Source organism: Kocuria rhizosphaerae (assembly GCF_044462265.1).
Lineage (GTDB): Bacteria > Actinomycetota > Actinomycetes > Actinomycetales > Micrococcaceae > Kocuria > Kocuria rhizosphaerae.
The window spans coordinates 1-109,228 of sequence record NZ_JBISWL010000083.1 but is presented as its reverse complement, the minus strand read 5'-3'; the positions used below and the strand labels follow the sequence as shown (position 1 = coordinate 109,228).

At 72.9% G+C, this 109,228-nt stretch carries 90 protein-coding genes, 5 tRNA genes, 1 pseudogene and 1 riboswitch; of the genes and pseudogenes, 29 read left to right on the top strand and 67 right to left on the bottom strand.

Annotated features, from left to right (window positions below):
- Positions 1-2: 2 nt before the first annotated feature.
- The 8 genes from tkt (at position 3) to ACH9EU_RS10165 (ending at position 10,601) form a co-directional block, all read left to right on the top strand.
- Positions 3-2,141, top strand: coding sequence for a transketolase (gene tkt, locus ACH9EU_RS10200; protein WP_396412816.1), 2,139 nt, complete (start codon positions 3-5; stop codon positions 2,139-2,141).
- A gap of 109 nt (positions 2,142-2,250) precedes the next feature.
- A complete protein-coding gene (tal, locus tag ACH9EU_RS10195) occupies positions 2,251-3,357 on the top strand; it encodes a transaldolase (RefSeq protein ID WP_396412817.1) in 1,107 nt (368 codons plus the stop codon).
- 47 nt (positions 3,358-3,404) lie between these two features.
- Complete coding sequence (locus ACH9EU_RS10190; RefSeq protein WP_396413816.1) at positions 3,405-5,027, top strand: glucose-6-phosphate isomerase; 1,623 nt, start codon at positions 3,405-3,407, stop codon at positions 5,025-5,027.
- Between the two features lie 170 nt (positions 5,028-5,197).
- Positions 5,198-6,709, top strand: coding sequence for a glucose-6-phosphate dehydrogenase (gene zwf, locus ACH9EU_RS10185; RefSeq protein ID WP_396413821.1), 1,512 nt, complete (start codon positions 5,198-5,200; stop codon positions 6,707-6,709).
- A complete protein-coding gene (locus ACH9EU_RS10180; RefSeq protein WP_396413815.1) occupies positions 6,706-7,878 on the top strand; it encodes a glucose-6-phosphate dehydrogenase assembly protein OpcA in 1,173 nt (390 codons plus the stop codon). The genes zwf and ACH9EU_RS10180 overlap by 4 nt, the downstream gene beginning before the upstream one ends.
- Positions 7,875-8,624 carry a 6-phosphogluconolactonase gene (pgl, locus tag ACH9EU_RS10175; protein WP_396413814.1) on the top strand — a complete coding sequence of 250 codons (750 nt, stop codon included), beginning with the start codon at positions 7,875-7,877 and terminating at the stop codon, positions 8,622-8,624. Before ACH9EU_RS10180 ends, pgl begins: the two co-directional genes overlap by 4 nt.
- 268 nt (positions 8,625-8,892) lie before the next feature.
- Positions 8,893-9,726 (top strand): hypothetical protein, encoded by an 834-nt coding sequence (locus tag ACH9EU_RS10170; RefSeq protein WP_396413813.1) that lies wholly within the window; start codon positions 8,893-8,895, stop codon positions 9,724-9,726.
- Positions 9,723-10,601 carry a hypothetical protein gene (locus ACH9EU_RS10165; RefSeq protein ID WP_396413812.1) on the top strand — a complete coding sequence of 293 codons (879 nt, stop codon included), beginning with the start codon at positions 9,723-9,725 and terminating at the stop codon, positions 10,599-10,601. Before ACH9EU_RS10170 ends, ACH9EU_RS10165 begins: the two co-directional genes overlap by 4 nt.
- A gap of 119 nt (positions 10,602-10,720) precedes the next feature.
- On the opposite strand, the gene secG is transcribed toward ACH9EU_RS10165, so the two are convergent.
- From secG to ACH9EU_RS10105, 12 genes are all read right to left on the bottom strand, one after another.
- Positions 10,721-10,975, bottom strand: coding sequence for a preprotein translocase subunit SecG (gene secG, locus ACH9EU_RS10160; RefSeq protein ID WP_396413811.1), 255 nt, complete (start codon positions 10,973-10,975; stop codon positions 10,721-10,723).
- A 72-nt stretch (positions 10,976-11,047) separates the two neighbouring features.
- Positions 11,048-11,863, bottom strand: a complete 816-nt coding sequence (tpiA, locus tag ACH9EU_RS10155) for a triose-phosphate isomerase (protein ID WP_396413810.1) — start codon at positions 11,861-11,863, stop codon at positions 11,048-11,050.
- Between the two features lie 101 nt (positions 11,864-11,964).
- Complete coding sequence (locus tag ACH9EU_RS10150) at positions 11,965-13,188, bottom strand: phosphoglycerate kinase (RefSeq protein WP_396413809.1); 1,224 nt, start codon at positions 13,186-13,188, stop codon at positions 11,965-11,967.
- Between the two features lie 32 nt (positions 13,189-13,220).
- Positions 13,221-14,225 carry a type I glyceraldehyde-3-phosphate dehydrogenase gene (gap, locus tag ACH9EU_RS10145; RefSeq protein WP_396413808.1) on the bottom strand — a complete coding sequence of 335 codons (1,005 nt, stop codon included), beginning with the start codon at positions 14,223-14,225 and terminating at the stop codon, positions 13,221-13,223.
- A gap of 176 nt (positions 14,226-14,401) precedes the next feature.
- Complete coding sequence (whiA, locus tag ACH9EU_RS10140) at positions 14,402-15,382, bottom strand: DNA-binding protein WhiA (protein ID WP_396413807.1); 981 nt, start codon at positions 15,380-15,382, stop codon at positions 14,402-14,404.
- 49 nt (positions 15,383-15,431) lie between these two features.
- Entirely contained in the window at positions 15,432-16,517 is a 1,086-nt protein-coding gene (locus ACH9EU_RS10135) for a uridine diphosphate-N-acetylglucosamine-binding protein YvcK (RefSeq protein ID WP_396413806.1), read from the bottom strand.
- Between the two features lie 31 nt (positions 16,518-16,548).
- Positions 16,549-17,475 (bottom strand): RNase adapter RapZ, encoded by a 927-nt coding sequence (gene rapZ, locus ACH9EU_RS10130; protein ID WP_396413805.1) that lies wholly within the window; start codon positions 17,473-17,475, stop codon positions 16,549-16,551.
- A 121-nt stretch (positions 17,476-17,596) separates the two neighbouring features.
- Positions 17,597-19,633 carry an excinuclease ABC subunit UvrC gene (gene uvrC / locus ACH9EU_RS10125; RefSeq protein WP_396413804.1) on the bottom strand — a complete coding sequence of 679 codons (2,037 nt, stop codon included), beginning with the start codon at positions 19,631-19,633 and terminating at the stop codon, positions 17,597-17,599.
- Between the two features lie 11 nt (positions 19,634-19,644).
- Positions 19,645-20,355 carry an HAD family hydrolase gene (locus tag ACH9EU_RS10120; RefSeq protein WP_396413803.1) on the bottom strand — a complete coding sequence of 237 codons (711 nt, stop codon included), beginning with the start codon at positions 20,353-20,355 and terminating at the stop codon, positions 19,645-19,647.
- Entirely contained in the window at positions 20,352-23,345 is a 2,994-nt protein-coding gene (gene uvrA, locus ACH9EU_RS10115) for an excinuclease ABC subunit UvrA (RefSeq protein ID WP_396413820.1), read from the bottom strand. Before uvrA ends, ACH9EU_RS10120 begins: the two co-directional genes overlap by 4 nt.
- 44 nt (positions 23,346-23,389) lie before the next feature.
- Positions 23,390-25,096 (bottom strand): MFS transporter, encoded by a 1,707-nt coding sequence (locus tag ACH9EU_RS10110; RefSeq protein ID WP_396413802.1) that lies wholly within the window; start codon positions 25,094-25,096, stop codon positions 23,390-23,392.
- Positions 25,097-25,104: 8 nt separating this feature from the next.
- On the bottom strand, positions 25,105-25,647 hold the full coding sequence (locus ACH9EU_RS10105) for a MarR family transcriptional regulator (RefSeq protein WP_396413801.1): 543 nt from the start codon (positions 25,645-25,647) through the stop codon (positions 25,105-25,107).
- 306 nt (positions 25,648-25,953) lie between these two features.
- Here ACH9EU_RS10105 and ACH9EU_RS10100 point away from each other — a divergent pair, with 306 nt between their 5' ends.
- The 3 genes from ACH9EU_RS10100 (at position 25,954) to ACH9EU_RS10090 (ending at position 32,937) form a co-directional block, all read left to right on the top strand.
- Positions 25,954-26,613: an MBL fold metallo-hydrolase gene (locus ACH9EU_RS10100; protein WP_396413800.1), complete on the top strand. Its 660-nt coding sequence runs from the start codon at positions 25,954-25,956 to the stop codon at positions 26,611-26,613.
- A 114-nt stretch (positions 26,614-26,727) separates the two neighbouring features.
- Positions 26,728-30,273 carry a DUF3376 domain-containing protein gene (locus ACH9EU_RS10095; RefSeq protein ID WP_396413799.1) on the top strand — a complete coding sequence of 1,182 codons (3,546 nt, stop codon included), beginning with the start codon at positions 26,728-26,730 and terminating at the stop codon, positions 30,271-30,273.
- A gap of 51 nt (positions 30,274-30,324) precedes the next feature.
- Positions 30,325-32,937, top strand: coding sequence for a DUF3516 domain-containing protein (locus ACH9EU_RS10090; RefSeq protein ID WP_396413798.1), 2,613 nt, complete (start codon positions 30,325-30,327; stop codon positions 32,935-32,937).
- A 145-nt stretch (positions 32,938-33,082) separates the two neighbouring features.
- Here ACH9EU_RS10090 and ACH9EU_RS10085 read toward each other — a convergent pair whose 3' ends face one another.
- The 3 genes and pseudogenes from ACH9EU_RS10085 to uvrB form a co-directional block, all read right to left on the bottom strand.
- A complete protein-coding gene (locus ACH9EU_RS10085) occupies positions 33,083-34,402 on the bottom strand; it encodes a TerC/Alx family metal homeostasis membrane protein (protein WP_396413797.1) in 1,320 nt (439 codons plus the stop codon).
- A 518-nt stretch (positions 34,403-34,920) separates the two neighbouring features.
- Positions 34,921-35,910: pseudogene (locus tag ACH9EU_RS10080) on the bottom strand (TerC family protein); the annotation flags it as partial.
- Between the two features lie 328 nt (positions 35,911-36,238).
- Complete coding sequence (gene uvrB, locus ACH9EU_RS10075; RefSeq protein ID WP_396413796.1) at positions 36,239-38,356, bottom strand: excinuclease ABC subunit UvrB; 2,118 nt, start codon at positions 38,354-38,356, stop codon at positions 36,239-36,241.
- Between the two features lie 92 nt (positions 38,357-38,448).
- On the opposite strand from uvrB, the gene ACH9EU_RS10070 reads away from it, so the two are divergent.
- Positions 38,449-38,751 (top strand): hypothetical protein, encoded by a 303-nt coding sequence (locus ACH9EU_RS10070; RefSeq protein WP_396413795.1) that lies wholly within the window; start codon positions 38,449-38,451, stop codon positions 38,749-38,751.
- Positions 38,748-39,047 carry a hypothetical protein gene (locus ACH9EU_RS10065; protein WP_396413794.1) on the top strand — a complete coding sequence of 100 codons (300 nt, stop codon included), beginning with the start codon at positions 38,748-38,750 and terminating at the stop codon, positions 39,045-39,047. The genes ACH9EU_RS10070 and ACH9EU_RS10065 overlap by 4 nt, the downstream gene beginning before the upstream one ends.
- Before the next feature lie 14 nt (positions 39,048-39,061).
- On the opposite strand, the gene ACH9EU_RS10060 is transcribed toward ACH9EU_RS10065, so the two are convergent.
- Positions 39,062-39,889, bottom strand: a complete 828-nt coding sequence (locus ACH9EU_RS10060) for a DUF1206 domain-containing protein (RefSeq protein ID WP_396413793.1) — start codon at positions 39,887-39,889, stop codon at positions 39,062-39,064.
- Positions 39,890-40,029: 140 nt separating this feature from the next.
- On the opposite strand from ACH9EU_RS10060, the gene ACH9EU_RS10055 reads away from it, so the two are divergent.
- The gene (locus ACH9EU_RS10055; RefSeq protein ID WP_396413792.1) at positions 40,030-40,302 is read left to right on the top strand and encodes a hypothetical protein; all 273 of its coding nucleotides are present in this window, start codon (positions 40,030-40,032) and stop codon (positions 40,300-40,302) included.
- Between the two features lie 874 nt (positions 40,303-41,176).
- Positions 41,177-42,010 carry an alpha/beta fold hydrolase gene (locus ACH9EU_RS10050; protein WP_396413791.1) on the top strand — a complete coding sequence of 278 codons (834 nt, stop codon included), beginning with the start codon at positions 41,177-41,179 and terminating at the stop codon, positions 42,008-42,010.
- Positions 42,011-42,724: 714 nt separating this feature from the next.
- On the opposite strand, the gene ACH9EU_RS10045 is transcribed toward ACH9EU_RS10050, so the two are convergent.
- From ACH9EU_RS10045 to ACH9EU_RS10030, 4 genes are all read right to left on the bottom strand, one after another.
- Positions 42,725-42,994 (bottom strand): hypothetical protein, encoded by a 270-nt coding sequence (locus ACH9EU_RS10045; RefSeq protein WP_396413790.1) that lies wholly within the window; start codon positions 42,992-42,994, stop codon positions 42,725-42,727.
- Positions 42,995-43,108: 114 nt separating this feature from the next.
- Positions 43,109-44,884 carry a BCCT family transporter gene (locus ACH9EU_RS10040; protein WP_396413789.1) on the bottom strand — a complete coding sequence of 592 codons (1,776 nt, stop codon included), beginning with the start codon at positions 44,882-44,884 and terminating at the stop codon, positions 43,109-43,111.
- Between the two features lie 156 nt (positions 44,885-45,040).
- A complete protein-coding gene (coaE, locus tag ACH9EU_RS10035; protein WP_396413788.1) occupies positions 45,041-45,664 on the bottom strand; it encodes a dephospho-CoA kinase in 624 nt (207 codons plus the stop codon).
- A 122-nt stretch (positions 45,665-45,786) separates the two neighbouring features.
- Positions 45,787-47,511 (bottom strand): alpha-amylase family protein, encoded by a 1,725-nt coding sequence (locus tag ACH9EU_RS10030; protein ID WP_396413787.1) that lies wholly within the window; start codon positions 47,509-47,511, stop codon positions 45,787-45,789.
- A 128-nt stretch (positions 47,512-47,639) separates the two neighbouring features.
- Between ACH9EU_RS10030 and ACH9EU_RS10025 the strand changes: the two genes are divergently transcribed.
- The gene (locus ACH9EU_RS10025) at positions 47,640-48,356 is read left to right on the top strand and encodes a YigZ family protein (RefSeq protein WP_396413786.1); all 717 of its coding nucleotides are present in this window, start codon (positions 47,640-47,642) and stop codon (positions 48,354-48,356) included.
- 162 nt (positions 48,357-48,518) lie between these two features.
- On the opposite strand, the gene rpsA is transcribed toward ACH9EU_RS10025, so the two are convergent.
- The 4 genes from rpsA to ACH9EU_RS10005 form a co-directional block, all read right to left on the bottom strand.
- Positions 48,519-49,997 carry a 30S ribosomal protein S1 gene (rpsA, locus tag ACH9EU_RS10020; protein WP_396413785.1) on the bottom strand — a complete coding sequence of 493 codons (1,479 nt, stop codon included), beginning with the start codon at positions 49,995-49,997 and terminating at the stop codon, positions 48,519-48,521.
- Positions 49,998-50,163: 166 nt separating this feature from the next.
- Entirely contained in the window at positions 50,164-51,567 is a 1,404-nt protein-coding gene (locus ACH9EU_RS10015) for a GNAT family N-acetyltransferase (RefSeq protein WP_396413784.1), read from the bottom strand.
- 83 nt (positions 51,568-51,650) lie between these two features.
- Positions 51,651-54,539, bottom strand: a complete 2,889-nt coding sequence (gene polA / locus ACH9EU_RS10010; RefSeq protein ID WP_396413783.1) for a DNA polymerase I — start codon at positions 54,537-54,539, stop codon at positions 51,651-51,653.
- A gap of 49 nt (positions 54,540-54,588) precedes the next feature.
- On the bottom strand, positions 54,589-55,215 hold the full coding sequence (locus ACH9EU_RS10005; RefSeq protein WP_396413819.1) for a response regulator: 627 nt from the start codon (positions 55,213-55,215) through the stop codon (positions 54,589-54,591).
- A gap of 238 nt (positions 55,216-55,453) precedes the next feature.
- Here ACH9EU_RS10005 and ACH9EU_RS10000 point away from each other — a divergent pair.
- Positions 55,454-55,536: transfer RNA gene (locus tag ACH9EU_RS10000), tRNA-Leu, on the top strand.
- A gap of 36 nt (positions 55,537-55,572) precedes the next feature.
- Here the strand turns inward: ACH9EU_RS10000 and ACH9EU_RS09995 are convergent.
- From ACH9EU_RS09995 to ACH9EU_RS09940, 12 genes are all read right to left on the bottom strand, one after another.
- Positions 55,573-56,019 (bottom strand): hotdog fold thioesterase, encoded by a 447-nt coding sequence (locus tag ACH9EU_RS09995; protein WP_396413782.1) that lies wholly within the window; start codon positions 56,017-56,019, stop codon positions 55,573-55,575.
- 5 nt (positions 56,020-56,024) lie between these two features.
- The gene (gene pyk / locus ACH9EU_RS09990) at positions 56,025-57,503 is read right to left on the bottom strand and encodes a pyruvate kinase (RefSeq protein WP_396413781.1); all 1,479 of its coding nucleotides are present in this window, start codon (positions 57,501-57,503) and stop codon (positions 56,025-56,027) included.
- 169 nt (positions 57,504-57,672) lie between these two features.
- Complete coding sequence (locus ACH9EU_RS09985; protein WP_396413780.1) at positions 57,673-59,136, bottom strand: glutamate synthase subunit beta; 1,464 nt, start codon at positions 59,134-59,136, stop codon at positions 57,673-57,675.
- Positions 59,129-63,799 (bottom strand): glutamate synthase large subunit, encoded by a 4,671-nt coding sequence (gene gltB / locus ACH9EU_RS09980; RefSeq protein WP_396413779.1) that lies wholly within the window; start codon positions 63,797-63,799, stop codon positions 59,129-59,131. The genes ACH9EU_RS09985 and gltB overlap by 8 nt, the downstream gene beginning before the upstream one ends.
- 304 nt (positions 63,800-64,103) lie before the next feature.
- Complete coding sequence (lgt, locus tag ACH9EU_RS09975; RefSeq protein ID WP_396413778.1) at positions 64,104-64,991, bottom strand: prolipoprotein diacylglyceryl transferase; 888 nt, start codon at positions 64,989-64,991, stop codon at positions 64,104-64,106.
- Positions 64,992-65,063: 72 nt separating this feature from the next.
- Entirely contained in the window at positions 65,064-65,918 is an 855-nt protein-coding gene (trpA, locus tag ACH9EU_RS09970) for a tryptophan synthase subunit alpha (protein ID WP_396413777.1), read from the bottom strand.
- Positions 65,915-68,041: a tryptophan synthase subunit beta gene (trpB, locus tag ACH9EU_RS09965; protein WP_396413776.1), complete on the bottom strand. Its 2,127-nt coding sequence runs from the start codon at positions 68,039-68,041 to the stop codon at positions 65,915-65,917. The genes trpA and trpB overlap by 4 nt, the downstream gene beginning before the upstream one ends.
- Positions 68,042-68,186: 145 nt before the next feature.
- Entirely contained in the window at positions 68,187-68,450 is a 264-nt protein-coding gene (locus tag ACH9EU_RS09960; protein ID WP_396413775.1) for an HGxxPAAW family protein, read from the bottom strand.
- Between the two features lie 147 nt (positions 68,451-68,597).
- Complete coding sequence (locus ACH9EU_RS09955; protein ID WP_396413774.1) at positions 68,598-69,197, bottom strand: Trp biosynthesis-associated membrane protein; 600 nt, start codon at positions 69,195-69,197, stop codon at positions 68,598-68,600.
- On the bottom strand, positions 69,187-70,791 hold the full coding sequence (locus ACH9EU_RS09950) for an anthranilate synthase component I (protein ID WP_396413773.1): 1,605 nt from the start codon (positions 70,789-70,791) through the stop codon (positions 69,187-69,189). Before ACH9EU_RS09950 ends, ACH9EU_RS09955 begins: the two co-directional genes overlap by 11 nt.
- A gap of 47 nt (positions 70,792-70,838) precedes the next feature.
- Positions 70,839-71,219, bottom strand: coding sequence for a phosphoribosyl-AMP cyclohydrolase (gene hisI, locus ACH9EU_RS09945; protein WP_396413772.1), 381 nt, complete (start codon positions 71,217-71,219; stop codon positions 70,839-70,841).
- Between the two features lie 10 nt (positions 71,220-71,229).
- On the bottom strand, positions 71,230-71,949 hold the full coding sequence (locus tag ACH9EU_RS09940; RefSeq protein WP_396413771.1) for a Pr6Pr family membrane protein: 720 nt from the start codon (positions 71,947-71,949) through the stop codon (positions 71,230-71,232).
- Between the two features lie 129 nt (positions 71,950-72,078).
- Here ACH9EU_RS09940 and ACH9EU_RS09935 point away from each other — a divergent pair, with 129 nt between their 5' ends.
- A complete protein-coding gene (locus tag ACH9EU_RS09935; RefSeq protein WP_396413770.1) occupies positions 72,079-72,612 on the top strand; it encodes a hypothetical protein in 534 nt (177 codons plus the stop codon).
- Between the two features lie 132 nt (positions 72,613-72,744).
- Here the strand turns inward: ACH9EU_RS09935 and ACH9EU_RS09930 are convergent, their stop codons facing one another.
- The 17 genes from ACH9EU_RS09930 to ACH9EU_RS09850 form a co-directional block, all read right to left on the bottom strand.
- Positions 72,745-72,942 carry a hypothetical protein gene (locus tag ACH9EU_RS09930; RefSeq protein WP_396413769.1) on the bottom strand — a complete coding sequence of 66 codons (198 nt, stop codon included), beginning with the start codon at positions 72,940-72,942 and terminating at the stop codon, positions 72,745-72,747.
- 90 nt (positions 72,943-73,032) lie between these two features.
- On the bottom strand, positions 73,033-73,797 hold the full coding sequence (gene hisF / locus ACH9EU_RS09925) for an imidazole glycerol phosphate synthase subunit HisF (protein ID WP_396413768.1): 765 nt from the start codon (positions 73,795-73,797) through the stop codon (positions 73,033-73,035).
- A gap of 41 nt (positions 73,798-73,838) precedes the next feature.
- Positions 73,839-74,687, bottom strand: coding sequence for an ATP phosphoribosyltransferase (hisG, locus tag ACH9EU_RS09920; RefSeq protein ID WP_396413767.1), 849 nt, complete (start codon positions 74,685-74,687; stop codon positions 73,839-73,841).
- A 58-nt stretch (positions 74,688-74,745) separates the two neighbouring features.
- Positions 74,746-75,009: a phosphoribosyl-ATP diphosphatase gene (locus tag ACH9EU_RS09915; protein WP_396413766.1), complete on the bottom strand. Its 264-nt coding sequence runs from the start codon at positions 75,007-75,009 to the stop codon at positions 74,746-74,748.
- Between the two features lie 82 nt (positions 75,010-75,091).
- Complete coding sequence (gene ribH, locus ACH9EU_RS09910; RefSeq protein ID WP_396413765.1) at positions 75,092-75,571, bottom strand: 6,7-dimethyl-8-ribityllumazine synthase; 480 nt, start codon at positions 75,569-75,571, stop codon at positions 75,092-75,094.
- Positions 75,568-76,269 carry a GTP cyclohydrolase II RibA gene (locus ACH9EU_RS09905; RefSeq protein ID WP_396413764.1) on the bottom strand — a complete coding sequence of 234 codons (702 nt, stop codon included), beginning with the start codon at positions 76,267-76,269 and terminating at the stop codon, positions 75,568-75,570. The genes ribH and ACH9EU_RS09905 overlap by 4 nt, the downstream gene beginning before the upstream one ends.
- A complete protein-coding gene (gene ribB, locus ACH9EU_RS09900; protein WP_396413763.1) occupies positions 76,266-76,931 on the bottom strand; it encodes a 3,4-dihydroxy-2-butanone-4-phosphate synthase in 666 nt (221 codons plus the stop codon). Before ribB ends, ACH9EU_RS09905 begins: the two co-directional genes overlap by 4 nt.
- Positions 76,928-77,599 (bottom strand): riboflavin synthase, encoded by a 672-nt coding sequence (locus ACH9EU_RS09895; protein WP_396413762.1) that lies wholly within the window; start codon positions 77,597-77,599, stop codon positions 76,928-76,930. The genes ribB and ACH9EU_RS09895 overlap by 4 nt, the downstream gene beginning before the upstream one ends.
- 92 nt (positions 77,600-77,691) lie before the next feature.
- Positions 77,692-78,750, bottom strand: a complete 1,059-nt coding sequence (gene ribD / locus ACH9EU_RS09890; protein WP_396413761.1) for a bifunctional diaminohydroxyphosphoribosylaminopyrimidine deaminase/5-amino-6-(5-phosphoribosylamino)uracil reductase RibD — start codon at positions 78,748-78,750, stop codon at positions 77,692-77,694.
- A 104-nt stretch (positions 78,751-78,854) separates the two neighbouring features.
- Positions 78,855-79,011, bottom strand: a riboswitch (FMN riboswitch).
- Between the two features lie 158 nt (positions 79,012-79,169).
- Complete coding sequence (gene rpe / locus ACH9EU_RS09885) at positions 79,170-79,835, bottom strand: ribulose-phosphate 3-epimerase (protein ID WP_396413760.1); 666 nt, start codon at positions 79,833-79,835, stop codon at positions 79,170-79,172.
- A gap of 30 nt (positions 79,836-79,865) precedes the next feature.
- Positions 79,866-81,434: an RsmB/NOP family class I SAM-dependent RNA methyltransferase gene (locus ACH9EU_RS09880; RefSeq protein ID WP_396413759.1), complete on the bottom strand. Its 1,569-nt coding sequence runs from the start codon at positions 81,432-81,434 to the stop codon at positions 79,866-79,868.
- Entirely contained in the window at positions 81,431-82,354 is a 924-nt protein-coding gene (fmt, locus tag ACH9EU_RS09875) for a methionyl-tRNA formyltransferase (RefSeq protein WP_396413758.1), read from the bottom strand. Before fmt ends, ACH9EU_RS09880 begins: the two co-directional genes overlap by 4 nt.
- A 37-nt stretch (positions 82,355-82,391) precedes the next feature.
- Complete coding sequence (gene def / locus ACH9EU_RS09870; RefSeq protein WP_396413757.1) at positions 82,392-82,979, bottom strand: peptide deformylase; 588 nt, start codon at positions 82,977-82,979, stop codon at positions 82,392-82,394.
- 64 nt (positions 82,980-83,043) lie between these two features.
- The gene (locus ACH9EU_RS09865) at positions 83,044-83,898 is read right to left on the bottom strand and encodes a cytochrome (protein ID WP_396413756.1); all 855 of its coding nucleotides are present in this window, start codon (positions 83,896-83,898) and stop codon (positions 83,044-83,046) included.
- A gap of 135 nt (positions 83,899-84,033) precedes the next feature.
- A tRNA-Val gene (locus ACH9EU_RS09860) sits at positions 84,034-84,108 on the bottom strand.
- A 49-nt stretch (positions 84,109-84,157) separates the two neighbouring features.
- A tRNA-Cys gene (locus ACH9EU_RS09855) sits at positions 84,158-84,228 on the bottom strand.
- 60 nt (positions 84,229-84,288) lie between these two features.
- Positions 84,289-84,361 (bottom strand) — tRNA-Gly (locus ACH9EU_RS09850).
- Between the two features lie 315 nt (positions 84,362-84,676).
- Between ACH9EU_RS09850 and ACH9EU_RS09845 the strand changes: the two genes are divergently transcribed.
- Positions 84,677-84,748 (top strand) — tRNA-Val (locus ACH9EU_RS09845).
- Between the two features lie 88 nt (positions 84,749-84,836).
- The gene (locus ACH9EU_RS09840; protein WP_396413755.1) at positions 84,837-85,511 is read left to right on the top strand and encodes an iron dependent repressor, metal binding and dimerization domain protein; all 675 of its coding nucleotides are present in this window, start codon (positions 84,837-84,839) and stop codon (positions 85,509-85,511) included.
- A gap of 12 nt (positions 85,512-85,523) precedes the next feature.
- Here ACH9EU_RS09840 and ACH9EU_RS09835 read toward each other — a convergent pair whose 3' ends face one another.
- The 4 genes from ACH9EU_RS09835 to zapE form a co-directional block, all read right to left on the bottom strand.
- Positions 85,524-86,345: a metal ABC transporter permease gene (locus ACH9EU_RS09835; protein WP_396413818.1), complete on the bottom strand. Its 822-nt coding sequence runs from the start codon at positions 86,343-86,345 to the stop codon at positions 85,524-85,526.
- A gap of 41 nt (positions 86,346-86,386) precedes the next feature.
- Positions 86,387-87,133 carry an ATP-binding cassette domain-containing protein gene (locus ACH9EU_RS09830; protein ID WP_396413754.1) on the bottom strand — a complete coding sequence of 249 codons (747 nt, stop codon included), beginning with the start codon at positions 87,131-87,133 and terminating at the stop codon, positions 86,387-86,389.
- Positions 87,130-88,062 carry a metal ABC transporter solute-binding protein, Zn/Mn family gene (locus ACH9EU_RS09825; RefSeq protein ID WP_396413753.1) on the bottom strand — a complete coding sequence of 311 codons (933 nt, stop codon included), beginning with the start codon at positions 88,060-88,062 and terminating at the stop codon, positions 87,130-87,132. The genes ACH9EU_RS09830 and ACH9EU_RS09825 overlap by 4 nt, the downstream gene beginning before the upstream one ends.
- A gap of 248 nt (positions 88,063-88,310) precedes the next feature.
- A complete protein-coding gene (zapE, locus tag ACH9EU_RS09820) occupies positions 88,311-89,369 on the bottom strand; it encodes a cell division protein ZapE (protein ID WP_396413752.1) in 1,059 nt (352 codons plus the stop codon).
- Between the two features lie 247 nt (positions 89,370-89,616).
- On the opposite strand from zapE, the gene ACH9EU_RS09815 reads away from it, so the two are divergent.
- From ACH9EU_RS09815 to ACH9EU_RS09805, 3 genes are read left to right on the top strand one after another with little or no spacing between them, the layout of a single operon-like run.
- Positions 89,617-90,522 carry a rhodanese-like domain-containing protein gene (locus ACH9EU_RS09815; RefSeq protein WP_396413751.1) on the top strand — a complete coding sequence of 302 codons (906 nt, stop codon included), beginning with the start codon at positions 89,617-89,619 and terminating at the stop codon, positions 90,520-90,522.
- Positions 90,519-90,974, top strand: a complete 456-nt coding sequence (locus ACH9EU_RS09810; RefSeq protein WP_396413750.1) for a SufE family protein — start codon at positions 90,519-90,521, stop codon at positions 90,972-90,974. The genes ACH9EU_RS09815 and ACH9EU_RS09810 overlap by 4 nt, the downstream gene beginning before the upstream one ends.
- Positions 90,975-90,988: 14 nt before the next feature.
- Positions 90,989-91,126, top strand: coding sequence for a hypothetical protein (locus ACH9EU_RS09805; protein ID WP_396413749.1), 138 nt, complete (start codon positions 90,989-90,991; stop codon positions 91,124-91,126).
- Between the two features lie 6 nt (positions 91,127-91,132).
- Here ACH9EU_RS09805 and ACH9EU_RS09800 read toward each other — a convergent pair whose 3' ends face one another.
- Positions 91,133-92,452, bottom strand: coding sequence for a serine aminopeptidase domain-containing protein (locus tag ACH9EU_RS09800; RefSeq protein ID WP_396413748.1), 1,320 nt, complete (start codon positions 92,450-92,452; stop codon positions 91,133-91,135).
- A 128-nt stretch (positions 92,453-92,580) separates the two neighbouring features.
- Here ACH9EU_RS09800 and msrB point away from each other — a divergent pair, with 128 nt between their 5' ends.
- The 3 genes from msrB to ACH9EU_RS09785 all read left to right on the top strand — a co-directional run bounded on the left by msrB (position 92,581) and on the right by ACH9EU_RS09785 (position 95,149).
- Positions 92,581-93,012 carry a peptide-methionine (R)-S-oxide reductase MsrB gene (gene msrB, locus ACH9EU_RS09795; protein ID WP_396413747.1) on the top strand — a complete coding sequence of 144 codons (432 nt, stop codon included), beginning with the start codon at positions 92,581-92,583 and terminating at the stop codon, positions 93,010-93,012.
- A 90-nt stretch (positions 93,013-93,102) separates the two neighbouring features.
- Positions 93,103-93,759 carry a DUF3000 family protein gene (locus tag ACH9EU_RS09790; protein WP_396413746.1) on the top strand — a complete coding sequence of 219 codons (657 nt, stop codon included), beginning with the start codon at positions 93,103-93,105 and terminating at the stop codon, positions 93,757-93,759.
- A gap of 46 nt (positions 93,760-93,805) precedes the next feature.
- Positions 93,806-95,149, top strand: a complete 1,344-nt coding sequence (locus ACH9EU_RS09785) for an HRDC domain-containing protein (RefSeq protein WP_396413745.1) — start codon at positions 93,806-93,808, stop codon at positions 95,147-95,149.
- A 202-nt stretch (positions 95,150-95,351) separates the two neighbouring features.
- On the opposite strand, the gene ACH9EU_RS09780 is transcribed toward ACH9EU_RS09785, so the two are convergent.
- The 5 genes from ACH9EU_RS09780 to ACH9EU_RS09760 all read right to left on the bottom strand — a co-directional run bounded on the left by ACH9EU_RS09780 (position 95,352) and on the right by ACH9EU_RS09760 (position 104,563).
- Complete coding sequence (locus tag ACH9EU_RS09780) at positions 95,352-95,768, bottom strand: hypothetical protein (protein WP_396413744.1); 417 nt, start codon at positions 95,766-95,768, stop codon at positions 95,352-95,354.
- A gap of 236 nt (positions 95,769-96,004) precedes the next feature.
- Positions 96,005-98,053: a 1-deoxy-D-xylulose-5-phosphate synthase gene (gene dxs / locus ACH9EU_RS09775; protein ID WP_396413743.1), complete on the bottom strand. Its 2,049-nt coding sequence runs from the start codon at positions 98,051-98,053 to the stop codon at positions 96,005-96,007.
- 156 nt (positions 98,054-98,209) lie between these two features.
- Positions 98,210-101,035, bottom strand: coding sequence for an aconitate hydratase AcnA (locus ACH9EU_RS09770; protein WP_396413742.1), 2,826 nt, complete (start codon positions 101,033-101,035; stop codon positions 98,210-98,212).
- Positions 101,036-101,186: 151 nt separating this feature from the next.
- Positions 101,187-102,566 carry a TRAM domain-containing protein gene (locus tag ACH9EU_RS09765; RefSeq protein WP_396413741.1) on the bottom strand — a complete coding sequence of 460 codons (1,380 nt, stop codon included), beginning with the start codon at positions 102,564-102,566 and terminating at the stop codon, positions 101,187-101,189.
- On the bottom strand, positions 102,563-104,563 hold the full coding sequence (locus ACH9EU_RS09760; RefSeq protein WP_396413740.1) for an amino acid permease: 2,001 nt from the start codon (positions 104,561-104,563) through the stop codon (positions 102,563-102,565). The genes ACH9EU_RS09765 and ACH9EU_RS09760 overlap by 4 nt, the downstream gene beginning before the upstream one ends.
- A gap of 84 nt (positions 104,564-104,647) precedes the next feature.
- Between ACH9EU_RS09760 and ACH9EU_RS09755 the strand changes: the two genes are divergently transcribed.
- Together ACH9EU_RS09755 and ACH9EU_RS09750 are read left to right on the top strand one after the other, a co-directional pair.
- A complete protein-coding gene (locus ACH9EU_RS09755) occupies positions 104,648-105,394 on the top strand; it encodes an NAD-binding protein (protein WP_396413739.1) in 747 nt (248 codons plus the stop codon).
- Entirely contained in the window at positions 105,394-106,086 is a 693-nt protein-coding gene (locus tag ACH9EU_RS09750; protein WP_396413738.1) for an FAD-dependent oxidoreductase, read from the top strand. Before ACH9EU_RS09755 ends, ACH9EU_RS09750 begins: the two co-directional genes overlap by 1 nt.
- A gap of 13 nt (positions 106,087-106,099) precedes the next feature.
- Here ACH9EU_RS09750 and ACH9EU_RS09745 read toward each other — a convergent pair whose 3' ends face one another.
- The 4 genes from ACH9EU_RS09745 to dut form a co-directional block, all read right to left on the bottom strand.
- A complete protein-coding gene (locus ACH9EU_RS09745; protein WP_396413737.1) occupies positions 106,100-106,867 on the bottom strand; it encodes a DUF3159 domain-containing protein in 768 nt (255 codons plus the stop codon).
- A 13-nt stretch (positions 106,868-106,880) separates the two neighbouring features.
- Positions 106,881-107,285, bottom strand: a complete 405-nt coding sequence (locus ACH9EU_RS09740) for a hypothetical protein (protein WP_396413736.1) — start codon at positions 107,283-107,285, stop codon at positions 106,881-106,883.
- Between the two features lie 3 nt (positions 107,286-107,288).
- Complete coding sequence (locus tag ACH9EU_RS09735; protein ID WP_396413735.1) at positions 107,289-108,032, bottom strand: DUF3710 domain-containing protein; 744 nt, start codon at positions 108,030-108,032, stop codon at positions 107,289-107,291.
- A 93-nt stretch (positions 108,033-108,125) separates the two neighbouring features.
- Positions 108,126-108,560, bottom strand: coding sequence for a dUTP diphosphatase (gene dut / locus ACH9EU_RS09730; protein ID WP_396413817.1), 435 nt, complete (start codon positions 108,558-108,560; stop codon positions 108,126-108,128).
- 105 nt (positions 108,561-108,665) lie between these two features.
- Here dut and ACH9EU_RS09725 point away from each other — a divergent pair, with 105 nt between their 5' ends.
- Positions 108,666-109,187, top strand: coding sequence for a DUF3093 domain-containing protein (locus ACH9EU_RS09725; protein ID WP_396413734.1), 522 nt, complete (start codon positions 108,666-108,668; stop codon positions 109,185-109,187).
- The last annotated feature ends 41 nt before the right edge of the window (positions 109,188-109,228 follow it).

The window sequence follows — 109,228 nt, the reverse complement described above, 5'->3', positions numbered from 1 at the left end:
TCGTGACCGATCTCGATCAGAAGCTGACGTGGACCGAACTCGACCGGCGTGCCGTGGACACTGTCCGGGTGCTGGCGGCGGATGCGGTGGAGAAGGTGGGCAATGGGCATCCGGGGACCGCGATGTCCTTGGCGCCGGCGGCGTATCTGCTGTTCCAGAAGGTGATGGTCCACGACCCGACCGATGACCGGTGGACCGGGCGTGACCGGTTCGTCCTCTCCCCGGGCCACACCTCGCTGACGCTGTACCTGCAGCTGTTCCTGTCCGGGTACGGGATGGAGCTCGAGGACATCGCGTCCCTGCGGACCTGGGGCTCGAAGACCCCGGGACACCCGGAGTACCGGCACACCACCGGGGTGGAGATCACCACCGGCCCGCTGGGCCAGGGCCTGGCCTCGGCGGTCGGGTTCGCCTACGCCCAGCGCTACACGAGGGGCCTGCTCGATCCCGAGGCCGCCGCGGGGAGCTCTCCCTTCGACCACATGGTGTACGTGATCGCCTCCGACGGGGACCTGCAGGAGGGGATCACCTCCGAGGCGTCCTCGCTGGCCGGTGTCCAGGAGCTGGGCAATCTCGTGGTGATCTACGACGACAACCACATCTCCATCGAGGACGACACCGACGTGGCCTTCACCGAGGACGTGTGCGCCCGCTACGCCGCCTACGGCTGGGACGTGGCACGGGTGGACTGGACGAAGTCCGGGGACTACGTCGAGGACGTGGCCGAGCTCTACGCGGCGATCCGCGCCGCGAAGGCGCAGACCGCCAAGCCCTCGCTGATCGCCCTGCGCACGGTCATCGGGTTCCCGGCCCCGGGCAAGCAGAACACCGGGGGCATCCACGGCTCCAAGCTCGGGGCCGAGGAGGTCGCCGCGACCAAGGAGGTCCTCGGCTTCGACCCGGAGAAGTCCTTCGTGGTGGAGGATGAGGTGATCGCCCACACCCGGGGCATCCAGGATCGGATGAAGGAGGTCCGGGCGCGGTGGGAGGAGCAGTTCTCCGCCTGGCGTCAGGCCAACCCCGACCGGGCGAGCCTCTACGACCGGATCCGGGCCGAGGAACTGCCCGAGAACTACGCGGACGCCTTCCCCGTCTTCGAGGCGGGGGCGGACGTGGCGACCCGGGCGGCCTCGGGCAAGGTCATCAACGCGATCGCCGCCACGTTCCCGGAGCTGTGGGGCGGGTCGGCGGACCTGGCCGGGTCCAACAACACGACCATCGAGTCCGCCAAGTCCTTCATCCCGGCGGCCCGTTCCACGGCCAAGTGGTCCGGGGACCCCTACGGGCGGGTGCTGCACTTCGGGATCCGCGAGCACGCCGCGGCGGCGATCGTCAACGGCATCGTGATGTCCTCCCAGACCCGGGCGTTCTGCGGGACGTTCCTGATCTTCTCCGACTACCAGCGCCCGGCCGTGCGCCTGGGCGCGCTGATGAAGGTCCCGGCCATCTACGTGTGGACCCACGACTCGATCGGCCTGGGCGAGGACGGGCCCACCCACCAGCCGGTCGAGCAGCTCTCGGCCCTGCGCGCGATCCCGGGCCTGGACGTGGTCCGCCCGGCCGATGCCAACGAGACCGCCATCGCCTGGCGGACGGTGCTGGAGAACCGTCACGGCCCGGCCGGGATCGCCCTGACCCGCCAGAACGTGCCCACCTTCGCCCGGGAGGACCTCCACCCCGAGGCCGAGGGCGAGAAGTTCGCCTCCGCCGAGGGCACCGCCCGCGGCGGCTACGTCCTGGCCCAGGCCCCCGGAGGCGCAGAACCGGACGTGATCCTGATCGGCACCGGCTCCGAGGTCGCCCTGGCCGTTCAGGCCCGGGCGCAGCTGGCCGCGCAGGGCATCAACGCCCGGGTCGTGTCCATGCCCTGCCGGGAGTGGTTCGACGCCCAGGACCCCGACTACCGCGAGTCCGTGATCCCCTCCCGGATCAAGGCCAGGGTCTCCGTGGAGGCCGGGATAGCCATGTCCTGGCGAGACCTGATCGGCGACGCCGGGCGGGCCGTGTCCCTGGAGCACTTCGGGGAGTCGGCCGACTACCAGAGGCTCTACCGCGAGTTCGGCATCACCGCCGAAGCGGTCACCACCGCCGCCCAGGACTCCCTGGCCGCCGCGGCCCAGACCGCTCCCACCGGAAGCTGAACCGCACCGGTTCCCCCCACCACCCAGCCCGCGGGGCGGGCACGGCATCACCGGTGCCCGCCCCCGCCCGACCAGCACTGCAGCCCGGCTGCAGAGAACCGAGGACCGCATGACCACTCCCACCCGCAAGCTCTCCGAGGCCGGAGTCTCGATCTGGCTCGACGACCTCTCCCGTGAGCGCCTGACCTCCGGGGGACTGGGCCGGCTGATCGAGGAGAAGGACGTCGTGGGCGTGACCACGAACCCCACGATCTTCGCCGCCGCCCTGGCCGCCCACGACGCCTACGAGGACCAGGTGCGCGAGCTCGCCGCGACCGGCACCGACGTCGACGAGGCCGTGCTGGCCATCACCACCGACGACGTCCGCGAGGCCTGCGACCTGTTCGCCCCCACCTACGAGGCCACCCAGGGCGTGGACGGACGGGTGTCCATCGAGGTCGACCCCCGCCTGGCCCAGGACGCCGAGGCGACCGCGGCCATGGCCCAGCGCCTGTCCCAGACCATCGACCGCCCCAACGCGCTGATCAAGATCCCCGCCACCGAGGCCGGGCTGCCCGCGATCACCGCCACGATCGCCGAGGGCATCTCGGTCAACGTGACCCTGATCTTCTCCCTGGACCGGTACCGGGCGGTCATCAACGCCTACCTGCTGGGCCTGGAGCAGGCCCTGGAGGCCGGCAAGGACCTCACCACCATCCACTCCGTGGCCTCCTTCTTCGTCTCCCGGGTGGACACCGAGATCGACGCCCGCCTCGAGCGGGTCGGCACCAAGGACGCCCAGGAGCTCAAGGGCAAGGCCGGGCTGGCCAACGCCCGCCTCGCCTACCAGATCTTCCAGGACTCCGTGGACACCGAACGCTGGGCCCGCCTGACCGGGGCCGGGGCGAACCCACAGCGGCCGCTGTGGGCCTCCACCGGGGTGAAGGACCCCTCCCTGCCCGACACCCTCTACGTGACCGGGCTCGTGGCCCCGCACACGGTCAACACCATGCCCGAGAAGACCCTCGAGGCCACCTACGACCACGCCGAGATCACCGGGGACACCATCAGCGGCACCTACGAGGCCTCCAACGCGGTCCTCGACGCCCTCGCGCACGCCGGGGTCTCCTACGACGAGGTCGTCACCAAGCTCGAGACCGAGGGCCTGACCAAGTTCGAGGACTCCTGGGACGAGCTGCTGGCCACCGTCCGCAACGCTCTCGACAACGCCCGCTGACCCTCGCCGGCACCGACTCCCGCCCTGCCCCATCCGAAGGAGAACCCATGAGCTCCCTGTCCGTCCAGACCTCCGGCGCGGCCCGCGACGCCGTCGACCGGCACGTGCCCGCGCTGGTGGGCGACAGGTTCGCCTCCCAGCTCTTCGCCCAGGACCCCACCCTGTGGGGGCCCGCGGCGGAGGACGAGTCCTCGAAGCGCCTCGGCTGGGTCGAGGCCGCCCAGGTCTCCCGTCCGCTGCTCGGCGAGATCACGGCGCTGCGCGAGGAGTTCGCGGCCGAGGGGGTGGACCGGTTCGTGCTCGCGGGCATGGGCGGGTCCTCCCTGGCCCCCGAGGTGATCACCCGCACCGCGGGCGTGGACCTGTTCGTGCTCGACTCTACCGACCCCGAGATGGTCGGGGCCGCGCTGGCCGACCGGCTCGAGCGGACGGCGATCGTCGTGTCCTCGAAGTCCGGTTCCACGGTCGAGACCGACTCGGCGCGGCGGGTCTTCGCCCGGGCCTTCGAAGACGCGGGGATCGACGCCGCCTCGCGCATCGTCGTGGTGACGGACCCCGGCTCGCCGATGGAGGCCTCGGCGCGCGAGGCGGGCTACCGCCGGGTCTTCACCGCGGACCCGGCCGTGGGCGGGCGCTTCTCCGCCCTGACGGCGTTCGGTCTGGTCCCCTCCGGCCTGGCCGGTGTGGACGTCGAGGCGCTGCTCGACGAGGCGGACGAGGCGGCGGAGGTGCTGCGCGAGGACGCCGAGGACAACCCCGGTCTGCACCTGGGCGCCGCGCTGGGCGGGACCGATCCCCTGCGCAACAAGCTGGTCTTCCGGGACCTCGGCTCCGGGATCGCGGGGTTCGCCGACTGGGCGGAGCAGCTGATCGCGGAGTCCACGGGCAAGGAGGGGAAGGGCCTCCTGCCCGTCGTCGCCGGCAACGGCCCGGACGACGCCCCGGAGACGTCCGCGGGCGCCGCGGACGTCCTCGTGGTCGAGCTCGTGGCCGAGGACGTCGAGGAGGCCCCGGAGGGCGACGCCGTACGGGTGTCCGGGTCCCTGGGCTCGCAGCTCATGCTGTGGGAGGTCGCCACGGCGGTCGCCGGGCGGCTGCTCGGCATCAACCCGTACGACCAGCCGGACGTGGAGTCGGCGAAGAACGCGACGCGCGCCCTGCTCGAGGACAAGCCGCAGCCCTCCCCCGCCGACGTGGTCGACGGTCCCGTGGAGATCCGCGGGTCGAAGGAGCTCCTCGACGGGACGCGCACGGTCGAGGACGCCCTGGGCAAGCTGCTGGGGCAGCTTCCGGAGACCGGCTACCTCTCCGTCCAGGCCTACTTCGACCGGCTCACGTGGGCCGAGCTGGAGAGCATCCGGCCCGTCCTGGCGCGGGCCACGGGCCGTCCCGTGACCTTCGGCTGGGGCCCGCGGTTCCTGCACTCCACCGGCCAGTACCACAAGGGCGGCCCTGCCGAGGGCGTGTACCTCCAGGTCACGGCCGCCTCGGAGACGGACCTGGACATCCCCGACAGCCCCTTCAGCTTCGGGGAGCTGATCGCAGCCCAGGCCGACGGCGACGCCCAGGTCCTCGAGGACCACGGCCGGCCCGTGCTGCGGCTGCGCCTGACCGACCGGAGCCAGGGCGTGGCCCGGCTCCGGGAGGCGGTCGCGGCCCTGGGCCGCTGACCGGGCCGGAGGGACCGGACCACTGTCCTAGTATGGGAGAACGCCACGGTCGGCGCGGGACGTCCCGCGCCGACCGTTGCGCGTGAAGGGGCCGGTGAGCGCGCTGCGCCCGCCCGGCACCGCAGAGACGTGAAGGAGATCCGTTGCCAGAGAAGAATGCCCGCAATCCCTTGCGGGACCCGAGGGACAGGCGGCTCGTGCGGGTCGCCGCCCCGTCGGCGCTCGTGCTGTTCGGCGTGACGGGGGACCTCGCCAAGAAGAAGCTCCTGCCGGCGATGTACGACCTCGCCAACCGGGGGCTGCTGCCTCCGTCGTTCGCGCTCGTCGGCTTCGGTCGCCGCGACTGGTCGCACGAGGAGTTCCGGGAGGTGGTGCGCGAGTCCGTGGAGTCCTACGCCCGCACCCCGTTCCAGGAGGACGTGTGGCGGCAGTTCGCCTCGGGCGTCCGGTTCGTGCGCGGCGAATTCGACGAGGACAAGGCCTACGAGGCGCTGAAGTCCACCCTGAAGGACCTCGACGTCAACGCCGGTACGCGCGGCAACCACGCGTTCTACCTCTCGATCCCGCCCAAGGCGTTCGAGACCGTGTGCCAGCGCCTGGCCGACCACGGGCTCGCCCAGCACGAGAACGCCTCAGGATGGCGGCGGGTGGTCATCGAGAAGCCGTTCGGCCACGACCTCGAGTCCGCGGCGGAGCTCAACGCCATCGTGGAGCGGGTCTTCCCGCAGGACTCCGTCTTCCGCATCGACCACTACCTCGGCAAGGAGACGGTGCAGAACATCCTGGCGCTGCGCTTCGCGAACCAGATGTTCGAGCCGCTGTGGAACGCGCAGTTCGTGGACCACGTGCAGATCACCATGGCCGAGGACATCGGCATCGGCTCCCGCGCCGGCTACTACGACGGCGTGGGCGCGGCCCGCGACGTCATCCAGAACCACCTGCTGCAGCTGCTGGCCCTCACCGCCATGGAGGAGCCGCTGTCCTTCGAGGCGCACCACATGCGCGCGGAGAAGGCCAAGGTGCTCGCCTCCGTGGTGCTGCCCGACGACCTGGCCTCGCACTCGGCGCTCGGTCAGTACCGCTCCGGGCTGCAGGGCGGGGAGCGCGTCAAGGCCTTCCACGAGGAGCAGGACATCCCGGCGGACTCCCGCACGGAGACCTTCGCGGCCCTGCGCGTGGACATCAACAACCGCCGCTGGGCCGACGTGCCGTTCTACCTCCGGGCCGGCAAGCGCCTGGGCCGGCGCGTGACCGAGATCGCCGTGCAGTTCAAGAAGTCCCCGAACCTGCTGTTCGGGGACAACGGCCACGAGGACCTCGGGCAGAACGTCATCGTGATCCGGATCCAGCCCGACGAGGGCGTGACCATCCGCCTCGGCTCCAAGGTGCCCGGAACCCAGTCGGAGATCCGCGACGTCACCATGGACTTCGGCTACGGGCACTCGTTCACCGAGTCCAGCCCTGAGGCCTACGAGCGGCTCATCCTCGACGTCCTGCTCGGCGAGCCACCGCTGTTCCCGGACCACGAGGAGGTCGAGCTGTCCTGGCGGATCCTCGACCCCTTCGAGGAGTGCTGGGAGCAGCAGCAGATCATGCCGGAGCCGTACGCACCGGGGTCCTGGGGACCCGCCGGCGCGCACGAGCTGCTGGCCCGCGACGGACGCGTCTGGAGGCGACCGTGATCGTTTCGATGGAGAACACCACCACCTCGGCCATCGACAAGAAGCTCAACCAGCTGCGGGACCAGCACGGCGTCGTCACGCTGGGCCGTGTGCTCACCCTCGTCATCCTGGCGCAGGCCGGGCACTCGGAGGCCGCGCTCGAGGCTGCGAACTTCGCGAGCCACGAACACCCGTGCCGGATCCTGGTGCACGTGGCGCACTCGTCCGCCGAGAGCACCCGGCTCGACGCGCAGCTGCGCATGGGCGGCGACGCCGGAGCCTCCGAGGTCATCGTGCTGCACGGCTACGGGGAGCTCGCCGAGCCCACGGAGACCCTCTTCTCCGCTCTGCTGCTGCCGGACGCCCCGATCGTCGCCTGGTGGCCGCACACGGTGCCGGCCCCCACCCCGCACACGTCCTCGATCGCACGGATCGCCCACCGCCGGATCATGGACTCCGCGCGCAGCGAGGACACGTTCGAGACGCTGCTCGACCTCAGCCGGCGGTACGTGCCCGGCGACACCGACCTGGCCTGGACCCGGGCGACGAACTGGCGCATCCAGCTCGCGGCGGTCCTGGACCAGGCCGAGCCGGCCCCCGTGCGCGAGGTCGTCGTCGAGGGCTGTGGGCACTCCCCCAGCGTCGTGCTGGTCGGCGCATGGCTGGGCACCCGGCTCGACGCCGAGGTCACCTTCGTCAACAATCCCGGCCCCCGGCGGCTCGACCGGGTCACCCTCGTCCGCGACGACGGGGAGATCGTGCTCGAGCGGCCCGGCCGGACCGTGGCGGTGCTCCGCCAGCCGGGCCAGCCCGACCAGCAGATCGCCATGCCCGTGCGGGACCTCAAGGCCTGCATCGCCGAGGAGCTCCGGCGCCTGGACCCGGACGAGGTCTACGGCGAGGTGCTCACGACCGGGCTGCACGACGTGCGCGTGGCCGACATCGTGGACGCGGCCGGGGAGCTGACCCCCGGCGCGAGCCGCTTCCTGGCGGAGCACGGCGGCGGGCGTCCCGCGGAGACGCCGGCGGGCGGATCTGCCCGCCCGCGCACGGACGGTGCCGCTGAGCAGGCCGGCACCGCGTCCGCCACGGCGCCGGCCCCTCGACCGGCCACGGCCCCCGGCACGGAACCGGGCGATGCCACGCGCAGCGAGCGGGTCGTCACCGCTCCCGGAGAGGAGCAGGCATGAGCACCCGACCCGTGACGATCGCCCATCCGGACAAGCGGGCCCTGGCCGCCGAGACCGCCGAGCGGGCCCTCGTGGTCCTGGCCGAGGCCCAGGAGGAGCGCGGCGAGGCGACCGTGGTGCTGACCGGCGGGAGCATGGGCGCCGCGGTGCTCGCCGCACTGGCCGCCTCCCCGCGGCGGGACCGGGTGGACTGGTCCCGGGTGAACGTGTGGTGGTCGGACGAGCGCTTCGTGGCCGAGGACAGCCCGGAACGCAACTACCGCCAGGCGGTCGACGCCGTGGGCGGGGCCCTGGCCCTGAACGCGGACCGCGTCCACCCCGTCGGCAGTTCGTCCGACTTCGCCTCCGCCGACGACGCGGCCCTCGACTACCGGGAGGAGCTGGCGGCCGCCGGGGCGGCCGAGCACTCCGCCGAGGGCCTGCCGCGCTTCGACCTCTCCCTGCTGGGTCTGGGTCCGGACGGCCACGTGGCGTCCCTGTTCCCGGGCCTGCCCCACGTGCACGAGCAGGAGGCCACGGTCCTCGGCGTGGAGGGGTCGCCCAAGCCTCCCCCCGTGCGGGTCACCATGACCCTGCCGCTGGTCAATGCCGCGCGGCGCGTGTGGTTCCTCGTGGCGGGCCCGGACAAGGCGGAGGCCGTCGCGGCCGTGCGCTCCGGCGCCCCGCTCGACCGGACGCCCGGGGCCGGGGTGCACGGGACCGAGGAGACCCTGCTGCTCGTCACCGAGGACGCCCTGGGCGGCTGAACCCCGGAACGGCCGTCGCCGGACGGGCCCGTGCCGCGGAGGCCCCCGGCGTCGTCCGCCGTGAGCCGGGCTCCAGCCCCCGGTGTCCGGCACCGCCCGTCACGGCGGCGTCGCCGCCGGTCCGTCCAGGGCCACGGGACGGGGCGTGGCCGCCGGGACGGAGGAAACGTTGCCCGCGGTCCTGGACCCCGCCGCCGTCCCGGGACATACACTGAGCCGCAGGGCAACAGGTCAGCAACCCATCGGCGGGTCCTTGGGGGTGATCCTCGTGAACCTTCGCAGACTTCCCGCGCCGGCCGCCCAGGCGGCGGCCGGCGTGCTGCTCGTGACGGCCTGCGGAACGGGAGCCGGACCACCGGACGGCGATCCGCAGGACGGGGCGACCGCCGGCCCGGTCGCTCCGAGCGCCGTGGCCGACCCCGAGCTGGTGCTGCCCTGGATCCCGATCGGCCCGACGGGGCCGGGAGAGCCCCTGTGGTACGACCCGATCCGCACCCTGGACTGCTCCGACGACGATCTCGTCGCCTCGCGGTCGGAACCGGTCCCTCTGGCGGGCTACCTGCTCTGCCACGCGCTCGAGCGGGACGACCCGCAGCTGTGGTCCCGAGGGGTCGAGGCCCTGGAGTCGGGGGGCGAGCCCCAGAACTGCTGGGAGCGGGCGGCGGACGCGGGGCTGCGGCGCCTCGTGGAGTTCCACCGTGCGCATCCCGGTGCCGATCCCGTGCTGGAGCCGCCGGAGGGGACCGCCTGTCCCCTGGTGCTGGAAGCGCTCGAGACCCCGGTGTCCGCCGACGACCCCGGGGCGCCGGTGTCCGTTCCCTCGTGCGGTGGTGCGCCCGTATTCCTGGACGGGAACATCGTGCGGCTCCCCGAGGGCACCGTCCGCTCGGTCTCCGTCGGGGCCGTCGACGTACCGGTGCACTCCGGCAACGGCGGGCTGTTCTTCCGCGCCCCGGCCAGCGCTGAAGCTGGTCCTGTGTCCGTCACCGTGGCCGAGTCGGACCATCCGGTGGAAGGGAAGCTGGAACTGCTCTACACCCGGCCTCCGGGCGGGTGCCCGGCACCGCCACCGACCGTGCCGGACCCGGGCCGCGCGTCGTGAGCGAACGCCGTGCGAATGCCTCGGCCCTCGGCCAGGTGGTGCAGGTCGCCGCGTTCCTGGGGCTGCCGGCCACCGTCCTGACGGGACTGCTGGTGTTCTTCGGCTGGGCGAGGGCCGAGGCCCAGGCGCGCCACATGGGGCTGCACGTCGACCTCTTCGGCTACTCGACCCGCGACTACGTGCTGACGAGCATCAGCGCCCTGTACCTGCCCCTGCTCGGCCTCGTCACCGGGGCCATGGTCTGGTTCTGGACCGACCGGCGCCTGCACGAGAGCCTGTCCCGGACGCAGCACCCCGCCCGCGCGATCCGCCTCTGCGGTGTCGTGGTGGCCGGCGCGGTGGCCGCCTGCCTCGCCCTGCTCGTCGTCGCCATGACCGAACCACCCGGTGCCGACCTGTACGTCCCCGGCCTCATGGCCCTGGCCGTGCTCGCCGCCGCGTGGGCGGTCCGCATCCGTCGGTCCCTCGGGCCGGGGCCTGAGCACGGATCGCGGGCCCGCCCGCGTTCACCGGCAGAGTCCCTCCTCGTCCTCGCCCTCGTCTCCCTGCTGCTGTTCTGGGGTACGAGCGGCTTCGCCGGGGCCATGGGGCGCCAGCAGGCCGTGCAGCTCGAGCTCCAGGTGCAGCAGATGCCCCGCGCCCGGGTGCACAGCACCCGTCCGCTCGGTCTGACGGTCCCGTCGGTCACCGAGGAGGTCGTGGCGCCGCCCGGTGGCGGCGCTCAGGGTCGTCCGCTGTACCGGTACGAGGGCCTCCGTCTGCTGAGCGTGGACGGCGGCCGGTACTTCTTCCTCCACGACGGCTGGACCGTCCGGGAGGGCACCGTCGTGGTGCTGCCGGACGACTCGTCGCTGTGGGTGGAGTACCGGCGGTGAGCGCCGGAACCCCCGCCCCGGGCGCCCCTGCTCGACGCAGGACGCGTCCGCCCCGGGTGCGGACCGGCGTCCGCCGCGCCGGGGCCCGACGGACGACGGCGACCGGGGCGCGGACGGGTTCAGACGGCCGTGCCGGTGAACCGCATGGTCAAGGCGTACGCGGCGATCGCCAGCGCCCAGACCACGGCCGTGGTGGTCGTGAGCCGCACGAGGTTCTTCTGGGCCACGCCGGAGGTGTTGAGGGACTGGGTCATGCCGCCGCCGAACATGTCGGACAGGCCGCCTCCCTTGCCCTTGTTCAGGAGCACGAGCAGGACGGCCAGCAGGCTCGTGACCACGATGACGACCAGGAGCACGTTCTGCAGAATTTCCACTGGGGCCTTCCCTCGGGGTTGCGGTCGAGCAGCCCGCGCCCCGGACGGGCGCGGGCCAACGCGGGATCGTGATCAGTCGGTCACGAGGTGCTGCTCGAACCTGGCAATGTTAGCAAACTCCTCCGCGTCGAGGCTCGCCCCGCCGACCAGGACGCCGTCCACGTCCTTGCCCCGCAGGATCGCCCCGGCGTTGGCGGCCTTCGCCGAACCGCCGTAGAGGATGCGGGTCCTGGCGGCGGTCGCCTCGTCGTGCAGCTCGGCGATCTCGGCGCGGATCGCGGCGGCCATCTCCTGGGCGTCCTCGGGCCCGGCGACCTCACCGGTGCCGATCGCCCAGACCGGCTCGTAGGCCACCACGAGCTCGGCGACCCGCTCGGCCTCGAGACCGGCGACGGACCCGCGCAGCTGCTCGAGCGTGAACGCCACGTGCTCGCCCGCCTGCCGGACCTGGAGGCCCTCCCCCACGCACAGCACGGGGACCAGCCCGTGGCGGTGGGCGGCCTGGATCTTCGCGTTGCACTGCTCGTCGGACTCGCCGTGGACGGTCCGTCGCTCGGAGTGGCCCACGAGCACGTAGGTGCAGCCGAGCTTGGCGAGGAACTGGCCGGAGATGTCCCCGGTGTAGGCGCCGGAGTCCTTGTCCGAGAGGTCCTGGGCCCCGTGGACGACGCGGATGCCCTCGCCCTCCACGAGGCTCTGGACGGAGCGCAGGTCGGTGAACGGCGGGAAGACCGCGACCTCGACCCTGGAGTAGTCGTGCTTGGCGTCGTCCAGCGTCCACGCGAGCTTCTGCAGCAGCGCGATGGCCTGGACGTGGTCCATGTTCATCTTCCAGTTGCCGGCGATGAGCGGCGTTCGGTCGAACTGTCCGTTGGTCTGCGACGTCATGGGGAGCTCCTGTCCGCGGCGGGTGGGCCGCTGGTCGTGGGGTCGTACGGGAAGGGCACCCCGGCCGCGGAGGGCCGGGGTGCCACGTCGAGGGGCCGCGCTCAGGCGCCCAGGGCGACGACGCCGGGCAGCTCCTTGCCCTCGATGAACTCGAGGGAGGCGCCGCCGCCGGTGGAGATGTGCCCGAACTGGTCGTCGGAGAATCCGAGATTGCGCACCGCCGAGGCGGAGTCGCCGCCGCCGATGACGCTCATGGCGTCGGAGGCGACGACGGCCTCGGCCACCGCCCGGGTGCCTCCGGCGAAGGCCTCCATCTCGAACACGCCCGCGGGACCGTTCCAGAACACCGTCCTCGCACCGCGGATCCGTTCCGCGAACAGCTTCGCGGACTCGGGGCCGATGTCGAGGCCGAGGCCGGAGCCGCCGATCTCGCCGTCCTCGATGGCGTCCACCGGACGCACCTCGTGCTTCGCGTCGGCCGCGAACTTCTCCGCGTACACGATGTCCACCGGCAGGACGATCTCGGTGCCGGCCGCGGCGGCCTTGCCGAGGTAGTCCTTGACGGTGTCGATCTGGTCGCGTTCGAGCAGGGACCCGCCCACGGCGTGGCCCTGTGCGGCGAGGAAGGTGAAGACCATGCCGCCGCCGATCAGCAGCGAGTCCGCCTTGCCGATGAGGTTCTCGATCACCGCGAGCTTGTCGGAGACCTTGGACCCGCCCATGACGACCACGAACGGGCGCTCGGGGTCGGAGACGACCTTGGTGAGGACCTCGAGCTCCCGCTTCACGAGGTCGCCCAGGTAGGCCGGGAGGCGCTGGGCGATGTCGAACACGGAGGCGTGCTTGCGGTGCACCGCGCCGAAGGCGTCGTCCACGTACGCCCCGCCCTCGCCCGTCAGGGCGGCGAGCTCGTCCGCGAAGGCGCCGCGCTCGGCGTCGTCCTTCGAGGTCTCCCGCGGGTCGAAGCGCACGTTCTCGATCACGAGGATCCCGCCGTCGCGGAGCGCCTCGGCCTTCGCCCTCGCGTCCTCCCCCACCACGTCGGTCGCGACGGTGACGGGGACGCCGGCCAGCTCGGCCAGCCTGCGCGCGGCGGGCGCGATCGAGTACTTCGGGTCGGGCTGTCCCTTGGGGCGGCCGAGGTGCGCCATCACGATGACGCGGGCTCCGGCCGCGGTCAGCTTCGTCAGCACCGGCAGGGACGCGCGGACGCGTCCGTCGTCGGTCACGGTCGAGCCGTCCAGGGGGACGTTGAGGTCCGAGCGGACCAGGACCCGGCGTCCGGCGACGCCGTCGGCGATCAGTTCGTCAAGTGCATGAGCCATGCCACTCACCCTACCCGGAGCGCCGGGGCCGCTCAGAGCTGCGCGGCGACGTGCGAGACGACGGTGACCAGGCGGGAGGTGTAGCCCCACTCGTTGTCGTACCACGCGATGACCTTGACCTGGTTGTCGATGACCTTGGTCAGCGGCGCGTCGAAGACGGTGGAGACGCTCTCGCCCTGGACGTCCGAGGAGACGATCGGGTCCTCGGTGTACTTGATGATGCCCTTCATGGAGCCCTCGGCGGCCTCCTTCATGGCGGCGTTGACCGACTCGACGGTGACGTCCTCGCGGGCGTCGAAGGTCAGGTCCACGAGGGAGCCGGTCGGGGTGGGCACCCGCACGGCGAAGCCGTCCAGCTTGCCCTTGAGCTCCGGGAGGACGAGGCCCACGGCGGCCGCGGCACCGGTCGTGGTCGGCACCATGTTCAGGGCGGCGGCACGGGCGCGGCGCAGATCGCTGTGCGGGCCGTCCTGCAGGTTCTGGTCCGCGGTGTAGGCGTGGATGGTGGTCATCAGGCCGCGCTCGACGCCGAAGGCGTCGTCGAGGACCTTGGCCATCGGCGCGAGGCAGTTGGTGGTGCAGGACGCCGCGGAGACGATGTCCATCGACGCGGAGTCGTAGGTGTCGAGGTTCACGCCGGGCACGAAGGTGCCGTCGATCTCCTTGCCGGGCGCCGAGAGGACGACCTTGCGGGCACCGCCGTCGAGGTGGGCCCGGGCCTTCGGGCCGTTGGTGAAACGACCGGTGGACTCGACGACGATGTCCACGCCGAGCTCACCCCAGGGCAGCTTGGCGGGGTCGGGCTCCGCGAGGAACTTGACCTCGTGGCCGTCGACGGTCATCCCGCCGTCGCTGAGGGCCACCTCGCCCGGGAACCGGCCGAGGATGGTGTCGTACTTGAACAGGTGGACCAGGGTCTCGGGGCTGGTGAGGTCGTTCACGGCCACGACCTCGATGTTGCTGCCCTGCTCGCGCGAAGCGCGGAGGAAGTTGCGTCCGATGCGTCCGAAGCCGTTGATGCCAACTCGAATGGTCACTGCGTTCTCCTGTGTGGGTTTCGTGGTGCTGGTCGACGAATCACCTCAAGTCTACGTGGTTATTGCTGGGTTGTCTTGGGGTCATGAAAGGTTTTATCGAAAAAACGGGACAAACCCACACAAACCCACATTGCGGAGAAAGTTGTTCCCTCCCCCGCGGACCGCCCGCCGGGCGCTCAGGACTGCAGGAGGTCCGCGGAGACGCCGGCGTCGGTCCCCGGGATGCCCAGCTCCTCGGCACGGCGGTCTGCCATCGCGAGCAGGCGGCGGATCCTGCCGGCCACGGCGTCCTTGGTGAGCGGGGGCTCCGCCAGGCGGCCCAGCTCGTCGAGACTCGCCTGCTTGTTGGAGAGCCGCAGCTCCCCCGCCTGCCGCAGGTGCTCGGGCACGTCGTCGCCGAGGATCTCGAGCGCCCGCTCCACCCGCGCACCGGCGGCCACCGCGGCCTGGGCCGAGCGGCGCAGGTTGGCGTCGTCGAAGTTCGCGAGCCTGTTGGCGGTGGCGCGCACCTCCTTGCGCATCCGCCGGTCCTCCCACTGCAGGAGGGTCTGGTGGGCGCCCATCCGCGTGAGCAGGGCGGCGATGGCGTCCCCGTCCCGCACGACCACGCGGTCCACGCCCCGGACCTCGCGGGCCTTCGCGAGCACGCCCAGACGGCGGGCGGCCCCCACGAGTGCGAGCGCGGCCTCGGGTCCCGGACACGTGAACTCCATCGCGGCGGAGCGGCCGGGTTCGGTGAGCGAGCCGTGGGCGAGGAAGGCGCCGCGCATCACCGCCTCGGCGTCGGCCACGGCGCCGTTGACCACGGCCGGCGGCAGACCGCGCACCGGCCGGCCGCGCGAGTCCAGCAGGCCCGTCCGGCGAGCGAGGGCCTCACCGTCCTCGACCACGCGCACCACGTACGAGCTCCCGCGCCGCAGCCCGCCGCCGGAGACGACGACGACCTCGCTCTCGTGGCCGAAGACCTCCGCGACGGCACGCCGCACGCGGCGCGCCGTGGCGCCGAGGTCCACCTCCGCCTCCACGACGATCCGGCCCGAGACGATGTGCAGACCGCCGGCGAAGCGCAGCAGGGCCGAGAGCTCGGCCCGCCGCTCCGACGACTTCTTGACCTCGAGGCGGGAGAGTTCTTCCTTGACCGATGACGTCAGGGCCACGCGGTTCCTTTCCTGGTGACTTTCGGGGGTGGGCAGTACGGGGCGCCTCTCAGCGGTGGCGCTCGAAGATCTCCTGGTAGGCCGCGGCGAGCCGCAGCGTGTTGTGCACGGCGGTGCCCGGGTGGGCCCGGACGTCCGCGGAGAAGACCTCGGCGCCCAGCGAGGCGGCGACCTCCTCGAGATCGGCGCCGTCCTCGGTGGCCGAGGGGTCGGCCAGGACGACGTCGAGGGTGAGCTCGGGACAGTAGGAGTGCAGCACCCGCAGGTGGTCGGCGGCGGTCTTCCCGCGGGTCTCCGTGTCCGGGGACAGGTTCAGGGTCACGCACCGCCGGGCCGGGGACTCGCAGATCGCCCGGCGCAGACCCGGCAGCAGGAGGTGCGGCAGCACGGAGGTGTGCCACGACCCGGGCCCCATGACCACCCAGTCCGCGACGCCGACCGCCTCGACGGCCTGCGGGCACGACGGGGCGTCCGGTGGGACGAGGCGCACGTTGGACACGTCGGCCTGCTTGGCCAGCTGGGCCTGGCCCGTGATCGTGCGCAGCCGCGCCTGCCGGTCGCGGCCCTCCGGAGCGCCGGGGTCGGCGCCGGTCGGCAGGTCCGGGACGTCGCCCTCGATCACCAACGGCTGCGTGGACATCGGCAGCACCCTTCCACGGGCCCCCAGCAGGGCACCGGCCCACTCCAGACCGGCCACCGGATCCCCCAGCAGCTCCCACAGCGTGACGATGAGCAGATTGCCCAGGGCGTGGTTGTCGAGCGACGTCGCCCGCTCCGCCGTGGAGCTGAAGCGGTGCTGCATGACATCGCGCCAGGTCCGGCCCCACTCGGAGTCGTCGCACAGCGCGGCCAGGGCCATCCGGAGGTCCCCCGGGGGGAGGACGCCCAGCTCGTCGCGCAGCCGCCCGGAGGACCCGCCGTCGTCGGCCACTGTGACGACGGCCGTGATCACGGGGGTGATCCGGCGCAGGGCAGAGAGATTGGCGGAGAGCCCGTGCCCGCCGCCGAGCGCCACCACGGACGGCGGCTCCCCGCCCGGACGGCGCGCGGCGGGGTCCGAGGAGTCGTGGGGGCCGGCGTCGGCGCGGCCGGCGAGCGGCAGCCGGGGGAGAGCGCCGGTGGGGGGATGGGTCATCGAGGGTCCAATGCGGGTCAGGGCGAGCCGGTCACTCCCGGCCCATGTCCCGGTGCTGGATGTTGACGGTCACGAGCGGCAGCTTGGCGAGCCTGCGGGCCACCTCCTCGCTCACGGCCACGGAGCGGTGCTTCCCGCCCGTGCAGCCGATCGCGATGGTGGCGTAGTGCTTGTTCTCCGTACGGTACCCCTCGAACACCGGCTCGAGCATCGAGACGAAGCGGTCCACGAACCGGCGCGGTCCCTCGTCCTGGAAGACGTAGTCCCGGACCTCGTCGTCCCGTCCGGTGTACGGGCGCAGGGCGGGGACCCAGTGCGGATTGGGGATGAAGCGGACGTCGGCCACGTAGTTGGCGTCCGCGGGGACCCCGTACTTGAAGCCGAAGCTCAGCACCGTGAGCCGCAGCACCACGGGCCCGTTGCCCGAGAAGAGGTCGGCCACGGCCTTGGCGAGCGCGTGGACGTTGAAGCCGGAGGTGTCCAGGACGACGTCGGCCGACTCCCGCAGGTCCTGCAGCAGCGCCCGCTCGGCCCGGATCCCGTCAAGGATCCGCCCGCCGGCCTGCAACGGGTGCGGACGGCGCTGGTGCTCGTAGCGGGAGACCAGGACCTCGTCGGCCGCGTCGAGGAACAGCACCGAGAAGTCCACGTCGGAGGCCTCGAGGGCGGCCAGGGTCTCCTTCATGTCGTTGAACAGGGCCTTGCCGCGGACGTCGATGACCACGGCGAGGCGGGGCAGGGCCTGGGGCGTCCGGGACACGAGGTCCGCCAGGGTGTGCAGCATCTGCGGCGGGAGGTTGTCCACCACGTACCAGCCCAGGTCCTCCAGGGCGTTCGCCGCGGTGCTGCGCCCCGCCCCGGACATTCCCGTGACCACGAGCAGCTCCGACGTGGTCGGCTTCCCGTGGTCCGCTCCGTCCGGCGTCCGGACGTCAGCCCCGGCGGTGTGATCGCTCATGTCCGCTCCGTATCCCGTCGTCGTGCCCTGCGCCGGCCCGGCCCGGCCACTGCGGGCGGGCCCGGCGGTCCGACCCCCAGCCTAACGAAGTCCGCCGCACCGTCCCGACCGGCCCCCACGGTCAGGGCAGCACCTCACCGGTGGCCGTGTTGACCACCGGCCCGGCGGAGTCGTCCGCGGCCTGCAGCGCCGCCGCGACCTTCTCCGCCAGGGTGCGGCCGAAGCCCGGGACCTCCTCGATCTCCTCGACCCGGGCGCCCTTGAGCTTCTTGACGGACCCGAAGTGCTTGAGCAGGGCCTTCTGCTTGGCCGGCCCCACGCCGGGCAGCCCGTCCAGGACGGAGACGGTCATCGCGGAGGAGCGCTTCTGGCGGTGGAACGTGATGGCGAACCGGTGCGCCTCGTCACGGATCCGCTGGAGCAGGTAGAGACCCTGGCTCGCGCGCGGCAGGATCACCGGGAACTCGTCGCCGGGCACCCAGACCTCCTCGAGCCGCTTCGCCAGACCGATGACGTGGACGTCGTCGATCCCGAGGTCCGCCAGGGCGCGGGCGGCCGCGGCGACCTGCGGCGGCCCGCCGTCGACGACCACGAGGCTCGGCGGGTACGCGAACCGGGCCCGCTCCTTCGGGTCGGCCCCCACTTCGCCGGTGCGGGGCCCCGCGGCCTCCCGCGCGGCCCGCTCCTCGAGGTGGCGGCGGAAGCGACGGGAGATGACGTCGTACATCGAGGCGGTGTCGTCCCGGGCGGCCTGCCCCGTGACCGAGAACTTCCGGTACTCGGCCTTGCGGGGCAGCCCGTCCTCGAAGACGACCATGGAGGCCACGACGTTCGTGCCCTGCACGTGCGAGATGTCGTAGCACTCGATGCGCATCAGCGGCACCGGGAGGTCCAGGGCCTCCTGCAGCTCCTGCAGGGACGCGGAGCGGGTGGTGAGGTCACCGGCCCGCCGGGACTTGTGCAGCTTCAGGGCCTGCCGGGCGTTCTCGCGCACGGTCTCCATGAGGTGCGCCTTTTCCCCTCGCTGGGGCACGGCGATGCTCACGCGGGAGCCGCGCAGCCCGGACAGCCACTCCTCGAGCCGGTCGGCGTTGTCGGCGGGCTCGGAGAGCAGGACCGACCGGGGGATGGCGTCCTCGCGGTAGGCCAGCTCCGCGGAGGAGCGGTGCTTGGAGCCGGCGGGATCCGCCGCGGCCTCCGCGCTCTCGGAGGCCTCGGTGGCCGTACCGCCGTAGACCTGCTCCAGCAGCTGCTCGAGCAGTCGGCCGCCGTCGGCCTCCTCGACCTTCTCGGTGACCCAACCGCGCTGGCCCCGGATACGGCCCCCGCGCACGTGGAAGACCTGCACGGCCGCCTCGAGCTCGTCCTCGGCGAGGGCGAAGAAGTCGGCGTCCGTGCTGTCCGAGAGGACCACGGCGTTGCGCTCGAAGGCCTTCTCGAGCGCGGCGATGTCGTCCCGGCGGGCCGCGGCGGTCTCGAAGTCCATGGCCTCCGCGGCCTCCTGCATCTGCCGCTGCAGCTCCTTGATGAAGGGCGTCGCCTGGCCCGCCATGAACCGGCACAGGTCCTCGGCGAGCGCGTAGTGGTCCTCCGCCGAGATGCGGCCCACGCAGGGCGCGGAGCACTTGTCGATGTAGCCGAGCAGGCACGGGCGCCCGGACTGCTCGGCGCGGCGGTAGACGCCCTTCGAGCATGTGCGCACAGGGAAGACCCGCAGCAGGGCGTCGAGGGTCTCCCGGATGGCCCACGCCTGGGAGTAGGGGCCGAAGTAGCGGTTGCCCTTCTTCTTCTCGCCCCGCACGACCTGCGCGCGCGGGACCGTCTCGGACATCGTCACGGCCAGGTAGGGGTAGGACTTGTCGTCCCGGTAGGCGATGTTGAACCGGGGCGCGAACTCCTTGATCCAGGTGTACTCGAGCTGCAGGGACTCCAGCTCGCTGCCCACCACGGTCCACTCCACCCCTGCGGCGGTCGTGACCATGGCCCGGGTCTTAGGGCTGAGCGCCGAGGGCGGCGCGAAGTAGGAGCTCAGGCGGTTGCGCAGGTTCTTGGCCTTGCCCACGTAGATCACGCGGCCGTGCTCGTCGCGGAACCGGTAGACGCCGGGATCGGCGGGGATGTCCTGGCGGGCGGGGCGGTAGGTCCGGGGATCGGCCACGGCCGGGCTCCTCAGCGGCCCATCGGGGCCGGGGCCGTGTACCGGGCCAGCAGCTCGCCGAGCTCGGCGGCGTCGCGGGCCACGGCCGTGAAACCGCGGTCGAGCTCGCCCTCCTCGGCGAAGCCCCACGCCACGCCGAGGCAGTCGATGCCGTGCGCGGCGGCGCCCTCCGCGTCGTAGACACGGTCCCCCACCATCACCGTGCGCGCGGGGTCCGGGGCGTCCACCCCGAGCCGGCGCAGCGCCTCGCCGATGATCGCCGGCTTGTCGTGGGCGAGCCCCCCGCCCGGGACGGGCGCGGGCACGGGCACGGCCAGGTCGTCCGCCGCGCCGGAGACGGTCTCGAACCACCGGGTCAGCCCGAAGAGCTCCACGGCGTGCTCGGCCGTCGCCTCGGGCTTCTGGGTGGCCACCGCCATCCGCACCCCGGCGCGGTGCAGGCGCGCCAACAGGTCCTCGACCCCGGGGTAGACCCGTGTCTGCGCGAGCCCCTCCGTGCGGTAGCGGGCCCGGTAGGTGGCGACCACGGCCGGGATCTGCTCCTCCGGCACGTCCGTGAAGGCCCGCAGCGAGAAACCCACCGGCGGACCCACGAACCGCCGCAGGTCCTGGGGCACCTCGTACCCGTGCTCGGCCAGGGCACGGGCGATGCCGCCCGTGATCGCCCCCGCGGGGTCGAGGAGCGTGCCGTCCAGGTCCCAGAGGACCACGGGGGCGCTCATCGGCCCGCCCCGGCGAGGCGGGGCCGCTCGCCCAGGACCTCGGCGAGGAACCGTCCCGTGTGGCTCTCGGGGTTGCCGGCGACCTGCTCCGGGGTGCCCTCGGCGACAACCCGGCCGCCACCGGAGCCACCGTCCGGTCCGAGGTCCACGATCCAGTCGGCGGACTTGATGACGTCCAGGTTGTGCTCGATGGTCATCACCGTGTTGCCCTTGTCCACGAGTCCCTGCAGCACGAGCAGCAGCTTCCGGATGTCCTCGAAGTGCAGCCCGGTGGTCGGCTCGTCGAGCACGTAGATGGACCGCCCGTTGGAGCGCTTCTGCAGCTCGGCCGCCAGCTTCACGCGCTGGGCCTCGCCGCCGGAGAGGGTCGTGGCGGGCTGGCCCAGGCGCACGTAGCCCAGGCCCACGTCCACGAGGGTGTTCAGGTGCCGGGCGATCGGTCCGAAGGCCTTGAAGAACTCGGCGGCCTCCTCGATGGGCATGTTCAGCACCTCGGCGATGGTGCGGCCCTTGTAGTGCACCTCGAGGGTCTCCCGGTTGTACCGGTCCCCCTTGCACACCTCGCACGGGACGTAGACGTCCGGCAGGAAGTTCATCTCGATCTTGATCGTGCCGTCCCCGGAGCACGCCTCGCAGCGCCCGCCCTTGACGTTGAAGGAGAACCGGCCGGGCTGGTAGCCGCGCACCTTCGCCTCGGGGGTCTCGGCGAAGAGCTTGCGGACGTGGTCGAACACGCCCGTGTAGGTGGCCGGGTTGGATCGGGGGGTCCGCCCGATGGGGCTCTGGTCGACGTGCACGACCTTGTCCAGCTGCTCCACGCCGTCGATCCGCTTGTGCCGGCCCGGGACCTGCTTGGCCCTGTTGAGCTTGTTGGCCAGGGACGTGTAGAGGATGTCGTTGACCAGGGTGGACTTCCCGGACCCGGAGACCCCGGTCACGGCGGTGAGCACGCCCAGCGGGAAGGCGACGTCGATGCCGCGCAGGTTGTTCTCCCGCGCGCCCACGACCTTGAGCATCCGCTGCGGGTCGACCGGCCGCCGCTGCTGCGGCACGCGGATGGCCTTCCGGCCGGAGAGGTAGTCGGCCGTGATGGACCGCTCGTTGGCCAGCAGCTCGTCATAGGTCCCGGAGTGCACGATCCGCCCGCCGTGCTCACCGGCCCCGGGGCCGACGTCCACGATCCAGTCGGCCTCGCGGATCGTGTCCTCGTCGTGCTCGACGACGATCAGGGTGTTGCCCATGTCCCGGAGCTTGGTGAGGGTCTCGATGAGCCGGCGGTTGTCCCGCTGGTGCAGGCCGATGGAGGGTTCGTCCAGGACGTAGAGCACGCCCACGAGGCCCGCGCCGATCTGCGTGGCCAGGCGGATGCGCTGGGCCTCGCCGCCGGACAGCGTCGCGGCGGCACGCTCCAGGTTCAGGTAGTCCAGGCCGACGTCCAGCAGGAAGGTCAGGCGGGACTGGATCTCCCGCAGGACCTGGTCGCCGATCGTGGCCTCGCGGGGGCTCAGCGCGAGGTCGCGGAAGAACTCGTGGGCCTCGCGCATGGGCATCCGGGTGGTCTCGGCGATGTTCCTCCCGCCCACGGTCACCGCGAGCATGGTGGGGTTGAGCCGGGCGCCGTCGCACGCGGGGCACGGCACCTGCCGCATGTACTGCTCGTAGCGGTCCTTGGCGTGGTCGGACTCGGTCTCGGCGTGCTTGCGCTTGATGTAGCCGATGACGCCCTCGAAGCCCTGGGTGTAGCGCCGCTCCCGGCCGAACCGGTTCCGGTAGGCGACGGTGACCTGGTAGTCCTTGCCCTCGAGCACCGCCTTGCGCGCCTTGGCGGGCAGCTTGTGCCAGGGGGTCACGAGGTCGAAGCCGAGCTCCTGGCCCAGGCCCGCGAGCAGCCGGTTCCAGTACTCGCTGGTGGCCTTCCCGAGGGACCACGGGGCGATCGCGCCCTCCACGAGGGACAGGTCGGGGTCGGGGACCACGAGCTGCTCGTCGACCTCGAGCCGGGAGCCGATGCCGTCGCACTCCGGGCACGCGCCGAACGGGGCGTTGAAGGAGAAGGAGCGGGGCTCGATCTCGTCGGCCTGGAGGGGGTGCTCGTTGGGGCAGGCGAGGTTCTCGGAGAACGGGCGGCGCAGCTCCAGCGGATGGGCGATCTCCTCGTCCGTGCGGGGCACGAGCTCGACGACGACGCGGCCCTCGGCGAGGCCCAGCGCGGTCTCCACGGAGTCGGTCAGGCGCTGGCGGATGCCCTCCTTGACCACGAGTCGGTCCACGACCACCTCGATGGTGTGCTTGAACTGCTTCTTGAGCTTGGGCGGGTCCGAGAGCTGGACGGTCTCGCCGTCCACCGTGGCGCGCGAGAACCCCTTCGCGGAGAGCTCCTGGAACAGGTCCGCGAACTCCCCCTTGCGCTCGCGCACCACCGGCGCGAGAACCTGGAACCGGGTCTTCTCCGGCATCTCGAGCAGCTGGTCGACGATCTGCTGCGGGGTCTGCTTCTCGATCGCCTCTCCGCACTCGGGGCAGTGCGGGTGTCCGATGCGGGCCCACAGCAGACGCATGTAGTCGTAGATCTCGGTGATCGTCCCGACCGTGGAGCGGGGGTTGCGCGAGGTGGACTTCTGGTCGATGGACACCGCCGGGGAGAGCCCCTCGATGAAGTCGACGTCCGGCTTGTCCACCCGCCCCAGGAACATTCGGGCGTAGGAGGACAGGGACTCGACGTAGCGGCGCTGGCCCTCGGCGAAGATCGTGTCGAAGGCGAGCGAGGACTTCCCGGAGCCGGAGAGCCCGGTGAACACGATCATCGCGTCCCGCGGCACGGTGAGGGAGACGTCGGCGAGATTGTGCTCGCGCGCACCCTGCACCACGATCTCGGTGAGGTCGGACGGGTGGGAGGCCCGGGCCGCGGCGGTGCGCACGGGTGCGGGCCGCTCGGCGGACGGGTTCAGGACAAGGGCGGACGTGGGATTGGGCTCGGACACGCGCTCCACTCTAGTACCGGGCCCAGACATCCCGGTGGGGTCCGTGGGCGGGTTCACAGCCGGTCCACCGGGCCCGTGGTGGTGTCCTCGGGTTCCCGAGGCGCCGCCGCCCCGGGCGGTCGGTCTCCCTCGCGTCGGCTCCCCTCGCGCGGTCGCCGCGGCTCGCGGCCGTCGAGCGCACGGGTCACGACCCGGAGCTCGCCCGTCGCCGGGTCCGTCTCCACGATGTCCACGGTGCGGCGCAGCGGGATCTCCCTGATGAGCAGCACGGCCAGCAGCGCCGCGAGCGAGCCGGCGGCCGCGACGAGGAAGACCAGCCCGGTGCCCGTGCCGTAGGCCTCCCGCGCCGCGCCCTCGAGCGCGGCGGGCAGGGACTCCAGGTCCATCGTGGTGGCGTCCACCGCGGCCGGGTCCCCGCCCGTGGACCGCACGGACGCGGCCATGCGGTCCGCCAGGTGGGCACTCATGAGTGCGCCGAACACGGCCACGGCGACGGCGCCGCCCATGGTGCGGAAGAACGCCACCGAGGAGGACGCCGCCCCCATGTCCTTGAGCCCCACGGTGTTCTGCACGGCCAGGACCAGGTTCTGGTTGAGCCCGCCGATGCCGAGGCCGATCAGGGCGATGAAGACGCTCACCGCCCAGAGCGGGGTGTCGTGGGTGAGCGTGGCCCCGAGGAGGAGCCCGGCGGACATGAGCGCGGCGGCGACCACCAGGACGATCTTCCACCTCCCGTACCGGGTGATCAGGTGTCCCGCGACCGTGGCGCCGACCAGGGACCCGAGCACCTGCGGGAGCATCAGCACGCCCGCCATCGTGGGGCTGAAGCCCTGGCCGAGCTGGAAGTACTGGCCCAGGTACGTGGTCGAGGCGAACAGGGCCGCACCCGTGGCGATGGCCGCGACGATCGCGAGCGCAGTGGTCCGCTCCGTGACCACCCGCAAGGGCACCACGGGCTCGGCGGCGCGCCGCTCGACCAGCACCAGCAGCACCGTGCCCACGAGGGCCGTGCCGAGCAGCGCCGCGGAGGTCGGCGAGAGCCACGCGAACGTGCCGGGACGGCCGCCCAGGGAGACCCACAGCAGCAGGGCGGAGGAGGAGACGACCAGCAGGGCGATGCCGGGCCAGTCGATGCTCACCCTCCGGGGCTGCTGCGGGGGGAGGTGCAGGGTGCGGTGGACGAGCACGGCGGCGAGCACGGCCAGCGGCGCGGGGATCAGGAACACCCAGCGCCAGCCGAAGCCGTCCACGATCAGCCCGCCCAGCAGCGGCCCCGCCGACGTGGCGACCGCCATGACGGCCCCCATGTAGCCGGCGTACCGGCCGCGTTCCCGCGGCGGGATGATCGTGCCCATGATGGTCATGGCGAGAGCCATGACCCCGCCCATCGCGACACCTTGCACCACCCGGGCCAGCACGAGGAGCTCGATGGTCGGGGACAGCCCCGCCATGGCCGAGCCCAGCACGAAGATCACGATGGACAGCTGCAGCAGCTTCTTCTTGTCGAAGAGGTCCGCCAGCTTGCCCCAGACCGGCGTGGTCGCCGCATTGGCCAGGAGCGTCCCCGTGACCGTCCAGGACAGCGCGGTCTGGTCGCCCCCGAGGTCCGCCATGATCACGGGCAGCGCCGTGCCGATGATGGTCAGGGTGACCATCGCCATGAAGAACACGGACAGGATCGCCGTGAGCGCGCGCATCACGTCGCGGGGGGCGGCCCCGGTCCCGCCGCCCGGGGCGGCGGCCGGCTGCTGTGGCGTCATGCCGCGGTTCACGCCTCGTGCTCGTCGTCGCCGGTCCGGCCGTTCCGGTCGTCCGCGTGCCGGGAGTGCACGCGGTCGTGGTCGCGGGGGCACGACGTCGTGCGCCCGGCGCCCAGCGAGTCCAGGAACACCGTGGTGATCTCGTTGATGGCGCTGCGGCTGGCCCGCGCCCGCTCCTCGTCCCAGTCCTCGAGTCGGGAGGCGAGGCTGTGGGCGTCCTCCTCCAGAACCGCCCGGACCTGCTCCCGTCCCCGGTCCGTGATCGACACCAGCGCGGCACGCCCGTCCTCCGGGTCGGGGGTGCGCTCGACGAGGCCGGAGTCGTCCAGACCGGCCAGCTGCCGGCTGAGCCCCGACGGACCGAGGCCCGTCTCGGCGGCCATCACCGTGGCGCGGCTCGGGCCCGAGCCGATCAGGTAGTAGAGCAGGGCGATGGACGTGGGGCTGAGCGCACGGCGGCCCGGCTCGGACTTGGTCAGGCGCTTCATGACGCGCTGCAGCTCGAGCAGGTCGCGCACGAGCTCGACCGCGGTCTCGTGGGAGACGGGCATCGGCAGCTCCTCGGGGATCGGGACACGGACGGGGACGACGAGCGGGCACTCGATCAACCCCGCCCCGATCGCCGACGGATCCCGCGTCGCCGGCGACGCGGACGCGGTGTCGTCCGATGTCCGGACGTTTTGTTGCCGCACGCAACTGTACGCGCGGGGTACTCGTCCCGCAACGAACGGACTCCGGCAACGGCGAGGGCTCGAGCGCCCGATCTGACCGGGTGAGCCACCCGTCCACGGCCCTCGCGACCCGGCGATCCCCGGCGCGGTTGGCGAGGCCAAAAGCATGGGAGTACCTTCGTCCCCATGATCGCAACCAAGACGGAGGTCACCGACCTCCCGGAGCTCACGATCCGCCGGATCTCGGTGAGCGAGATGGACAACAACGTCTACCTGCTCACCTCGAAGCAGGAGGGGACCCAGGTCCTGATCGACGCGGCCGACGACGCCCGGGCCATCGCCGGTCTCGTGGGTGCCGGCAACGGCGACTGCTCCCAGGCCTACGGCAACCTCCAGCTCATCATCACGACCCACTCGCACTGGGACCACGTACGCGCCCTCGAGGAGGTCCGCTCCCGCTCCGAGGCCATGACCGCGTGCGGAGCCGACGACGAGGCGGACATCGCCGTCCCCATGGACATGACGTTCGAGGACGGGGACACCGCGGAGTTCGACGGCTTCGACCTCGAAGTCGTCGGCCTGCGCGGGCACACCCCCGGCTCCATCGCGCTGGTCTACCGCGACCCGCACGGCCCGGCGCACGTCTTCTCCGGGGACTCCCTGTTCCCGGGCGGAGTGGGCAAGACGAACAGCCCCGAGGACTTCCAGCAGCTGGTCACGGACGTGACCGAGCGGATCTTCGACCGGTTCGACGACGACACCGTGGTCCACCCCGGCCACGGGAAGCCGACGACGCTGGGGGCCGAGCGCCCGCACCTGGACGAGTGGCGGGCCCGCGGGTGGTGAGCACGGCACGCGCGGCGCCTACAGCGCCGTCCGCGTGTTCCCGGTCCTCGTCCTGCCGGGCCACCCCGTGGACGCCGTGACCGGCCGACCGGTCCCCGTGCGCCGAAGGCGGGGGTGACCTCGCCCCCGCCCGGCAGTCCACCGGGCAGCGGCGGGCTGCGGCTCTCGGTGCTCGGGCCGGCGCAGCGGCTCGCGGACGCGGCGGCCGGGAGGCCTCCCGCGTTCGGGCGCACGTTGCGGTTCGCCCTGGCCATGCGCGGCGGGGTCAGCCTGGCCGTGTGGATCGGCGGAGCGGTGGCCGAGCTCGACGTGCTCCGCCGGATCCGGATCCACCGGGACGGGGACGGGTCGCTGCACGCGTTCCTGCTGCACCCCTCGGGGGCCCCCGACACGCGCCTGGCCGAGCGCGCCGCGGTGTACGCCGGGCTGCTCGCGGACGCCGGCTACGACCGGGTCGAGTTCGACATCCTGGCCGGAGCGAGCGCCGGCGGGCTCAACAGCGTGGTGCACGCCGTGGCCCAGCGCGCCGGTGCCGACCTGTCGGCCCTGAACCGGCTGTGGGCCGAGCACGGCGCCCTCTCACGGCTGCTGCAGCCGCTGGGCCCGCGCCCCGTCGACTCGCTGCTGCGCGGTGACGAGTACCTGTGGCCGAAGCTGCTCGCGGTCCTCAGGGACCTGCACACCACCACGGAGCACCATCCGGATCTCGTGGCCGACCACGTCACGGTGGAGCTGTCCGCCACCATCCTGGACAGCGACGCCTCGGCCGACACCGCGGTCGCCGAGGGGCGCGGGGAGTTCCACTTCTCGTCCCCCGAACCCGGCTCGCCCACCCCTCCCCCGGACAACGGGATCCCGCGGCGGGGCGCCGACCCGGGCCGTGCCGCGGACGCCCTCAACCGTCTGGCCTACGCCGCTCGGACCACCGCGTCCCTGCCGGGCGCCTTCGAGCCGGCCGCTGTCTGGTCCGCCCCCACGCCCGGGGCCCGGCAGGCCCCCGGCCCCTCCGCAGGGCGGCCGGACCTCGGTCACGCCTTCGGCTCGCACCGGGACCCCGCTGCCCTGCCCTACCGGGTCGTCGACGGCGGTGTGTTCGACAACGTCCCCATCGACCGGGCCATGGCGGCCGCCGTCACCCGCAGCTCCGCGCGCTACGCCGACCGCTGCCTGCTCTACCTCGACCCGGACCCGCCCGCGCCCCGCGAGGGCCCCCTCCCGGACCGCGGGCTCCCTCGCCTGGTGCCCACGCTCGTGGCCACGGCCTCCCGGATTCCCCGGCGGGAGTACGACGACGACGAGGTGCTGGCCCTGTCCGAGACCCTGAGCGCGCGGCTCGTGGCGGACGGCCGCCGGCAGACCCTGACGGCCGTCGCAGGCCCGTGGACGCCGGACGCCCTCGCCGAGCGCCGCCGCGCCTACATCCGCTACCGCGGCCGGGCCGACGGCGATCTGCTGGGCGGACTCCTCACCCGGCCGTCGGTGTGGCAGCTCACCTCCACGCTCGCGCGGCGTGACGCCCTGCGGGCCCGGCCGCCGGCCGAGCTCGGGGCGCTCCGTGACGAGCTGCTCCGGCGCTGTGACGCCCTGTCCGGGGCACCCCTGGACCACCGCGAGGCCGACGGCCTGCTGCACGGCCCGCAGGCCCTGTTCGACGCCGCGTCCTGCGTGCTGTCCTGGGTGCGGTCCCTCGAGGAGCTCGCCCTCGGCGGCGTGCGGACGCCTCCGGCGGGGCCCGGCACGGCGCAGGCGCGGGTGCGCGCGTACCGCGTCCTCGCCGTGGCTCGCCACGAGCGAGACCGCCAGTTCCACGCCGTGCTCGCCGCCACCGCGGACCCGGACACGCCGCTGACCTCCGCCGTCGACGCCTGGCTCGCACGGGGCGGGGACGCCGCGTCCGGGCCCGTCCTCGCACGGGCCTGGGGCGAGCTCGACGCCGTGGTGGGCGAGCTGCTCGCCCGGCACCCGGCGGTGTCCACCGCTCCGGCAGGTGGAGCGGAGGCCGGCCGAGGAGCGGCGACCTGGTCCGCGTCCCCGTGGTCGAGGGTCCCGGCGAGCTCCGGGGACCTGCGGGCGGCGGACCTGCCGCCCTTCCTGTCGGCAGCGGGGATCCCCGCATCGGTCTCCCGGGTCGGGTACGGCGAGATCCGCGGCGACCGTCCGCCGGCCCGTCCGGAGGAGTTCCCCGTTCTCCAGGACGCCCTGGCCCGGGACCGCCTGCAGAGCGCACTGGAGGCCGAGGGCGGCACGGCACGGGAGCTGGCACGCCTGCTCGGCCCCGGCGACGGCAGGATGCCCGCCCGGGCCAAGCTCGCGAGCGCGGGGCTGCTGAACTTCCGCGGCTTCCTGAGCACCGAGTGGCGGCAGAACGACTGGTGGTGGGGCCGCATGGACGCCGCGGCGGGCGCGGTCGAGGTCCTGCGCGAACTCCCCGGCCGGGTGGAACGCCCGGCCGCGGAGCCGCACGGCGGGTTCGGCGCAGGGCCGCCGGGCCCGGGCCGGGCCGAGGGCCCGGCCGGGGACGTGGTGGCCGCGGTGCAGGAGACCCTGCTGCGCGAGCGGGGCCACGGGTCGGCCGAGCGCGGCCGCGCCGGGCTGGTGGCCGGCGCGGACGGCCTGGGGCGCCTCCACCCGTCCTACCGGCTGTCGCTCGCGTCCCGGGGGCTGCGCGTGCTGGGCCGGGCGCTGGCCGCCACCCCGGGACTGCCCCGTGCCGTCCGGGAGGCGGCGCTGCTGCTGCTCCAGCCGCTGCTGGTGCTCGTCCCGGTCGCCGTCGCCCCGGTGCGCGCGGCCGTCGTGGCCGTGGCCGTCACCGCCGGACTGTGGGCGGCCGCGGGGCCCTCCCGTGCGCTGCCGCCCGGGGAGCAGTGGACCCCGCTCTCCGGGACTCTGGTCCTGCTCTCCGCCACGGTCGTGGTCCTCGTGCTGGCCGGCACCGGGATGAGGGCCGTGCGTCGCTGGGGGGCCGTGCTCGCGGCCGCACCCCGCGCCCCGGACCCCGGACGGCCGCCCGTGTCCCCCGCGCCCGCGCCCGCGCCCGAGGCCACGATCTCGGCCGAGGAGATCGCGGCGGCCCGCCACCGTGCCCTCGGGCGCGCCGCCGTCCTGGCCGCCGCCGCGGCCGCCCTGTTCCTGCCCTTCACGGCCTCCGTGGCGCACCGGCACGGCGCGGCCGCCGTGGCCCTGTTCGTCGGCGTCCTGCTCCTGGGCCGGCTGGCCGCGGCCGCGGCCGTCACGGTGCCCGGCAGCACCCTCCCGGAGACGGTCCGTGCCGCCGTGGTCCTGCTCGGCGCCGTTGCCGTCTGGTGCGCCGCGGTGGCCGGTGCGGCGTGGACCGAGGGCGCCGGCATCCTCGGCGCACCGGCGAGCGCGCACGGACGAGCGGCGGCGCTGGGGGCGGCGCTGCTCGTGGCCGGGACCGTGCTCCTGAGCGGATGGGTCCGGACCGGCTGGGCGCTCGCCCTGTCCCTGGCCGCCGCCGGGCTCGGCGCCGCGGCGGCGTGGTCCGTGTGGCTCTGGGCCGGCGGACCGGGTCAGGGGTGGTCGGACGTCGTCGCCGTGGCGGCCGCGGCACCGGTCTGGGCCTGGGCGCTGTGGTGGGGACCGGTCGAGCGGATGCTGCGCGTCTTCGACCCGGACGCGGAACTGACGTCCCGGAGGTGAGCCGCACCGGGGCGGGCCGCGCCCGGACGGGCTGCGGATAGGCTGGGAGCGATGAAACTCCTCGAAGCCCTCTCCCCCGAGCTCGGCGCCCCGGGCCGTCCGTACTACCGCGGCGACTTCGCCACCAACCCCCTGAGCGGCGACGAGGTGTACGAGGGGTTCCTCGGCTGGATCGCCTCCCGGGACATGGAGCTCTACCCGGCCCAGGACGAGGCCGTCCTCGAGTTCGCGAGCGGGTCCAACGTCGTTCTGGCCACCCCCACCGGCTCGGGGAAGTCCACCGTCGCGGTCGCCGCGCACCTCGCCGGCCTCGCCGCCGGACAGCGCTCGTACTACACCGCACCCATCAAGGCCCTCGTCTCGGAGAAGTTCTTCTCGCTCGTGGAGATCTTCGGGGCGGAGAACGTCGGCATGGTCACCGGCGACTCCGCCGTGAACGCCGGCGCGCCCATCATCTGCTGCACCGCGGAGATCCTCGCCAACGTCGCCCTGCGCGAGGGGAGCGACGCCGACGTCGGACCGGTGGTCATGGACGAGTTCCACTTCTACTCGGACCCCCAGCGCGGCTGGGCGTGGCAGGTGCCGCTGCTGGAGCTGCCGCAGGCGCAGTTCCTGCTGATGAGCGCGACCCTGGGCGACGTCAGCCGGTTCGAGGAGGGCATCACCGAGCTCACCGGCCGCCCGACGACGACGGTCTCCTCCGCGGAGCGGCCCATCCCGCTGCACCACTACTGGTCCGAGGACCCCATCCACGAGGCCCTCGAGGAGCTACTGAGCACGAACCAGGCCCCTGTCTACGTGGTGCACTTCTCGCAGCTGCAGGCGATGGACCAGGCCCAGAACCTGATGTCCGTCAACGTGCTCACCAAGGAGGAGAAGGAACGGATCGGCGAGCTGATCGCCGGCTTCCGCTTCTCCGCCGGATTCGGCAAGACGCTCAACCGCCTGGTCCGGCACGGCATCGGGGTGCACCACGCGGGGATGCTGCCCAAGTACCGGCGGCTGGTGGAGCAGCTGGCGCAGACGGGTCTGCTCAAGGTCATCTGCGGCACCGACACCCTGGGCGTGGGCATCAACGTGCCCATCCGCACCGTGGTGATCACCGCCCTGTCCAAGTTCGACGGCGAGCGCACCCGCCGGCTCAACGCCCGCGAGTTCCACCAGATCGCCGGGCGGGCCGGCCGGGCCGGCTACGACACCGCCGGGACGGTGGTGGTCCAGGCGCCCGAGCACGTCATCGAGAACAACAAGGCCATGAAGAAGGCCCACGCGAAGTTCGGCGACGACCAGAAGAAGCTGCGCCAGGTCGTGCGGAAGAAGCCGCCGCAGGGATTCGTCTCCTGGGGGAAGCCGACGTTCGAGACCCTCGTGGCCTCCGAGCCCGAGCCGCTGACCTCGTCCTTCACGGTCACCCACTCGATGCTGCTCAACCTCCTGCAGCGCCCCGGTGACCCCGTCATGGCGGCGTGGCACCTGCTCACCCACAACCACGAACCGCGCCAGCGCCAGCGGGCCCTCCTCAAGCAGGCCATCGGGATCCTCAAGGAGCTGCGCGCGGCAGGCGTCGTCGAGAAGCTCGACGACCCCGACGAGGAGGGGCGGACCTGGCGGCTGACCGTGGAGCTCCAGGAGAACTTCGCGCTCAACCAGCCGCTGTCCCCCTTCGCCCTCGCGGCCCTGACCCTGCTGGACCGGGAGGACCCCGGCTACGCGCTCGACGTCGTCTCCGTGATCGAGGCGACGCTCGAGAAGCCCCGGCAGGTGCTCAACATGCAGGAGAAGAAGGCCCGGGGCGAGGCCGTGGCCGCCATGAAGGCCGAGGGCCTCGACTACGAGGAGCGGATGAAGGAGCTCGAGGAGGTCAGCTACGCCAAGCCCCTGGAGGAGCTGCTCCTCCAGGCGTTCGAGACCTACCGGAGCGGCGCCCCGTGGGTCGCCCAGTTCGAGCTCACGCCCAAGTCCGTGGTGCGGGACATGTACGAGCGCGCCATGACCTTCGGGGACTACGTCCAGTTCTACGGCCTCGCACGATCCGAGGGCATCCTGCTGCGCTACCTCTCCGACGCCTACAAGGCCCTGCGCCAGACCGTTCCGCTGGACATGCTCCGGGAGGACCTCGAGGACATGGTCGAGTGGCTGGGCGAGCTCATCCGCCAGACCGACAACTCCCTGCTCGACGAGTGGGAGAAGCTCGCCCACGGGGAGGAGTCCCCCATGGGCACCTCCGCGGACTCCCTCGAGGAGCTCATCGACGAGCAGCCTCCGGTGATCACCTCCAACCCGCGGGCGTTCCGGGTCATGGTGCGCAACGCCATGTTCCAGCGCGTGGAGCTGTTCGCCGACGAGAAGGACAAGGTGCTCGGCGCCCTGGACGGCGAGCACGGCTGGGACCGGGACCGGTGGGCGGAGGCCATGGACGCGTACTTCGGCGAGCACGAGGACATCTTCACCGACCCCCAGTCACGGGGGCCCGGGCTGATCCGCATCGACGAGCGGCCCGAGGGCCTGGAGGGCTACTGGACGGTCGTGCAGGTCTTCGACGACCCCGACGGCCACCACGACTGGGGCATCAACGCGCGGATCGACCTGCGCGCCTCGGACGAGGACGGCTTCCCGGCCGTGATCGTGGACAACGTGGGACCGATCACCGAGACCGGCCGCTGAGGCCCTGCCGGCCGGTGCCGCCGTCGGCGTTCCGCCGGGTCGGCGACGGCGGACGGTGCGCCCACCGGGACGCCCCGGCCCCCTGCCCGAGGGACAGGGGGCCGGGGCGCGGGTCAGGTGGAGCGGCCGCCGCGCGGGGCGCGGATCAGCTGGAGCCGCCGCGCCCGGGGTCCGGGGTCGTGGTGCCCGCCGCCTCCTGCGTCTCGGCCCGGGCCCCGTGGACGGCCTCGGCCTCCTCGGCGGGCACCTGCTCCGGCTCGGGGCCGATGCCGGTGCGCTCGAACTCCCGGTGCTTCCCGCGCGCCCGGTCCAGCAGGTCGTGGAAGTGCTTCTCGGACTCCAGGAGCTCCTCGCGGTGCTTGTCGGAGATCTTCGGCATCTGCCGCTGGAACTCTGCGGCCTTGTCGGCGAGCCGGCGCCGCTCCTCAGCCGGGGCGTCCTGGGGCAGGGTCACGTACTTCTCGGCCACGGTCTGCAGACCGCTGAGCACCCGCAGGGCACGGCCCTTGGGGCTGAACAGGGAGGCCAGGACCGTGATCACCAGCACGCCCAGGATGACGGTCAGGGACATGCCGATCGACACCTCGACGACCTCCACGTGCTCGCCGTTGTTGATGAACGGCAGGCTGTTCTCGTGCAGGGCGTGGAGCACGAGCTTGATCCCGATGAAGCCGAGGATGATCGCCAGGCCCCAGGACAGGTAGATGAGCCGGTCGAGCAGACCGTCGATGAGGAAGTAGAGCTGGCGCAGGCCCATCAGGGAGAAGGCGACGGCGGTGAAGACCAGGTACGGCTCCTGCGTCAGGCCGAAGATCGCGGGGATCGAGTCCAGGGCGAAGAGCACGTCCGTGCCGCCGATGGCCACCATCACGAGCAGCATGGGGGTCATGGCCCGCTTGCCGTTGTGGACCGTGAAGAGCTTGTCGCCGTCGTAGTGGTCCGTGGTGTGGATGAAGCGCTTGGCGAGCCGGACCACGAAGTTGTCGCCCTCGTCGTGCTTGGTCCCGGAGACCTCCCCCTTGATGAGGGAGCCCGCGGTCAGCAGGAGGATCAGGCCGAAGAGGTAGAACACCCACGCCCACGTGTTGATCGCGGCCGCGCCCACGAAGATGAGGGCCGTGCGGGCGATCAGGGCGAAGGTGATGCCGAACAGCAGCACCTTCTGCTGGTCCGCGCGGGGCACCTTGAAGGAGGCCATGATGATCAGGAAGACGAAGAGGTTGTCGACCGACAGCGCCTTCTCGGTGATGTACCCGGCGTAGTACTCGCCGGCGTATCCCCCGCCCCACTCGACGAGGACGAAGAGGCCGAAGAGGAGGGCGATGCCGACGTAGACGCCGGACCAGATCGCCGCTTCCTTCAGCTGGGGCTCGTGCGCCTTGCGCACGTGGAAGACGTAGTCGAACAGGAGCAGACCGACGATGGCCGCGAGGGTGACGGTCCAGACGGTGGTGGAAACTTCCATGGTTCTGCTTTCGGGGTCGCGTACGGGACAGCCGTAAGTCTCTCCACCGGGCGTCCGGGACCGTAACGGTCCTGGGCGCTGGGCACGGTCACTGCGTCCGGTCGGACTCTCGGGTCCGACGTGCTGACGTCCGCAGCGCTGAGGGATACTCCCCTAGGCTGATGACAGTGTATACGGGCCGCGCCCCGGTCCCGCCGCAAGGGCCCGCCGCGTGGCGGGGCGGGCCCTGATCCGTCCGGCCGGAACGCCCGCGGCGCTCAGCCCCGGGGCCGCCCCGGTCCGGCCGCGCCGTTCCCGGCGGCCGGCTGCTCCGGAGCGGTGCCCTCGTGGCCGCTCTCGGCGTGGTGCTCGTCGACCGTCTTGCCCGTGTGCTCGTGGAGGTCGGGCAGGTCCACCGGGTGTCGCTCCACGGCGGTCCGGGCCGCGTGGTGCTTGCGCACGAGCTCGGCCTGGACGGTGCGGATCTCGGTGGTCGGCGTCCCCTCCGGGATGTCCCGGTACACCTCGATGGCGCGGTGCAGCTCCGCCACGGCGTGCGCGGTGCGCCCCTTCGGGCTGAGCACGGAGGCCACGGTCGCGACGGCGATGATGGCGAGGATGATGCCCAGGGAGACGAACGTGGGGATGTCGGGCGCCCACTCGATGTGCTCGCCGCCGTTGACGAACGGCAGCTCGTTCTCGTGCATGGCGTGCAGGATGAGCTTCACGCCGATGAACGCCAGGATCAGGGACAGGCCGTGCTTGAGGTAGATGAGCCGCTCCATGAGACCGCCGAGCAGGAAGTAGAGCTGGCGCAGGCCCATGAGCGCGAAGATGTTCGCGGTGAAGACGATGAACGGGTCCTGGGTGAGACCGAAGATCGCCGGGATGGAGTCGAACGCGAACATCAGGTCGGTGATGCCGATGGTGATGAAGACGACCACCATGGGCGTGAACAGCTTCTTGCCGTCGACCGTCACCCGCAGCTTGTTGCCGTTGTACTGCTCGGTCATGGGCACGACGGTCCGCAGCTTGCGGACGATGGCGTTCTCCCCCGCCTCGTCCTCGCCGTCGTCCTTGGCCTGGTGGTAGGCGGTCCAGAGCAGGAAGGCGCCGAAGACGTAGAAGACCCACGAGAAGTTGGCGATGATCGTGGCGCCCAGCAGGATGAAGACCCCCCGCAGGACGAGCGCGATGATGATGCCCACCATCAGCACCTCCTGCTGGTACTTCCGGGGCACCGCGAAGCGGGTCATGATCACGATGAACACGAACAGGTTGTCGATGCTCAGGCTGTACTCCGTGACCCAGCCCGCGATGAACTGCGTGCCCGGCTCCACGCCGGCGAAGGTGAACATGAGCCCGCCGAAGACCAGGGCGAGGGCCACGTAGATGCCCACCCAGATGCCGGCCTCCTTCATGGAGGGCTCGTGGGGGCGCTTGGCGACCATGACCAGGTCGAACAGGAGGATGAGGCCGAGGACGACGAAGGAGCCGATCTCGAACCACGCGGGAAGTTGTGTGTGCACGCGTGAACTTTCGCTGAGAGGTGGCGGTGCCCAGCGCGCGCCGCGTCCGCGGACGGGGGCGACGAGGGCACCGGAATGAGCCGCAAGTCTCTCCGCCGGCCTGCACGGGGCCGAGGGCCCGCGTGCCGAGGTCGGCCGCTGCGTCCGGCCGGACGGCTGTGCCCGGCGTGCTGACGACCGCAGCGCTGAGGGATACTCCCCTACGCGGGGGCAAGTCTATCGGACACCGGGACGACGGCGGTACACCCGGCCCCGACCCGCCCCCCGGAGCGCCGGCCCTGGGCACTCGGCCGCGACCCCACCGTCCGCCCGCCCGGGGCCTCGCGGCTCAGGCGTGGCCTGCCTGCTGCATCTGTCGCAGCTCCTTCTTGAGGTCGCCCAGCTCGTCGCGGATCCGGGCGGCGAGCTCGAACTGCAGCTCGGCGGCCGCGGCCTGCATCTGCTCGGTCATCTGGGCGATGAGGTCCACGAGGTCCTCCGCCGGGGCGGCGGCGATCCCGTCCTGACGCAGCTTCTGCTCGGCGGCCGCGACGGCGTCCCGCCCGCCCTTCCCGGTGGGCGCCGTCTTCTTCCCCGCGGCCGCCCGGCGGGCGAGCAGCTCGCGGGTGTCCTCCTCCTCGCGCTGCAGCTGGTCGGTGATGTCGGCGATCCGCTTGCGCAGGGGCTGCGGGTCGATGCCGTGCTCCGTGTTGTAGGCGACCTGGATCTCGCGGCGCCGGTTGGTCTCCTCGATGGCGGTGGCCATCGAGTCGGTGATCCGGTCGGCGTACATGTGCACCTGCCCGGAGACGTTGCGGGCGGCACGGCCGATCGTCTGGATGAGCGACGTCGTCGAGCGCAGGAATCCCTCCTTGTCGGCGTCGAGGATGGCCACGAGGGAGACCTCCGGCAGGTCGAGGCCCTCCCGCAGGAGGTTGATCCCCACGAGGACGTCGAACGTGCCCATGCGCAGCTCCCGCAGCAGCTCCACGCGGCGCAGGGTGTCCACGTCCGAGTGCAGGTACTGGACCTTGACCCCGTGCTCCATGAGGTACTCGGTGAGGTCCTCGGCCATGCGCTTGGTCAGCGTGGTGACGAGCACGCGCTCGTTCCGCTCCACCCGGAGGTTGATCTCGTCCAGCAGGTCGTCGATCTGCCCCTTGGTGGGCTTGACGACGACCTCGGGGTCCACGAGCCCGGTGGGACGGATGATCTGCTCCACGTACCCGTCCGCCCGGGACAGCTCGTACTTGCCCGGGGTGGCCGAGAGGTAGACGGTCTGGCCGATGCGCTCGAGGAACTCGTCCCACTTCAGCGGCCGGTTGTCCATGGCCGAGGGCAGGCGGAAGCCGTGCTCGACGAGGGTGCGCTTGCGGGACATGTCCCCCTCGTACATGCCGCCGATCTGCGGGATGGTCACGTGCGACTCGTCGACCACGAGCAGGAAGTCGTCCGGGAAGTAGTCGATCAGACAGTGCGGGGCCGAGCCCCGGGGCCGGCCGTCGATGTGCAGCGAGTAGTTCTCGATGCCGTTGCAGTACCCCATCTGCTCCATCATCTCGAGGTCGTAGGTCGTGCGCATGCGCAGCCGCTGGGCCTCCACGAGCTTGTTCTGCGACTCGAGCTCCTTCAGCCGCTCCGCGAGCTCGTCCTCGACGGCCTTCACGGCCCGCGCCATGCGCTCCGCGCCGGCCACGTAGTGGGAGGCCGGGAAGACGTACATCTCCGACTCCTCGCGCACGATCTCCCCGGTCAGCGGGTGGAGCGTGTAGATCGACTCGATCTCGTCGCCGAAGAACTCGATCCGCACGGCGAGCTCCTCATACATCGGGATGATCTCGACCGTGTCCCCGCGGACGCGGAACGTGCCGCGGTGGAAGTCGACGTCGTTGCGGGCGTACTGCATGTTGACGAACTTCCGCAGCAGCTCGTCGCGGTCCATCTCCTCGCCCCGGCGCAGCGTGACCATCTGCGCCACGTACTCCTCGGGGGTGCCCAGGCCGTAGATGCACGAGACCGTCGCGACGACGACGACGTCCCGCCGGGTCAGCAGGGCGTTGGTCGCGGAGTGCCGCAGCCGCTCGACCTCCTCGTTGATCGAGGAGTCCTTCTCGATGAAGGTGTCCGTCTGCGGGACGTAGGCCTCGGGCTGGTAGTAGTCGTAGTAGGAGACGAAGTACTCGACGGCGTTGTTGGGCAGCAGCTCCCGCAGCTCGTTGGCGAGCTGCGCGGCGAGGGTCTTGTTCTGGACCATGACCAGGGTCGGTCGCTGGACGCGCTCGATCAGCCACGCGGCGGTGGCCGACTTCCCGGTGCCGGTGGCACCGAGCAGGACCACGTCCTTCTCGCCGGCCTCGATCCTGGCGGCGAGCTCCTCGATGGCCTTCGGCTGGTCGCCGGCCGGAACGTAGTCGGAGACGACCTCGAACGGGGCGACGACGCGGTTGATCTTCTGCGCGAGGCTCATGGCACCAGGCTACGCCCCGCCCCGGACAGGACGGGCTCCTGCTCCGGCGGATAGACTGACCACGAGGAGCTCCTGCCGGCGGGGAGGCAACGGTGGACGGTCACGAGGCGACGGCAGGTCCCCGGAGCTCCCCTGCCGCCGACACCCTGCCCACCGTTCTCGGTCTCACCGCCTCGGTGCTGCAGAGCCTGCTGCTCGCCGCGACGCTCGTGCTCGGCCTGACCTGGGGAGGGTGGAGCTGGCTGACCGCGCTGGCGCTGGAGCTGCTCGGCCTGGGGGTGATCGTGGTGCTGACCCTGTGGCGACGACGACAGGTCCTCGCCGTTCCCCCCGTCTCGTTCCTCCTGGCGGCCGGCCTGTCCGTGCTCGGCCCCTACCCCATCGGCAGCGCGTGAGACCGGCGGACGTCCCTCCGCGCCCGGAGCAGCGCCCCGGCGGGTCCCGCGCCGTCGTCCTGGGTCTGCTCGCGGCCATGGCCCAGACCTGGCTCTTCGCGCTCACGTTCGTGGCCGGTCTCGGGGGCGGCCGCTGGAACTGGGCCCTGGCCGTGCTGCTCGTGGTCGCGGGGCTCGCGGTGGTCTTCGGCATGACCGTGCACGGACGCCGGCTCGTGGCCCTCGTCCCGGTCGTCTCCGCCGCCGTCGTCGTCGCCCTGCTGGTCCTGGGACCTTCCCCCTTCGGCACCGCCTGAGAACCGGGCCGGCGTCACATCCGCTCGTACTTCGACCGCACCACCATGAACGCCCCGTAGCAGATCAGGCCCAGGGCCACGAGCCCGAGGATCCACACGCCGAAGGGCTGCTGCAGCAGGGACTTCAGGGCGCCGTCGAGCCCCGAGGCCTCCTGCGGGTCGTGCTGGACGGCCGCCACGACGAGGAGCACACCCACCACCCCCAGGGCGATCCCCTTCGCGATGTAGCCCGCCGTGCCCAGACCCATGACCGCCGATCCGGCCCCGCCCGGCGGCAGGCTCTTGAGGTTGTCCCGGAAGGAGCGGGTGGCGCCGCGGTGGACGAGGAAGCCGCCGCCGACCACGAGCCCCACCCCCACCGCGACGATCAGCGCCGTGCCGGCGGGGTGGGTCATCAGCCGCGCGCTGATCGACTGCGCCGACGCCTCGCTGTTCGAGGAGCCGCCCATGGCGTAGGTGCCGAACACCACGGCGATGGCCCCGTACGCTGCGGCCTTGCCGCCGTCCTTCAGCTGGTGCTTGAGCTTCTCCTTGCCGGAGCGCTGCCTCGCCCCGAAGAAGACCTCGCCCAGCAGGAACACCGCGAGGGCCGCGGAGCCCAGGAAGCAGATCCAGAGCAGGACCGCTCCACCCGGGCTGCCGGCCACCGCGGACACGGCGCCGGACTGGTCCGCCGAGCCCGACCCGCCGGCGGCCACCCGCAGCGCGATCACCCCGATCATGACGTGCAGCAGACCCGATGCCAAGTAGCCGACACGCGCGGCGGCCTCGAAGCCCTTGGAGTTCGTCACGTCGTCCGCGGCAGCCGCCGCACGACCCGCTTGCCGACCGAGCTCGCCCATGTGTCCTCCTCCGTGGGACTCCATCGTGCTCCTGCCGCGGCTCCGTGTCCACGGCGCCGTTGGACCCACGAACCACCGCACCCGCCCGTGCGGGAGCGCACCCTCACGGCTACGCTGGGTGGAGCAGGTGGAGGATGCCCATGGACGACCGGTCCATCGCCAGAGCACAGGCCAGGTTGATCCGCACGACCATCAGCGATGCGGGACTGAGCGTGCACGACGTGTGGCAGACCTACCGGCTCCGGGGCGGGCAGGTCGCCGAGCTGGAGGTCGATGCCTACCTGCACCACGCCCTCTACCTGCCGCCCCGGCACCGCGACGGCCTCGCCCGGGCCACCAACCTCGTGGTCCCCGGCAGCAGCGTCCCCTACAGCCGCGACCTGCGCCCCGAGGAGTACCCGCCTGGGCTCTGACGTGCGGGACCTGGGGACCAACGGCGACCGCCGGTACCCTCGGCCCTCCCGAGCGCCAGGTCTCCGCCGCGCCCCGTCGCCACCTGCGGGCCCAGGCGGCGATCGGCTGCTCCCGGCCCCCGGCCGGAGCGGTGGTGGGAACCGGCTCGGTGAGCACGGCGCGGACCTCCACGGCACCCTCCAGCACGCACCACCCTGACTGAGTGGCGGGACGGATGAACGAGTTGCGCGACGACACAGTCGCCCTTTTCGGTGGCCCGCTTGCCCCTGGGGGGATGAAGATCGGCACATCTCCTCGAGAGGCGCGATGATGCCCCAACCCTGGAGGTCTTCGTCTGCGAGGCCACCGGTCCCCGACAGCGCGGATCCGACGAGATCATGAATGTCGTGCTCGGGCCGTGCTTCCTGAGAAGCACCCATCTGTCCGTGCACACCGGAGAGGACCGCCGTGACGCCGCCCGGCAGCTCAACACCCGCCCTCGGAAGCACCTCGATCGTGCCTCCCGGGCCGCTCACCTGCATGGTCGGCGGGCACCCGGCCAACCGGCATGTGTTGCGCCGACGACTGGACTCCGGCCGGTGCGGTGCTGTGTCAGATCGGTCAGCCACAGCCGGTCCGGCGCCGTCGCGGTGGAATCCCGCTCCACGAAATCGTTGTGCACCGGCGGCCCGGCTCCGCGGTCCAGCCCGCGTCACGTCGACTCGTGCCCCTGTGCAGAGACCGGCAGGGGTGGAACACTGAATTGACGGCGGCGACCTCGGAGAGCGAGACCCCGGGTCGGGGGCACCTTTCCTTCTCGATCGGGAGGCGGACGTCGGCCGTCTTCTGCGTCATCGTTGCAGGCATGACCGCCGGAGACGAGGGAGCCAGCACATGAGCAACCAACGCACCCACTACGTGACCACCACCGACGGCGTCACCATCGGTGGGGCCGTGCACGGCACGGGCCCCCCGCTGGTGTTTCTGCAGGGGGTCATCGGTGATGGCGACATCGACTGGCAAGCGCTGCTGAGGCACCTGACCGGCCGGTTCACCTGTCATCTGCCGAGCTGGCGGGGTCGGGGCCTCAGCGGGGACCACCCCGACCTCAGCTTCGGTCGGCTGGTCGACGACGTCCTCGCCTACGTCGACAGCATCGGAGAACCGACCGGCCTGGTGGGCTGGTCCGGCGGCGCCGGCCTGGCACTGGCCGTGGCGGCACAAACCGACGTGGTGGACGCCGTGGCCACCGTCGAGCCGTTGACGCCGCGTCTGATGGACGAGCAGGACCGAGCGGCGCTTGGCGACGCCGTCGTCCGCATGGGCGAGCTGGCCGCCGAGGGCAGGTTCACGGACGGGGTTCGCGCGTTCGCCGGCTTCGTCTTCAATGACGAAGAGGTGGCCTTGGCCGAGGACTCCGGCTACTTCGAGGCCGCAGGACGCTACGTCCCCGACCTGCTCAACTTCTTCCAGCAGCAGAGGGAGTACCAAGGCCCTACCCACGAAGATCCGGCCGTGCTCGGCGCGATCTCAGCTCCGGTGCTGGTGCTGGCAGGATCGGACACCAAGCCCTACGCCACCGCCGGCGCGCGGTACGTGGCCGACCACGTCCGCAACGCGCAGATACACGAGATCCCCGGCGCCGGGCACGCCGTCCCCCTGACCCATCCCGAGGCGCTCGCTCAAGCACTCACCGAGTTCTTCTCGCCGGCGCAGCGGACGGCCTGACCCGCCGAGCGACGGCGGGCCGAGAGGCGCCAGCTACGCGAGGACGTGTCGGTCTCGAAGGCGGCCACAACGTCCTCCGCGTCGACTGCCTCGTAGGAAGTGCCGACGGGGTCGGCCCGTTGCTTCGCTGCCGCCCCTTCAGGTGGGGTGGCCCGCGATGTGCCGTCCCGCCGGTCCGGCCGGTTGAGGCCCGGGTATGGCCTGATCGGAGCGCGCCCCGCCGGCGTCCGTTCGACGTGCGCCCGCCTCGGTCCTCGTCCTGCCAATCCTTCCGGGACAAGCATCGCGGAGGTCGCCGTGGTCGCCTTCGTCGGCGTCGACACTCACGAGAACACCCACACTGCGGTCGCCCTCGAAGGACCCGGTCGGCGCATCGAGAGGTTGACGGTCGCAGCACGGCCGGGCGGGCACGAGAAAAATTTCGGATGACCCGGCTCCCCGGGTGAGATCACCGTGGCCGCAGCGGACTGCCGTCACCTTCTGTGCTTGCAGGTTCAGCCGGCCGGGAAGGACAGGACGATGGCCGAGATCGCGGTCGAGGTGGTCGGCGAGGGCATCGAGCTGACGCGGCGGACCGACGAGCGGGAGGCTCGCCCGGACGAACCGGTTCACGGTGGAGCACCCGGGCGCGGCACCCGTCGCCCCTGCCTCCGTCCGGACACGGAACGGCCGGGGGGCCCATGGGGCTCCCCGGCCGTCGTGGTCGGTCGGTGGTCAGTTGCGGGAGCTGCCGGTGTCCGTGGCCTCACCCGAGGCGTCGCGGTGGAAGAGGTACTCGTTGCCGTGCTCGTCCCTCTCCACGTAGAAGTGCTCCTGGACCTCCGAGTACCAGCGCTCCGCCGCCTGGCTCATGTGCTCGCCCTCCTGCGACTGGGCGAGCCGGTCCCCGGGCCCGTAGACGGACAGGGCGATCGCGTTGAGGCGGTCGAGGATGCGGTGCCGCTGCTCTCCGCCGTGATCGGTGCTCTGCTTCTTCCGCGTCATGGAGACCCCTGTTCCCGATGGTGATGGTGGTCACCACTGTAGCGCGACGGTCGCGCCGGGACAGAGGGCGGCCCGCCGGTGTCCGTCCCGACGGGCCTGCCGCGCTGTGCGGTCCTACTCGTGCTCGTCCCGGACCTTCGTGACCTCGATCCGCTTGAGCGTTCCGGTTCTCGTGCGGTACTCCCGGACGTACTCGGGCTGCTCGGGGTGCTCCATGGTCGGGGCGTTCTGCGGTTCGGAGCCGTGCACGTAGTCGGGGGCGACGACGATCTCCTCCCCCACGTCGTCGCCGGTGGACGTCCGGCGCTGGAACTCCTCGGGGGGCAGCACGCGCCGCCACTGGCGCGTGGGGAGGACGCCCACCTCGCCGGCGTCCTCGCGCAGGGCTCTCAGGAGGGAGTAGATCATCACGTAGCCCAGGACGAAGAACGGCAGCCCGATGAGGATGGCCACGTTCTGCAGAGCCGCGAGACCGGCGGTTCCCGTTGCGGTCAGGAGGATCGCCGCGATGAGTCCGATGGCGATCACCCAGAAGACCCGCTGGTGGACGGGGGACTCCTCCTCGTGGCCGCTGCCCATGGTGTCCATGACGAGGGCCGCGGAGTCGATGGACGTGATGAAGAACAGCACCACGATCAGCACGCCCACTGCGGAGGTGACCGTCGAGAACGGGAAGTTCTCGAGGAACACGAACATCGCCCCCGGGATGTCGCCCTCGTCCACGACCGCCTCGACCAGCCCGCCGTCGCCGTTGAGCTCGATGTCGAAGACGCCCATGCCGAAGATCCCGAACCAGACCACCGAGAACAGCGTCGGGAGCGCGAGCACGCCGGCCACGAACTGGCGGATCGTGCGGCCGCGGGAGATGCGGGCGATGAAGATGCCGACGAACGGGGACCAGGTGATGGTCCAGGCCCAGTAGAAGACCGTCCAGCCGCTCTGCCACCCCGTGTCCGCGAGGGCGTCGTTCCAGAAGGCGAGCTGGGGGAGCATCGAGAGGTAGGTGCCGGCGGACTCGACCATCCCCTTGAGCATCAGCACGGTCGGCCCGGAGATGAGGATGAACGTGAGCAGGCCGATCGCGATGAGGATGTTCGTATTGGACAGCCGCTTGATGCCCCGGTCGAGACCCAGGGCCACGGAGACGGAGGCGACGATGCTGACCGCTGTGATGATGAGGATCTGCGACAGGGCGGACTCGGAGATGCCGAAGAGCCGGGCCAGGCCGCTGTTGATCTGCATGGTGCCGAGGCCGATCGAGACCGCCACGCCGAACAGGGTGCCGACGATCGCGAGGATGTCGATGGCCCGCCCGGCCGGGCCGTGGATACGCTCCCCGAGCAGGGGCTGGAACATCGAGCTGACCCGCGGCGGCAGGTTCCGTTTGTACATGAAGTAGCCGAAGGCCAGGGCCGGCAGCGTGAAGATCGTCCAGGTGTGCAGGCCGAAGTGGTAGAGCGTGAAGCCCATGGCCTCGGTGGCGGACTCCATCGAGGCGGGTTCCACGCCCTGACGCGGCGGGTTCGCGAAGTGGTTCACCGGCTCCGCCACGGCCCAGAACATCAGGATGGTCCCGATGCCGGCGGCGAAGAGCATGGAGAACCAGGACAGGTTGGTGTGCCGGGGCCGTTCGTCGTCGCTGCCCAGCCGCACCTGGCCGAAGCGGCTGACCATGAGGTAGAGGAGGAACACCAGGAAGACGGTCACGCCCATGATGTAGAACCAGCCGAGCTGGTCGATGACCCAGGTGGACCCCTCCGAGAAGAACGCATCCATGAAGTCGGTGAAGACCAGGGTCATCACCACGAAGCCGACGATGATGAGGGCGGAGCCGAAGAAGATGGCCGGGCTGGTCCGTAGGCGCAGGGCGTCGTGCAGTCTGTTGAGCATCGCGGTGCCTCCCCGGCCGCCGTCGGCCTCGTCGACCGGACGGCCGCCGTGTCTCGGATGTGTGCTTCGGTCGTGTACTGGGGTCTGCTGCTTCAGTGCTCAGCGGGTGCGATCTGCTGCGGTTGCCCTCGACCCTACCCCGACGGCCCCCCGGAACTACACAGGTTCCGCAGAGGATCCCGGGGCGAGTCGCGGCTCCACGTGCCACTCCCACCACGCGTCCACCCGGTCGAGGAGCTGCTGCACGGTGCCGTCGTTGACGAGCACGCTGGTGGACACCGCCGCCCGCTCCTCGTCCGTGGCCTGGGCCGCCATTCGCGCGCGGGCGTCGGCCTCGGTCATTCCCCGGTCCTCGACCATCCGCCGCACCCGCTCCTCGGCGGGCGCCTGGACCGTGAGCACGAGGTCGAAGCGGTGGTGCTGACCGGTCTCCACGAGCAGCGGGATGTCCTCGACGAGCACGGCGTCCTCACCCGCGGCGGCGGCGAGCCGCTCGGCCTCCGCGCGCACGAGGGGGTGGATGATCGCGTTGAGCCGCGCCCGGGCCTGCGGGTCCCGGAACACGCGACCCCCCAGCGCGGCCCGGTCGAGGCGGCCGTCCACGGTCAGCACGTCGGGGCCGAACTCCTCGACGATGCGCTCCAGGCCGGGCCGGCCGGGTTCCTGCAGGGCACGGGCGATGGCGTCGGCGTCCACGACGGTGGCGCCGAGCTCCATCAGCCGTGCGGCGACCGTGGATTTGCCCGAGGCGATCCCGCCGGTCAGTCCGATGGTCAGCATGGGTCCAGCCTAGCCGCGCGGCAGCGGTGGCCCGCGACGGTCGCCCGGACGACGGCCGACGCCCTCCGGGCCGGAACACTGCCCGGATCCGTCCGTCGCCGTCGGCGCGGGACCACGCACGGTCAGGCCTCCCCCGCACCGGCCACGGTGGTCATGACGTCCGGAAGGGTGCCGGGGCCGTCCTGGCGCTGGACCTGCAGCCAGCGGAACCCGTAGCCCTCGAGGGTGATCTCCACGGTGGCGTCCTCGTCGAGGGTGCAGGTGTCCTGGCCCAGCAGGTCCATCAGCTGGGTCCCCTCCTTCTCGCCCGGGACCCGCAGCGGCAGCTTCGCGGTCTCGGGGCCCAGGTTGTGCACCGCGACGATGCTGGAGCCCTCCCAGGCACACCGGTGGGCCAGGACCTCGCGCCGGGGCTGGTCGAGGATCTCCGCCTCTCCCCACGCCAGTTCCGTGCACTCGCGGTAGCGCCGGGCGAGCTTGCCGATGAAGTTCAGCAGCGAGTCCGGGTCCCTGCGGGAGTCCGCCACGTTGACGTTCTCGGGCCCGAACTCGCCCTCGACCACCGGGCCGGGCAGGTCCTCCGCATCGGCCGGGGAGAAACCGCCGTTGCGCCCCGCGGTCCACTGCATGGGCGTGCGGACGGCCATGCGGCCCTCCGCCGCGAGGTTCTCCCCCATGCCGATCTCTTCGCCGTAGTACAGCACCGGCGTGCCGGGCAGGGAGAAGAGCAGCGAGTAGACCATCCGGATCCGCTGCTGGTCGCCGTCCAGCATGGGCGGGAGCCGCCGGGTCAGGCCGCGGCCGTAGACCTGCATGCGTTCCTCCGGGCCGAAGGCCGCGAACACCTCCTCGCGCTCGGCCTCGGAGAGCTGGTCGAGGGTGAGTTCGTCGTGGTTGCGCACGAAGTTGGCCCACTGCGCCTCCTGGGGAATGCTGGGCCGGTTCTTCAGGGCGGTCGACAGGGGGCCGGCGTCCCCCCGCGCCAGCGAGAGGTAGAGCTGCTGCATGGCCACGAAGTCGAAGATCATGGTCAGCTCCCCCGCGTCCTCGGAGCCGAACAGCTCACGCTGCTGCTGGTACGGCAGGTTCACCTCGCCCAGCAGCGCCGAGTGGCCGTTGCGGCGGGTCATGAACTTGCGCAGGGAGCGCAGGAACCCGTGCGGGTCGGTGAAGCCCCCGTCCTGGTTCTCGAAGTCGTCGCCCTGGCTGAGGGTGAGCAGCTGGGGAATCCCGTCCACCCGGAACCCGTCCATGCCCAGGTGCAGCCAGAAGCCCACGATCTTGGCGATCTCGTCCCGGACCTTGGGGTGGGAGAGGTTCAGGTCCGGCTGGTGGCGGTAGAAGCGGTGCAGGTACCAGTGGCCCGTGGCGTCGTCCTGCGTCCAGATCCCGCCCTCCTTGTCGGGGAAGACGGCCTTCTCCGAGGTGTCCGGCGGCTCCTCCTCGCGCCACACGTAGTAGTCCCGGTAGGGGTTGTCCGTGCTCGACCGGGAGGCCTGGAACCAGGGGTGCTGGTCGGAGGTGTGGTTGACCACGAGGTCGGCGATGACCCGCAGGCCCCGGTCCTTGGCCGTGCGCACGAGCTCCACGAGGTCCCCGAAGCTGCCCAGCCGCCGGTCGACCCCGTAGAAGTCCATCACGTCGTACCCGTCGTCCCGGTTCGGCGTGGGGTAGAACGGCATGAGCCACAAGCAGGTGACGCCCAGTTCGGCCAGGTAGTCCACGCGCTCGGCCAGGCCCGCGATGTCCCCGGTGCCGTCGCCGTCGGTGTCCAGGAAGCGCTCGATGTCCACGCAGTACACGACGGCCTGCTTCCACCAGAGATCGGACGTGTCGGCGATGCGCATGGGTGCCTCCCTCGGTCGCGGATGCCCTCCTGTCTAGCACCGCTCCCCCGCTCCGTCGAGGCCCGCCCGATTCCCGGGGCGGGGACCCCGGAGCGGTGAGCCCGGACCCGCCCCCTAGAGTGGGGGCCATGGACCCCGATCCCCTGCTCAGCCGCGCGACCCGCTACACGACGATCGCCGCGGGGACGGAGGCGGTGGCCGAGCTGGAGATCAAACGGTCCCGCTTCCTCGCCGTCGTGCGGCGGGCCGGCACGGAGGCCGAGGCCCGGGCCCTGGTGGACGAGCTGCGCCGGGGCTTCCACGACGCCCGGCACCACTGCTCCGCGTTCGTGCTGGGCCCGGACCGGGACCTCCGCCGCTCCTCCGACGACGGGGAGCCCGCCGGCACCGCGGGGCTCCCGATCCTCGAGGCCCTGACGCTGCGCCGGACCGGGACGGACGCCCACGGCGACGACGTCGCGGACCTCTCGGACGTCGCCGCCGTGGTGGTCCGGTGGTTCGGGGGCACCCTGCTCGGCGCGGGCGGTCTGGTCCGGGCGTACTCCGACGCCGTCTCCCGGGCCCTCGACGGCGCGCGGCTGGTACCCCGGCAGCGGCAGCGGCTCTACCGGCTCCCGGCCTCCCACGCCGAGGCCGGCCGGATCGAGAACGAGCTGCGGGCGGCCGGCACGACCGTGCTGGGCACCGACTACGGCCCCGAGGGCGCGGAGCTCGGACTGGCCCTGCCCGACGACGACGACGCCGTGGCCGCCGCGCACGCCCGCGTCGCCTCGCTGACGGCCGGCTCGGCGCGACTGCGCCCCGTGGGCGTGGACTGGGTGGACGCCGGGGCCGCGCCCCGCTGAGCCGCGCGCTCCCCGCGTCGCGCGGCACCGCGACCCTCCCCGTCGTGCCGCTCCGGGTCCCGCCGCTCCGGCAGGCCGGCCACGGGAAAGGCCCCCGTCCCTCGGATCGAGGGGCGGGGGCCTTCGCCGGCGGCCCGGTGCGGGACCGGGCTGCCGGACCGGTCAGGCGCCGGTGAGCTTCTCGCGCAGCGCGGCGAGGGCCTCGTCGGAGGCCAGGGTGCCGGAGTCCGCGGCCGGAGCCTCGGAGGAGTAGCTGGTCGGAGCCGGCGCGGACGAGGGCGAGGAGGACGAGGAGCTGGTCGTCCCACCCGCGGCCGCCTCGGCGTCCTCGGCGATGGACTTGCGGACCTGCTCCTTGTGGGCCTCCCAGCGGTGCTGGGCGTCGGCGTACTGCTGCTCCCAGGCGGCGCGCTGGGTCTCGTAGCCCTCGATCCACTCGTTGGTCTCGGGGTCGAAGCCCTCCGGGTACTTGTAGTTGCCCTGCTCGTCGTACTCGGCGGCCATGCCGTACTGGGCCGGGTCGAACTCGGTGGAGTCCGGGTCCACGCCCTCGTTGGCCTGCTTGAGGGACAGCGAGATGCGGCGGCGGTCCAGGTCGATGTCGATGACCTTGACGAACAGCTCGTCGCCCACGGAGACGACCTGCTCGGCCATGTCCACGTGGCGCTGGGCCAGCTCGGAGATGTGCACCAGGCCCTCGATGCCGTCCTCGACGCGCACGAACGCGCCGAAGGGGACGAGCTTGGTGACCTTGCCCGGCACGACCTGCCCGAGGGCGTGGGTGCGGGCGAACAGCTGCCAGGGGTCCTCCTGGGTGGCCTTCAGCGACAGGGAGACGCGCTCGCGGTCCATGTCGACGTCCAGCACCTCGACGGTGACCTCCTGGCCCACCTCGACGACCTCGGAGGGGTGGTCGATGTGCTTCCAGGACAGCTCGGAGACGTGCACCAGGCCGTCGACGCCGCCCAGGTCCACGAAGGCGCCGAAGTTGACGATCGAGGAGACCGTGCCCGTGCGGACCTGGCCCTTCTCGAGCTTGTGCAGGAAGTTGGAGCGGACCTCGGACTGGGTCTGCTCGAGCCAGGCGCGGCGGGACAGGACCACGTTGTTGCGGTTCTTGTCCAGCTCGATGATCTTCGCCTCGATCTGCTGGCCGATGTACGGCGCGAGGTCGCGCACGCGGCGCATCTCGACGAGGGAGGCGGGGAGGAAGCCGCGCAGGCCGATGTCCAGGATGAGACCGCCCTTGACGACCTCGATGACGGTGCCGGTGACGACGCCGTCCTCTTCCTTGATCTTCTCGATGTCGCCCCAGGCGCGCTCGTACTGAGCCCGCTTCTTGGACAGGATCAGGCGGCCTTCCTTGTCCTCCTTGGTGAGGACCAGAGCCTCGACCTCATCACCCACGGTCACGACCTCGTCGGGGTCGACATCGTGCTTGATGGACAGCTCGCGGGACGGGATGACGCCCTCGGTCTTGTAGCCGATGTCGAGAAGGACCTCGTCGCGGTCGACCTTGACGACGGTGCCCTCGACGAGGTCGCCGTCGTTGAAGTACTTGATGGTCGCGTCGACAGCGGCGAGGAAGTCCTCCTCGGACCCGATGTCGTTGACGGCAACCTGCGGGGTGGTGGTGGTCATGTAGTAGGGGCTCCGATGTGGATAGGTTCGTGATCAGTCGGACCGGCCGGCGCGGACCGCGGCCGTCCCGAAGGACTGGTGGACAGGCACGTGCACAGCACGCACCGGGTCAGTCTACGGAGCAGACAAAAATGAATCAACACGGCCGCCGACACGCCGGGCCGGGTCAGAAGTGGGTCACGCCGTAGGGTGCCGTGGGGGTCTCCATGAAGTCCTGCAGGTCCCGCAGGGCGTCCTCGTCCCGGGCCACGACGAGCCCGGCCTGCGCGAGCGTGCTCGCCTTGACGGCACCCAGGTACAGGGAGCCCAGCGCGTCCACGCGCATCGCCACGTCGGCCCCCTCGGGCAGCTCGACCGCGGGCAGGGACCGGCCCGCCTCGTCGTCGGCGGTGCGGGGACGGTCGGCGACGCGCTCCACCACGGGGGTGCCGGACGTGGTGTCCAGCGACCAGACGCCGTCCGCGAAGCCCATGGCGTCCACGAGGGAGAGCACGATCCGGCCGCGGGGCGTGTAGGGCCGCGCCTCCAGCGCCGCCACGGGATCGAGGACGCGCACCCACAGTGTGTCGGACTCGGCGGTGACCCGGTACTTGGCGCGGTCGGCCATCGCCCACACGAGGGGGTCCTCCACCGGGGCCCGGCCGAACCGGACCCGGTCCACGAGGTCCAGCGAGGTGACGAACTCCCACAGGGCGATGGACACGTCCGGCGTCGAGCCCACGAGGTCCAGCACCGTGAGCGTCAGCGGGTAGGAGGTGTTGGGCTCGAACCGGTAGGTCACGTAGCCGTCGGGGCGCGCCGCGCCGTCGTAGTGCACCGCGCAGCGCACCTCGGGGTCGGGCTTCTGCGGGGTGAGGAGGTACTCCCCCGTGACCTCCGGCCAGTGGTAGCCGACCCGGCTCACCGACCCGTGCGAACGTTCGTGGAACCGCCGGAACAGCTCCGGGGCGATCCGGCGCACGGCCTCGCCGTCGGCCATCTCCACGGTGCCGGTGGTCGGGGCCTTGAGCTCGAGGCGGGTGGTCGCGTCGACGCTGACCTCCCGGTCGAACGTCGCGGCGCCGAAGCCGAACCGGCCGTAGATGGTGGCCTCGGTCGCGGTCAGCAGCGCCACCGGGAACCCGGCCCGCCGGGCGCCCCCCAGATCGGCCGTCATGAGCCGGCGCAGCAGCCCGCGGCGGCTGTGCGTGGGCCGGACGGTGACCTCGGAGACGAGGTGGGCGCGCAGGAGGCGTCCGCGGCCGATGTTGAGGGTCCCCTCCCACGAGCTGAACGTCGCCACCGGCCGCCGGGTCGGCAGCGCGGCCTCGGGCACCGACCGGGGGTGGGCCGCCCGCAGCCGGACCCCCTCCTCGTGCATCCAGGCCAGGGTCCGCTCGAGCGTCCCGTCCGTCGGCTCCGCCTGGTGGAAGCCCTGCCGGACGGCCCGGACCCACTCCACCGCTGCGGGGTTCCCCGCCGTGCCGCCGGGACCGACCCCGAACTCCACGAGCGAGTAGTCGTGCCCGCCGGCCGAGTAGGCCTCCGTCACCCCGTCCGCGTGTGCGGGCGGCTGCTGCTGGTCGTCCATGCTGTGCTCCTCGTCTGACGTGCGGCCGCGGCCGGTCCGTACCGTCCGCGGGACCGGCCGGTGTGCCCCGTCGGCGGTCGGGGTCAGTGCGCCGCCTCGTGCCAGGAGCGGCCCGTGCCCACGTTGACCTCGAGCGGGACGGCCAGCTCGGCGGCCCCGCCCATCTCCTCCCGCAGGACCCGCTCCACGGTCTCGCGCTCACCGCCCACCACCTCGACGACGAGCTCGTCGTGGACCTGCAGCAGCATCCGTGAGCCCAGCCCCTCGTCGGCGAAACGCCGGTCGACCCCGAGCATCGCCTTCTTGATGATGTCGGCCGCCGAGCCCTGGATCGGGGCGTTGAGGGCGGCCCGCTCGGCCACGGAGCGCAGCTGGCGGTTGTCGCTGGAGAGGTCCGGGAGGTAGCGGCGGCGACCGTCGATCGTCGCGGTGTAGCCGTCCGCCCGGGCCTGCTCGACGACGCCGCGCAGGTAGTCGCGCACGGCGCCGAACCGGGTGAAGTAGTCGCTCATCAGGGTGCGCGCCTCGTCCACGGGGATCCGCAGCTGCTTGGAGAGCCCGAACGAGCTCAGCCCGTAGACCAGGCCGTAGCTCATGGCCTTGACCTTGGCGCGCATCTGCGACGTGACGTCCTCGGGGGCCACGCCGAAGATCTTCGAGCCGACGAACCGGTGCAGGTCCTCCCCCTGGCGGAAGGCGTCGATGAGCGCCTCGTCCCCGGACAGGTGCGCCATGATGCGCATCTCGATCTGGGAGTAGTCGGCCGTCAGCAGCTGGTCGTACCGGTGCCCGCCGGCGTCGCCGCCCACGACGAACAGGGCCCGGATCCGGCGGCCCTCCTCGGTGCGCACCGGGATGTTCTGCAGGTTCGGGTTGGTCGAGGACAGCCGGCCGGTGGCGGCGACGTTCTGCATGTAGGTCGTGTGCACGCGCCCGTCGTCGGCGATGGCCTTCTGCAGCCCCTCGACCGTCTGCCGCAGCTTGTTGGCGTCCCGGTAGGCGAGCAGCCCCGCGAGGAACCGGTGGCCCTTCGAGTCCGGGTCGGTGCGGGTGAGCAGCTCGGCGACGGCGTCGGCGTCGGTGGTGTAGCCCGACTTGATCTTCTTGGTCCTCGGCAGGCCCAGCTCCTCGAACATGACCTGCTGCAGCTGCTTCGTCGAGCCCAGGTTCACGGGCTCGGCGATCTGGGCCAGCGCCTCGTCCCGCGCCTGCTCGATGACCCGGGCGAAGTCGTCCAGCAGGACCTGCACGCCGTCCGCGTCCACGGCGATGCCTGCGAGCTCCATCCGGCCCAGCACGACGGCCAGGGGCAGCTCCAGGTCCGTCAGCAGGCCGCTCTGCCGCGTCTCGGCGAGCTGGTGCAGCAGGTGCTCCGAGAGCCGGGTGGCGGCCACCGCGAGCTCGGCCTCCCGGCGCAGCGGCCCGGCAGCCGGCCACGGCTCCGCCCCGAGCGCGAGCTCCTGCTGGCCGTCCGCGGAGTCGCCCTCCTCGGCCGGCGCCACGACCAGCCCGAGCCGGTCCTCCAGCAGCGCCGGCAGCTCGTAGCTGCGCCGCGCCGGCTGCAGCAGGTACGCCGAGAGCTGCGGGTCGTCCACGACGCCGTCGAGCGGGAGCCCGCGCACGGCCAGGGACTTCCACACGTCCTTGAGCCCGTCCACGATCTTGGGCCGGCCGGTGTCGGCGAGCCACCCGGCCAGGGCCGACTCGAGGGCGTCGTCGGCGGCCGCCAGGTCGAGGAACACCGCCGAGGGCCGGTCCCCGCCGTGGGCGAGCACGAGGCCGGAGAGCTCCCGGGCCCCGGGCAGCCAGGGGTCGTCGTCGCGGTGGAGGGCACGCAGGACCACCGGCCCCGCGGCCCCGGCCAGCCAGCCCTGCAGGTCCTCGGCGGTGCCGGGGCGCCCGACCTCGGCCAGGCCGAGGTCGGCGGGCGGCGCGCTCTCCTCCTCCGGGCGCCCGAACGCGTCGAAGAGCCGGTTGCGCAGGCCCTCGCCGAACTCGAGGTCGTCGAACACGTCCCCCACGGCGTCGGCGTCCGGGACGGGCAGCGCCGCGTCCGCGAGGTCGAGCTCCAGCCCCAGGTCCGTGACCAGCCGGTTGAGCCGGCGGTTGCGCTCGACGTCGTCGCGGTGGGCGCGCAGGGCCTCCCCCTTCTTGCCCTTGACGCGGTCGGCGTGCTCCAGCAAGGAGGCGACGTCCCCGTAGGCGAGGATCCACTTGGCCGCGAAGCCGGCCCCGACCCCCGGCACGCCCGGCAGGTTGTCGGCGGTCTCGCCCGTCAGCGCGGCCAGGTCCGGGTAGTGCCGCGGGGGGACCTTGTACTTCTCCACGACGGCGGCCGCGTCCATGTGCTTGAGGTCGGAGGGCGTGCGGCCCGGGTAGACGACGGTGACGTGCTCGTCGATCATCTGGAAGGCGTCCCGGTCCCCCGAGAAGACGAGCACCTCGAAGTCCTGCTCGGCCGCCCGGTGCGCCAGCGTGGCCAGCACGTCGTCGGCCTCGTGGCCCTCGGCCGTCACCACGGGCACGCCCAGGGCGTCCAGGATCCTGCGGATCTGCGGCACCTGGCCGTGGAACTCCTCGGGGGTCTCGGCCCGTCCGCCCTTGTAGTCCTCGTACTCCTCGGAGCGCAGCGTGGGGCCCTCCAGGTCGAAGGAGACCACGAGGTGCGTGGGTCTCTGCTCCCGGACGAGTTTCACGAGCGTGTTCACGAAGCCGTAGACGGCCTCGGTGTGCCGGCCGTCGGAGGTGACGAACGCCGGTCCGCCCCCGTACTCGGCGGCCCGGGACAGGGCGAAGAACGCCCGGAAGGCCAGGGAGTGCCCGTCGACCAGCAGCAGCTTGCGGTCCGGCCGGGACACCGGCCGGGGGATCTCGACCTCGACGGGGTGCTCGGTCTCCGTCCCGACGGTCACGGTGCGGACGTCGGTGTCGGGGCTCTCGTCGGTCTGCGTCTGCGGGGTCGTTGTGCTCACGGACCCATCCTAGGGCCCGGGCCCGGGGCCTGCCGCCCGCCCGCGCGGGTCAGGACACCTGGTTGATGATGGCCTCCGCGACCTCGCGCATGGACAGCCGGCGGTCCATCGAGGTCTTCTGGATCCACCGGAACGCCTCGGGCTCGGACAGGCCCATCTTGGTCGTCAGCAGGGACTTCGCCCGCTCCACGAGCTTGCGGGTGGCGAACTGCTCCTTCATGTCCGAGACCTCGCGCTCGAGCGCGCTGATCTCCTCGAACCGGGACATCGCGATCTCCAGCGCCGGGACGAGGTCGTCGACCGTGAAGGGCTTGACCACGTAGGCCATGGCCCCGGCCTCGCGGGCCCGCTCCACGAGCTCCCGCTGGCTGAAGGCCGTGAGCAGGACCACCGGGGCGATCCGTTCGGAGGCGATCTGCTCGGCCGCGGTGATCCCGTCGAGGACGGGCATCTTCACGTCCATGAGCACGAGGTCCGGCCGGTGCTCGCGGGCGAGCTCCACCGCGCGCTGCCCGTTGTCGGCCTCCGCGACGACCTGGTATCCCGCCTCCCGCAGCATCTCGACGATGTCGAGGCGGATGAGGGTCTCGTCCTCGGCGACCACGACCCGGCGGGTCGGCGGCAGGCCCGCGACCGCGGCCTCCTCGGCGGCGCCGGGACTCTCGGGCCCCTCCACCGGGGTGGGGTTCGGCTGCTCCGTCACGCTGACTCCTTGCCTGCTGGTGTTGCCTGCTGGTTCTGCCTGCTGGTGTTGCCTGCTGCTGCGTCGGCCCGCCGCCGTGGTCGGCGCGAGGGGACCGGCGGAACGGGGCCCGTGGCCCCGCGAAGCGTCCGGTCAGCCCCAAACTATAACTGTTGTAGAGTGGTCGAGCGCAGGAGCGGCCCCGTCGGGGCCGCGCGGACTGCGACCGTCGGCCCAAGTGGCGGAATTGGCAGACGCGCCGCACTCAAAATGCGGTTCCTCGGAGTGTGGGTTCGAGTCCCACCTTGGGCACCACGACCCCGGACCACAGGTCCGGGGTTCTGTCGTCCCTCAGCGCTCCCGCACCAGGTTGGTGACGCGGGCCGTGGACAGGCGCCGCCCGCCGCCGTCCGTGATCACGACCTCGTGCACCGTGAGCGTCCCGCCCAGGTGCAGCGCCGTGCAGGTCCCGGTCACCGTCCCGGTGGCGACCCCCCGCTGGTGCGTCGCGTTGACGTCGACGCCCACCGCGTAGCGCCCCGGCCCCGCGTGCACGCTCGCGGCCGTGGACGCGAGCGTCTCCGCCAGCACGCAGTGCGCTCCCCCGTGGAGGATCCCGCCGGGCTGGGTGTTCGGCTCCACGGGCATGGTCGCCACGGCACGCCCGGGCGTGAGCTCCGTGAACCGGATGCCCATCGCCCGGGCGAGCCCGCCGATCCCGTGGCCGGGAAAGGCGGCGTGCAGCTCCTCGGGGACGCCGTGCTCCAGCAGGTCCCGCGAGTGCTCCTCCGGGCTCATGCCGGTCAGGCCTCCCGCCACGGCCCGACGTGCTCGCGGCGGCGCCTGCTGTCGATCAGCTCTCCGGCGTCGGCGAGGTCGCCCACCCGGTGCACCTTGACGAGGTTCGTGGTCCCGGCGACGCCGGGGGGCGAGCCGGCGCAGATCACCACGAGGTCGTCCTTGCCGGCCAGGCCCTGCTCCTGCAGGTGGCGGTCCACCTGCTTGGTCATGTCGTCGGTGTGGTTGACCTTCGCCACGTGGATGGGCTGGACGCCCCACAGCAGGGACATCAGCGCCGTGACCAGGGGCTCGGGAGTGAAGGCCAGGATGGGGTGGGCCGGGCGCAGCCGGGAGAGCCGGCGGGCGGAGTCCCCGGACTGCGTGAAGGTGCAGATGTAGCTCACGTCGAGCTGGCGGGCGATGGTGACGGCCGCCCGCGTGACGGCGCCGCCGCGGGTGCGCGGCTCCGTGCCCAGGCCGGGGACGCGCTCGAGGGCCTGGGACTCGGTGGCCTCGATGATCCGGGCCATGGTCTCGATGGTCTCGATGGGGTACTTCCCGACCGAGGTCTCCCCGGAGAGCATGACCGCGTCCGCGCCGTCCAGGACCGCGTTGGCGCAGTCGGAGGCCTCGGCCCGGGTGGGCCGCGGGTTGTCGATCATGGACTCGAGGACCTGGGTGGCCACGATGACGGGCTTGGCCCAGCGCCGGGCGAGCTCGATGGCGCGCTTCTGCACGATCGGCACCTGCTCCAGCGGCAGCTCCACCCCCAGGTCGCCGCGGGCCACCATGATGCCGTCGAACGCGTCGATGATCTCGTGCAGGGAGTCCACGGCCTGCGGCTTCTCGATCTTGGCGATCACGGGCAGGCGCCGGTCCTCCTCGTCCATGATCTCGTGCACCCGGTCGATGTCCTTGGCGTCGCGCACGAAGGACAGGGCGACGAGGTCGACGCCGCGGCGCAGGGCCCAGCGGAGGTCGTCCTCGTCCTTCTCGGACAGCGCCGGGACGCTCACGGCCACGCCCGGGAGGTTGATGCCCTTGTTGTTGGACACCGACCCGCCCACGACCACCTCGGTGATCACGGTCGTGGCCGTGACCTCGGTGGCGCGCAGGGCGACCTTGCCGTCGTCGATGAGCAGGGGGTCCCCGACGTTCACGTCGCCCGGGAGGCCCTTGTGGGTCGTGGAGCACAGCTCGCGGGTGCCCTCCACGTCCTCGACGGTGATGGCGAAGACGTCGCCGGGGGCCAGTTCGTGCGGGCCGTCGGCGAACCGGCCGAGCCGGATCTTGGGGCCCTGGAGGTCGGCGAGGATCGCGACCGTGTGCCCGGTGTCGGCGGAGGCCCGCCGCAGGTTCTCGTAGGAGCTGTCGTGCACCGAGTGGTCGCCGTGGCTCATGTTCAGCCGGGCCACGTTCATGCCGGAACGGATCGCCTGGGAGAGGGTCTCGTAGGAGGAGATGGCCGGGCCGATCGTGGCCACGATTTTGGCTCGTCGCATGGATACCGCCTTGGGGTTGTGGGGTGCGACCGCGGGAGGACGCGCAAGAGGAAATGCCGGGACGCCGCACGGGCGCGGCTGTACTCCCGGCCGCTCCGCCTGGGCGTCCCTCCCCGGAGCGGAGAGGTCCCGTCCAGCCTACCAACGCCGTGCGCCGGAGGCGGTGCCCCTAGAGGTTCAGGTCGATCGCGCGGTCGGTCGGCGCCACCGGTGCGGGCAGGCGCGTCGAGCCGAGGAGGAACTCCTCCACGGCCGCCGCGCAGGCGCGGCCCTCCGCGATCGCCCAGACGACCAGCGACTGGCCGCGGCCGGCGTCGCCGCAGGAGAACACGCCCTCCACGTTGGTCATGTACCGGTCGTCGCGAGCCACGTTGGTCCGCCCGTCCAGCTCCGCGCTGATCTGCTCGGTGATCTCCTCGGACTCGTTGCCCGTGAAGCCCAGCGCCAGGAACACGAGGTCCGCCGGGATCACCCGCTCGGTGCCCTCCTTCGGGGCGCGGCGGCCGTCGGGGAGGTACGCGGTCTCGGCGACCCGCAGGCCGGTGAGCTTGCCGTTCTCCCCGACGAACTCGACGGTGGAGGCCATGTAGGAGCGCTCACCGCCCTCCTCGTGGGAGGTCGAGACCTCGAAGACCTTCGGCATCATGGGCCACGGGTCGGCGTCCGAGCGGTCGGCCGGCGGCTTGCGCCCGATCGCCAGCGAGGTGATGGAGGCCGCACCCTGGCGGTTGGCCGTGCCGATGCAGTCGGAGCCGGTGTCGCCGCCGCCCAGGACGATGACGTTCTTGCCCCGCGCCGAGATCTGGTTCTCGACCCGGTCTCCGGCCACGACCCGGTTGGACTGCACGAGATAGTCCATCGCGAAGTGCACACCCTCGAGGTCGCGGCCCGGGATGTTCAGGTCGCGGGGCCGGGTGGCGCCGGTCGCGACCACGACGGCGTCGTACCGGCGCTTGAGCTGGTCCCAGGTGATGTCCTTGCCGATCTCCACACCGGGCCGGAACCGGGTGCCCTCGGCCCGCATGACGTCCAGCCGGCGGTCGAGGACCTCCTTCTCCATCTTGAAGTCGGGGATGCCGTAGCGCAGGAGTCCGCCGATCCGGTCGTCGCGCTCGTAGACGGCGACCGTGAAGCCGGCCTGGGTCAGCTGCTGGGCCACCGCCAGTCCGGCGGGTCCGGAGCCCACGACCGCCACGGTCCTGCCGACCAGCCGCTGCGGGACGTACGGCTTGACGATGCCCTCGTCGAAGCCCATCTCGCCGATCTCGTACTCGAGCTGCTTGATGGTCACCGGCGGCTGGTTGATGCCCAGCACGCACGAGGACTCGCACGGCGCCGGGCACACGCGCCCCGTGAACTCCGGGAAGTTGTTGGTCGCGTGCATGCGCTCCACGGCCTCCGGGTCGAGACCACGCCACACGAGGTCGTTCCACTCCGGGATGAGGTTGCCCAGCGGGCAGCCCTCGTGGCAGAAGGGGATCCCGCAGTCCATGCACCGGCTGGCCTGCTTCTGCAGCACGCCGCGGTCCTGGCGCTCCTGGACCTCCTTCCAGTCCATGATCCGGACGGGCACCGGCCGCTTCGGGCGGTCGACGCGTTCGGTCACCTTCATGAAGCCGCGCGGGTCAGCCACGGGTCGTCACCTCCAGGATCTTGTGCCAGGCCTCGTCGCCGTCGGGGTCCCGCCCCTGGGTGATGGCCTCTTCGCGGATGCCCTGCACGGCCGCGTAGTCGCGCGGCAGGACCTTGGTGAAGCGCCCGAGGGTCGCCACGGGGTCGGCCAGCAGCCGGTCCGCGAGCTCGGAACCGGTTTCCTCGCCGTGCTTCGTGATGAGGGCGAGCACCGTCTCGGCGTCCGCCTGGTCCAGCGGGAGCAGCTGCAGCTCGCCGCTGTCCCGCGCCTGCTTGTTGACCGAGGTCGCGGCGAGGTCGATGACGTAGGCGACGCCCCCGGACATGCCGGCGCCGAAGTTGCGCCCGGTCCGCCCGAGCACCAGCGCGGTCCCGCCCGTCATGTACTCGCAGCCGTGGTCGCCGATCCCCTCGACGACCGCGGTCGCGCCCGAGTTGCGGACCAGGAAGCGCTCGCCCACGGTGCCGCGCAGGAAGATCTCCCCGCCGGTCGCGCCGTAGCCGATGACGTTGCCGGCGATGACGTTCTCGGAGGCCTCGAAGACCGCGTCCCGCTCGGGGCGCACGATGATCCGCCCGCCCGAGAGGCCCTTGCCGGTGTAGTCGTTGGCGTCCCCCTCGAGGCGCAGGGTGATGCCCTGGGGGATGAACGCGCCGAGGGACTGGCCGGCCTGACCGGTCAGGGTCACGTCGATGGTGTCCGGGGCCAGCTCGTCCGTGCCGAAGGTCTTCGTCACCTCGTGCCCGAGCATCGTGCCGACCGCGCGGTCCGTGTTGATGACGGTCTTCTGGATCCGTACCGGCTCCCGCTTCTCCAGGGCGGCCCGGGAGAGGCTGATCAGCTCGTTGTCGAAGTGCTGGTCCAGCTCGTGGTCCTGGCCGCGGGTGTTGCGCACCTCGGCCCCACGGTGCTCGAGGACCGTGGAGTGCAGCATCGGCGAGAGGTCGAGCCCGTGCGCCTTCCAGTGGTCGATCGCCGCCCGGGTCTCGAGGACCTCGGCGTGCCCGACGGCCTCCTCGAGGGAGCGGAAGCCCAGCTGGGCCAGGTACTCCCGGACCTCCTCCGCGATGAACTCGAAGAAGTTGATCACGTGCTCGGCCCGCCCCGTGAACCTCTTGCGCAGGTCGGGGTTCTGCGTGGCCACGCCCACCGGGCAGGTGTCCAGGTGGCACTTGCGCATCATGATGCAGCCCTCGACGATCAGCGGGGCCGTGGCGAAGCCGAACTCCTCCGCCCCGAGCAGCGCGGCCACCATCACGTCGCGGCCGGTCTTCATCTGCCCGTCCGCCTGCACGACCACCCGGTCCCGCAGGCCGTTGAGCATGAGCGTCTGCTGGGTCTCCGCCAGGCCGAGCTCCCACGGGGCGCCCGCGTGCTTGAGCGAGTTCAGCGGCGCCGCACCGGTGCCGCCGTCGTGGCCGGAGACGAGCACGACGTCGGCCTTGGCCTTGGTCACGCCGGCGGCCACGGTGCCGATGCCGATCTCGGAGACGAGCTTGACGTGCACGCGCGCCGAGGTGTTGGCCCGCTTGAGGTCGTAGATCAGCTGCGCCAGGTCCTCGATCGAGTAGATGTCGTGGTGCGGCGGCGGTGAGATCAGGGACACGCCGGGGGTGGAGTGGCGGGTCTGGGCGATCCAGGGGTAGAGCTTCTGGGCCATGAGCTGCCCGCCCTCGCCCGGCTTCGCGCCCTGGGCCATCTTGATCTGGATGTCTTCGGCGTTGGTGAGGTACAGGCTCGTCACGCCGAAGCGCCCGGAGGCCACCTGCTTGATGGCCGAGCGCCGGCTCGGGTCCAGCAGCCGGTCGACGTCCTCGCCGCCCTCTCCCGTGTTGGACTTCCCGCCGAGCCGGTTCATGGCGATGGCGAGGGTCTCGTGGGCCTCCTTCGAGATCGAGCCGTAGCTCATCGCACCCGTCTGGAAGCGCTTGACGATCTCGCTGACCGGCTCGACCTCCTCCAGCGGCACCGGGGTGCGGTCCGAGGCGAAGCCGAGCAGCCCGCGCAGGGTCAGCAGCTTCTTCGTCTGGTCGTCCACGAGCTTGGTGTAGGACTTGAAGATGTCGTAGCGGCCGGAGCGCGTCGCGTGCTGCAGGCGGAACACCGTCTGCGGGTTGAACAGGTGCGGCGGGCCCTCCCGTCGCCAGTCGTACTCGCCGCCGGTCTCCAGGGCGCGGTAGGGCTCGGTCACGCCGTCCTCGGGGTAGGCCCGGCGGTGGCGGACCGCGGTCTCCTCGGCGATCACGTCGAGCCCGACGCCGCCGATCTGCGTGTGGGTGCCCGCGAAGTAGTCGTCCACGAGCTCCTGGGACAGCCCGAGGGCCTCGAAGACCTGGGCGCCGCAGTAGGAGGACACCGTGGAGATGCCCATCTTGGACATGATCTTCTGCACGCCCTTGCCGAGCGACTTGATGAGGTTCTGCACCGCGTGCTCGGTGGTCAGCCCCGTGATGTCGCCGGAGCGCACGAGCTCCTCGGCGGATTCCATGGCCAGGTACGGGTTCACCGCGGACGCGCCGTAGCCGATGAGCAGGGCCACGTGGTGGACCTCGCGCACGTCGCCGGCCTCCACGATCAGCGCCACCTTGGTGCGGGTCGCCGAGCGGAGCAGGTGGTGGTGGACGGCCGAGGTGAGCAGCAGGGACGGGATGGGCGCCCACGCGGCGTTGGAGTCGCGGTCGGAGACGATGACGTACTCCACGCCGCGGGCCACGGCCGCGGAGACCTTCTCGCAGATCTCCGCGATCCGGGCGCGCAGGGACTCCTCCCCGCCGTCCGGCCGGTACAGGCCGCGCACCTTGAGCGCGGCGGGCATCCCGTCCTCGCCCTCGATGTGCAGGAACTGGTCCAGCTGGTCGTTGTTGATGACGGGGAAGTGGAGCGAGACCTGGCGGGTGCGCACGCGCTCGGTGGTCAGCAGGTTGCCGGAGGGTCCCACGGAACCGCGCAGGCTCGTGACGAGCTCCTCGCGGATGGCGTCCAGCGGCGGGTTGGTGACCTGGGCGAAGGACTGCACGAAGTAGTCGAACAGGGTCCGCTGCCGGTCGGAGAGCACCGCGATCGGGGTGTCGGTGCCCATCGCGTAGATCGGCTCGGCGCCCTTGGCCGCCATCGGGCCGACGATCATCTTCAGCTCTTCCTGCGTGTACCCGAAGGTCTTCTGCCGCAGGGTGACGGAGGAGCGGGGGTGGACCATGTGCTCGCGCTCGGGCAGGTCCTTGATGTTGATGATGTTGCTCTCGGCCCACTCCGCCCAGGGCTGCGCGCCGGCGACCTCCGCCTTGATCTCGGCGTCCTCGACGATCCGCCCCTGGGCGGTGTCCACGAGGAACATGGTGCCCGGGGACACGCGGCCCTTCCGGACGACCTTGCGGTCCCCGACGTCGACGACGCCGACCTCCGAGGCGAAGATCACGAGCCCGTCCTCGGTGACCCAGAAGCGTCCCGGGCGCAGCCCGTTGCGGTCCAGCAGCGAGCCGACCTGCACCCCGTCGGTGAACGCGACGGCCGCCGGCCCGTCCCACGGCTCCATGAAGGAGGCGTGGTACCGGTAGAACGCCTTGAGCGAGGGGTCCATGGTCTCGTGGTTCTCCCAGGCCTCCGGGATCATCATCATCATGGCCTGGGTGACGGGTCGCCCGGAGAGCACGAGCAGCTCCGCGACCTCGTCGAGGGACTGCGAGTCGGAGGCGCCCTCCGTGCAGATGGGGAACAGCTCCTCGGGGTTGCGCCCGAGCAGCGGGGACTTCAGCTGCGACTGACGGGCGCGCATCCAGTTCCGGTTGCCCTTGACCGTGTTGATCTCGCCGTTGTGCGCGAGGGTCCGCATGGGCTGGGCCAGGGGCCACGAGGGGAAGGTGTTGGTCGAGAAGCGGGAGTGCACGACCGCCAGCTCGGTGGTGAATCGCTCGTCGGAGAGGTCCGGGTAGAAGGGCTCGAGCTGCTGGGTGGTGAGCATGCCCTTGTACACGATCGTGCGGGAGGACAGCGACGGGAAGTACACGCCGGCCTTGTTCTGGGCGCGCTTGCGCAGCCGGAACGCCTTCTGGTCCAGGCGCCGGCGCGCGTCCTCGTCCCCGGGCCGCGGGTCCGTCTCGGCCAGGAACAGCTGCACGAAGTAGGGCATGACCTCCAGCGCGGACTTGCCGACCACGGACTCGACGACCGGGACGGGGCGCCAGCCGAGCACCTGCAGGTCCTCGGCGCGCGCGATCTCCTCGAGGGCGGCCTGCACCCGGTCGGCGTCCCGGCCGCCGTGCGGCAGGAACGCGATGCCCACGGCGTAGCCGCCGGGAGCCGGGAGCTCGAAGTCGACGACGGAGCCGAAGAAGTCGTGGGGCAGCTGGGTCAGCAGACCCGCTCCGTCACCGGTGCCCTCGTCCCCGCCCACGGCGCCGCGGTGCTCGAGATTGCGCAGCGCCGTGAGCGCGGCGTCGACGATCTCGTGGTTCGGCGTGCCGTTGAGGGTCGCGACCACGGCCAGGCCGCAGGCGTCCTTCTCCTCGTCCGGGTGGTAGAGGCCCTGCTCCTCGGGCGCGTTCGAGAACTGCTCGAACGGGGACTTCGCCTGTTCCTCGGCGGTCTCTGCGGGAACGGACGGACGCGGGTCCGTGCCGTCCTGAGCGGAATTGTCACCGGGGGTGCCGGCGGGGGTAGAAGTCATGACAGACGTCTCCTCACCATGAGATGCGGTCAACAGGCGCGGCCTCCGCGGCAGAGCCCCGGTCGGGAGATGCCGCCGGATCGTGATCTGCCACCCGTTCCCCCTCTGACGTGATCGTCGAGGTGCCGGACGGCCGAAAGGCCCCGTTCCAAGAATGTCCGACGATGGACGATCGTGGCACGCGCACGGACGGAGACCGTGGTTCACGCGTTCTCCGGTCATGCGCCAAAAGAATCTAGCACTTCGATGTTACAAGCCGGAAAACTCGGCGCACACCCGGAGGTCCCGGGAGGGGCCTGAGAGCTCAGTCACGAACGGCCGCCGGGGCGCCGCCGGCCGCGCGGCGCCGGGCCGTTCCGGCGGCGAACAGCGCCACGCCCAGCAGCACCAGCGCCAGGGAGGTCCACACGTGCACGCGCAGCCCCAGGACCATCAGGGACGGGTCGATGCGCAGGAACAGCTCGATGAGCATGCGGCCGATGCCGTAGTGCACCAGGTAGACCGCGAACAGCCGGCCGCCGTCGAGACGGAACCGCCGGTCCAGCCAGATCAGCAGGACCACGCCGAGCAGGTTCCACAGGGACTCGTAGAGGAAGGTCGGGTGGAAGAGCGTGTCCGCGGGCAGCCCGCCGGGGAAGTTCGGGTTGCCGGGGTCGATCTCCAGCCCCCAGGGCAGGGTGGTGGGGCGGCCGAAGAGCTCCTGGTTGAACCAGTTGCCCCAGCGCCCGATCGCCTGGGCGAGGAGCAGGCCGGGGGCGGCGGCGTCCGCGAACACGGCCAGCGGGATCCCGTGCCGGCGGAGCACCCACCAGGCGGCCAGAGCGCCGAAGGCCACGGCGCCCATGATGCCGAGACCTCCCTCCCAGATCCGCAGGGCGTCCACGGGGTCCGCGCCCGGCCCGAAGTACCCGCCCGGGTCGGTGACGAGCACGTGGTAGGCCCGCGCGCCCACGATGCCCGCGGGCACGGCCCACATGACGACGTCCCAGACGATCTCCGGGTCGTGCCCGCGCGCGGCCCAGCGCCGGGTCGTCAGCCACAGGGCGGCGGCGATCCCCGCGAGGATGCACAGGGCGTAGGCGTGGACGGTCAGCGGTCCGACCGAGAAACCGGACCAGTCCGGTGACGGGATGCCCCGGTGGGCCAGGACGCCCAGGGACGCGGGGACGGGGGACGCGGCGCTCAGCAGCATGCGGTGGGGGCCTCGGCTCGTGGGTGGGAAGGGCGCACGGAGCCGGGAGGCGCCGTCCGACCCGTCACGCTATCAGGAGCGGCCCGCCAGGTCGCGCGCGAGCGCGCCCACGGCCTCGGGGCCTCCGTCGGCGAGTGCCTGCACCAGGGCGGTGCCCACGATGACGCCGTCGGCGTAGGCACCGATCTCCTCGACGTGCTCACGGCGGGAGACGCCCAGGCCGACGCACACGTGCTGCGCGCCCGCGGCCCGGACGTCGGCCACGAGCCGCTCGGCGACGTCGGAGACGGCGTCCCTGGTCCCGGTCACGCCCATCACGGAGACGGCGTAGACGAAGCCGCTGGCGGCCTTCACCACGAGGTCCATCCGCTCCCGGGACGAGGAGGGCGCCACGAGGAAGATGCGGTCCAGGCCGTGGGCCTGCGAGGCCGTGAACCATTCGGCGGCCTCGTCGGGGATCAGGTCCGGGGTGATGATGCCCGCTCCCCCGGCCTCGGCGAGCCGCCGCGCGAAGGTGTCCACCCCCATCTGCAGGACCGGGTTCCAGTAGGTCATCACCACGGGCACGGCGTCCGTGCGCTCGGCGACGGCGCGGACGACCCGGAAGACGTCCGCCACGCGGAAGCCGCGGGCGAGGGCCGTCGTCGTCGCGTGCTGGATCACGGGCCCGTCCATCACCGGGTCCGAGTACGGGATGCCGATCTCGATGACGTCCGCGCCGTTGGTGCCCAGCGCCACGGCCGCCTCGATCGACTCCTCGACGGTCGGGAACCCTGCGGGCAGGTAGCCCACCAGCGCCGGGCGGCCCTGCTCGCGGCAGTGCGTGAGACGGGCGGCCAGCGGGGAGCCGGGGTCGGGGCGGAGCCCCTCGGGCAGGAGGCGGGACGCGAGGTCGGGCCCCGCGGTGTCGTGGGAGGTGGTGCTCACAGTCGCTCGCCCTTCTCGCCGAGCTCTGCCTCGGCGCTGTCGTCCGGGAGCATCCCGAACCATTCCGCGGCCGTGGCCACGTCCTTGTCACCGCGCCCGGACAGGGAGACGACGACGACCTTCTCGGCGGCGGCCTCCGCCCCGAGCTCCTCGACCCAGCGGCGGCCGATCTTCAGCGCACCGGCCAGGGCGTGGGAGGTCTCGATCGCGGGGATGATGCCCTCCGTGCGGCACAGCAGCTTGAAGGCCTGCATCGCCTCGCCGTCGGTGATCGCCTCGTAGCGGGCCCGCCCGATGTCGTGCAGGTAGGAGTGCTCCGGGCCGACCGCCGGGTAGTCGAGACCCGCCGAGATCGAGTGCGACTCGAGCGTCTGCCCGTCCTCGTCCTGCATCAGGTACGTCTTGGCCCCGTGCAGCACGCCGGGCCGGCCGAGGGTGATGGTGGCCGCGTGCCGGCCGGTCTCCACGCCGTCCCCGCCGGCCTCCAGGCCGTAGAGCTCCACCGAGGGGTCGTCCAGGAAGCCGTGGAAGATGCCGATGGCGTTGGAGCCCCCGCCCACGCAGGCCGCCACGGCGTCCGGCAGGCGTCCGGTCATCCGGAGCACCTGCTCGCGGGCCTCCTCGCCGATCTGCTCGTGGAAGTAGCGCACCATCGCGGGGAAGGGGTAGGGCCCGGCCGCGGTGCCCAGCAGGTAGTGGGTGTGCTCCACGGAGGCGACCCAGTCCCGCAGCGCCTCGTTGATCGCGTCCTTGAGGGTGCGCGAGCCGTTGGTCACGGGGACCACCGTGGCGCCCAGCAGCTCCATGCGCGCCACGTTGAGGGCCTGGCGGCGGGTGTCCTCCTCGCCCATGTAGATCACGCACTCCATGCCGAACAGCGCGGCCGCGGTGGCGGAGGCGACGCCGTGCTGGCCCGCGCCGGTCTCGGCGATCAGGCGGGTCTTGCCCATCCGCCGGGCGAGCAGGGCCTGGCCGAGCACGTTGTTGATCTTGTGCGAGCCGGTGTGGTTGAGGTCCTCGCGCTTGAGGAGCACGCGGCAACCGGCCTCGGCCCCGAAGCGCCGGGCCTCGGTGAGCAGGGAGGGCCGCCCCGAGTAGTCGCGGGAGAGCCGCTGGAACTCCTCCGTGAACGTGGGGTCGGACTTGGCCTTCTCGAACACGTCCGTGAGCTCGTCGAGCGCGGCGATGAGGGACTCGGGCATCCAGCGACCGCCGAAGTCGCCGAAGTAGGGGCCGGGGGCCTCGCGCAGGGACGCGGCCCGCGCGGCGGCGTCCCTGGCCTCGGCTTCCGGGGCGTGCCGGCGCAGGCGCGCGGCCGCTCCCGCGGTGCGGAATCCCCTGATGGTGGCCTCGGCGTCGGCGCTGCGCACGAGCGCCTCGCCGACCAGCACGGCCTTGGCCCCGTGGGAGGCGTAGAGCTCGATCTGCTCCTCGCCCTCCACCCCGGACTCGGCGACGGCCACGGCGCCCTCCGGGAGCCGGGCGGCCAGACGGGCGAACGTGTCGACGTCGAGGTCGAGGGTCTTGAGGTTGCGGACGTTCACGCCCACGATGCGGGCGCCCACGGCGACCGCCCGGTCGATCTCCTCGGGCGTGTGCGTCTCCACGAGGGCGTGCATGCCCAGCTCGTGGGTGAGGTCGAGGAACCGGCGCAGCTGCTCGTCCGTGAGGGCGGCCACGATGAGCAGGACGAGGTCCGCCCCGTGCGCGCGGGCCTCCCAGATCTGGTACTCGTCGACGGTGAAGTCCTTGCGCAGCACGGGAACGCCCACGGCCGCGCGCACGGCGTCGAGGTCGGCCAGCGAGCCGTTGAAGCGGCGCTGCTCCGTGAGCACGGAGATGACGGAGGCGCCCCCGCGCTCGTAGGTCGCGGCCAGGCGTGCGGGGTCGTCGATCGGGGCGAGGGCTCCCTTGGAGGGGCTCGAGCGCTTGACCTCGGCGATCACCTGCACGGCGTCCTCGCTGGGCCCGCGCAGGGCCGCCTCGGCGTCCAGCGCCGGGGCCCGGCCGGCGGCCAGCCGGCGGAGCTCGTCGAGACCGACCTGCTCCCGGCGGGCCGCCATGTCCTCGCGGACGCCCTCGATGATGGCGTCCAGGACCGTCCCGGTGCTGTGTTGCGACATGCTTTCCTGTCCTCTCGGCGGCCACGGCCGCCCTGGTGCGTGCTGCGGTCCGCGCCCGCCCGTGCCGGAGCGGTGTCCGGGTCCCGTCCGGGCCGGCCACCGGCGGGGTGCGGCACCCCGTGGGCCGGCTCCCGCCGGCCCGTCCTCAGGCGTGGTGGTTCCTGGCCTCGTGCTTGCGCTGCTCGGAACCGGCCCCGTGGCCCATGGAGCGGAGCACGAGACCGGCGACGAGACCCACCACGAGCAGGACGACGCCGATGATCAGCACGGTGCTGCTGCCCAGCGTGAAGCCCACCGTGCCGACGGTGAAGCCCAGCGACATGATGCCCACGGTCACCCAGGCGGCAAGGGTGTTGCCGTGCCCCACGAAGCCGGTGTGGTCGAGGACGATCTCGTTTCCGTTTGCCATGTTCCTGCACTCCCGATGTCCCTGCCGGAGCCCGTCCGGCCCCGGCGCCGCGGCCCCGGCGGGCGCGCGGCAGTTGCTGACGGTCTGTCTCGCCACCATTGTGCCACCCTGCGGCCGGTGCGGTGCACGCGCCGCGGCCGGGCCGGCTCAGGCCGTGGGGTCCCGGCCCTCCGTGAGGGCGTCCCAGGAGTCGATCTCGTCCCCGCGCCGGGCCGGGGCTCCGGGAGAGCTCTCCGTGCCGGTCCGCTCGTAGCGCCGGGCCGTGGTCCAGGACCGGCCCGCCACGAGCGCCCGGACCCCGCACAGCACCACGAGCACGGCCGCGGCGGCGGCGACCCACGGCCACGCGGTGACCGCGAACTGGCCCCCGGCGTTGATCATCCCCGTGGACTCCCCCACCGCGCCGCGGGCGGCGCCCGCAGGGTCGACCGCCACCGCGACCGACGCGGCGGCGGCTCCCCCGCCGGCGAGCACGACGACGGCGGAGACGGCCGCGCGCAGCACCCGGCCGGACACGGCGGTGGCCAGGGCGCCGGCCGCGGCCACCAGGCCGAGGGCGGTCACCGCGGGCGCCGCCTCGGAGCCCGCGACCTCGACGGTCACGGGCTCGAGCGTGGTGCGCACGGTGGCCGTGACCCACGTGGCCGCCGAGCACGCGAACACGGCCAGGGCGGCGGCGAGGGTCGTGAGCACCACGGTGGAGCGGCGGGAGGCCCGGGGCGTCCCGCCGAGGGGGTCACCGGCCACGGACGGCGTCCCTCCGGGGGCCGGCCGTGACGGCCTCGACGTCGAGGCCGTGCAGCCGCTCGGCGAGCATGACCGCGCGCAGCGGGGCCGTGGCCTTGTTCAGCGACTCGAGGGCCTCGGTCTCGGGGTCGGAGTCGGCCACGATCCCGCCGCCCGCCTGCACGTACGCCTTCCCGTCCACGAGCAGCGCGGTGCGGATGGCGATGGCCATGTCCATGTCCCCGGCGAAGTCGAGGTAGCCGACCACACCGCCGTAGACGGCCCGGCGCAGCGGCTCGTACTCGTCGAGCAGGCGCAGCGCCCGGGGCTTGGGCGCCCCCGAGAGGGTGCCGGCGGGGAACGTGGCCGCCAGGACGTCGTACGCGGTGACGTCCGGGCGCATCCGGCCCACGACGTTGGAGCACAGGTGCATGATGTGGCTGAAGCGCTCGACCTCCATGAACTCCGTGACCTCCACGGAGCCCGGCACCGCGATCTTGGAGATGTCGTTGCGGGCGAGGTCCACGAGCATGAGGTGCTCGGAGCGCTCCTTCTCGTCCTGGAGCAGGTCCCGCTCCAGGGCCAGGTCCTCGTCCACGGTCCGCCCGCGGGGGCGGGAGCCCGCGATCGGGTGGGTCACCGCCTGGTCCCCGGTCACGGTCACGAGGGCCTCCGGTGAGGAGCCGACGACCGAGAACGGGCGGCCGTCGGCGTCCTCGAAGCTGTAGAGGTACATGTACGGGCTGGGGTTGATGGCCCGCAGCATGCGGTAGACGTCCAGGGAGTCGGCCGTGCACTCGGTCTCGAAGCGGCGGGAGACCACCACCTGGAAGATGTCCCCGTCCACGATGGCCTTCTTGCCGCGCACGATCGCGTCCATGAACAGGGAGCGGTCCCAGCTCTGGTCGACCTTCGCCTCGAGGTCGTCGCGGATCTCGTCCGCGCCGGTGAGCGTGGACACCGCCCCCCGCCCGGGCGGGCGGGCCAGCTTCTCGAGCATCGCGTGGAGCCGGTCGACGGCGTCGGCCCACGCCTCGTCGACCCGCTCGTGGGTGTCGTCGAAGTTGATCGCGTTGGCGACCAGCATGACGGTGCCGTCCGTGTTGTCGTGGATCGCGATGTCCGAGACGAGGTTCATGGCCAGCTCGGGGATCCGCAGGTCGTCCTGGGGCGGGTGCGGCAGCTTCTCCCAGCGGCGCACGGCCTCCCAGCCCACGAAGCCCACGAGCCCGGAGGTCAGCGGCGGGACGTCGTCGAAGCGCTCCGTGTGCAGCAGGGCCATCGTGTCCCGCAGGGCCACGACGGGGTCGCCGCCCGTGGGCGCACCGGCCGGGGCCTGCCCGATCCAGTGCGCCCGCCCGTCCTTCGCGGTGAGCGTGGCCCGCGAGTTCGCGCCGACGAAGGAGTACCGGGACCAGACGCCGCCCTCGGCGGCCGACTCGAGGAGGAAGGTCCCGGGGCGCGCGGCGCCGCCCTCGAGGGCCAGCGCCCGGTAGAGCCCGATGGGGGTCATGGCGTCGGCGAGGATCTTGACGCGGACGGGGATCACGCGGCGCTGCGCCGCGAGCTCGCGGAACTCCTCGAGGGTGGGGCTGATGGTGCCCAGGTCCTGCATGGGTGTCGACCTGACTTCCTGGTGGCGGGTGGGAACGGGGGTGCCGGTCAGACGGCGGGGACGGCGCCGAGGTCGCGGCCGTCGAAGCAGGTGCGGGTCCCGGTGTGGCAGGCGGCCCCGGTCTGGTCGACCTGCACGAGCAGGGCGTCGCCGTCGCAGTCGAGGCTCACGCTGTGCACGCGCTGGACGTGCCCGGAGGTGTCGCCCTTGCGCCAGTACTCCTGCCGGGAGCGCGACCAGAAGGTCACGCGGCCCTCCGTGAGGGTCCGGCGCAGGGCCTCGTCGTCCATCCAGCCCAGCATGAGCACCTCCTTGGTGTCGTGCTGCTGCACCACGGCGGCCACCAGCCCGCCGGCGTCGCGCTTGAGGCGCCGCGCCACGGCGGGGTCGAGGACGTCGGGTCCGGGGTCCGGGGTCTGCTCGCTCATCGGACCCATCCTAACGACCCCTCGGCGTGCTCCGTCCCGGCCGGGGTCCGGCGGCAGGGCGCCCGGCGGCGGCCGGCCGGGCGCGGCGCCGCCGGTGCACGGCGTGCTCCGGGACGGCGGGGAGCCTGGTCGCCGCGACGGTGAGGAACGCGACCGCCAGGATCACCACGGACAGGCCCAGTGCGTACGTCCCGACGGCGTGGTAGCCGCCCACGACGGAGGGGTCGAGGAAGAAGTACGGGTACCAGCCCACCATGCGCCCGCGCACGAGCGTGTACACCGCCCACAGGGCGGGGAAGACCGTGGCCAGCCAGGTGCTCGCCCACCGGATCCGGTGCCGGCCGGGGGCGAGGAGGAAGTCGGCCACGGCGTAGACCGGAAGCACGAAGTGGATGACCTTCGAGGACAGGGGCACGAGGAAGAGGTGGCCGAACATCTCCGCGTTGGCGATCAGCACGCCGAACACGGCCCCGGAGACCACGGTGTAGGTGGTGGCCAGGGCTCGCAGCGCCGTCAGCCACCCCGGCTCCGGCCGCCCGGAGACGGTGAACAGCACGGTCAGCAGCACGGCGAGGATCAGCAGGAACGCGCTGTGGATGGTGAAGTAGCTGAAGAGGTTGGAGCCCAGGCACGTGCGCGTGACGAACGCGCAGTCCGCCCGGGACACGAGCGCCCAGACCGCCACCGTCAGGGCCGCGGCCCGCGCGGCGACGAGCACGACCAGTAGCACTGCCGATGGCCTCCTCCCAGCCGTCCGGCCTCCAGCATAGGAGCCGGGCGCGCCCCTCGCCGGAGCGCGCGCCCGGGCCTATGGTGGACGGAGGATCGATTCGGCACGGCGGGCGGGACACCAACGACGATGCACCCCAGGACGACGACGCGGCGGCGCGGCCCCGCACTGGCGGCCGCGGCGGCGGCGCTGGTCCTCGGCGGCTGCGCGGAGCCCGGCGGGGGGCCGACGGACCCGGCCACGACGTCGTCCCCGAGCCCGTCCCCCTCGGGACCGTCCCCCTCGGACCCCACCGCCACGCCCACCGCGGCCCCGAGCACGGGCACGCCCGGCGGACCGTGGGGCGCCTACCCGGACCGCGCCGAGGCGTGCGCGGCCGTCGCGGAGGACCTGCTCGTCCTCGCCCTCCTGCCCGCCAACCTCTCCGCGGACCCCACGGTCGAGCGCGTGCAGGCGGTCGAGGACGAGGTCGCGTCGGTGCGCGCCACCGTGCCCCCGGAGATCGCCGCGGACCTGGCGCGGGTGCAGCTGCTGGTCGACACCTACGGCGAGGAGCTCCAGGAGGATCCGGACGCGCGCTTCGACGGGGAGCAGCTCGACGAGGCCCTCGTCCCTGTGCGGGACTGGCTCGAGTCGACCTGCCGGGACCCCGGTCGGCGCTGATCCCCGGCGCTGATCCCCGTCCCGTCCGGCGGCCCGTCCTGCCCGGACGGCCGCAGGAGAGCGCCCCCGCCCGGCACGGAGGTGCCGGGCGGGCCCCGAGGGGCGCGCTCGGCACGGTTCCGGCCACCGGTCTCAGCGTCGGCGGAGGAAGCCCCTCAGCTTGCCGCCCAGACCCCGGCCGCCCGGCCGGCCCGCACCGGCCTGGCCCGCGGTGTTGATCCCCCGCGTGCCCCGCCGACCGCCGGCGGCGCGTCCGGTGCCGCCGGCGCCGCGCCCGGTGCCGCCGGCGCCGCGCCCGGTGAGACCCCTGATGATGCTGTTCAGTCCCACGGTGAACTCCTTCGTCGTGGATCGGTCGAGCGACTGTCGTCAGCTCGCTTCCGACTGTACGCGCGGTGGACCGCCACGGCTACGGGCGGGTCAGCGGACCTCGTGGCCGGCGGCCCGCAGGGCGTCCTTGACCTCGGCGATCGCGTCCACCGGGCCGAAGTGGAAGATCGAGGCGGCCAGCACGGCGTCGGCCCCGGCGTCCACGGCGGGCGGGAAGTGCCCGGGCGCGCCCGCCCCCCCGGAGGCGATCAGCGGCACGTGCACCCGCTCCCGCACCGCACGGATCATCTCGAGGTCGAAGCCCTCCCGCGTGCCGTCGGCGTCCATGGAGTTCAGCAGGATCTCGCCCACCCCGCGGTCCTCGGCCTCCCGGGCCCACTCCAGGGCGTCGATCCCGGTGAGGGTGCGCCCGCCGTGGGTCGTGACCTCGAACCCCGAGGGCGTGTTGCCCGTGCGCCGGGCGTCGAGGGAGAGCACGAGGACCTGGCTGCCGAAGTGGCCGGTGATCTCGTCGATGACGCCCGGGCGGGCGACGGCGGCGGTGTTGATGGACGCCTTGTCCGCACCGCAGCGCAGCAGCCGGTCGACGTCGGCGACCTCGCGGACGCCGCCGCCCACGGTGAGCGGGATGAAGACCTGCTCGGCGGTGCGCGAGACGACGTCGAAGGTCGTGGCGCGGGCCGCCGAGGAGGCCGTGACGTCGAGGAACGTCAGCTCGTCGGCGCCGGCCTCGTTGTAGCGCTTGGCCAGCTCGACGGGGTCGCCGGCGTCGCGGAGGTTCTCGAAGTTCACGCCCTTGACGACGCGGCCGGCGTCGACGTCCAGGCACGGGATGACTCTCACGGCAACGCCCACGGGCGGAACCTCCTCGGGTGCGGGAAAGGGACGGTGGGCGCTCAGATGCGGGCGGCCTGGATCGGGGAGACCAGGATCGCCCTGGCCCCGACCTCGTAGAGGGCGTCCATCACCTTGTTGGTGTCGGCCTTCGGGACCATGGCGCGCACGGCCCAGGCGTTGCCGCGGCCCAGCGGGGAGATCGTGGGCCCCTCCATGCCGGGGGTGATCTGGGTGGCGGCCTCGACGAGCTCCTCGGCGACGTCGTAGTCCATCATCACGTACCGCCGGGCCACCAGCACCCCCTGCAGGCGACGGCGCAGCACGGCGAGCCCCTCCGGCTCCTCGGCCGCCCGGCGGCTGCGGATCAGCAGCGCCTCGGAGGTCATGATGGGGTCGCCGAAGACCTGGAGGCCGGCCGCGCGCAGGGTGTTGCCGGTCTCCACGACGTCGGCGATCGCGTCGGCCACGCCGAGGCGGATGGAGGACTCCACGGCGCCGTCGAGCCGGACCACGTCCGCCTCCACGCCCCGCCCGGACAGGTAGTCGCGCAGCAGGCCGTCGTAGCTCGTGGCCACCCGCCTGCCCTGCAGCTGCCCGATGCTCTCGAACTCGCCCGCGGGGCCCGCGAAGCGGAAGGTCGAGCGGGCGAAGTCCAGCGCGAGGTCCTCCTCCGCGTCGGCCCCGGAGTCCAGCAGCAGGTCCCGTCCCGTGATCCCGACGTCGAGGGTCCCGCCGCCGACGTAGACGGCGATGTCCCGCGGGCGCAGGTAGAAGAACTCGATCTGGTGCTCGGGGTCCACGAGCACGAGCTCCCGGGAGTCACGGCGCTGCCGGTAGCCGGCCTCCTTGAGCATCGTGACGGCGGACTCGGACAGGGCGCCCTTGTTGGGCACTGCGACACGCAGCATGGGGTTCCTTCTCGGCTTCTTCGGTGCTTGGGCGGGCGGGGTGCGGGCGCGGGGGCGCTCACAGGTGGGTGTAGACGTCCTCGAGGCTCAGGCCCTTGGCGACCATCATCACCTGCAGGTGGTAGAGCAGCTGCGAGATCTCCTCCGCGGCCTGCTCGGAGGTCTCGTACTCGCACGCCATCCACACCTCGGCGGCTTCCTCGACGATCTTCTTGCCGATGCCGTGCACTCCGGTGTCGAGCTCCCGGACCGTGCCGGAGCCCTCCGGGCGGGTTCCGGCTTTGTGGCTGATCTCGGCGAAGAGGGACTCGAAGGTTTTCACGACTACCAGGGTAATGGGTCCGGGGACCGGTCCCGACCGCCCCCGCGTCCCGGCCGGGCCGGAGCACGGGGGCGGATCCGGCTCAGACGCCCAGCGAGCGGAGCAGCAGGGCGGTCTGCACCGCTGCGGCCGTCGCCTCGTACCCCTTGTCCTCCTGGGAGCCCTCCAGTCCCGCCCGGTCCCGCCCCTGCTGCTCCGTGTCGCACGTGAGGACGCCGAAGCCCACGGGCACCCCGGTGCGCACGGTGACGTCCGTGAGCCCCTGCGTCGCGGCCGAGCACACGTAGTCGAAGTGGGGGGTTCCGCCCCGGACCACGACGCCCAGGGCGACGACCGCGTCCGCGCCCGGGGCCAGGCGCGCCGCGGCGACGGGCAGCTCGAAGCTGCCGGGCACCCGCACCACGCGGGCCCCGGCCACACCGGCGTCGGCGAGGGCACGGCGGGCGCCGTCGAGCAGCCCGTCCATGATCTCGGTGTGCCAGCTCGAGGCGACGACGACGACGCGCAGGCCGGCCGCGTCGGTGCCGCCGAGGTCGATGTCGGGTGCTCCGTGTCCGCTCATGGGATGAGGTCTCCTGTGCTGTCGGTCCGGCCGACGGGCGCCGCCGGCCCGCTCGGGTGGCCGGCGGGGTCGTCCACGTGCCGCAGCAGGTGGCGCATGCGGTCGCGCTTGGTCGCGAGGTAGTCGTGGTTCTCGGGGCGGGCGGGGACCTCGTTGGGCACCATGTCGATGACCTCGATGCCCAGCTCGGCCAGGTGCTCGGCCTTGGCGGGGTTGTTGCTGAGCAGCCGGATCCGGGTCAGTTCCAGCCGGTGCAGGATCGCCGCCGCGGCGGTGTAGTCCCGGGCGTCCGCGGGCAGCCCGAGCAGCTCGTTGGCCTCCACCGTGTCCGCGCCCGCGTCCTGGAGCTTGTAGGCGCGCAGCTTGTTCACCAGGCCGATGCCGCGGCCCTCGTGGTTGCGCAGGTAGAGCAGGGTCCCGCCGTCGTCGGCGATGCGCCGCAGGGCCAGGTGCAGCTGCGGGCCGCAGTCGCAGCGGTAGGAGCCGAAGACGTCGCCGGTCAGGCACTCGGAGTGCAGCCGCACGAGCGGGGGCTGCCCCACGGGCACGCGGTCGGAGGCCGGGGCGGTCAGACTCAGGTGCTCGGTCATCGCCTCCCCGGGCCGCTGCGGCAGCTGCCAGCCGATCACCTCGAAGCGGCCCTCGGGGGTGGGCACGACCACGGGCTCGGAGCTCACCATCGGTGCGTCGGGCGTCATCGGCGTCCCTCCTGCAGCTGCTCGGCGAGGTCCTCGATGCTCACGAGGGGCATCGCGTGCCGGTCGGCGAAGGCCCGCAGCGCGGGGAGGCGCATCATCGGCCCCTCGTCGTGGACGAGCTCCGCGATGACGGCCACGGGCTCCAGGCCCGCGAGCGCGCACAGCTCGACGGCGGCCTCCGTGTGCCCGCGGCGGGCCGCGACGCCGCCGTCGGCGGCGCGCAGCGGCAGCATGTGCCCGGGCCGGGTGATGTCGGCGGCCCCGGCCGAGGGGTCGGCGAGCACGCGGGCGGTGACCGCGCGGTCGGCGGCGCTGATGCCGGTGGTGACCCCGTGGCGGGCGTCGCACGTGACGGTGTAGGCGGTGCCCTTCGAGTCCTCGTTGACGTCGACCATGGGGGGCAGGCGCATGGCGTCGGCCCGTGCCCCGGTCATGGGCACGCACACGACCCCGGAGCTGTGCCGGACGGTGAAGCCCATGAGCTCCGGGGTGGCGTGCTGGGCGGCGAAGACGAGGTCCCCCTCGTTCTCGCGGTCGGCGTCGTCGACGACCACGACGGGGCGCCCCTGCGCGAGGGCCTCGACGGCCCGGTCGACCGGGTCGAGGCGGACGTCCCCGGTGTCCGCGGGACCCGTTCCCTCGTGGGTGCTGCTGCGCATCATGCTCCTTCTCCTGTCGCGGGACCCGCGGCGGGTCCCTGCGGTGTGCTCTCCGTCCGGGCGAAGGCCAGCAGCCGCTGGGCGTACTTCGCCAGGACGTCGGCCTCGAGGTTGACGGCCGAGCCCACGGGGCGGCGACCGAGCGTGGTCTCGGCCAGGGTGGCCGGGATGAGCCCCACCTCGAACCAGGGCTCCGCGGCGCCGGGCTCGCTGACGGCGGTCACGGTCAGGGACACGCCGTCGACCGCGATCGAGCCCTTCTCCGCGACGAAGGGGGCGAGCTCCGCGGGCACGGCCACGCGCACCCGTTCCCAGTCCCCCAGGTCCTCGCGGGCCGCGACGGTGCCGGTGCCGTCGACATGGCCCTGGACCACGTGCCCGTCGAGCCGTCCGCCGGCCGGCACGCAGCGCTCCAGGTTCACGACGTCCCCCTCCGCCAGCGTGCCGAGGGTGGTGCGGGCCAGGGTCTCGCCGATCACGTCGGCGAGGAACTGGCCGGGTCCGAGCTCCCCGGTGCGGGTGGCCGTCAGGCACACCCCGTTGACGGCCAGGGAGCCGCCGTGCGGGAGGTCGGCCACGAGCGGGCCGGCGTCGACGAGCAGCAGCGCGCCGTCCGGGCGGGTCTCCAGCCGGCGCACGGTGCCCTGGCCGGCGACGATTCCTGTGAACATGTTCTCCTGGTCCTCTGTCCTGTGGTGGGTCGTGTGGTCGGTCCTGTGGTGGGTCGTCCGCGCGGGCGCGCCGGACGGGTCCGGGGGCCCGTTCAGCGCTCCGGCTCGGGCCGCAGGTGGACCCACAGGTCGGGGCCCAGCTGCCGCACCGGTCCGTCCCCCGTGGGGTCCAGGCGCCAGCGGGCGGCCTCCGCGAGGGTGCCGACCCCCAGGTCGGCGAACGCGGGCCGCCCCGCGCCGAGCAGCAGCGGCGCCTGGTAGAGGTGGATCTCGTCCACGAGCCCGGCGCGCAGGAAGCCCGCGGCGACCGTGGCCCCGCCCTCGACGAGCACGTGGCGCACGCCGGCGTCGTAGAGCTCCGCCAGGGCGGAGTGGGGGTCGTGCGTCGTGACGTGCCGGAACCGGCCGTCGGTCCCGCGCATCGCCGCCCGCGCGGGCACGGGGCGCAGGCCCATGGCCACGCGCAGGGGCTGCCGGGGGACCGCTCCCCCGTCCCCCGTGCGGGCCGTGAGCCGGGGGTCGTCCGCCAGGACGGTGCCCGTGCCCACGAGCACCGCGTCGGCGAGGGCACGGACGTCGTGGCCGTGCTCCCGGGCGGACGACGACGTGATCCACCGGCTGGTCCCGTCCGCGGCCGCGATCCGGGCGTCGAGGGTCTGGGCGACCTTGAGGGAGACGAACGGGCGCTGCGCGCGCATGGTCTCGCCCCAGCGGTCGTTGAGGAGCTCCGTCTCCCGGGCGAGCACCCCGCCGCGCACCTGGAGGCCGGCGGCACGCATGGTCGCGGCGCCCCCCGCGGCGGCGGCGGTGCGGTCGGGCGCCCCGTAGACCACCCGCGGCACCCCGGCCTCGACGATGGCCTCGGCGCACGGGCCGGTGCGGCCCCAGTGGTTGCAGGGTTCCAGGGTGACGTACATCGTGGTCCCGTGCAGGTCCGTGCCCGCGGACGCGGCGCGCTCGAGGACGTCGACCTCGGCGTGGACGGTGCCGGCCCCGCGGTGGTGGCCGGCGTGCAGGACCCGGCCGGAGCCGTCGACGAGCACCGCGCCGACGAGAGGGTTGGCCCCGCGCGGTCCCCGCCCGGCCTCGTGCAGGGCGGTCCGCATGATCGACCGCTCGGCGTCGTCGCCGGGCCGGTGCTGCGGGTCCATCTCGTCGTCCTTTCCCGGGGCGGTTCCGGGGCGCAGGACAACGGTGCCGCAGCCGGGACCGTTCCGGTCCGGGCGTGCGCCGCGGGCGCGCCGCGGAGGCCGTTGAACGTGTTGCCTTCCATCCAGACTGTGACTGTCGGTACCGGAGTTCCACCGGTTCGGCCGGACGACCGTGCGGTGCGGGGCCCCGCACGGACGTGGTCGTCCGGTTCGCGGACTGTGACCGCCGGTTCGGACTTCCACCGACCCCGGAACACGTTGTTCGTGACCCGATTATGGCACAGGGCACGGCGTGCGTGGGCCCCGGCGGGGCCGGCGGACCGGTTCACGGCCCGCCGACGGCCCCGTCGCCGGGGGCGTGGGGCCCCGCTCGGGACACGCCCCGCGTCACGGCGGGTCGCCGCGGTCCCCGGTGCCGCTCAGGGCCGGCGGGTGCGGGCGGCCTCGCGCAGGGCCGTGATCGCCGCCTCCGGGTCGCCCGTGCCGTAGACGGCGGAGCCGGCCACGAAGGTGTCGGCCCCGGCCTCCGCGGCCCGCAGGATGGTGTGCTCCGTGATGCCCCCGTCGACCTGCAGGGCGACCCGGCCGCCGCCGGCGCGGATCGCCTCGGCGGCCCGGCGGATCTTGGGGAGGGTCACCTCGAGGAACGCCTGCCCGCCGAAGCCGGGCTCCACGGTCATGACCAGCAGCATGTCGAGCTCCGGGAGCAGGTCCAGGTAGGGCTCCACCGGGGTCCCGGGGCGCAGGGCCATCCCGGCCCGGGCGCCGTGGGCGCGCAGCTCCCGGGCCAGCTTGATCGGCGCCCGGGCGGCCTCGGCGTGGAACGTGACCGACTCGCAGCCGAGCTCGGCGTAGCCGACCGCCCAGCGGTCGGCGTCCTCGATCATCAGGTGCACGTCGAGCGGGACCGAGCTGACGGCCAGCACCCGTTCCACCACGGGCAGCCCGAGCGTGAGGTTCGGCACGAAGTGGTTGTCCATCACGTCCACGTGCACGGCGTCGGCGGTGGCGATCCGCTCCAGCTCGGCCTCGAGGTTGACGAAGTCGGCGGAGAGGATCGAGGGATGGATGCAGGTACGGGGCACGGAGTCTCCTGGAGTGGTGGTCGGCAAGGGTCAGCGCCTGCGCAGCAGGGCCAGGAACATGGCGTCCGTGCCGTGGACGTGCGGCCACAGCTGGACGGTCGCGGGGCCGCCCTCCCACGGGCGCGAGGGATCGCGGTCGCCCTCGAGGGCTCCGGGCAGCGCGGCCTCCCGGGCCGGGCCCAGGGCGTCGACGAGCTCGACGTCGTCGCGCTCGCCCAGCACGTCCTGGACGACGGCCAGCGTCTCGGCCGCGTGCGGGGAGCACGTGACGTAGCCGACCAGCCCGCCGGGGCGCACGACGTCCAGGGCGGCGCGCAGCAGCTCGCGCTGCAGCGGACCCAGTTCGGCCAGGTCCCGGGGACTGCGCCGCCAGCGGGACTCGGGTCGCCGCCGCAGGGCGCCCAGCCCCGTGCAGGGGGCGTCCACGAGGACGCGGTCGAAGCCGGCCTCCGCCGCGGGGCGGCCGCCCAGCAGCTCCCCCACGTCCCGGCCGTCCCCGGTCCGCACGGTCCACGCCGGCGCGGGGACGGGCCGCAGCGCCTGGCGGACGAGCTCGGCCCGGTGCGGGGCCACCTCGTTGGCGGTCAGGTGGGCGCCGCGCCGCGCGGCGAGCGCCCCGAGCAGTGCGGCCTTGCCGCCGGGCCCGGCGCACAGGTCGAGCCACCGCTCCCCGTCCCGGCCGCCGCCCCCGGCCGAGGCCAGGGCGAGCGCCACCAGCTGCGACCCGGCGTCCTGCACGCGCACCCCGCCCGAGCGCACCGACTCCAGCCGGTGCAGGTCTCCCCCGCTGCTGAGCGCCGAGCCGGGGACGACGTCCCCCGGCCGCGCGCCCCCCGCGAGGGCTTCGGCGAGGTCCCCGAGCCCGGGGAGGGCCACGAGGTTGACCACCGGCGGGGCGTTGTCCGCGGCCAGCAGGGCCTCGAGCTCCGCGGCGTCCCGCCCGTGGGCCACGAGCGCCTGGCGCAGCGCACGGACCTGCCAGGCGGGGTGGGCGTGCGCGAGCCCCAGGCGGGCGGCGTCGTCGGCCACGTCGGTGGTCAGCTCGGCGACCCACGCCGCCAGGTCGCGGGCGGCGACCTTGCGCAGGACGGCGTTGACGAGCCCGCCCGGGCCCGCCCCCACGACGGCGCGCACCAGGCCGACCGTCTGGTCGATCGCGGCGTGGTCGGGAACGCGCATGGCCAGCAGCTGGTGCACGCCCAGGCGCAGGGCGTCGAGGACCGGGCCGTCGAGGCCGCTGAGCGGGCGGTCGACGCAGCGGGCGAGCACCGCGTCCCACGTCCCCTGCCAGCGCAGCGCGCCGTAGGCGAGTTCGGTGGCGAAGCCGGCGTCCCTGCGGTCCAGGTGGTGGCCGCGGATCAGCCTCGGGAGGACGAGGTTGCCGTAGGCCCCCTCCTCGGAGACCGCGCGCAGGGTCTCGAACGCCGCGAGCCGGGCCGGGTCCGCCCGGCGCGTCCGGCGTCCGGGCGCGGCCGTCGAGAAGCTCCGCTCGGACTGCGCCCGCCGGTTGCGCTCGTGGCCCCTGGCGTTGCGCCGGTCACCGCCCGGACGTCGCTCACCGCCCGGTCGCCGGTCCGCTCCACCGCGTCGGTCGTTCACGCGAACACCACCTCGTCCTCCGCGCCCCGGCCCCGGGCCCAGGCGGCGGCGTCCATCGGTCGCTTGCCGGAGGGCTGCACCTCGGTCAGCTGCACGGCGTAGGACCCCGTGCCCACCAGCACCGCGCTCCCCCGGAGCACGCACTGCCCGGGGGCGAGGTCACGCTGGTCCGGGCGGGGCACGACGCGGTCGAGCTTGAAGCGCCGGCCCGCCAGCTCCGTCCACGCCCCGGGCTCGGGGGTCACCCCGCGCACCCGGTGCGCCACGGCCACGGCGGGGTCCGTCCAGCGGACCCGCCCGTCCTGGGCGCTCAGCTTGGGGGCATGGGTCACCTCGCCCTCCTGCGGGACGGGGCGGGCGGCGCCGTCGACGACGGCGCGCAGGGAGTCGCCCAGCAGCGGTGCCGCCGTGCGGGAGAGCCGCTCCAGAACGGTGCCGGCGGTGTCGTCCGGCCGGACCTCGTCGGTCATGCTCCCGACCACCGGCCCGGTGTCGAGGCCGGCCTCGAGCAGGAAGGTGGTCGCACCCACGAGCGTCTCCCCGGCCATCAGGGCGCGCTGGACGGGTGCCGCGCCGCGCCACCTCGGCAGCAGGGAGAAGTGCAGGTTGATCCAGCCGTGCGGGAGGGCGTCGAGGGCGGGCTGCGGGACCAGCGCCCCGTAGGCCACCACCGCGGCGATCTCGGCACCCAGGTCCCGGATCCGCTCGGTCAGCGGCCCGTCCACGCGGTTGGCCTTCAGCACGGGCAGGCCCCTCCGCTCCGCCTCCACGGCCACGGGCGAGGGCGTGAGCACCTTCCGGCGCCCCACCGGGGCGTCGGTGCGGGTGAGGACGGCGACGATCTCCACGTCGGGCCGTTCGGCGAGGTGGACGAGGGGCGGCACGGCGACGGACGGCGTGCCGGCGTAGAGGATCTTCACGTCTCTCCTGACGGGTGGGGGCGGGGGAACTCCCGGCTCAGGCGAGGCCCGGGCCGGAGGAGGCGCCGAACGAGGACCCGGCGCCGAAGGAGGAGCCCACGTGCGCGGCGCGCTGCCCCGCCACGTCGCTGACCACCCCGTTGTAGTCGGCGGCGCGGATCGCCCGCATCGCCTCCCTCCTGGCCTCGCCGGCGAGGCGGTCCACGAAGAGCCGACCGTCCAGGTGGTCGGTCTCGTGCTGGAGGCACCGCGCCAGCAGCCCCGTGCCCTCGACGACGACGGGGCTTCCGTCCTGGGACACGCCGGTGATGCGGGCCCACGCGCTGCGCGGCGTCCCGAAGCCCAGCCCGGGGACCGACAGGCAGCCCTCCCCGCCCTCCTGCGGCTCGTCACCGACCTCCAGGACCGGGTTGACCACGTGACCCTGCTCGCCCTCGACCGCCCAGGTGAACACGCGCAGGCTCACGCCGACCTGGGGCGCGGCCAGCCCGACGCCGCCGACGTCCAGCATCGTCTCGTGCATGTCCTCGACGAGGCGGCGCAGGGCGTCGTCGAACACCGTGACCTCTTCCGCGCGGGTGCGCAGGACGGGATCGCCGATGGTGCGGATGGGCAGGATGGGCATGGAAGGACCTCGCTCTCGACCCGCCAAGTCTACGGGCCGCCTCCGGTGCGGGGCACGCCGGCGCCTACGGCCGCTCGCGCGGCGGGGGCGGGGGCACGGGGCGCAGCGCCGGGCCCGCCGCCGCCAGGGCCGTCTCCTGGGTCCACAGCCGGTGCAGGGCGCAGAAGCGGTACCAGTGCTGCTCGAGCACGGCCGGCACGGCCTGCACGGGGACCACCTCGGTCTCCCCCACGGCGACGCCCAGCAGCAGGTCGGCGCCGCCGTGGGCCCACGGCTCCCAGGTGCCGGCCTCGGCGTCCACGAGCGACTCCTCCGCCTTGAGCCCGGCCACGAGCTGGGTGACGACCTTCGGGTCGAGGGACTTGACGCGGCCGTCCCGGTCCGTGCCCTTGGTCTTGTAGTCGATCAGGCAGACCCGGCCGGCGATCCGGGCCACGAGGTCGAGCGTGCCCGCGTAGCCCACCGTCGAGTTCCACACCGTCACCTCGACGGCCAGCGGCTCCGGCTCGTAGAGGTCCCACCACTCGTCGAACCGGGACGCGAAGCGCTCCTCGCCGTGCTCGGCCAGGGTGGCCCGCGCGTCCGCCGCCCGGTGCGGGCGGCCCATCGCGCGCAGGGCGATCTGCTCGGCGTAGGTGTGCACCCGGTCGCCGCGGGCGGCGGCCTCGTCCCGGTGCCGCTCCGCGGCCCGGGCCGCGTCGCGCACCACGGCCCGCAGCTGGGCCGGCGAGCCGAGCGCCGTGCGCAGCCGGTCGTCGCCCACGGCGGCCTGGGCCGCCGTGTAGCCGTACCAGCCCCCCAGGTCGGTCGCGGCCCCCGACAGGACCGTGGTGATGGACGGAACGGTCGCCTGCTCCGAGGTCGACCTCGCGTACATCCGTCCGTACTCGGTCTGCTCCGCCAGCCTGGGCTGTGTCACGCGTTCCGCCGCCTCTCCGCTCCGGGTCCGGGCCCGCCGCCCGGAGACCTGTCCCGCACGCTACCGGTCCGCTCGGACAGCGGGCGCCGCGGGCACGACGAAGGCCCCGGCTCGCAGGAGCCGGGGCCTTCTGGATGGTGCGCGATACTGGGATCGAACCAGTGACCTCTTCCGTGTCAGGGAAGCGCGCTACCGCTGCGCCAATCGCGCTCGACGCCGGCCTCCGGGGAGGTCGGCGCAGCGTGGTGGTAGGGCACCGAGGTGGAGACGGGATTCGAACCCGCGTAGACGGCTTTGCAGGCCGCTGCCTAACCACTCGGCCACCCCACCGGGACCTCGTCCTTGCGGACAGGGCCGTTGGTCACGGCATGGTTCATGCCGATCACTGCGAGCGGACGACGGGAGTCGAACCCGCGACATCCACCATGGCAAGGTGGTGCTCTACCAGCTGAGCTACGTCCGCATGTCGGCCGACCGACCTCTCGATCGCCCGGTTCGGAACTCTATCACAGGCCCTGTCCCGGTGTTCCCACCGGTGCCGGGCGTGCGGCAGTCGACGCGTTCCGCTACCCGGTCGGCGCCGTGGCCCGTCCGTGCGCCGGAACCCGTCGGTGTTCCTGACAGATGAAGACTCTACGGAAGGATGCCGGAATCGCCAAATCACCGCCGGGACCCGGCGCGCACCGAGTTCCGGGGCGCATCCCGGGCCGCCCCCCGGCCCCTCGCCGGGGCGGATTGGCCCCCGGCCGGGATGTGCGTTATGGTTTTCGAGCAGTGAGCGCGATTGGCGCAGTGGTAGCGCGCTTCGTTCACACCGAAGAGGTCACTGGTTCGAACCCAGTATCGCGCACGTGCACCGACGAGGGCCCCGGCTGATCCAGCCGGGGCCCTCGTCGTTGTCCCCGGAGCCCCCCGGCGTCGGCCAGTACTGTGGAGGCATGTCGATCTCAGGGGTCTCGGAGAGCATGCAGAACTACCTGAAGGTGGTGTGGGGGCTGCAGGAGTGGTCCGACGACCCCGTCACCGCCTCGGTGATCGCCCGGCGCACGGGCGTGCGGCTGTCCACCGTCTCCGACGCGATCCGCAAGCTCACCGAACAGGGCATGGTCGAGCACGCGCCCTACGGGAAGATCTCCCTCACCGAGCTCGGCCGGGCCCACGCCGTCGCCGTGGTCCGCCGCCACCGGCTCATCGAGGCCTTCCTGGTGGACGCCCTCAAGTACCGGTGGGACGAGGTCCACGACGAGGCCGAGGTGCTCGAGCACGCCGTCTCCGACCTCATGGTCGAGCGGATGGACGAGTTCCTGGGCCACCCCCGCCGCGACCCGCACGGCGATCCCATCCCCGCCCCGGACGGATCCGTGGAGCACCCGGACGCCGTGCGACTGACCGGGGTGCGCCCCGGCACCCGGGCGCGGGTGGAGCGGATCTCGGACCTCGACCCCGCACGGCTGCAGTACTTCGCCGACCACGGCGTCGTGGTCGACGCGCACCTGGAGATCCTGGAGTCCGGGCCCTACGCGGAGGCCGTGGTGCTGCGCGTGGCGGGCCGGGAGGCGACGCTCACGCTCGGGGCGGCGACCACGGACGCCGTCTGGGTGTCCCGCGCCTGACCCGGCCCGCCCTCAGGTCCCCGCGCGGGCCCGCCGGAGCGCGGACAGACGCGCCCCGAGCAGGCCGTGCCGCGGCCCGAGCAGGTACACGAGCGCGAACACGGTCCCCTGCGCCAGGACCACCGTGGCGCCCGAGGCGACGTCCAGGTAGTAGCTCAGGTAGAGGCCCAGCACCGCACAGGCCGTCGAGACGGCCGGGGCGACGAGGAGCATGCGCCCGAAGCGGTCCGTGAGCAGCCGGGCCGTGGCGCCGGGGATGATCAGCATCGCCACGACGAGGATCACGCCGACCGCCTGGAGGGCGACCACGGCGGTGAGCGCCAGCAGGCCCAGGAGGGCCGCGCCGAGCAGCCGGGGGCTCAGACCCACCGCGTGGGCGTGCGTGGGGTCGAAGGCGTAGAGCGTGAAGTCCCGGCGCTTGACGACGAGGGCCGCGAGGACGACCGCGCCCAGGACGGCGATCTGGACGAGGTCCCCGGGGGCGACGCCGAGCAGGTTGCCGAAGACGATGTGGTTGAGGTCGGTGTCGCTGGGCGTGACCGAGATCAGCACCAGGCCCAGGGCGAAGAGGGTCGAGAAGACGATGCCCATCGCGGCGTCCTCCTTGACCCTGCTGGTGTCCCGGACCGCGCCGATCATCGCCACGGCGAGCAGCCCGAAGACGACGGCGCCGACCGCGAAGGGCACGCCCAGCACGTAGGCCAGCACCACCCCGGGCAGCACGGCGTGCGAGACGGCGTCGCCCATCAGCGACCAGCCGATGAGCACGAGCCAGCAGGAGAGGACCGCGCAGACCACGGCGGCGACCACGGCGGTCGCGAGCGCCCGGAGCATGAAGCCGTAGCCGAAGGGTTCGGCGAGGATCTCCCAGAGGGTCACGAGTGGACCGCCTTCCGGTCCAGGACGTCCACGCCGAAGGCGAGGGCCAGGGTCTCGGGGCGCAGGACCACCTCGGGGGAGCCGTGGGCGAGAACCGTCCGGCGGAGCAGGACGGCCTCGTCGACCAGGCGCGGTAGCGCGGCCAGGTCGTGGGTGGAGACGAGGACCGTGGTGCCGTCCGCCGCGAGCCGGCGCAGCAGCGCGGTGATGGTCGCCTCGGACCGCTTGTCCACGCCGGCGAAGGGCTCGTCCAGCAGCAGCACCCGGGCGGCCTGGGCGATGCCCCGGGCCACGAAGACCCGCTTCTTCTGGCCGCCGGAGAGCCGCCCGATCTGGCGGTCGGCGAGGTCGGTCAGCTCCACCTGCTCGAGGGCGTGCTCGACCGCCTCCCGGTCCGCCCGCCGCGGGCGGCGGGTCAGGCCCATGTGCCCGTAGCGCCCGGTCATCACGACGTCGCGCACGGACAGGGGGAAGTCCCAGTCGACGGCCTCGTGCTGCGGGACGTAGCCGACCAGCCCGGCCGAGCGAGCCTGTGCGGGGGTCCGGCCGCCGATGCTGACCCGTCCCCTCTCGGTGGCGACGAGTCCCATGACGGTGCGGAACAGCGTGGACTTGCCCGATCCGTTCATGCCCACGAGACCGCAGACCCGGCCGGTCGCGAGCGAGAGGTCCACGTCCTCGAGCGCGAGCACGTCGCCGTAGCGCACCGTGACCCCCTCGACGAGCACCGCGGGCACGCTCATCGACCCTCCCCCGTGAGTGCCTCGACGACGGTCCGGGTGTCGTGGCGGATCAGGTCGAGGTAGGTGGGGACGGGGCCGTCCGGCTCCGAGAGCGAGTCGACGTAGAGCGTTCCGCCGAACGCGGCGCCGGTGGCCGAGACCACCTGCTGGGCCGGGGCGTCGGAGACCGTCGACTCGCAGAACACGGCGGGCACGTCGTGGCGCTCCACGAACTCGATGACCTGCGCGATCTGCTGCGGGGTGGCCTGCTGCTCGGCATTGACGGCCCAGATGTACTTCTCGGTCAGGCCGGCGTCACGGGCGAGGTAGGAGAAAGCGCCCTCGCACGTCACGAGCGCCCGCTGCCGCTCGGGGAGCGCGCCCAGCCCCGCGACGAGCTCGTCCTGGACGTCCTGGAGCTCGGCCTTGTACGCCTCGCCGTTGGCCTCGTAGTCCGCCGCGTGGGCGGGGTCCAGCTCGCTGAAGGCCTCGACCATGTTGTCCACGTAGGTCTGCACGTTCAGTGGGGACATCCAGGCGTGCGGGTTCGGCGCCCCGGCGTAGGCGTCCTCGGCGATCGGGATGGGCTCCACCCCCTCGCTGACGACCACGTGCGGGGCCTCGACGTCCGTCATGAACCGCGCGAACCAGGCCTCGAGGTTCATCCCGTTGTCGAGGACCAGGTCCGCGTCACCGGCCCGGCGGATGTCCCCCGGCGTCGGCTCGTAGCCGTGGATCTCGGCCCCCGTCTTCGTGATCGACTCCACCCGCAGGTGGTCGCCGGCGACGTTGCCCGCGATGTCGGCGAGGACGGTGAAGGTGGTCAGGACCACGGGCCGGTCGTCGGCTGCGGTCTCGGCGCCACCGCCGGAGCAGCCGGCCGTCGTCAGCACGAGAGCCAGTGCCGCGGCCGGCACCCTCCACCGTCCCCGGCGTCGTCCGGTACCCATCGCGTGCGCTCCCCTCCTCGGCGGTCCCCGGTGCCGGCGACCGGCGCGGAACGACCGCCCGGCGCCCGGCCACAGCGGGGTCTGGTCATCGAAGTCTAATGTTCGACGCGTCGAACATTCAAGAGCGGCGCGAGGCCCCGCGCCGGACGGAAGGCCGCGGCGGCGGACGGACCACGGGGGCTCGGGAGGGGCCGGACGCCGGATCGGGCCCGGTGCTCAGCGGACCCGGCGCTCGGCGGGCCCGGTGCTCAGACCGCGGAGACGTCCCCGAGGATGCCCTCGCGGGCGAGCGCGGTGAGGCGCGAGACGGCGCGGTAGTACTTCTTCTGGTACCCGCCGGTCATCATCTCCGGGGTGAAGACCTCGTCGAAGGCCTTGCCCGAGGCGATGATCGGCAGGTTCTTGTCGTAGAGCCGGTCGGCGAGGACCACGAAGCGCAGCGCCACCGCCTGCTGCTCGATCGTGCGCACGTCGCGCCACACCACGGCGTCGAGGCCCTCGATGAGCTTGCGGTAGCGGGACGGGTGCACTCCCGCGAGGTGCTCCACGAGCCGGTCGAAGTCGTCGACGGCCACGACCTGCCCGTCGAACCGCTCGGCCACGGCCCGCTCCAGCTCGTCCTCGGCCAGCGGCGCCGGCGCCTGCGGCAGGCCCCGGTGGCGGAAGTCCTCCCCGTCGATGCGCAGCACCTCGAACTGGTCGGCGAGCACCTGGATCTCCCGCTGGAAGTCCTGGGCGGCGAAGCGGCCCTCGCCCAGGGAACCGGGCAGCGTGTTGGACGTGGCGGCGATCCGCACCCCGGCGTCGGCGAGCTCGCGCATCAGCCGCGACATGAGGACCGTGTCGCCCGGATCGTCGAGCTCGAACTCGTCGATGCCCACGAGCCGGTAGTCGCTCAGCGCGTCGACCGCCTTCCGGAACCCGAGGGCCCCGACGAGGTTGGTGTACTCGACGAACGTGCCGAAGGCCTTGGGCCCGGGCACGGCGTGCCACAGGGAGGCGAGCAGGTGAGTCTTGCCCACGCCGAAGCCGCCGTCGAGGTAGATGCCCGTCCGCACGTCCTGGCCGCGGGACCCGCCGCCGAAGAGCCGGGCCAGGAACCCCCCGCCGGAACCCGTCCGGGACACCGAGTCCGCGAAGGCCCGCAGCTCGCGGACGGCCTCGGACTGCGAGGGCTGCTGCGGGTCGGGGCGGTAGGTGTCGAAGGAGACCTCCCCGAAGCGCTCCGACGGGCGGAAGGCCGCCAGCAGTTCATCCGCCGACACGCTCGGGCGCCGATCGGTGAGGTGTTCGGTCTGGATGCTCACGGGGAGACCTCTCTGTCCGCCGCGCCCGGCGGCTCGCTGGTTCGCTGCGCCGGAGGGCGCACGCGCGTGCTCCGGTGATTTTACCGGCTGCCCCGCGGGGGCCGGCGTGCGCCCGCCGCGAAATCCCGGCCACGACGGGGCCCCCGCGGTGCCCGGAGGGAGCGGAGTCCGTCCCGGAGCACTACGCTGGACAGCGAACCCGCCCCGCGAGGGGCCGCACCGCAGGAGCCGACCGGAAGGAGTTCCCATGGGCGTTGCCGTGGAGGACAACGAAGAATTCGCGCAGTACGCGCACCCCGAGCGACTGGTCTCGACACAGTGGGTCGCCGAGCACCTGGAGGATCCGGGCGTCGTCGTCGTCGAGTCGGACGAGGACGTCCTGCTGTACGAGACCGGTCACGTGCCCGGCGCCGTGAAGATCGACTGGCACACGGACCTCAACCGTCCCGACACCCGCGACTACGTCGACGGCGAGGGCTTCGCGGAGCTGATGTCCCGCAAGGGCATCGGCCGCGACACCACGGTCGTGCTCTACGGCGACAAGTCGAACTGGTGGGCCGCCTACGCCCTGTGGGTCTTCGAGCTGTTCGGCCACCCCGACGTGCGCCTCATGAACGGGGGCCGCGACAAGTGGGTCGCCGAGGGCCGGGAGCTGTCCACCGCGAGGGTCGAGCGCGAGCGGGCCGACTACCCGGTCGTCGAGCGCGACGACTCGGGGGCCCGGGCCTACCAGCAGGACGTCCTGGGCCACTTCGGCAAGCCCTTGATCGACGTGCGCTCGCTGCCCGAGTACACGGGCGAGCGCACGCACATGCCCGAGTACCCGCAGGAGGGGACCCTGCGCGGGGGCCACATCCCCACCGCCGCCTCCGTGCCGTGGGCACGGGCCGCCGCCGAGGACGCCCGGTTCAAGTCGCGCGAGGAGCTCGAGGCCATCTACCGGGAGGAGGTGGGTCTCTCCGACGACGACGACATCATCGCCTACTGCCGCATCGGCGAGCGCTCCAGCCACACGTGGTTCGTGCTGAAGTACCTGCTCGGCTTCGAGCAGGTCCGCAACTACGACGGGTCCTGGACCGAGTGGGGCAACTCCGTGCGCGTGCCCATCGTCCTGGGCGAGGAGCGGGGCGAGGCCCCCGGGTCAGGCCGATGAGCGGAAGCCTTCCGGCCCAGCTCGAGGAGCTCGTGGAGGACTTCACGGCGGTGCCCGAGGAGGACAAGCTGCAGCTGCTGCTCGAGTTCTCCCGCTCCCTGCCCGCCCTGCCCGAACGGCTGGGCGCGCACCCGGAGGAGCTCGAGCAGGTCGTCGAGTGCCAGTCCCCGCTGTTCCTGGCCGTGGAGTGGGACGAGGGCGCCGAACCGGGTCCGGAGACGCCCGTGCGGCTGTTCTTCTCCGCCCCCGCGGAGGCGCCCACCACCCGCGGGTTCGCGTCGATCCTGCACGAGGGCCTCGACGGGCTCCCGGCCCGCCGCGTGCTCGAGGTCCCGGACGACCTCCCGGAGCGGTTCGGGCTGACCCAGCTGGTCTCCCCGCTGCGGATGCGCGGCATGTCCGCGATGCTGGCCCGCATCAAGCGCCGCGTCCGCGAGCTCCAGGGCGCCTGACCGGCCGGAGAGCCATGGGCAGGACCTCCCGCCGACCCACGGCCGCCGTCGCGCTCCTCGTCCCCGGCGGCGGCCGCGGACCGGACGTGGAGCCGGTTCCCGCGGACCTCCTGCGGCTCACCGGCGGACGGACGGCGGCGCTGCGGGGCTGAGCCGGCTCATCCGCCGAGGGCGCCGAGGCCGCCGGCCGCCCGGGCATCCTCGGCCAGGCGCCGCGGCAGCCAGCGCCGCACGGCCTCCTCCCAGCGGTGCGGGTCCACGTTCCACTCCTTCGTGTGCCGGGCCCGGGTGAACGGCACGAACTCCACGAGCGGGTTGAGCTCCGCGAGCCGGCGGGAGCCGGCCGCCGGCACGAACTCGTCGTCCAGCGAGTGCAGCACGAGGGCGGGCGTGCGCAGGTGGTCCGCCCGCGAGAGCCAGTCGAGGGCCTTCAGATCCACCGGGGCGGCGAGTCCCGTGAGGACCCGGCCCGCGCGGTGGGAGATGAGGTTCGTGGCCAGCCGCCCGATCGCCGCGGGGATGCCCCGGCTGCGGGAGTGGTGGGCGATCAGCTCGAACCAGTCCACGACCGGTCCGGTGAGCACCAGGGCCGCGACGTCGTCGCGGTAGAAGGACAGGTCCGCCGTCTGCAGGGCGATGGCCCCGCCCATCGACCAGCCGAAGAGCACGATCTGCGTGGCACCGCGCGACTTGGCGTAGCTGATCGCGGTCTGCACGTCCTTCCACTCGGTGAAGCCCAGGCCATAGCGGAAGTCGTGGGTGGGCGGCGCCTCGCGGTCGTTCCGGTAGGAGATGAGCAGCGACGTCAGCCCCAGCTCCCGGGCCACCGGGACGGCCCGGACCGTCTCCATGCGGTTGGCGCCGCGGCCGTGCACCATGATCGCCCACGGCCCCGGGAGCACCCGCGGGCGCTCGCCCGCCGGTGTCGGCGGGCCCTGCGCGGGCACGACCCAGCACGGGGCGGGGCCGACCTCGATGGGGATCACCACGTCCTCGAAGGGCAGTCCGGCGGCGCCCGGGTCCGGGTACACCGAACCGGACCAGAACCCGCGGGTGGCCCGCGACAGCTCCCCGGAGTAGACCTCCTCGACCACCCGGGTCACGGTGCCCTCGCCCGGAGACCAGGAGCGGATCGCCCCGATCCGGGCGTGGCCCCGCCCGGCGTCGAAGCGCAGGCTGTAGGTGCCGGCGACGGTCGTGTCGACGGTCGCCGGCAGCTTCACGAGGGTCGCGGCGGACGCGTCGCCCTCCGCGCCCGCGCGGACGATCCCCAGGATCGGCAGGTCCTCGGAGCGGTACCGGGGCGGCACCACGACCTGGCGCGCGAAGTAGGCGGCCGCCGCGCTGGAGAGCCCGAAGGACAGCGACGCCGCGCCCACGGAGGCCGCGGCCCCCACGACGGCCCCGCGCGCCCACTGGTTCGCGGGCGTGGCCGGGGACGCGGAACCGGCACGGGGCGGCGGGAGGCGTCGGGGCATGAGCCCAGTCTTCCACGGGCCCCCGGCACGACACGGGCATAAGCGGGCGGCACGCGTCGTTGTCCCTGCCGGGTGGCCCGCCGCTGCGCGGCCCGCCCCGACGCCGACGGACCACGGAGGACGACACCATGAGCGAGAACACCAGCCCCAGCGACCGGACCGACCCCACCGCACGGACGGAGGAGGACTGGCGCTCGATCCTCTCCCCCGAGGAGTACCACGTGCTCCGCGAGGCCGGGACGGAGCGGCCCTTCACGGGCGAGTACTGGGACACGTCCACCGAGGGCGTCTACGAGTGCCGGGCCTGCGGCGCCGAGCTGTTCCGCTCCGAGGCCAAGTTCGACGCCCACTGCGGGTGGCCCTCCTTCTACGCGCCGCTGGCCGAGGACCGCGTGAAGTACATCAAGGACACGGCGCTGGGCATGGAGCGCGTGGAGGTCCGCTGCGCCGCCTGCGACTCCCACATGGGCCACGTCTTCGGCGGGGAGGGCTATCCCACGCCGACGGACCTGCGGTACTGCATCAACTCGGTCTCCGTCCGGCTCGTGCCGGCCCGGTGAGCGCCGGCCGGCGGTGACGGGACTCACCTCGTGGCGCTCCTGCGGCGTGGCACCGCCGGCCGGCCGGCCACGACGACCTACCCTTCCAGTGTGAGCGCCGTGAACGACCCGTCGGGGGTCTCCCAGGTCTTCCGGGACGCCCTGGGCAACCTCCGCCGCACGCGGCAGGGTGTCGAGCTCGCGCAGATCTCCGCGCCCACGCACCTGGCGCCCTTCGCCGCCGCGGTCCGCGCCGACGTCGTGGGCACCGCCGCACACCGGCGCGCCCCGGGCCTGTCGGCCCGCGCCGTGGCCCGTCCGCTCCTGGCGGGCCGCGGCGTCCCCGGCGGGCCCGGCACCACGGACGAACTGGCCACGGGGCGGTTCGTGCTCCTGCACGACCCCGCGGAGCCGCCCGCGTGGGGCGGCGCGTTCCGCGTCGTCACCTGGGCGAGGTCTGCCGTGGGCCGCGGGATCACCCGCGACGAGCTCGCGGGCGCGGTCGCGTGGACCTGGCTGCTCGAGGCGCTGGACCGTCACCGGGCCGGATACTCTCGGGAGGGCGGCACGGTGTCCCGCGTCCTCACGGACGGGTTCGGGATCCTGGGGGACCAGGAGCACGGTGCCGACCTCGAGCTCAGGGCGTCGTGGACGCCCGACGGGCCCGACGTCGAACCGCACCTCGCCGCCTGGGCGGACACCGTCGGCTCCTTCGCCGGCCTGCCGCCGTACCCGCACGGCGTGACCGTGCTGCATCCCCGCCGCTGACCCCGACCGCGCCCCACCGGGGCCGAGACAGAATCGAAGACGCTCCTTGACCAGCCCAGCCGACCGCCGATCCGCGACAGACGCCCCCTCGACACCCGTGGTCGCCGGGTTCGAGGCCTACGAGATCCCCGACACCGTCCACCTCGCCGCCCCGTTCGACGGCATCCCGCCCGTGGTCAGCACGGTCGCGGGTCTGGAGCGGGCCGCGGCCGCGGTCGCCGCCGGCACCGGGCCGGCGGCGATCGACACCGAGCGGGCGTCGGGCTTCCGCTACGGCCAGCGGGCCTTCCTGGTGCAGCTGCGCCGCGAGGGCGTGGGCACCGTGCTGATCGACCCCGAGGCCACAGGCTCGCTCGCCGTGCTCGGGGAGGCGCTCTCGGGCGTCGAGTGGGTCCTGCACGCCGCGACCCAGGATCTGCCGTCCCTCCGCGCGCTGGACATGCATCCCGACGCCCTGTTCGACACGGAGCTCGGCGGGCGCATCGCCGGACTGCGGCGCGTCGGGCTGGCCGCCGAGACCGAGGAGCTGCTGGGCTACACGCTCGCCAAGGAGCACTCGGCCGTGGACTGGTCGAAGCGGCCCCTGCCCCAGTCCTGGCTGAACTACGCGGCCCTGGACGTCGAGATGCTCATCCAGCTGCGCTGGGCGATGGAGGACCTGCTGCGCGAGCAGAACAAGCTCGAGTGGGCGCTGCAGGAGTTCGAGGCCGTGCGCACCGCGCCGCCCGCCCCGCCGCGCAAGGACCCCTGGCGGAAGACCTCGGGCATCAACAAGGTCAAGGGCCGGCGCCAGCTCACCGCGCTGAGCCTCCTGTGGGAGGAGCGCGAGCGGCTCGCCCAGCACAAGGACCTGTCCCCCGGCCGGCTGCTGCCGGACGCCGCCATCGTCGCAGCGGCCACGGCGATGCCGCGCACCGTTCCCCAGCTGCTCGAGACGCCGGGGTTCCACGGACGGCTCGCCGCCCGCGAGGCGCCCCGGTGGCTGCGGGCGGTCGCCGAGGCCCGCACCGCCACGGAGCTCGTGCCCTTCACGGTGAAGTCCGAGGCACTGCCGCCCGTGAAGGCGTGGGAGGTCAAACGGCCCGAGGCCGCCGCCCGACTGAAGGCCCTCAAGCCGCTCGTCGCCGAGCTCGCGGAGCAGCACGGGCTGCCCACGGAGAACCTCCTCACCCCGGAACACCTGCGGCGCTTCTGCTGGCAACCACCCAAGAGCACGTCGGACCAGGCTGTGGCCGACCGTCTGCGGGACCTCGGCGCGCGGCCGTGGCAGGTGGAGCTCACCGCCCCCGTGCTCGCCGAGGCCTGGCGTGAGCTGCGGGCCCGCAAGCGGGCCGCGCGCCAGGCCGGGCACGAAACGCCGGCCGAGGACGAGGGCACGCCCGCGGCCTGAGCCGGGCCCCGCCGCGCCAACCCCGACGCACCCCACCGGCCGCGATCCTCCCCGGGGACGACGGGCCCCGAGGACGACAGGCCCCGTCGAGCACAGGCCCCGTCGAGGACAGGCCACGGGGACGACGACGGCGGGCCCCGGCCGTCGACCGGGACCCGCCGTCCGGGCGGAGTGCGGCGCCGCTGCGGGGCGCCGCCCGCGCTCAGTGCTCGCCGGGCGCGGGCTTGGGCTCGGCGGGGTCCATGGGGGTCTCCGGGGTGACCGGCTCGGCGTTCTGCAGGTCCGCGTAGCCGGTGGACGCCGGCTCCGAGGAGCCCTGCCCCTGCCGGGAGCTCCCCTGCGTGCCGGAGACCTTGCCCTTGACGGCCGAGGACGTCTCGGACGCCTTCGTGCCCACCGTGTCGGCCGCCCGCTTGGCGCTGTCGGCCAGCTTCCCGCCGACGACCGGGACCTCAGCCTTGACCCAGTCCGTGCCCTCGGAGACCTTCTCCTGCACCTTCGGGTCCTGCCAGGTCTTCAGGGCGTTCTGCTTCAGGGCGTCGTAGCTCTTGCGGCCCGAGGCCGAGCCGACGACGAAGCCGACGCCGAATCCCACTGCGAAGGAGAGTCTCTTGAGCATGGTGGTGTCCTTCCGTCCGTCCCGGCCGAGCGGCCGGGACCGGGGCTGCGGTGCACGGCACGCCCCGTTGGCTGATGTTGTCGTCATCCTACTGATGAAGTGCACCGGCGGACACCAGCGCGCCGCGGGTCCGCTGACAGCGATCACGCAGGTCCTCCGGCCCGCCCCGCGGTGGTCGGGGCGGGACCCTCGCCCGGGACCCTCGCCCGGGGCGCCGCCGGGTCAGCCTCGTCGGGTCAGCCCCGTCGGGGCCGCGGCAGCCGCGCCTCCGGCTCCACCCCGTCCGGCAGCGTGCCCCCGGCCTCCGGCAGCTCCGGCCCGCCGTCCACCGGGACGGGACGGGCGTAGGGCACGCGGGTGCCGAGCACGGAGGCCAGCGTGTCCTGGGCCACCCGCTGGGCCGTCAGGCCGACCCGGTCCAGGACCTGGGACCGGGAGCCGTGGTGCAGGAACTGCGTGGGCAGGCCCACCTCGTTGAGCGCGGTGTCGACACCGGCGGCGCGCATCTCCTGCCGGATCCGCGAGCCGATCCCGCCGGCGCGCACGCCGTCCTCAACGACCACCACGATGCGGTGCTGGGCGGCCAGTTCGATCACCGAGCCGGGAACCGGCAGGACCCACCGGGGGTCGACCACCGTGGCGGACACGCCGTGGGCCTCCAGCCGCTCCGCAACGTCCAGCGCGAGGCCGCTCATGGCGCCCACGGAGACCAGCAGGACGTCCCGGCGGGCACCCTCGGTGCCGCCCTCCCCGCCCCGGCGGGCGAGCACGTCCACGCCGTCCGCCAGCCGCTCGAGGGCCGGGACCGGCTCGCCCACGGAACCCTTCGGGTACCGCACGACGGTCGGGGCGTCGTCGACGGCCACCGCCTCGCGCAGCTCCTCCACGAGGGTGGGCTCGTCGCGCGGTGCGGCCAGGTGCAGGCCCGGGACGATCTGCAGCAGCGCGAGGTCCCACATCCCGTGGTGGCTGGGCCCGTCCGGGCCGGTCACCCCCGCCCGGTCGAGGACCACCGTGACGCCCGCCCGGTGCAGCGCGACGTCCATGAGCAGCTGGTCGAAGCCGCGGTTGAGGAACGTGGCGTACAGGGCCACCACCGGGTGCAGTCCGCCGTAGGCCATGCCGGCGGCCATCGCGATCGCGTGCTGCTCGGCGATCCCCACGTCCACGACCCGGTCGGGGTGGGCCGCCTGCATCTTCTGCAGCCCCACGGGGATCAGCATCGCCCCCGTGATGCCGACGACGTCCTCGCGCTCGTCGGCGATGCGGGCGATCTCGTCGCGGAACACAGCGGTCCAGCTGCGCTCCGAGGAGGTGGCCGTGGACCGCCCCGTGACCGGGTCGATCACCCCCACCGCGTGGAACTGGTCGTCCTCGTTGGCGATGGCGGGCGCGTAGCCGTGCCCCTTCTCCGTGATGGCGTGCACGATCACGGGCCCGCCGTAGTTCTTGGCGTTGCCGAGGGCCTGCTCGACGGCCTCGAGGTCGTGCCCGTCGACGGGCCCCACGTACTTCATGCCGAGGTCCTCGAAGATCCCCTGCGGCACCACGACGTCCTTGATGCCCTGCTTCATCCCGTGCAGACCCCGGTAGAGCATCTCCCCGACCGGGCCCGACCGTTTCAGGCGGTTCTTGACGGAGTCGAGGGTCTGCTCGTAGCGGCGGTCCGTGCGCACGGCGTCCACGCCCTGCTGGACGCTCGCCTGCAGCTCGGCCAGGTGGTTCGCGAAGCCGCCCACCGTGGGGGCGTAGGAGCGGCCGTTGTCGTTGACGACGATCACGACCTTGCGATCCCGGTCGGAGGCGATGTTGTTCACGGCCTCCCAGGCCATGCCGCCCGTGAGGGCCCCGTCCCCCACGACCACGACGGTGTGCCGGTCCGTCTGCCCGGTCATCGAGTAGCCGCGCGAGATGCCGTCCGCCCAGGAGAGCGATGAGGAGGCGTGGGAGGACTCGACGATGTCGTGCACGGACTCCGCGCGGTCCGGATAGCCCGAGAGCCCGCCCTCCTGGCGCAGGGTCTCGAAGTTCTTGCGGCCGGTGAGCAGCTTGTGCACGTAGGACTGGTGGCCGGTGTCGAAGACCAGGGAGTCCCTGGGCGAGTCGAAGACCCGGTGCACCCCCAGGGTGAGCTCGACGACCCCGAGGTTGGGGCCGAGGTGGCCGCCGGTCGCCGAGACGTGCCGGACGAGGAAGTCGCGGATCTCCGCGGCCAGCTCGGTCAGCTCCGCCCGGCCCAGCCCGTTGAGGTCCTCGGGCCCGGACACCCGTTCCAGAGCGCTCATTCTTCCTCCCGCACTGCTCGTCGTCGTCGGCGCCGTGTCCCGAGGACCGGGCCGGCGCGCTTGACCGATCCTACTCGGTGGCCCCGACAGACCCCCGACGCGCAGGGGCCCGGTCCGTTCCCGGACCGGGCCCCTGCGCGCAGTGGTCGCCCTGGATCAGGACTTCGCGATGTGCCTGAGCACGTACTGCAGGATGCCGCCGTTGCGGTAGTAGTCGGCCTCACCCGGCGTGTCGATGCGCAGGACCGCGTCGAACTCGACGGTGGTGCCGTCCTCCTTCGCGGCGGTGACCTTCAGCGTCTTCGGGGTGGTGCCCTCGTTGAGCCCGGTCACCCCCTGGATGTCGAAGGTCTCCGTCCCGTCGAGGCCGAGGGAGTCCGCGGACTCCCCGGCCGGGTACTGCAGCGGCAGCACGCCCATGCCGATGAGGTTGGAGCGGTGGATGCGCTCGTAGCTCTGGGCGATGACGGCCTTGACGCCGAGCAGGGAGGTGCCCTTGGCGGCCCAGTCGCGCGAGGACCCGGAACCGTACTCCTTGCCGCCCAGCACGACCAGGGGGACGCCGGCCTCCTTGTAGTTCATCGAGGCGTCGTACACCGCGGCCTGGGGGCCGCCGTCCTGGGTGAAGTCGCGGGTGAAGCCGCCCTCCACGCCGTCCAGGAGCTGGTTCTTGATCCGGATGTTGGCGAAGGTGCCGCGGATCATGACCTCGTGGTTGCCGCGACGGGAGCCGTAGGAGTTGAAGTCCTTGCGCTCCACCCCGTTCTCGATGAGGTACTTGCCGGCCGGGGTGTCGGACTTGAAGGAGCCCGCCGGGGAGATGTGGTCGGTGGTGACCGAGTCGCCCAGCTTCAGCAGCACGCGGGCTCCCGAGATGTCCTCGACCGGGCTCGTCTCCATCGTCATGCCCTCGAAGTACGGGGGCTTGCGGACGTAGGTGGACTGCGGGTTCCACTCGAACGTCTTGCCGGTCGGCGTGTCCAGGTTCTGCCAGCGCTCGTCGCCGTCGAAGATGGTGCCGTACTCCTGGGTGAACATCTCCGTGTCGATGGACGCGTCGATGATCTTCTGCACCTCGGCCGGGTCCGGCCAGATGTCCTTGAGGAACACGTCCTGGCCGTCCGCGTCCTGGCCCAGGGGCTCGGACTCGAAGTCGAAGTCCATGTTCCCGGCCAGGGCGTAGGCGATGACCAGCGGCGGGGACGCCAGGTAGTTCATCTTCACGTCCGGGTTGATGCGGCCCTCGAAGTTCCGGTTGCCAGAGAGCACCGAGGTCACGGCGAGGTCGTTGTCCTGGATCGCCTGGGAGATCTCGTCCTCCAGCGGACCGGAGTTGCCGATGCAGGTCGTGCAGCCGTAGCCGACGGTGTAGAAGCCGAGCTCCTCGAGCGCCGGGACCAGGCCGGACTTCTCGTAGTAGTCGGTGACGACCTTCGAGCCCGGGGCGATCGAGGTCTTGACCCACGGCTTCGCCTTGAGCCCCTTCTCGACGGCGTTGCGCGCCAGCACGGCCGCGGCCATCATCACCGACGGGTTGGAGGTGTTGGTGCACGAGGTGATCGAGGCGATCGACACGGCGCCGTGGTCGAGGGCGAACTCGCGGCCGTCGGGCATGGTCACGGGGACCTGCTTGGTCGGCCGGCCCTGGTCCTCGTAGGCGTGGTGCTCCCGCGGGCGGTCCGCGTCGTCCTGGTGGTCGTCCGCGGTGTAGCCGGGGGCGTCCGAGGCCGGGAAGGACTGCGCCGCGACGTCGTCGACGGTGTCGCCCGTGGCAGCGTCGTCGACGTGGGTCGCGTAGTTGAGGATGTCCTCGTGGAACTGCGCCTTCGCGTCCGTGAGCGAGATGCGGTCCTGGGGACGCTTCGGCCCGGAGATCGAGGGCACCACGGTGGAGAGGTCCAGCTCGAGGTACTCCGAGAACTTGATCTCCTCGGCCGGGTCGTGCCACATGCCCTGTTCCTTGACGTACGCCTCGACCAGCGCGACCTGGTCGTCGGAGCGGCCGGTCAGCCGCAGGTAGTCGAGGGTGACGTCGTCGATCGGGAAGATCGCGGCGGTGGAGCCGAACTCGGGGCTCATGTTGCCGATCGTGGCGCGGTTGGCCAGGGGCACGGCTCCGACGCCCTCGCCGTAGAACTCGACGAACTTGCCGACGACACCGTGCTCGCGCAGCATCTCCGTGATGGTCAGCACGACGTCGGTGGCGGTGGCGCCGGCAGGGATCTGGCCGGTGAGCTTGAAGCCCACGACGCGCGGGATGAGCATGGAGATCGGCTGGCCGAGCATCGCGGCCTCCGCCTCGATGCCGCCCACGCCCCAGCCGAGCACGCCGAGGCCGTTCTCCATCGTGGTGTGCGAGTCGGTGCCCACGCAGGTGTCCGGGTAGGCCCGCAGGACGCCACCGACCTCGCGTGTCATGACGACGCGGGCGAGGTTCTCGATGTTGACCTGGTGGACGATGCCCATGCCGGGGGGGACGACCTTGAAGTCGTCGAAGGCGGTCTGGCCCCAGCGCAGGAACTGGTAGCGCTCGCCGTTGCGCTCGTACTCGATGTCCATGTTGATGCCGATGGACCCCGAGGTGCCGAACGAGTCGATCTGCACGGAGTGGTCGATCACGAGCTCGGCCGGGGCGAGTGGGTTCACCCGGGTCGGGTCGCCGCCGAGGTCCTCGACGGCCTCGCGCATCGTGGCGAGGTCGACGATGCAGGGCACGCCGGTGAAGTCCTGCATGATCACGCGACCCGGGGTGAACTGGATCTCGATGCTCGGCTCGGCGTCGGAGTCCCAGCTGGCCAGGGACTCGATGTGCTCGGAGGTGATGTTGGCACCGTCCTCGGTGCGCAGCAGGTTCTCGAGGAGAACCTTCAGGCTGTAGGGGAGCTTCTTCGCTCCCTCCAGCGCGTTCAGTCGGAAAATCTCGTACTCGGTGCCCTTGACGTCGAGAACGCCCTTGGCCCCGAAGCTGTCCACTGTGCTCATGTTCGTGGAAATCCTCTCGCCACCGTCTGGAAAACGCTCACGGGCGGAGCTCGGCATAGTGCCGGGCGTTCCCCCGCGAACAGTCCCTGTCAGTGTAGCCGGTGCGGGCGCACCGCCTCCGGAGGGTCGCGGCACGCGCGTTCCGCGACCCTCAGGGCTCCAGGACGGCGAGGGTCTCGACGTGGTGGGTGTTCGGGTACATGTCGAACGCCCGCACGTCGCGGACCGACCACCCGGCCCGGCGGAAACGGCCGAGGTCGCGGGCGAGGGTCGCCGGGTCGCAGGCCAGGTAGGCGATCCGGCGCGGGGCCAGGGCCACCAGCTGGTCCACGACGGTGCGGCCGGCCCCGGCGCGGGGCGGGTCCAGGACCACCACGTCGGGGCGGGGGTGCCGGGGGCCGCGGGACGGCCGCGGGCCGCGTCCGGATCCGCGCCCCCCGGCAGCGGCGGGTCCGAGCCGGGCCAGGACCCTGTCCACGCTGCCCCGCTCGACCCGGACCTGCCGTCGGTCCGCGAAGGTGCGCCGGGCGTCGGCGCTCGTGACCGGTGAGCCCTCCACCGCCAGCACCGTCCCGGCCTCCCCCACCGCCTCGGCGAGGGGCGCGGTGAACAGGCCCGCGCCCGAGTAGAGGTCCAGGGCGTGCTCCCCGGGGCGCGGCCCGGCGGCCTCCGGGACGACCCGGTGGAGCAGCTCGGGCGCGCCCCGGTGGATCTGCCAGAAGCCCTCGGCGGAGAGCTCCCACCGGTACGGCCCGGCGTGCTCGACCACGAAGGGGCGCCCCGCCCAGGTCTCGGCCTCGCGCTCCCCCTCGGCGCGCGCGGTCACGGAGACCTCCCGGCGCGTCGCGAGACGGTCCAGCTCCCGGCGCAGGCGCGTCCTGTCGGCGCCGGGCACCAGGCTCAGGTGGACGAGGGGCGTGCCGCCGCCGGCCGGGGCCGCGACGTCCACGCGCTCGACCCCACGCAGGTCCAGCTCGGCCAGCCGCAGCCGGTCCGCGGCGGGGACGAGCAGCGGGAAGCTCTCCACGGGGACGATCTCGGCGCTGCGGTGCGGGTGCATGCCGATCCGCCCGTCGGCGCCGACCGCGAAATGGGCGCGGGTGCGCCATCCGCGCCCCTGCGGGTCCTCCCCCGGCACGGGCTCGACCACGATCTCGGTGTCGAGGCCGGCCAGGCGGCTCAGCTGCTCCTCGACGACGGCGGCCTTGAGGCCGCGCTGGGCGGGCAGCTCGGCGTGGCCGAACTCGGCCCCGCCGACGGGCGGGTGACCCCGCGCCCAGCTCAGCAGGGGGTCGGCGAGGTCCCACACGTGCCGGTCGCGCCGCTGCGGGTCGGCGCTCAGGACCTCGACGACGTCGCCGCGCCAGAACCGCGCCTCCGGGGCGGCCTCGGTGAGCCGGACGCGGACGACCTCGCCGGGCAGCCCGTGCCGGACGAACACCACGCGGCCCTCCACGGTGCGGGCGACGGTGTGGCCGCCGTGGGCGACCCGGCCCAGGCTCAGCTCGAGGTCGGCGTGGTCCCCGCTCACGGCCCGGGCACCTTTCGCTCGGGGACGGACTCGGGGCCGACGTCGCGCCCGGCCGCCGATGACAGGTGCCACGGGACGGAGGCCGTCATGACCCCGCGCTCCTGGTGCAGACGCGCGCGCAGCGGGCGGATGGCCTGGTTGTGCAGCAGCCGCTCCCAGCGGTGCCGGACCACGTACTCGGGCAGGTAGACGACCACGAGGTCCCGCGGCGACTTGCGGCGGACGCCTCGCACGTGGTCGAGGACCGGGCCGATGGTGTCGCGGTAGGGGGCGTTGAGGACCGTCACGGGCACCGGGATCTCCAGCCGCTGCCACTCCTCGAGGATCCTGCGGGTGGACGCCGCGTTGGTGTCCACGACCACGGCCTCGAGGGACGAGGGGCGGGAGGCCCGGGCGTAGGCGAGGGCACGCATGACCGGTTTGCGGACGGAGTTCACGTAGATGATCGCGTGCACCCGGGACGGCAGGGCCCGGACCGGGGAGTCCGGCTCGAGCGCGAGCTCGGCGTCCACGGCGTCGTAGTGGCGCCGGACCGCCGCCATGACGGCGCTCAGGAGGGCGATCGCCACGACCGTGATCCACGCCCCCTGGGTGAGCTTGGTCACGAGGACCACGACCAGCACCGCCGCGCACAGCACGAACGCGACGAGCGCCACGGCCCGGCGGCCGAGCAGCTGCCGGCGCGCGCCGGGGTGCGGGCGCATCCGCCGCACCCGCGTCCAGTGCCGGACCATGCCGGCCTGGGTCAGGGTGAAGGAGGCGAACACGCCCACGATGTAGAGCTGGATGAGGCTGTTCACCTTGGCCCCGAACGCGACGGTCAGGACCACCGCGACCAGCAGGAGCAGGAGGATCCCGTAGGTGAAGGCGAAGCGGTCACCGCGGGCCTGCAGCTGCCGGGGCAGGAAGGCGTCCCTGGCAAGCCGGGAGGCCAGGGTCGGGAAGCCGGAGAAGGCCGTGTTGGCGGCGAGCACGAGCACTCCCACGGTCGCGGCCACGAGGACGTAGAACCACACGGAGTCCGTGCCGAAGACGGTCTTGGCCAGCTGGCCCAGGACCGGGTCCTGGAAGAAGTCCGGGGCCGGGAGGTGCCCGTCGATGAGCAGCTGCTTGTCGGGGTCCCCGACCACCACCACGTCCGTGCGGTTCGCGAGGTAGAGCACGCCCATGAGCAGCGACCCTGCCAGGGCGCCCAGCACGGCCAGCGTCGCGGCCGCGTTCGCGGCGCGGGGCTTGCGGAAGTAGGGGACGGAGTTCGTGATGGTCTCCACACCGGTGAGGGCCACCGCACCCGAGGAGAACGCCCGCAGGACGAGCAGGCCGCCGGCGAGCCCGGCGAGGCCCGCGTCGAAGCCCGCCGCCGGCAGCACCTCTCGGCCGGCGCTGGGGGCCCGGCCCAGCGCGCCCGTGAGGTCCTGGACCAGGCCCACGGCCAGCAGCACCGCCAGGACCAGGAGGAAGAAATAAGTGGGCAGGGCCGAGGCACGGCCCATGAACTTCAGGCCCCGCAGGTTGAGCAGGCCCACGAACAGGATCCCGACCACGGCCATCTCCACGCGCCGGTCCGCGAGGGCGGGCAGTGCCGCGGTGACGTACTGGGCGGCCGTGGACATCGACACCGCGACGACGAGCGTGTAGTCGGCCATCAGCGCCGCCCCCACGCCCACACCGGCGGTGCGGCCCAGGTTCCGCGAGACGATCTCGTAGTCCCCGCCGCCCGAGGGATAGGCGCGCACGTTCTGCCGGTAGGCGGCGATGACGACGACCAGCACCACCAGCACGGCCAGGCCCACCCACGGCGAGACGACGACCGCCGTGGTGCCGGCGAGGGCGAGCGTGAGGATGATCTCGTCCGGCGCGTAGGCGACCGAGGAGAGCGCGTCCGAGGAGAACACCGGCAGCGCCGTGCGCTTGGGCAGCACGGCGTCGTTGAACCGCTCGTTGTGGATGGGTCGGCCGACGAGTGCTCGTCTGAGGGCCCGGGGAATGCTCTGCACGGCTCCCCACGGTAGTCCGTCGGGCGAGGATTGTCCGCCGGGCCGGGTGCGCCGCGCCGCGCCCCGTGGCCTAGGCTGAGGGTCATGGCGCATTTCGTGATCATGGGCGTGGGACGCGTCGGCGTGATGATCGCCCACGCCCTGGAGGACTCCGGGCACACCGTCGCGGTCATCGACCAGGACGACCGCGCCTTCCGCCGGCTGCGCCGGTCCTTCGACGGCAAGAAGGTGACCGGGATCGGGTTCGACCGGGAGGTGCTGCGCCGGGCCGGGATCGAGGAGGCGTACGCCTTCGCCGCGGTCTCGAGCGGGGACAACTCCAACATCATCGCCGCACGGGTCGCCCGTGAGACCTTCAAGGTCCGCCGCGTCGTGGCCCGGATCTACGACCCGTCCCGAGCCGAGTTCTACCAGCGGCTGGGCATCCCCACGGTCGCCGCGGTGCGGTGGAGCGCGGACCAGGCCCTGCGCCGGATCCTGCCCGAGCAGTCGATCACGGCCGACTTCCGGGAGGCCTCGGGCCGGCTGCAGCTGGGCGAGCTGAGCCTCGACGACTCGTGGTCCGGCCTGCACGTGGAGGCCATCGAGGAGGCCACCGGCGTGCGCGTGGCCTTCGTGACGCGGTTCGGGGAGGGCGTCCTGCCCGGCCCGGACACGAGCTACCAGCAGGGCGACGTGGTGCACGCCATGATGCGCACGGACGAGGTCGAGGCGGTCTCCCGCATCCTGTCGCGCCCGCCGGGGCGGGACGTCCTCGACTTCGCCAACTCGCTGCGCCGGGACTCCGAGGACGAGCCCGGCGCCGACCGCACGGACGAGGGAGGCCGCTGATGCGCGTGGTCGTCGTGGGAGCGGGCGCGGTGGGCGCCTCGATCGCCCGGGAGCTGCTCACCCATCACCACGAGGTGGTGATCTTCGACGAGAAGCCGGAGGTGATCGGACGGTCGGACCTGCGCGGCGCCGAGTGGATCATCGGCGACGCCTGCGAGCTCTCGACGCTGCGCGAGGGCGGGCTGGAGGAGACCGACGTCGTCGTGGCCGCCACGGGCGACGACAAGGCCAATCTCGTGGTGTCCCTGCTGGCGCGCAGCGAGTTCGGCGTGCCCCGCACCGTGGGCCGCGTCAACAACCCCAAGAACGAGTGGCTGTTCGACGACGCCTGGGGAGTGGACGTCGCGGTCTCCACGCCGCGGCTGATGACGGCCCTCGTCGAGGAGGCCGTCGAGGTCGGCGACGTCGTGCGGCTGCTCACGCTGCAGACGGGCGGGGCGACCCTGTCCGCGTACACGGTGCCGCACGACCACCCGGTCATCGCCACGATGGTCTCCCAGGTGCCGTGGCCGCCGGACGTGACCCTCGTGGCGATCCTGCGCGACGGTGTGCCCATCACCCCGTCCGGGGACGACGTCCTCGAGGGGGCGGACCAGCTGTTCTTCGTCTCGACGTCCACGGGCGAGGGCCAGCTGCGGGCGATGTTCACGACCGCCGACCAGGCCGACCAGTGGGAGCCGCACGAGGCCTGAGGGGCGGCACGGCTCAGTGGCCGCGCGGCTGCTCCGGCGGCCCGTCCTGCTCCTCCGGCGGCCCGTCCTGCTCCTCGGCGGCGATCTGCTCCGGAGGCCGGGACACGAGCCACGCGAGCCACAGGGTCAGCGCGTACAGCGGCACCCCCATCACCAGGCGGGCCACGCCCAGGCCGGTGAGGTTCCCGGCCAGGTACAGGGGGACCTGCACCAGCAGTCGAGCCGCGAACATCACCAGGAGCATCACCGTGGCCACCTGGTAGGCGCGGCGGCGCACGGGCTGCTCGCGCCACCCGGTGCCCTCCCCGCGGATGTACCCGTAGAAGACGCCGAGCAGCGGCCAGCGGGCCACCAGGGACGCGCCCAGGCCGAGGATCGAGACCGCATTGATCCAGAAGCCGGGCACGTAGTAGTCCAGGGCCTCCCCGGTGGTGCGAGCGACCAGCGCGCACACCCCCACCCCCACGAACCCGGAGAGCGCCTGCACGAGCCGCTGGCGCTGCACGAGCCGCAGGGCCGTGAAGGCCGCGGCGGTGCCCAGCGAGGCGATCAGGGCTGTGCCGAGGGGGTTGCCGAGGAGCAGCACCGCGAGGAACACGACGCCCGGCAGGACGGTCTCGGCGAGTCCGCGCCAGCCACCCACCGCGTGCAGCACGTCCAGCTGGCCGTTGTCCTTGCGCCGCATGCCGGAGCGGGCCGCGTAGGCGGCCATCGAGCGCTCCAGGTCGCTCCCGCGCCGGGGAGCACCCGCCGCGTCCTCCGGCTGCCTCGGGTCCGTCATGTGCCGGTCCGTCCTATCTGCTGATCTGCTTGGCGATGATCTCGTAGCGCGGGTTGAACATCGTGGGGCGCCCGTCGCGGAAGCTGACCACGCCCACGCAGCGCAACCGGGTGCCCGCGCCCACCCCGGGCACTCCTCGCCGGCCCTGCCACACGAGCCGCAGGGCGCGCGGCTCGGCGGGGCCGGACCCCGGCTCCAGGGCGCACTCCGGCTCGAGCAGCGCCGTGAAGTTCTGCACCCCCGTCACGGGGGGAACGGTCACCTCCACCACGAGCCCGGTGGCCATCACCCGGCGCCGGCTCCCGGTGCCGGCCGTCGCCGGGTCGAGGTCGCCGGGGCGCACGGCGGACTCGCCGACCAGGTCGATCGCGCCCGTGGAGGTCCTGGCGCGCCGCGGGGTTGCGCTCGGCTCAGGCATGGCTCAGCCGATCTCCGTGATCTCGGGGCCGCGCCGCGGCGGAGCGGGGGCCTGCGGCTGCGCGGCGGCGTCGTCCGGCCGGGCCGCCGGCGCACGCACGGATCCCTCCGGCACCGTCAGCGGGAGCAGGTCCCGCGGCGGCATGGGGCGGTCACCGCGCACCACGACCAGCTCGCGCACGACCTCCTCGAGGGCCGCGGCGGAGTCCGCCGCCACGGCGGCGCCACCGGTGAAGACCGCGCGCACGAACCAGCGGGGACCGTCGATGCCCACGAAGCGGGCCAGGCGGAAGCCGCGGGTTCCGTCGGAGGCGGTCGCCGGGAAGCGGGCGAGGACCTGCAGCCCGAAGGGCCCCTCCTCGACCGTGGGCTCCCCGTCGTCACCGTCCCGCAGGGACTGCACCAGTTCCCGGCGCACCTCGTCCCACAGCCCCTCGGACCGGGGCGCGGCGAACGCCTGGACCTGCACGGTGCCGCCGGCCAGGTCGAGGGACACGGCACGAGGGCGCTGCGTCCTTTCGTCGACCTCGAGCCGGACGCCCAGCCCCGGACGGGGCTTGACGAGCAGGGCCCCGAGGTCCAGGTACCCCTCCCGGCTCCCGATCTCGGAGACGTCCAGGGGCCCGCGGGGGCCCGCGGCGTCCGCCCCGGGGGCGGTGTCCGGGTCGGGGGTGGCGTCCTGGCGGTCCTCGGCGGACCGGTCGCCGGCGGCGTCCTGCGCCGCCCGCTTCTTCTTGCGACCGAACATCGTCTCGCTCTCCTCCGCCGGCACGGTGTGCCGGCTCGTCTGGTGGGTGCCTCGTCCGGTCGGCCGTCGTCCGGTGGGGCGGGGTCCGGGGACTCAGTGCCTGCCGCTGGAGCCGAAGCCCGCCGCGCCGCGCACCGAGTCCGGCAGGACGTCGACGACCTCGAACACGGCCTGCTCCACGCGCTGCACGACGAGCTGGGCGACGCGGTCGCCGCGGCGCACCTCGAACGGCTCGGCCGGGTCGGTGTTGAGCAGCGTGACCATGATCTCCCCACGGTAGCCCGCGTCGACGGTGCCCGGGGCGTTGACGACGGTGATCCCGTGCCGGGCGGCGAGGCCCGAGCGGGGGTGGACGAACCCGGCGTACCCCTCGGGCAGCGCGATGGCCACGCCCGTGGGGACGAGCGCCCGCTCCCCGGGTCCGAGGGTCACGTCCGTGCGCGAACGGAGGTCCGCCCCGGCGTCGCCGGGGCGGGCGTACACGGGCAGGGGGAGGTCGGGATCGAGGGCCTGCAGCGCGATGCTCAGCGGCTGCCCCCTCCCCGACGGCGGCCGGTGGCCTGTCGACTGGTCGTTCACAGTGCCCCACTCTAACGCGCCGGAGCAGTGGTGCGTTCGTGAGAACCTTGAGCCATGTCCCACCCTGCATCCTCCAGCGCGTCCCCGTCCGAGGGCCCCAGCGGCGCCCACCCGTCCTCCGCCGGGCAGCCCGGCTCGGAGCTCCTGTACGAGGAGAAGCTCACCGCCGCGTGGTGGATGTGGCTCCTCGTGCTCTTCGCGGGCCTCGTCGCCCTCGTGGCGCTCGCCCCCATCGACACGGGAGCGGCGGTGGCGGCCGCGGTCGTGGTCGCCGGCGGCACCGCCGTGCTCCTCGTCGTCTCCAGCACCTCCATCGTGATCACGGACGAGTTCCTCCAGGTCGGCCGGGCCCGGATCGAGCGCCGGTTCGTGGGCGAGGCCGAGGCCTTCCGGGGCGACGACGTGCGCCGCGTGCGCGGCCCCGAACTCGACGGACGGGCCTTCATGAACTTCCGCACGTCCGTGGGCCCCGTGGTGCGGATCCGCATCACCGACCCCGTGGACCCCACGCCGTACTGGCTGACGTCGACGCGCCACCCGGAACGCATCGTCGAGATCCTCTCCGGCCGGGACTGATCCGCGGCGGACGGCCCGGCCCGCCACGAACAGGAGCCCCG

Excerpts from the sequence above, each read along its gene's own strand:
- ACH9EU_RS10050 (WP_396413791.1), top strand. The coding sequence starts at position 41,177 with ATGAGCAACCAACGCACCCACTACGTGACCACCACCGACGGCGTCACC.
- ribD (WP_396413761.1), bottom strand. The coding sequence starts at position 78,750 with ATGGACCCGCAGCACCGGCCCGGCGACGACGCCGAGCGGTCGATCATG.
- ACH9EU_RS10025 (WP_396413786.1), top strand. The coding sequence starts at position 47,640 with ATGGACCCCGATCCCCTGCTCAGCCGCGCGACCCGCTACACGACGATC.
- ACH9EU_RS10150 (WP_396413809.1), bottom strand. The coding sequence starts at position 13,188 with ATGGCTCATGCACTTGACGAACTGATCGCCGACGGCGTCGCCGGACGC.
- lgt (WP_396413778.1), bottom strand. The coding sequence starts at position 64,991 with ATGCTGCTGAGCGCCGCGTCCCCCGTCCCCGCGTCCCTGGGCGTCCTG.
- ACH9EU_RS09825 (WP_396413753.1), bottom strand. The coding sequence starts at position 88,062 with ATGGGTACCGGACGACGCCGGGGACGGTGGAGGGTGCCGGCCGCGGCA.
- ACH9EU_RS09960 (WP_396413775.1), bottom strand. The coding sequence starts at position 68,450 with ATGGCAAACGGAAACGAGATCGTCCTCGACCACACCGGCTTCGTGGGG.
- ACH9EU_RS09815 (WP_396413751.1), top strand. The coding sequence starts at position 89,617 with ATGGGCGTTGCCGTGGAGGACAACGAAGAATTCGCGCAGTACGCGCAC.
- ribB (WP_396413763.1), bottom strand. The coding sequence starts at position 76,931 with ATGATGCGCAGCAGCACCCACGAGGGAACGGGTCCCGCGGACACCGGG.
- ACH9EU_RS10040 (WP_396413789.1), bottom strand. The coding sequence starts at position 44,884 with ATGCTCAACAGACTGCACGACGCCCTGCGCCTACGGACCAGCCCGGCC.
- ribH (WP_396413765.1), bottom strand. The coding sequence starts at position 75,571 with ATGAGCGGACACGGAGCACCCGACATCGACCTCGGCGGCACCGACGCG.
- ACH9EU_RS09800 (WP_396413748.1), bottom strand. The coding sequence starts at position 92,452 with ATGCCCCGACGCCTCCCGCCGCCCCGTGCCGGTTCCGCGTCCCCGGCC.
- ACH9EU_RS09805 (WP_396413749.1), top strand. The coding sequence starts at position 90,989 with ATGGGCAGGACCTCCCGCCGACCCACGGCCGCCGTCGCGCTCCTCGTC.
- hisG (WP_396413767.1), bottom strand. The coding sequence starts at position 74,687 with ATGCTGCGTGTCGCAGTGCCCAACAAGGGCGCCCTGTCCGAGTCCGCC.
- ACH9EU_RS10090 (WP_396413798.1), top strand. The coding sequence starts at position 30,325 with ATGAAACTCCTCGAAGCCCTCTCCCCCGAGCTCGGCGCCCCGGGCCGT.
- dxs (WP_396413743.1), bottom strand. The coding sequence starts at position 98,053 with ATGAGCGCTCTGGAACGGGTGTCCGGGCCCGAGGACCTCAACGGGCTG.
- ACH9EU_RS09905 (WP_396413764.1), bottom strand. The coding sequence starts at position 76,269 with ATGACGCCCGACGCACCGATGGTGAGCTCCGAGCCCGTGGTCGTGCCC.
- ACH9EU_RS09950 (WP_396413773.1), bottom strand. The coding sequence starts at position 70,791 with ATGCAGGACCTGGGCACCATCAGCCCCACCCTCGAGGAGTTCCGCGAG.
- ACH9EU_RS09835 (WP_396413818.1), bottom strand. The coding sequence starts at position 86,345 with ATGCTCCGGGCGCTCGCGACCGCCGTGGTCGCCGCCGTGGTCTGCGCG.
- ACH9EU_RS10085 (WP_396413797.1), bottom strand. The coding sequence starts at position 34,402 with ATGGAAGTTTCCACCACCGTCTGGACCGTCACCCTCGCGGCCATCGTC.
- ACH9EU_RS09755 (WP_396413739.1), top strand. The coding sequence starts at position 104,648 with ATGGCGCATTTCGTGATCATGGGCGTGGGACGCGTCGGCGTGATGATC.
- ACH9EU_RS09780 (WP_396413744.1), bottom strand. The coding sequence starts at position 95,768 with ATGCTCAAGAGACTCTCCTTCGCAGTGGGATTCGGCGTCGGCTTCGTC.
- msrB (WP_396413747.1), top strand. The coding sequence starts at position 92,581 with ATGAGCGAGAACACCAGCCCCAGCGACCGGACCGACCCCACCGCACGG.
- ACH9EU_RS10055 (WP_396413792.1), top strand. The coding sequence starts at position 40,030 with ATGGACGACCGGTCCATCGCCAGAGCACAGGCCAGGTTGATCCGCACG.
- ACH9EU_RS09770 (WP_396413742.1), bottom strand. The coding sequence starts at position 101,035 with ATGAGCACAGTGGACAGCTTCGGGGCCAAGGGCGTTCTCGACGTCAAG.
- tpiA (WP_396413810.1), bottom strand. The coding sequence starts at position 11,863 with ATGACGTCGCAGACCAACGGACAGTTCGACCGAACGCCGCTCATCGCC.
- gltB (WP_396413779.1), bottom strand. The coding sequence starts at position 63,799 with ATGACTTCTACCCCCGCCGGCACCCCCGGTGACAATTCCGCTCAGGAC.
- ACH9EU_RS09740 (WP_396413736.1), bottom strand. The coding sequence starts at position 107,285 with ATGCCTGAGCCGAGCGCAACCCCGCGGCGCGCCAGGACCTCCACGGGC.
- ACH9EU_RS10015 (WP_396413784.1), bottom strand. The coding sequence starts at position 51,567 with ATGGACGACCAGCAGCAGCCGCCCGCACACGCGGACGGGGTGACGGAG.
- trpB (WP_396413776.1), bottom strand. The coding sequence starts at position 68,041 with ATGTCGCAACACAGCACCGGGACGGTCCTGGACGCCATCATCGAGGGC.
- ACH9EU_RS10105 (WP_396413801.1), bottom strand. The coding sequence starts at position 25,647 with ATGCCCGTCTCCCACGAGACCGCGGTCGAGCTCGTGCGCGACCTGCTC.
- ACH9EU_RS10100 (WP_396413800.1), top strand. The coding sequence starts at position 25,954 with ATGATCGCAACCAAGACGGAGGTCACCGACCTCCCGGAGCTCACGATC.
- coaE (WP_396413788.1), bottom strand. The coding sequence starts at position 45,664 with ATGCTGACCATCGGACTGACCGGCGGGATCGCCTCGGGCAAATCCACG.
- tal (WP_396412817.1), top strand. The coding sequence starts at position 2,251 with ATGACCACTCCCACCCGCAAGCTCTCCGAGGCCGGAGTCTCGATCTGG.
- uvrB (WP_396413796.1), bottom strand. The coding sequence starts at position 38,356 with ATGAGCCTCGCGCAGAAGATCAACCGCGTCGTCGCCCCGTTCGAGGTC.
- ACH9EU_RS10120 (WP_396413803.1), bottom strand. The coding sequence starts at position 20,355 with ATGAGCGCCCCCGTGGTCCTCTGGGACCTGGACGGCACGCTCCTCGAC.
- ACH9EU_RS09745 (WP_396413737.1), bottom strand. The coding sequence starts at position 106,867 with ATGACGGACCCGAGGCAGCCGGAGGACGCGGCGGGTGCTCCCCGGCGC.
- def (WP_396413757.1), bottom strand. The coding sequence starts at position 82,979 with ATGCCCATCCTGCCCATCCGCACCATCGGCGATCCCGTCCTGCGCACC.
- ACH9EU_RS09895 (WP_396413762.1), bottom strand. The coding sequence starts at position 77,599 with ATGTTCACAGGAATCGTCGCCGGCCAGGGCACCGTGCGCCGGCTGGAG.
- ACH9EU_RS10060 (WP_396413793.1), bottom strand. The coding sequence starts at position 39,889 with ATGGGCGAGCTCGGTCGGCAAGCGGGTCGTGCGGCGGCTGCCGCGGAC.
- pgl (WP_396413814.1), top strand. The coding sequence starts at position 7,875 with ATGAGCACCCGACCCGTGACGATCGCCCATCCGGACAAGCGGGCCCTG.
- ACH9EU_RS09935 (WP_396413770.1), top strand. The coding sequence starts at position 72,079 with ATGCACCCCAGGACGACGACGCGGCGGCGCGGCCCCGCACTGGCGGCC.
- hisI (WP_396413772.1), bottom strand. The coding sequence starts at position 71,219 with ATGAGCGAGCAGACCCCGGACCCCGGACCCGACGTCCTCGACCCCGCC.
- ACH9EU_RS09735 (WP_396413735.1), bottom strand. The coding sequence starts at position 108,032 with ATGTTCGGTCGCAAGAAGAAGCGGGCGGCGCAGGACGCCGCCGGCGAC.
- ACH9EU_RS10045 (WP_396413790.1), bottom strand. The coding sequence starts at position 42,994 with ATGACGCGGAAGAAGCAGAGCACCGATCACGGCGGAGAGCAGCGGCAC.
- ACH9EU_RS09810 (WP_396413750.1), top strand. The coding sequence starts at position 90,519 with ATGAGCGGAAGCCTTCCGGCCCAGCTCGAGGAGCTCGTGGAGGACTTC.
- ACH9EU_RS10030 (WP_396413787.1), bottom strand. The coding sequence starts at position 47,511 with ATGCGCATCGCCGACACGTCCGATCTCTGGTGGAAGCAGGCCGTCGTG.
- ACH9EU_RS10110 (WP_396413802.1), bottom strand. The coding sequence starts at position 25,096 with ATGACGCCACAGCAGCCGGCCGCCGCCCCGGGCGGCGGGACCGGGGCC.
- ACH9EU_RS09840 (WP_396413755.1), top strand. The coding sequence starts at position 84,837 with ATGTCGATCTCAGGGGTCTCGGAGAGCATGCAGAACTACCTGAAGGTG.
- pyk (WP_396413781.1), bottom strand. The coding sequence starts at position 57,503 with ATGCGACGAGCCAAAATCGTGGCCACGATCGGCCCGGCCATCTCCTCC.
- ACH9EU_RS09995 (WP_396413782.1), bottom strand. The coding sequence starts at position 56,019 with ATGAGCCCGGAGGAGCACTCGCGGGACCTGCTGGAGCACGGCGTCCCC.
- ACH9EU_RS09830 (WP_396413754.1), bottom strand. The coding sequence starts at position 87,133 with ATGAGCGTGCCCGCGGTGCTCGTCGAGGGGGTCACGGTGCGCTACGGC.
- ACH9EU_RS09750 (WP_396413738.1), top strand. The coding sequence starts at position 105,394 with ATGCGCGTGGTCGTCGTGGGAGCGGGCGCGGTGGGCGCCTCGATCGCC.
- rpsA (WP_396413785.1), bottom strand. The coding sequence starts at position 49,997 with ATGACCACCACCACCCCGCAGGTTGCCGTCAACGACATCGGGTCCGAG.
- rapZ (WP_396413805.1), bottom strand. The coding sequence starts at position 17,475 with ATGAGCGATCACACCGCCGGGGCTGACGTCCGGACGCCGGACGGAGCG.
- ACH9EU_RS10135 (WP_396413806.1), bottom strand. The coding sequence starts at position 16,517 with ATGACCCATCCCCCCACCGGCGCTCTCCCCCGGCTGCCGCTCGCCGGC.
- ACH9EU_RS10190 (WP_396413816.1), top strand. The coding sequence starts at position 3,405 with ATGAGCTCCCTGTCCGTCCAGACCTCCGGCGCGGCCCGCGACGCCGTC.
- ACH9EU_RS09725 (WP_396413734.1), top strand. The coding sequence starts at position 108,666 with ATGTCCCACCCTGCATCCTCCAGCGCGTCCCCGTCCGAGGGCCCCAGC.